Source organism: Xenorhabdus kozodoii (genome assembly GCF_002632875.1).
Taxonomy (GTDB): Bacteria; Pseudomonadota; Gammaproteobacteria; order Enterobacterales; family Enterobacteriaceae; genus Xenorhabdus; species Xenorhabdus kozodoii.
Window position 1 is genome coordinate 1 of sequence record NZ_NJCX01000014.1, and the last position, 115,343, is coordinate 115,343.

93 protein-coding genes, 1 tRNA gene and 1 pseudogene (1 of these 95 running past the window's edge) are annotated in these 115,343 nt (G+C 48.8%); 33 read left to right on the forward strand and 62 right to left on the reverse strand.

The features are described from left to right. Positions 1–306: 306 nt before the first annotated feature. The 7 genes from Xkoz_RS22990 to lsrA form a co-directional block, all read right to left on the reverse strand. Entirely contained in the window at positions 307–510 is a 204-nt protein-coding gene (locus tag Xkoz_RS22990) for an IS110 family transposase (protein WP_244183447.1), read from the reverse strand. Between the two features lie 135 nt (positions 511–645). Then, on the reverse strand, positions 646–945 hold the full coding sequence (lsrG, locus tag Xkoz_RS10715) for a (4S)-4-hydroxy-5-phosphonooxypentane-2,3-dione isomerase (protein WP_099142154.1): 300 nt from the start codon (positions 943–945) through the stop codon (positions 646–648). A 1-nt stretch (position 946) separates the two neighbouring features. Further along, on the reverse strand, positions 947–1,831 hold the full coding sequence (gene lsrF, locus Xkoz_RS10720; protein WP_099142155.1) for a 3-hydroxy-5-phosphonooxypentane-2,4-dione thiolase: 885 nt from the start codon (positions 1,829–1,831) through the stop codon (positions 947–949). Positions 1,832–1,899: 68 nt separating this feature from the next. Continuing rightward, positions 1,900–2,919, reverse strand: a complete 1,020-nt coding sequence (lsrB, locus tag Xkoz_RS10725) for an autoinducer 2 ABC transporter substrate-binding protein LsrB (RefSeq protein ID WP_099142156.1) — start codon at positions 2,917–2,919, stop codon at positions 1,900–1,902. Positions 2,920–2,955: 36 nt separating this feature from the next. Beyond that, the gene (lsrD, locus tag Xkoz_RS10730) at positions 2,956–3,984 is read right to left on the reverse strand and encodes an autoinducer 2 ABC transporter permease LsrD (protein WP_099142157.1); all 1,029 of its coding nucleotides are present in this window, start codon (positions 3,982–3,984) and stop codon (positions 2,956–2,958) included. Next, complete coding sequence (gene lsrC / locus Xkoz_RS10735; protein WP_099142243.1) at positions 3,984–4,997, reverse strand: autoinducer 2 ABC transporter permease LsrC; 1,014 nt, start codon at positions 4,995–4,997, stop codon at positions 3,984–3,986. Before lsrC ends, lsrD begins: the two co-directional genes overlap by 1 nt. Beyond that, positions 4,975–6,594 carry an autoinducer 2 ABC transporter ATP-binding protein LsrA gene (gene lsrA / locus Xkoz_RS10740; protein ID WP_099142158.1) on the reverse strand — a complete coding sequence of 540 codons (1,620 nt, stop codon included), beginning with the start codon at positions 6,592–6,594 and terminating at the stop codon, positions 4,975–4,977. Before lsrA ends, lsrC begins: the two co-directional genes overlap by 23 nt. Positions 6,595–6,832: 238 nt before the next feature. On the opposite strand from lsrA, the gene lsrR reads away from it, so the two are divergent. Further along, on the forward strand, positions 6,833–7,843 hold the full coding sequence (gene lsrR, locus Xkoz_RS10745; RefSeq protein ID WP_422646052.1) for a transcriptional regulator LsrR: 1,011 nt from the start codon (positions 6,833–6,835) through the stop codon (positions 7,841–7,843). Between the two features lie 72 nt (positions 7,844–7,915). Further along, positions 7,916–9,508: an autoinducer-2 kinase gene (lsrK, locus tag Xkoz_RS10750; protein ID WP_167386579.1), complete on the forward strand. Its 1,593-nt coding sequence runs from the start codon at positions 7,916–7,918 to the stop codon at positions 9,506–9,508. Positions 9,509–9,711: 203 nt separating this feature from the next. Here the strand turns inward: lsrK and gorA are convergent, their stop codons facing one another. Both gorA and Xkoz_RS10760 read right to left on the reverse strand, forming a co-directional pair. After that, the gene (gene gorA, locus Xkoz_RS10755; RefSeq protein WP_099142159.1) at positions 9,712–11,064 is read right to left on the reverse strand and encodes a glutathione-disulfide reductase; all 1,353 of its coding nucleotides are present in this window, start codon (positions 11,062–11,064) and stop codon (positions 9,712–9,714) included. A 184-nt stretch (positions 11,065–11,248) separates the two neighbouring features. Further along, on the reverse strand, positions 11,249–12,091 hold the full coding sequence (locus tag Xkoz_RS10760; protein ID WP_099142160.1) for a 23S rRNA (adenine(2030)-N(6))-methyltransferase RlmJ: 843 nt from the start codon (positions 12,089–12,091) through the stop codon (positions 11,249–11,251). Positions 12,092–12,302: 211 nt separating this feature from the next. Between Xkoz_RS10760 and Xkoz_RS10765 the strand changes: the two genes are divergently transcribed. Further along, positions 12,303–12,659 (forward strand): DUF1090 family protein, encoded by a 357-nt coding sequence (locus Xkoz_RS10765; RefSeq protein ID WP_244183449.1) that lies wholly within the window; start codon positions 12,303–12,305, stop codon positions 12,657–12,659. Between the two features lie 267 nt (positions 12,660–12,926). On the opposite strand, the gene Xkoz_RS10770 is transcribed toward Xkoz_RS10765, so the two are convergent. Continuing rightward, positions 12,927–13,460, reverse strand: coding sequence for a hypothetical protein (locus Xkoz_RS10770; RefSeq protein ID WP_099142162.1), 534 nt, complete (start codon positions 13,458–13,460; stop codon positions 12,927–12,929). Positions 13,461–13,998: 538 nt separating this feature from the next. Between Xkoz_RS10770 and tnpC the strand changes: the two are divergent. Next, a pseudogene (gene tnpC, locus Xkoz_RS10775) lies at positions 13,999–14,550 on the forward strand (IS66 family transposase); the annotation flags it as partial. A 56-nt stretch (positions 14,551–14,606) separates the two neighbouring features. Then, a complete protein-coding gene (locus Xkoz_RS10780; RefSeq protein ID WP_099142163.1) occupies positions 14,607–14,813 on the forward strand; it encodes a SymE family type I addiction module toxin in 207 nt (68 codons plus the stop codon). Positions 14,814–14,904: 91 nt separating this feature from the next. On the opposite strand, the gene Xkoz_RS10785 is transcribed toward Xkoz_RS10780, so the two are convergent. Beyond that, entirely contained in the window at positions 14,905–15,270 is a 366-nt protein-coding gene (locus Xkoz_RS10785) for an SMI1/KNR4 family protein (protein WP_244183450.1), read from the reverse strand. Here Xkoz_RS10785 and Xkoz_RS10790 point away from each other — a divergent pair. The 3 genes from Xkoz_RS10790 (at position 15,262) to Xkoz_RS23005 (ending at position 16,400) form a co-directional block, all read left to right on the forward strand. Then, positions 15,262–15,558, forward strand: a complete 297-nt coding sequence (locus tag Xkoz_RS10790; RefSeq protein WP_422646053.1) for a SymE family type I addiction module toxin — start codon at positions 15,262–15,264, stop codon at positions 15,556–15,558. The two genes, Xkoz_RS10785 and Xkoz_RS10790, sit on opposite strands and share 9 nt — an antisense overlap. A gap of 135 nt (positions 15,559–15,693) precedes the next feature. Next, entirely contained in the window at positions 15,694–16,044 is a 351-nt protein-coding gene (locus Xkoz_RS10795) for a SymE family type I addiction module toxin (protein ID WP_099142166.1), read from the forward strand. Positions 16,045–16,253: 209 nt separating this feature from the next. After that, positions 16,254–16,400: a hypothetical protein gene (locus tag Xkoz_RS23005; protein WP_244183457.1), complete on the forward strand. Its 147-nt coding sequence runs from the start codon at positions 16,254–16,256 to the stop codon at positions 16,398–16,400. 46 nt (positions 16,401–16,446) lie between these two features. Here the strand turns inward: Xkoz_RS23005 and Xkoz_RS10805 are convergent, their stop codons facing one another. Continuing rightward, complete coding sequence (locus Xkoz_RS10805; protein ID WP_099142167.1) at positions 16,447–16,800, reverse strand: hypothetical protein; 354 nt, start codon at positions 16,798–16,800, stop codon at positions 16,447–16,449. Then, complete coding sequence (locus Xkoz_RS10810) at positions 16,797–17,996, reverse strand: RHS repeat domain-containing protein (RefSeq protein ID WP_479688397.1); 1,200 nt, start codon at positions 17,994–17,996, stop codon at positions 16,797–16,799. Before Xkoz_RS10810 ends, Xkoz_RS10805 begins: the two co-directional genes overlap by 4 nt. Before the next feature lie 680 nt (positions 17,997–18,676). Here Xkoz_RS10810 and Xkoz_RS20855 point away from each other — a divergent pair. Beyond that, a complete protein-coding gene (locus Xkoz_RS20855) occupies positions 18,677–19,021 on the forward strand; it encodes a hypothetical protein (RefSeq protein WP_167386580.1) in 345 nt (114 codons plus the stop codon). A 61-nt stretch (positions 19,022–19,082) separates the two neighbouring features. Here the strand turns inward: Xkoz_RS20855 and xerC are convergent, their stop codons facing one another. Next, positions 19,083–20,054, reverse strand: coding sequence for a site-specific tyrosine recombinase XerC (xerC, locus tag Xkoz_RS10825; RefSeq protein ID WP_099142170.1), 972 nt, complete (start codon positions 20,052–20,054; stop codon positions 19,083–19,085). 223 nt (positions 20,055–20,277) lie between these two features. Continuing rightward, a complete protein-coding gene (locus Xkoz_RS10830) occupies positions 20,278–22,989 on the reverse strand; it encodes a CHC2 zinc finger domain-containing protein (protein ID WP_099142171.1) in 2,712 nt (903 codons plus the stop codon). A gap of 130 nt (positions 22,990–23,119) precedes the next feature. Here Xkoz_RS10830 and Xkoz_RS10835 point away from each other — a divergent pair, with 130 nt between their 5' ends. Then, positions 23,120–23,461: a helix-turn-helix domain-containing protein gene (locus tag Xkoz_RS10835; RefSeq protein WP_324292616.1), complete on the forward strand. Its 342-nt coding sequence runs from the start codon at positions 23,120–23,122 to the stop codon at positions 23,459–23,461. Positions 23,462–23,537: 76 nt separating this feature from the next. After that, a complete protein-coding gene (locus Xkoz_RS10840) occupies positions 23,538–23,858 on the forward strand; it encodes a SymE family type I addiction module toxin (protein WP_099142172.1) in 321 nt (106 codons plus the stop codon). 262 nt (positions 23,859–24,120) lie between these two features. Here Xkoz_RS10840 and Xkoz_RS10845 read toward each other — a convergent pair whose 3' ends face one another. From Xkoz_RS10845 to tssB, 19 genes are all read right to left on the reverse strand, one after another. Beyond that, positions 24,121–24,747: an imm11 family protein gene (locus Xkoz_RS10845; protein ID WP_099142173.1), complete on the reverse strand. Its 627-nt coding sequence runs from the start codon at positions 24,745–24,747 to the stop codon at positions 24,121–24,123. Next, positions 24,744–29,108: an RHS repeat-associated core domain-containing protein gene (locus tag Xkoz_RS10850; RefSeq protein ID WP_099142174.1), complete on the reverse strand. Its 4,365-nt coding sequence runs from the start codon at positions 29,106–29,108 to the stop codon at positions 24,744–24,746. The genes Xkoz_RS10845 and Xkoz_RS10850 overlap by 4 nt, the downstream gene beginning before the upstream one ends. A 12-nt stretch (positions 29,109–29,120) precedes the next feature. Continuing rightward, complete coding sequence (locus Xkoz_RS10855; protein WP_099142175.1) at positions 29,121–29,540, reverse strand: DUF1795 domain-containing protein; 420 nt, start codon at positions 29,538–29,540, stop codon at positions 29,121–29,123. A gap of 41 nt (positions 29,541–29,581) precedes the next feature. Next, positions 29,582–31,633 carry a type VI secretion system Vgr family protein gene (locus tag Xkoz_RS10860; protein ID WP_099142176.1) on the reverse strand — a complete coding sequence of 684 codons (2,052 nt, stop codon included), beginning with the start codon at positions 31,631–31,633 and terminating at the stop codon, positions 29,582–29,584. A 15-nt stretch (positions 31,634–31,648) separates the two neighbouring features. Further along, positions 31,649–33,034: a VasL domain-containing protein gene (locus tag Xkoz_RS10865; protein ID WP_099142177.1), complete on the reverse strand. Its 1,386-nt coding sequence runs from the start codon at positions 33,032–33,034 to the stop codon at positions 31,649–31,651. Between the two features lie 82 nt (positions 33,035–33,116). Then, on the reverse strand, positions 33,117–36,725 hold the full coding sequence (tssM, locus tag Xkoz_RS10870) for a type VI secretion system membrane subunit TssM (protein ID WP_099142178.1): 3,609 nt from the start codon (positions 36,723–36,725) through the stop codon (positions 33,117–33,119). Next, positions 36,722–38,164 carry a type VI secretion system protein TssA gene (gene tssA / locus Xkoz_RS10875; protein ID WP_099142179.1) on the reverse strand — a complete coding sequence of 481 codons (1,443 nt, stop codon included), beginning with the start codon at positions 38,162–38,164 and terminating at the stop codon, positions 36,722–36,724. The genes tssM and tssA overlap by 4 nt, the downstream gene beginning before the upstream one ends. A 5-nt stretch (positions 38,165–38,169) precedes the next feature. Next, complete coding sequence (gene vasI / locus Xkoz_RS10880) at positions 38,170–38,838, reverse strand: type VI secretion system-associated protein VasI (RefSeq protein WP_099142180.1); 669 nt, start codon at positions 38,836–38,838, stop codon at positions 38,170–38,172. Continuing rightward, positions 38,835–39,632, reverse strand: coding sequence for a Fis family transcriptional regulator (locus Xkoz_RS10885; protein WP_099142181.1), 798 nt, complete (start codon positions 39,630–39,632; stop codon positions 38,835–38,837). The genes vasI and Xkoz_RS10885 overlap by 4 nt, the downstream gene beginning before the upstream one ends. Continuing rightward, complete coding sequence (tssH, locus tag Xkoz_RS10890; RefSeq protein ID WP_099142182.1) at positions 39,632–42,334, reverse strand: type VI secretion system ATPase TssH; 2,703 nt, start codon at positions 42,332–42,334, stop codon at positions 39,632–39,634. The genes Xkoz_RS10885 and tssH overlap by 1 nt, the downstream gene beginning before the upstream one ends. A 9-nt stretch (positions 42,335–42,343) precedes the next feature. Further along, positions 42,344–43,111, reverse strand: a complete 768-nt coding sequence (icmH, locus tag Xkoz_RS10895) for a type IVB secretion system protein IcmH/DotU (RefSeq protein ID WP_099142183.1) — start codon at positions 43,109–43,111, stop codon at positions 42,344–42,346. A gap of 2 nt (positions 43,112–43,113) precedes the next feature. Further along, entirely contained in the window at positions 43,114–44,466 is a 1,353-nt protein-coding gene (tssK, locus tag Xkoz_RS10900) for a type VI secretion system baseplate subunit TssK (RefSeq protein WP_099142184.1), read from the reverse strand. A gap of 2 nt (positions 44,467–44,468) precedes the next feature. Next, positions 44,469–45,023, reverse strand: coding sequence for a type VI secretion system lipoprotein TssJ (gene tssJ, locus Xkoz_RS10905; protein ID WP_099142185.1), 555 nt, complete (start codon positions 45,021–45,023; stop codon positions 44,469–44,471). Continuing rightward, positions 45,007–46,302 carry a type VI secretion system-associated FHA domain protein TagH gene (tagH, locus tag Xkoz_RS10910; RefSeq protein ID WP_099142186.1) on the reverse strand — a complete coding sequence of 432 codons (1,296 nt, stop codon included), beginning with the start codon at positions 46,300–46,302 and terminating at the stop codon, positions 45,007–45,009. Before tagH ends, tssJ begins: the two co-directional genes overlap by 17 nt. A 5-nt stretch (positions 46,303–46,307) precedes the next feature. Further along, the gene (gene tssG / locus Xkoz_RS10915) at positions 46,308–47,360 is read right to left on the reverse strand and encodes a type VI secretion system baseplate subunit TssG (RefSeq protein ID WP_099142187.1); all 1,053 of its coding nucleotides are present in this window, start codon (positions 47,358–47,360) and stop codon (positions 46,308–46,310) included. Then, positions 47,324–49,156 (reverse strand): type VI secretion system baseplate subunit TssF, encoded by a 1,833-nt coding sequence (gene tssF, locus Xkoz_RS10920; RefSeq protein WP_099142188.1) that lies wholly within the window; start codon positions 49,154–49,156, stop codon positions 47,324–47,326. Before tssF ends, tssG begins: the two co-directional genes overlap by 37 nt. Continuing rightward, positions 49,157–49,597: a type VI secretion system baseplate subunit TssE gene (gene tssE / locus Xkoz_RS10925; protein ID WP_099142189.1), complete on the reverse strand. Its 441-nt coding sequence runs from the start codon at positions 49,595–49,597 to the stop codon at positions 49,157–49,159. It abuts the gene before it with no gap. 2 nt (positions 49,598–49,599) lie between these two features. Continuing rightward, on the reverse strand, positions 49,600–51,078 hold the full coding sequence (gene tssC, locus Xkoz_RS10930) for a type VI secretion system contractile sheath large subunit (protein WP_099142190.1): 1,479 nt from the start codon (positions 51,076–51,078) through the stop codon (positions 49,600–49,602). 20 nt (positions 51,079–51,098) lie between these two features. After that, positions 51,099–51,596: a type VI secretion system contractile sheath small subunit gene (gene tssB / locus Xkoz_RS10935; protein WP_099142191.1), complete on the reverse strand. Its 498-nt coding sequence runs from the start codon at positions 51,594–51,596 to the stop codon at positions 51,099–51,101. A gap of 918 nt (positions 51,597–52,514) precedes the next feature. Between tssB and Xkoz_RS10940 the strand changes: the two genes are divergently transcribed. From Xkoz_RS10940 to Xkoz_RS10965, 6 genes are all read left to right on the forward strand, one after another. Further along, positions 52,515–53,033 carry an Hcp family type VI secretion system effector gene (locus tag Xkoz_RS10940; protein ID WP_099142192.1) on the forward strand — a complete coding sequence of 173 codons (519 nt, stop codon included), beginning with the start codon at positions 52,515–52,517 and terminating at the stop codon, positions 53,031–53,033. Between the two features lie 474 nt (positions 53,034–53,507). Next, positions 53,508–55,199, forward strand: a complete 1,692-nt coding sequence (locus Xkoz_RS10945) for a ShlB/FhaC/HecB family hemolysin secretion/activation protein (protein ID WP_099142193.1) — start codon at positions 53,508–53,510, stop codon at positions 55,197–55,199. Positions 55,200–55,338: 139 nt separating this feature from the next. Continuing rightward, complete coding sequence (locus tag Xkoz_RS10950) at positions 55,339–59,769, forward strand: hemagglutinin repeat-containing protein (protein WP_099142194.1); 4,431 nt, start codon at positions 55,339–55,341, stop codon at positions 59,767–59,769. 140 nt (positions 59,770–59,909) lie between these two features. After that, on the forward strand, positions 59,910–60,878 hold the full coding sequence (gene yhjD / locus Xkoz_RS10955; protein WP_099142195.1) for an inner membrane protein YhjD: 969 nt from the start codon (positions 59,910–59,912) through the stop codon (positions 60,876–60,878). A gap of 80 nt (positions 60,879–60,958) precedes the next feature. Continuing rightward, positions 60,959–61,165 carry a 2-hydroxymuconate tautomerase family protein gene (locus Xkoz_RS10960; RefSeq protein WP_099142196.1) on the forward strand — a complete coding sequence of 69 codons (207 nt, stop codon included), beginning with the start codon at positions 60,959–60,961 and terminating at the stop codon, positions 61,163–61,165. A gap of 232 nt (positions 61,166–61,397) precedes the next feature. Next, on the forward strand, positions 61,398–61,973 hold the full coding sequence (locus tag Xkoz_RS10965; protein WP_167386581.1) for a LysE family translocator: 576 nt from the start codon (positions 61,398–61,400) through the stop codon (positions 61,971–61,973). A gap of 46 nt (positions 61,974–62,019) precedes the next feature. On the opposite strand, the gene Xkoz_RS10970 is transcribed toward Xkoz_RS10965, so the two are convergent. The 10 genes from Xkoz_RS10970 to glyQ form a co-directional block, all read right to left on the reverse strand. Further along, a complete protein-coding gene (locus tag Xkoz_RS10970) occupies positions 62,020–63,474 on the reverse strand; it encodes an insulinase family protein (RefSeq protein ID WP_099142198.1) in 1,455 nt (484 codons plus the stop codon). 105 nt (positions 63,475–63,579) lie between these two features. Further along, positions 63,580–64,287 carry a HAMP domain-containing protein gene (locus Xkoz_RS10975; protein ID WP_099142199.1) on the reverse strand — a complete coding sequence of 236 codons (708 nt, stop codon included), beginning with the start codon at positions 64,285–64,287 and terminating at the stop codon, positions 63,580–63,582. Positions 64,288–64,532: 245 nt separating this feature from the next. Then, positions 64,533–65,552, reverse strand: a complete 1,020-nt coding sequence (gene dppF / locus Xkoz_RS10980) for a dipeptide ABC transporter ATP-binding subunit DppF (protein ID WP_099142200.1) — start codon at positions 65,550–65,552, stop codon at positions 64,533–64,535. Then, positions 65,549–66,529 carry a dipeptide ABC transporter ATP-binding protein gene (gene dppD, locus Xkoz_RS10985; protein ID WP_099142201.1) on the reverse strand — a complete coding sequence of 327 codons (981 nt, stop codon included), beginning with the start codon at positions 66,527–66,529 and terminating at the stop codon, positions 65,549–65,551. The genes dppF and dppD overlap by 4 nt, the downstream gene beginning before the upstream one ends. A gap of 12 nt (positions 66,530–66,541) precedes the next feature. Continuing rightward, the gene (dppC, locus tag Xkoz_RS10990; RefSeq protein WP_099142202.1) at positions 66,542–67,444 is read right to left on the reverse strand and encodes a dipeptide ABC transporter permease DppC; all 903 of its coding nucleotides are present in this window, start codon (positions 67,442–67,444) and stop codon (positions 66,542–66,544) included. Positions 67,445–67,454: 10 nt separating this feature from the next. Further along, positions 67,455–68,474, reverse strand: coding sequence for a dipeptide ABC transporter permease DppB (gene dppB / locus Xkoz_RS10995; protein WP_099142203.1), 1,020 nt, complete (start codon positions 68,472–68,474; stop codon positions 67,455–67,457). Positions 68,475–68,617: 143 nt separating this feature from the next. Continuing rightward, a complete protein-coding gene (gene dppA, locus Xkoz_RS11000) occupies positions 68,618–70,228 on the reverse strand; it encodes a dipeptide ABC transporter periplasmic-binding protein DppA (protein ID WP_099142204.1) in 1,611 nt (536 codons plus the stop codon). A gap of 524 nt (positions 70,229–70,752) precedes the next feature. Next, a tRNA-Pro gene (locus Xkoz_RS11005) sits at positions 70,753–70,829 on the reverse strand. 95 nt (positions 70,830–70,924) lie between these two features. Next, a complete protein-coding gene (glyS, locus tag Xkoz_RS11010) occupies positions 70,925–72,994 on the reverse strand; it encodes a glycine--tRNA ligase subunit beta (protein ID WP_099142205.1) in 2,070 nt (689 codons plus the stop codon). Between the two features lie 9 nt (positions 72,995–73,003). Continuing rightward, the gene (gene glyQ / locus Xkoz_RS11015) at positions 73,004–73,912 is read right to left on the reverse strand and encodes a glycine--tRNA ligase subunit alpha (protein ID WP_099142206.1); all 909 of its coding nucleotides are present in this window, start codon (positions 73,910–73,912) and stop codon (positions 73,004–73,006) included. Between the two features lie 207 nt (positions 73,913–74,119). Here glyQ and Xkoz_RS11020 point away from each other — a divergent pair, with 207 nt between their 5' ends. Next, positions 74,120–74,671 (forward strand): DNA-3-methyladenine glycosylase I, encoded by a 552-nt coding sequence (locus Xkoz_RS11020; RefSeq protein ID WP_208615250.1) that lies wholly within the window; start codon positions 74,120–74,122, stop codon positions 74,669–74,671. Positions 74,672–74,892: 221 nt separating this feature from the next. Further along, positions 74,893–76,149: a valine--pyruvate transaminase gene (locus tag Xkoz_RS11025; protein WP_099142208.1), complete on the forward strand. Its 1,257-nt coding sequence runs from the start codon at positions 74,893–74,895 to the stop codon at positions 76,147–76,149. 368 nt (positions 76,150–76,517) lie between these two features. Here the strand turns inward: Xkoz_RS11025 and Xkoz_RS11030 are convergent, their stop codons facing one another. Beyond that, positions 76,518–78,176 carry a putative transporter gene (locus Xkoz_RS11030; protein WP_099142209.1) on the reverse strand — a complete coding sequence of 553 codons (1,659 nt, stop codon included), beginning with the start codon at positions 78,174–78,176 and terminating at the stop codon, positions 76,518–76,520. Between the two features lie 430 nt (positions 78,177–78,606). Here Xkoz_RS11030 and Xkoz_RS11035 point away from each other — a divergent pair, with 430 nt between their 5' ends. Then, a complete protein-coding gene (locus tag Xkoz_RS11035) occupies positions 78,607–78,954 on the forward strand; it encodes a YceK/YidQ family lipoprotein (RefSeq protein ID WP_099142210.1) in 348 nt (115 codons plus the stop codon). A gap of 119 nt (positions 78,955–79,073) precedes the next feature. Here the strand turns inward: Xkoz_RS11035 and Xkoz_RS11040 are convergent, their stop codons facing one another. Further along, positions 79,074–80,363, reverse strand: a complete 1,290-nt coding sequence (locus Xkoz_RS11040) for a YidR family protein (protein ID WP_099142211.1) — start codon at positions 80,361–80,363, stop codon at positions 79,074–79,076. A 139-nt stretch (positions 80,364–80,502) separates the two neighbouring features. Here Xkoz_RS11040 and Xkoz_RS11045 point away from each other — a divergent pair, with 139 nt between their 5' ends. Then, on the forward strand, positions 80,503–81,120 hold the full coding sequence (locus Xkoz_RS11045) for a trimeric intracellular cation channel family protein (protein WP_099142212.1): 618 nt from the start codon (positions 80,503–80,505) through the stop codon (positions 81,118–81,120). 34 nt (positions 81,121–81,154) lie between these two features. Here the strand turns inward: Xkoz_RS11045 and ligB are convergent, their stop codons facing one another. Then, positions 81,155–82,927, reverse strand: a complete 1,773-nt coding sequence (ligB, locus tag Xkoz_RS11050; protein ID WP_099142213.1) for an NAD-dependent DNA ligase LigB — start codon at positions 82,925–82,927, stop codon at positions 81,155–81,157. A gap of 439 nt (positions 82,928–83,366) precedes the next feature. On the opposite strand from ligB, the gene gmk reads away from it, so the two are divergent. From gmk to recG, 5 genes are read left to right on the forward strand one after another with little or no spacing between them, the layout of a single operon-like run. Further along, positions 83,367–83,990, forward strand: coding sequence for a guanylate kinase (gene gmk / locus Xkoz_RS11055; protein ID WP_099142214.1), 624 nt, complete (start codon positions 83,367–83,369; stop codon positions 83,988–83,990). A gap of 54 nt (positions 83,991–84,044) precedes the next feature. Then, positions 84,045–84,323: a DNA-directed RNA polymerase subunit omega gene (gene rpoZ / locus Xkoz_RS11060; RefSeq protein WP_099142215.1), complete on the forward strand. Its 279-nt coding sequence runs from the start codon at positions 84,045–84,047 to the stop codon at positions 84,321–84,323. 18 nt (positions 84,324–84,341) lie between these two features. Further along, positions 84,342–86,456 (forward strand): bifunctional GTP diphosphokinase/guanosine-3',5'-bis pyrophosphate 3'-pyrophosphohydrolase, encoded by a 2,115-nt coding sequence (gene spoT, locus Xkoz_RS11065; protein WP_099142216.1) that lies wholly within the window; start codon positions 84,342–84,344, stop codon positions 86,454–86,456. Between the two features lie 5 nt (positions 86,457–86,461). Then, complete coding sequence (gene trmH / locus Xkoz_RS11070; RefSeq protein ID WP_099142217.1) at positions 86,462–87,169, forward strand: tRNA (guanosine(18)-2'-O)-methyltransferase TrmH; 708 nt, start codon at positions 86,462–86,464, stop codon at positions 87,167–87,169. 22 nt (positions 87,170–87,191) lie between these two features. Continuing rightward, positions 87,192–89,273: an ATP-dependent DNA helicase RecG gene (gene recG / locus Xkoz_RS11075; RefSeq protein ID WP_099142218.1), complete on the forward strand. Its 2,082-nt coding sequence runs from the start codon at positions 87,192–87,194 to the stop codon at positions 89,271–89,273. Positions 89,274–89,340: 67 nt separating this feature from the next. On the opposite strand, the gene gltS is transcribed toward recG, so the two are convergent. Then, positions 89,341–90,555 (reverse strand): sodium/glutamate symporter, encoded by a 1,215-nt coding sequence (gltS, locus tag Xkoz_RS11080; protein WP_099142219.1) that lies wholly within the window; start codon positions 90,553–90,555, stop codon positions 89,341–89,343. Between the two features lie 241 nt (positions 90,556–90,796). Here gltS and Xkoz_RS11085 point away from each other — a divergent pair, with 241 nt between their 5' ends. Together Xkoz_RS11085 and Xkoz_RS11090 are read left to right on the forward strand one after the other, a co-directional pair. Beyond that, complete coding sequence (locus tag Xkoz_RS11085) at positions 90,797–92,182, forward strand: nucleobase:cation symporter-2 family protein (protein ID WP_099142220.1); 1,386 nt, start codon at positions 90,797–90,799, stop codon at positions 92,180–92,182. 138 nt (positions 92,183–92,320) lie between these two features. Then, entirely contained in the window at positions 92,321–94,120 is a 1,800-nt protein-coding gene (locus Xkoz_RS11090) for an AsmA family protein (RefSeq protein WP_244183452.1), read from the forward strand. On the opposite strand, the gene fabY is transcribed toward Xkoz_RS11090, so the two are convergent. From fabY to typA, 4 genes are all read right to left on the reverse strand, one after another. Then, positions 94,110–95,027 (reverse strand): fatty acid biosynthesis protein FabY, encoded by a 918-nt coding sequence (gene fabY, locus Xkoz_RS11095; protein WP_099142221.1) that lies wholly within the window; start codon positions 95,025–95,027, stop codon positions 94,110–94,112. The two genes, Xkoz_RS11090 and fabY, sit on opposite strands and share 11 nt — an antisense overlap. Positions 95,028–95,077: 50 nt before the next feature. Continuing rightward, positions 95,078–95,515, reverse strand: a complete 438-nt coding sequence (gene dtd / locus Xkoz_RS11100; RefSeq protein WP_099142222.1) for a D-aminoacyl-tRNA deacylase — start codon at positions 95,513–95,515, stop codon at positions 95,078–95,080. Positions 95,516–95,641: 126 nt separating this feature from the next. Beyond that, a complete protein-coding gene (gene yihX, locus Xkoz_RS11105; RefSeq protein WP_099142223.1) occupies positions 95,642–96,259 on the reverse strand; it encodes a glucose-1-phosphatase in 618 nt (205 codons plus the stop codon). A gap of 264 nt (positions 96,260–96,523) precedes the next feature. Further along, on the reverse strand, positions 96,524–98,353 hold the full coding sequence (typA, locus tag Xkoz_RS11110) for a ribosome-dependent GTPase TypA (RefSeq protein WP_099142224.1): 1,830 nt from the start codon (positions 98,351–98,353) through the stop codon (positions 96,524–96,526). A gap of 544 nt (positions 98,354–98,897) precedes the next feature. On the opposite strand from typA, the gene glnA reads away from it, so the two are divergent. The 4 genes from glnA to Xkoz_RS11135 all read left to right on the forward strand — a co-directional run bounded on the left by glnA (position 98,898) and on the right by Xkoz_RS11135 (position 103,983). Next, positions 98,898–100,307 carry a glutamate--ammonia ligase gene (glnA, locus tag Xkoz_RS11120; protein WP_099142226.1) on the forward strand — a complete coding sequence of 470 codons (1,410 nt, stop codon included), beginning with the start codon at positions 98,898–98,900 and terminating at the stop codon, positions 100,305–100,307. 179 nt (positions 100,308–100,486) lie between these two features. Continuing rightward, positions 100,487–101,530 (forward strand): nitrogen regulation protein NR(II), encoded by a 1,044-nt coding sequence (glnL, locus tag Xkoz_RS11125; RefSeq protein ID WP_422646054.1) that lies wholly within the window; start codon positions 100,487–100,489, stop codon positions 101,528–101,530. 48 nt (positions 101,531–101,578) lie between these two features. After that, complete coding sequence (glnG, locus tag Xkoz_RS11130; RefSeq protein WP_099142228.1) at positions 101,579–103,009, forward strand: nitrogen regulation protein NR(I); 1,431 nt, start codon at positions 101,579–101,581, stop codon at positions 103,007–103,009. Between the two features lie 359 nt (positions 103,010–103,368). Continuing rightward, positions 103,369–103,983, forward strand: a complete 615-nt coding sequence (locus Xkoz_RS11135) for a hypothetical protein (protein ID WP_099142229.1) — start codon at positions 103,369–103,371, stop codon at positions 103,981–103,983. Between the two features lie 272 nt (positions 103,984–104,255). Here the strand turns inward: Xkoz_RS11135 and hemN are convergent, their stop codons facing one another. Both hemN and yihI read right to left on the reverse strand, forming a co-directional pair. Beyond that, positions 104,256–105,629 (reverse strand): oxygen-independent coproporphyrinogen III oxidase, encoded by a 1,374-nt coding sequence (gene hemN / locus Xkoz_RS11140; protein WP_099142230.1) that lies wholly within the window; start codon positions 105,627–105,629, stop codon positions 104,256–104,258. A gap of 203 nt (positions 105,630–105,832) precedes the next feature. Further along, positions 105,833–106,348: a Der GTPase-activating protein YihI gene (gene yihI, locus Xkoz_RS11150; protein ID WP_099142231.1), complete on the reverse strand. Its 516-nt coding sequence runs from the start codon at positions 106,346–106,348 to the stop codon at positions 105,833–105,835. 149 nt (positions 106,349–106,497) lie between these two features. Between yihI and Xkoz_RS11155 the strand changes: the two genes are divergently transcribed. Further along, positions 106,498–107,967, forward strand: coding sequence for a glycosyltransferase family 39 protein (locus Xkoz_RS11155; RefSeq protein WP_099142232.1), 1,470 nt, complete (start codon positions 106,498–106,500; stop codon positions 107,965–107,967). 74 nt (positions 107,968–108,041) lie between these two features. On the opposite strand, the gene Xkoz_RS11160 is transcribed toward Xkoz_RS11155, so the two are convergent. The 8 genes from Xkoz_RS11160 to pstC form a co-directional block, all read right to left on the reverse strand. Beyond that, positions 108,042–109,379, reverse strand: a complete 1,338-nt coding sequence (locus tag Xkoz_RS11160; protein WP_167386582.1) for an NCS2 family permease — start codon at positions 109,377–109,379, stop codon at positions 108,042–108,044. 280 nt (positions 109,380–109,659) lie between these two features. After that, complete coding sequence (locus Xkoz_RS11165; RefSeq protein ID WP_099142234.1) at positions 109,660–110,403, reverse strand: amino acid ABC transporter permease; 744 nt, start codon at positions 110,401–110,403, stop codon at positions 109,660–109,662. A gap of 1 nt (position 110,404) precedes the next feature. After that, positions 110,405–111,142, reverse strand: a complete 738-nt coding sequence (locus Xkoz_RS11170; RefSeq protein WP_099142235.1) for an amino acid ABC transporter permease — start codon at positions 111,140–111,142, stop codon at positions 110,405–110,407. Positions 111,143–111,241: 99 nt separating this feature from the next. Then, positions 111,242–112,090 carry an ABC transporter substrate-binding protein gene (locus Xkoz_RS11175; protein ID WP_099142236.1) on the reverse strand — a complete coding sequence of 283 codons (849 nt, stop codon included), beginning with the start codon at positions 112,088–112,090 and terminating at the stop codon, positions 111,242–111,244. Positions 112,091–112,250: 160 nt separating this feature from the next. Further along, positions 112,251–112,967, reverse strand: coding sequence for a phosphate signaling complex protein PhoU (phoU, locus tag Xkoz_RS11180; RefSeq protein WP_099142237.1), 717 nt, complete (start codon positions 112,965–112,967; stop codon positions 112,251–112,253). A gap of 17 nt (positions 112,968–112,984) precedes the next feature. After that, the gene (gene pstB, locus Xkoz_RS11185) at positions 112,985–113,791 is read right to left on the reverse strand and encodes a phosphate ABC transporter ATP-binding protein PstB (RefSeq protein ID WP_099142238.1); all 807 of its coding nucleotides are present in this window, start codon (positions 113,789–113,791) and stop codon (positions 112,985–112,987) included. Then, positions 113,791–114,648 (reverse strand): phosphate ABC transporter permease PstA, encoded by an 858-nt coding sequence (pstA, locus tag Xkoz_RS11190; RefSeq protein WP_422646055.1) that lies wholly within the window; start codon positions 114,646–114,648, stop codon positions 113,791–113,793. The genes pstB and pstA overlap by 1 nt, the downstream gene beginning before the upstream one ends. A gap of 55 nt (positions 114,649–114,703) precedes the next feature. Continuing rightward, a protein-coding gene (gene pstC, locus Xkoz_RS11195; RefSeq protein ID WP_099142247.1) for a phosphate ABC transporter permease PstC crosses the window boundary here: on the reverse strand, positions 114,704–115,343 show its 3' portion. It continues 320 nt past the right edge of the window; the window shows 640 of its 960 coding nt (coding positions 321–960); its start codon lies off the right edge, out of view; it ends in the stop codon at positions 114,704–114,706.

Here is a 115,343-nt window from a genome sequence, read left to right on the forward strand (position 1 = left end):
CACAGAAAATTTCCACTAATTTGTTCATTGCCTGTTCCTCCCCAGAGCGGTTTTTGGCGTGCACCAAAACTTTGCTCTTGGAACAGGCACTTCGTCAATTCCTTATCCAGAATTCGGGTTAGCTAATATATCGGGGGTGATATTCACCACTGACGATCACCCAGATGATCCGCATACCGGTACCCCCGGTGATATCAGCCACCACAAGGTTCAGCTGAATATTCATAAATGTCAGGGCATTCTGCATATGCTGAATATAGGCAGCGGCATAATCGGAGAGTCTTTCACGGATCCGTAAGTAACTCCTTAACTCACTACTAACGCAGTGGGCCGAAAGCTGACTTTTAGCAGCCCGCAAGCATGTAGACGTTGGATCCACTGTGCATCATTCACATCAGTTTTTCGGCCGGGAACCGAGTTCATCTCACGGGCGTTTGCAAGCACGACTTCAAATCCATACGCTTCAAGAATTTCATAGATCGGCACCCAATATACGCCCGTCGATTCCATGGCGATAGTCTGAACTACTACAGATACCCTCTGTTATCATTAATTACCCCGATAACAGAGGATTAAACCCGTCCTATTTTCCAGTTAATAACACGCAAAAATATTTCCTGTCACTCGACCTGATGTCCCCTCGACTTACTTCCCTTCCGGCATCAAACCAATAAGCGTGGTCTTTTTCCGTGGCCCAGTCATCAGTGCCTCCAGTTTTTCAACACAACGCAAGTAATGGGGGGTTTTCTTATGTGCTGCCACGGCTTCTTCATCAGCATAGGCTTCATAGATATAGAAGCGAGTGGGGATATGCTCATCACGCAACACATCAAAGCGTAAATTACCGGGTTCTTTCACTGAACCAAGGTGGTTATCCCGAAAAACTTCGATAAATTCGTCTATTTTGTCGGCCTTAACATTAATTTCCACTAGCGTAACGTGCATATTATTCCCCTTTGGCTTTCTCACTCAGGAAAAGTTCATAAGCCTGAGCGGGCTTCTCATTGCGATGCACGACTGCCTGCACCGCTTTCAGCATCGCAACAGGCGCTTCCGACTGGAAAATATTGCGTCCCATATCTACACCCGATGCCCCCTGATCAATCGCCTGATAGCACATATCCAGCGCATCCAGTTCCGGTAATTTCTTACCACCTGCAATCACAATCGGCACTGGACAGCCCGCCGCCACGCGTTCAAAACCACTATCGACATAATAGGTTTTGATAATATTCGCCCCCATTTCGGCGGCAATACGCGTTGCCAGCGAGAAATAACGTTGGTCACGCGCCATATCTTTGCCGACGCCCGTCACCGCCATTGTTGGCATGCCATAACGTGTTCCCTGATCCACCAGCTTGATAATGTTCTTGATGGATTGGTGTTCATGTTCTGAACCGATATAGACCTGTGCCGCCACTGCGCAGACATTAAGGCGAAGTGCATCTTCCATCGTCACCGCAACCGTTTCATTGGACAGTTCAGTCAGAATCGAATTGGCCCCAGACGCCCGCAAAACGACAGGTTTATTCGTTGCAGGCGGAACCTGACTGCGTAGGATACCGCGGGTACACATCAACACATCGGTATGTTCAAACAAGGGGGCGATATTGATATCAATCCGCTCCAGACCTGTCGTTGGCCCCTGAAAATAGCCGTGGTCGAATGCCAGCATCACGGTTTTATTCGTAGCGGGATTGAAAATCCGCGCCAAACGGGATTGCATACCCCAGTCCAGTGCACCACAACCTTTCAGTTCAAACAGGGTATTCTTTTGCGGTGTATTAATGCCAAAATCTTTACCATCTTTGATATCGTCTAAATCTGCCATTTCTCCCTCCAGAAAGGTGTCAGAATCAGGGGCTGCCTACCAGCCCCATGAATCAGAAATCATCTTGATTAGAAATCATACTGATTGATATTGTCTTTGGTGAAAATGACCCGCTCAGGCATGACGACAATGCCGTTGCCTTTCGCTTCATAACGGTATCCCTGTACACTATTGGGCGAAATCTCAACGCTGCCAACTTCAGGAATATTCAATTTATCGCCGACATTCAGCTCGCCTTTTTGCAAGATCTCATTGGCAACATGAATGGCTATCTTGCCCTGCTTGACCACATCCCACAGAGCAAACTGTTTAACCGTACCATTTTCAACATAAGGGCGCATGACATTCGGGGTACTGAACCCAACAATCGCGACATCCTGGCGTTTCAGGTTTTCTGCGGCCTGAGCCGCCGCCGGCAGAGCGTTGGCATCTGGAGCGATAATCGCATCCAAATCCTCCCACGCTTTCAAAATGCCTTCTGCCGTTTGTAACGATTTAGTGGCATCGTTATAGCCAAATCGAGTGGTGACAATTTCCCAATTCGGGTGTTCCTGTGCAATTTTCGCCTTGGCCTCTTTCACCCATTGGTTTTGATCCGTCACTGTTGGGCTGGAATAGAAAAATGCCACTTGCGCTTTTTCTTTTTTTATCTGGTTAGCAGCCATATCCACCAGAAGCCCGCCCAACTGTTTTGGCGTTCCTTGATCGATATAGATAGAACGGCATTCTGGCGCCGTATCGGAATCCCACGTCAACACTTTGACACCACGTTTCATCGCGCGTTTCAAGGCAGGGCACAGTCCATCTGGTGATACAGCGGAAACTACAATTGCATCATAGCCTTGATTAACAAAATTATTGATAAGCTGAACCTGCCCCGCAACGCTTGGCTCTGTCGGGCCATCGTAAGTGACCTCAATACCCAGCTCCTTGCCTGCTTCCACCGCACCTTGACCGCCGCTAGTAAAGAACCCAACGCCAACCAATTTAGGGATAAATGCAATCTTTTCTGCTGCCTGAGCCAAGGAAACACACCCCAGACTTAACGCCGCAGCCAAAGCCAGCTTTTTCATTGTTGGTGCTTTCATGCCTATCTCCATTTATTTTTATTTCAAGATCATCTTTTACGTTTCAGAAATATGTTGTTGTGAAACTGAAGCCCTTCGACGTTGCCACCAATCACAGATTTGATGGCGATGTAGCAAAGCAGATCGTCCTATCACCGTCGCAATCAGCAAAACACCAGACAACGCGCTGGATATCTGGTTAGGAATTCCCACCATCTGCAATCCTTGCTGCAAATACCCCACCAGTAAAACCGCCAGTGCCGTTCCCATAATCGAACCCGATCCGCCGTAAATATTGGCTCCCCCCAGCACGACAGCAGTGATAGCCGGCATTAGGAAAGAACTCCCCAAATCCGAACGCGCCGAACCAAAATAAGAGACCAAAATAATCGCCGCCACTGCCGAAGCCAGGCCAGTTAAGGCATATAACAAGCACAAAGTTTGGTTTACGGGAATAGCACCATAGCGGGCAACACGGTTGTTTTGCCCAATAAGAAAAACATTACGGCCACGGTGGGTGCGATGCATAAAAAGCCAGAACACCAGCGTCAGAAGCATAAAAATAAGCAAAGGCACCGGTAGGTCGAGCAGTGCCAGGTTGGCAAAATCGGTAAATGTATCAGGAAAATCACCAATGCCTTCATATCCCGTCGCACCAGATAATCCCGACAGTAGTAAGGCACTACCACCAAACAGATACATTGTGCCGAGCGTAATCACCAATGGATTCACACCCGTATAGAAAATCAGGGCGGCATTAATCAGGCCACACAACCCCCCGACGAGCAAAGTTAAGGGAATGACCACAATCATTGGTAAACCCGCCTGATGCATGACACCCAATGCAATAGCACATAAGCCAATAATTGAACCAAAAGAGATATCAATACCACCACTGACGACCACCATCGTTAGCGGCAATGCGATAATACCAATGCAGATAAAATCACTGGTACTAAATAGCAGCACGTTAATATCCAACATCCTTGGATTCACCACGCCGAACAGCAAAATCTCCGCCACCAACAACACCAAAAGCGCCGTTTCCCAACCATAACGTTGCCCATAGCGTTGTACCGTATTCATTATGGCCTCCCATTTCTTGCAGTGAGTTTGTCTATAGGCTCAAGGAAATGGGCGTAGCGTTGCTGGCGTAAATTCTTACCAGCAACGCTACGTAAACGTCCATCCAGCACTAACACCGCCAACAGGACAAGACCCGCAATAAAATCATTCCACCATGCCGATAACTTAAGTAATACCAGGACACTATCGATTTGCGTCAGAAAATATGCCCCGAATATTGCCCCAATGACGGTTCCCACTCCCCCCAGCAAACTGATGCCACCCAGTACACAGGCAGCGATGGCTTTCATTTCCAATCCATTCCCCGTTTGGTTCGGAATAAAGCCAATTTGTGCCACAAACACAATACCTGCCAATGCGGCCATCACACCATTTACGGTAAATGCTGTGATACGAATACCATTGACGGGAGCACCAAGCTGGCGGGCGCCTTGCAGGTTGTCGCCCGTCGCGTAAAACCCTCGGCCAAACCCAGTTTTCTTTAGCATCCACGCGGTCGATAAAATTAATAACATCAACAACCAACCAATTGGTGAAATACCCAATAGCATTGGTCTGGCGAGATCTTTAACCCCAGCAGGCAAACCTTCAATCCATTTACCGCCAGTCAACAACAGCATTAATCCACGGTATAAACCGAGCGTGCCCAACGTGGCAACAATGGCTGGAATTTTCAACCACGCCACCAATACACCGTTGATTAACCCTGCCATCATTCCAACCAGCAACGTCATTAAGCAGGCAATTGCCAACGGAAACCCCGCATTGAGCGACATTCCCAACACCACTGCACATAATCCGGTCGTTGAACCAACAGACACATCAATATTACGAGTCAACATGACCAACGTAGCCCCTATCGCTAATAGAATAAGGATTTGGGCATTACCGAAGATCATAGTGACAGTTTGGACGCTGAAAGCATGGCGATCGAGGCTTCCCAACAAAGCAAACAGCCCCAAAATGGCAATTAATGCTGTAGCCTCTCGGTTATTCTGGATGAATTTCAATATGACGTTCCCCCTGTGCTTTTTTGTTATCCCCTGCTTTTTCGTTAAAAAGAAGTTCGCCAAAAGAAAGGTGCATAATCTCGTCCACATTCATGTGGTCTTTATCAAGTTGCCCACAAAGTTTGCCGTGATGCATGACCAACACGCGATCGGCCAACTGGACAATTTCATCAATATCAGAAGAAATCAGGAGGATCGCCACCTGCTGGCTGGCGATATCACGAATAAGCTGATAAATATCATTACGCGCCCCCACATCAACACCGCGTGTTGGCTCATCAATGATCAGCACCGTGGGCTTAGCTTCCAGACACTTAGCAATCAAAATCTTTTGCTGATTACCGCCAGATAGCGTACGTGCAGATTGATTGATATTGTGGAACCGAATATTGAGCGCTTGGCGATATCGTTCCAATACGCCAGCATCGTGGGTGGAATGTGTCCAGAAAGTGCTTCGGCTGTGTGTCAGGGAACGAACATTCCAACTCAAAAAGGCGTCAAGAAACAACCCTGAAGCCTGTCGATCTTCTGGCAAATAGACCAACCCACGCTGCAACCGCTCTGCTGTATCGAGTTTATTGATGACGTGTTGTTGATACCGAATTTCACCACTGACAATTGGGCGCAGTCCATAGAGTGTCTCAGCCAGTTCTGTACGACCTGCTCCCACTACCCCAGACAAACCAACAATTTCTCCCGCCCGTAGCATCAAGGAAATATCACGAAACCCTTCCCCACACAGAGAAGCCACTTCCAAAACAGGTATCTTTGACGCACTATTCGATCCATTACTGCTGGCTTTCTGGCTCAGTTTTTGATGATCAGACGATGCGGTTGATTTTGCTGTAGGTATAATCGCCTGGATAATCTCTTCCGTCGTAAAATGTTCAATCTTTCCGCTAAGGGCGATCCCCCCATCTCGCATCACGCTGACATAATCCGCAATCTCACGAATTTCAGGCAACTTGTGGGAAATGAAGACAACCCCTACCTGTTGCTGTTGTAACTCCCGTATTCGTGCAAATAAACGTTCAGTTTCGGCGGGCGTTAGCGAGGCGGTCGGTTCATCCAGAATCAAAATATGGGAATTTCGCATCAGACCGCGCATAATCTCCACCAACTGCTGATCCGCTACATTTAAACTGCCCGCGGGTGCCTTCAAATCAATTTGGCAATCAAGCTGAATCAGTAACTCATGCATTCGACTCATACTGGCTTGGTGCTTTGGTAAACGAAACAGGATATTTTCCTGCACAGAAAGGTTGGGAAATAACAGAGGTTCTTGTGGAACCAGGTAAATGCCCAGTTGATGGGCTTTTGCAGGTGTCAGATGGCTGACCTTTGCCCCATCCACAATCAAAGTTCCGGCATCGGGTTGTTCAATACCCGCAATAATTTTCATCAACGTTGACTTACCGGCACCATTTCCCCCCAGTAACGCATGCACCTGCCCTGACATCAGCATAAAATCAATCTGCTTCAACACCATTAAACCTGAAAACTGCTTACGGATCCCACAGGCAACCAGAAGTGGGACACTGTTAGTAGGGTTCAGGCAAAACGGATGATTGGTATTAGTGACAGTATTGCTCTGTGACATCACGTACCTCATGGCATTTTAGGTTTGCGTTTCTGACACCGATGCGAAATTGAAATTTTATTTATATTAAAAACATTTGTTCAAGACTCTAATGCAAAACTTAAGATTTTTTCAATAATTAGATCACATTTTGTGAAAAAATTAGATCCAAATTAAAATATGTTCAAATTTTGCGATAAGCCTCTAGTACATTAGAGATTTTTATGCTTATTCTTTCCTCGTGGATAAAGAAATTATTATGTCGGCCAAATTAAGCAAGCAACAATCAGCATCAGAGAGAAGCGTATTATCCGAGGAAATTGACTATTCCAGTCACAACCATCCAGGAAACAGCATGAGTGAAGAAGAACTAATGGCCAGAGTTGCCTGGTTTTACTATCACGATGGCCTGACGCAAGGGGACATCGGTGAATTACTCGGCCTCAGTCGCCTCAAGGTCTCCCGTCTGTTGGAGAAAGGGCGGCAATCTGGTGTGATCCGCGTTCAGATCAATTCACGCTATGAAGGGTGTTTGGCGTTGGAAGATACTTTGCAAAAACGCTTTAATCTCAAACAGGTTCGCGTACTACCTACCCTTGACGGCATGAATCTGAATGCCCGTCTCGGTATCGCAGCCGCTCACCTGTTGATGGCACTGATTGAACCTCACCAGTTATTAGCGATTGGATTTGGTGAAACGCCCATGTGTACTTTGCAGTATCTCAGTGGTTTTATCTCATCCCAACAAATTCGGTTGGTGACACTGTCGGGAGGTGTTGGTCCTTATATGACCGGCATCGGCCAGCTTGATGCGAACTGCCCTGTCAGCATCATTCCTGCACCACTGCGCGCTTCTACCCATCAAGTCGCGGCGACATTTCGCGAAGAACGCAGTGTACGGGACGTGATTTTGGCAGCTTGTGCAGCCGATACCGCCATTGTCGGGATTGGTGCCATCAAACAAAGACAAAACGCCACGATCATGCGTTCCGGCTATATCAGCGATGGTGAACAATTGATGTTTGCCCGCAAAGGTGCCGTCGGAGACATTCTGGGTTACTTCTTCAATATGGAAGGGGAACTGGTTAGCAATATTGATATCCATCAGGAACTGATCGGTATCTCCTTGCCAGAAATGAAAACCATCCCGAACGTGATTGGTGTAGCGGGTGGCATCGAAAAAGCAGATGCTATTGTTGCCGCATTAAAAGGCGGCTATATCCATTCACTGGTGACAGAAGAACAGACCGCGAAAGCTATGCTGATTTGATCGACCCATAATCTCTATCCATCCCTGTGCCATATCGAATAAAAGAAGATAACAACAGACGAGGATAGCATCATGAATCAACGCGCTCATGCTCACCCATCAAGAAAGTATTTGATGGCACTTGATGCAGGAACGGGCAGTATCCGTGCAGTTATATTTGATCTCGAAGGGAATCAGGTTTCCGTTGGACAAGCTGAATGGATACATCACCCTGTACCCAATGTTGCGGGTTCAATGGAGTTTGATCTAAAAAATAACTGGCAACTGGCTTGCCAATGCATTCGGCAGGCACTGCAAAAGGCGGATCTGCCTGCCAAGGCGATTCAGAGCATTGCCGCTTGTTCAATGCGGGAAGGTATTGTCCTCTATAATCGCGACGGTGATCCTATCTGGGCATGTGCCAACGTAGATGCCCGCGCCAGTCATGAAGTCAGTGAGTTAAAAGAGCTTTACAATCATCGCTTTGAATATGACGTCTACCGCTATTCCGGCCAAACATTGGCATTGGGGGCAATGCCGCGTTTGCTTTGGCTGGCGCATCACCGACCTGATATCTATCGACAAGCCAGTACCTTAACCATGATCAGCGATTGGCTGGCTTATCGGCTAAGTGGAGAACTGGCCGTTGACCCCTCTAACGCGGGCACAACCGGCATGCTGGATTTGGTCAGCCGAGACTGGCGTCCAAGTCTGTTGGAGATGGCGGGATTGCGTTCTGATATCCTCTCTCCCGTCAAAGAAACGGGAACCCTGCTTGGCTATATTACCGAAAAAGCAGCGGCAGAGTGCGGCCTGGCTAGCGGCACGCCCGTGATTATGGGCGGCGGAGACGTTCAACTCGGCTGTCTTGGCATTGGTGTCGTTAAACCCGCCCAAACCGCGGTCCTTGGCGGAACATTCTGGCAGCAAGTCGTCAACCTGCCTGAACCCATCACCGATCCAAACATGAACATCCGTATCAACCCGCATGTTATCCCCGGCATGGCACAAGCCGAATCCATCAGTTTCTTCACCGGCCTGACCATGCGCTGGTTCCGCGATGCTTTTTGTGCAGAAGAAAAACTGCTAGCGGAGCGACTCGGTGTTGATACCTATAATCTACTGGAAGATATGGCGGCAAGGGTTCCTGCCGGTGCCTATGGGGTTATGCCGATTTTCTCCGATGTCATGCGCTTTAAATCGTGGTATCACGCGGCCCCCTCTTTCCTCAATCTCTCGCTTGATCCAGAAAAATGCAACAAAGCAACCCTCTTCCGGGCGCTGGAAGAGAACGCAGCTATCGTTTCGGCATGTAATCTCGATATGGTTTCGGCTTTCTCTGGCGTCCAACCCGACTCGCTGGTTTTCGCCGGCGGCGGCTCAAAAGGCAAACTCTGGAGCCAAATTCTGTCTGACGTTACCGGGCTGCCTGTTAGAGTGCCTGTAGTAAAAGAAGCAACAGCATTGGGTTGCGCTATTGCGGCGGGAGTGGGTGTTGGATTATATGACTCCCTGCCCGCAACAGGAGAAAGATTGGTACGTTGGGAGCGAGAATATCAACCGAATTTAAGCCATCGTGAAATTTACCAGAAGGCGAAGAAAGATTGGCAGGCGGTATATGCAGACCAACTCCATCTGGTGGATGACGGATTGACAACGTCATTATGGAAGGCACCAGGGCTGTGATTTTAATTTGGCCTCTTTAGCATTAGAGGCCAACTTAGCGAAGCGTTCTTGCAAGGAATTTAAAAGTGCTGGGTTAATTTGAGCTAGCAATGGTTATCTGTACCAGAGATGCACTGACAAAGCGCACTGGCTATATAAGCCATCTATATAGCCAGTCTAGATTCTTTCCAGAAGGAATATATAAGACGAGGTTTGCTAATTCCTCATCTCATCGTCACAAACTCTTCCGCCGCCGTCGGATGGATGGCAACTGTATTATCAAAATCCTGCTTCGTTGCCCCCATTTTCAGGGCAACCGCAAAACCTTGCAGGATCTCATCCATCCCAAAGCCGATACCGTGGATGCCAACTATTTTCTCATCAGCGCCTGCACAAACCAGCTTCATACGGCATGGCTGGCGATGTTGCGTCACGGCAGTATACATTGCGGTAAATGACGATGTATAAACCTTGACCTGATCTTCACCATACTGGGCTTTTGCCTGTGGCTCCGTTAAACCGACAGTGCCAATGGGTGGATGGCTGAATACCACGGTTGGGATATTCGTGTAATCCAGATGCTCGTCAGGTTTATTATTAAACAAACGCTCTGACAAACGACGCCCAGCCGCAATCGCAACGGGCGTCAATTCCACTGCTCCCGTGTTATCGCCAACAGCGTAAATACCACCAACATGGGTATTCTGGTATTTATCGACCTGGATATAGCCCTTCTCATTTAGCTCAACACCGGTTACAGCCAAATTCAGATTATCCGTCATCGGTTCACGCCCAATCGCCCAGATCAGCGTATCAACCACTTGCTCGCGACCATCTTGCAATTTAACCGTCAGGCTACCGTCACTATTTTTCATCACAGACTGCAATATTGCTTCCGTATGCAGTATCGGCCCTTCATTTTTGATGACTTCCAACAGTGTTTCCACAATCATAGGGTCGAAAGTGCGCAGAGGTGCATGTTTACGGACAAACAGGTGCGTTTCGCTACCCAGCGCATGCAAAACACCCGCGATTTCAACAGCAATATAGCCAGCCCCTACCACAGCAACACGCTTCGGCATTTCATTCAATTCGAAGAAACCATCTGAATCAATGCCATATTCAGCGCCAGGAATATCTGGACGTACAGGACGACCGCCTGTAGCAATCAAAATATGGTCGGCCGTGATTTTTTCGCCATTAACCTCAATCGTATGCGCATCAACAAAACGGGCGAATCCTTGAATGACATCCACCTTATTGTTGCCCAATCCACGCTCATATGACTGATGGATACGATCAATATAAGCGGTACGACTGGCAATGAGTTTTTTCCAGTCAAAATGATTGACGGTGGTATCAAAACCATAATCAGGGCCATATTGATGAATAGATTCCGCAATTTGCGCAGCGTGCCACATCACTTTCTTTGGTACACAGCCCACATTAACACATGTTCCACCTAATGCTTTTGCTTCAATCAGGGCACATTTTTGCCCATACATGGCCGCACGGTTAATGGAAGCAATGCCGCCACTGCCGCCACCAATTGCAATATAATCGTAATGTTTACTCATCTTAGGTCACTTCCGTCTCATCAATTAAGTTACTGCTAAGGTTCAACCTGACGCCTATTATTACAAAAGTCACCACTGACAGTGGACAATTCTCACTCTTATTGCCATAGGCCACGGCTATCGGGAAATAATGCACTCAGGCCAACGAATTGCATAACAATCCATTTCAAGCTGAACCCTTACCTTATTCGGGGACAATCCACTCTACTGATGTATGCCCTATACCTTCTGGAACCAGTATCTGATGCAGCCACGGCAATACCGCTTTCATCTGCTGCTCTAATTGCCACGGTGGGTTAATGACAATCATGCCTGATGCTGTCATACCTCGCTGATCACTGTCAGGACGCACGCCAAGTTCAATTTGTAAAATCTTGCGAATACCTGTTGCCTGAAGCTCTTTCACCATGCGTTTAATTTGCTGGCGCAGAACAACGGGATACCAGAGTGCATAAGTCCCGGTAGAAAAACGCTTATACCCTTCCTGAATACCCTGAACGACATTCCGATAATCCGATTTCAATTCATAAGACGGGTCGATCAGCACAAATCCGCGGCGGCTTTTTGGCGGCAATTTTGATTTCAACTGCTGGAAACCATCTTCCCGCAGGACACGGGCGCGCATATCACGGGAGAATTCCGTACGTAACAAAGGAAAATCACTCGAATGCAGTTCAGTCAGATTAAGCTCATCATGCTCCCGCAATAAGTGACGAGCAATCAGCGGAGAACCTGGATAATAGCGCAAAGTACCCTGTTGATTCAGCGCCTTCACAGCACCCACATACGCGGTGAGTTCTTCGGGGATATCATCACGCTGCCAAATACGGGCAATCCCTTCCAGATACTCTCCCGTACGTTCGGCATGTTCCCCACTCAAATGATAACGGCCTGCGCCAGAGTGAGTATCCAGATACAGGAAAGGTTTTTCTTTTACTTTAAGCGATTCAATGATCAGGCTTTGCACTGTGTGCTTTAACACATCAGCATGGTTGCCGGCATGGAAGCTGTGGCGATAACTTAACATTCGATTTAACCCTAGGAGCGGAATATTGATAACTTGCCTGATGCCCTACCAGACAACGAAAGGGGCATTATAGCCTCATTCGCAACAAAAAAGATAAATGCCTCTTTCTGCTCTCTATTCGTTGTGAATTCAGGGGCGTTTTCAGGATCAAAGCGAGATCAGCGTATAAAATTTCAGATAGGTAACCTAAAAACTTTAGGGATAATTCATGATGTCGAAAACAGTGATCTTTTCTGTATTGATCGTTTTCAGTGTGAGTTCAGCCTATGCAACCCAAAGTAAAACGGGATGTGAGATTAAGCAAAAGACGTTGGAAAAACAGCTCCAGTATGCCCAGGCAGATAACGATGAACGTTTGATAAAAGGATTAACTCGTTCTTTAGAATATACAAAAACCACATGCGCTCTGGAAAAACGTCTGCAAGATCAAAACAATAAATCAGAAACCGTGAAAGATAATATAAAAAATAATGTAAAGGGAAATTTAGCCGATAAAAACGGTTCCCCATCATTGCAGCCACCTAAAAGTAAAAAAATAGACATAAGAAAAAACCATAAGAAAAAATAGATAAAAAATGCAGGCCACGAAAAAACAACGGCCTGCATCCAACCCTGTATTTATTTTATCTATACCCGTCGTCTTTCAAGTTGCCGCTTTGTTGGCTGCGCTCATTCACCCCAGTCACAGAGTTATCTATGCTCCTGGGGGTTCATTCCCTTGCCGCCGCGCCGCATCTTGAAATCCATAGGGTATATACTCAACAGCTTTCAACTTGGCAAAGCCGCGCTATCAGTAAAGCAGCAACCTGAAAGGTGAAGCAAAATCAGAGAAACTTTATAGCCCTCCCCCTCTAGTCTGCTGCACATTAGAAGGAGAGATTTTGTAATAAACTTTATCACTCATAAGCGGCTCATTTTCAATTTTTACTGAAAGAATGGAATTATCTTTAGAAATCGCATAATAGCTAAAATAATTTCCTTCTCTTTCATGGGGATAATGAAAATCAGGCTTAATAAATTTTTTCATATAAGACTCATCAGATGAATGATACTCATCTGAATAAATCACCTTTTGATCCCTGACAAAAATAATTTTATAAAAAAGTCCAGTTTCGTAATCAAATTTAACTCCGACAATCTTTTCAATATCCTCCGGCGCCATCCCTTTGTCGATGATATACATTTTATCCCAGTCGAAAGGAATGATTTTATTCATATCAATCAAGCAAGCTGTATTTTTTTGGCAATGCTTATCGGCATAATCAATAATCCCGAACCTGCTGTTTTCAAAAGATAAAAATAAAATGGCAGTTCCCAGTATTAACGAAAAAATAATAATATTACTTTTGTTGACACTATGGAAAAACATCATTCCCCCCTTCATAATCAAATCTGATATGAGAAAACGGCCTTGGAATTTTAACCTTTAGAATCAAACAATTAAAATTATCCCTTCATCACAGCACTGATAAACATAAACAGAAAATCCCCCCTTCTGCCTTTCCAACAGCAGCCTGATATTTTTGGAATTTACAATATGCCACGAAGGTGTATCTTAAATTGCGGAGACGACTCCACATCACTTATTACTTACAAGCGATTGTTATACAACTACTATTTATATCGTCAGTGCGGCTTACAAGATAAAATTCGGTATTTATTTCTCATTTTTAGCATCAAGAGTGTTATGCAGAGATATCCTGAATGACTAAAAAGTATAGTAATTGTACCCGCGTTTTTTTTGATTTCAAATAGAAAAACATGGTAAGCAAATAATAAACGAGATAAATAGTTGCTAACGTGATTTTATGATAGTTTTAGGGTAATCAAGTATGTCTGATTTGTTACGTTAAGGGATAGTAACCAGAAAAGAGAGACATAATTTAAAACTTCAATTCCTCTTTTTTGGTTGCCGGGCCCACGCCCGGCGCAAGTTTTTTGAGGTTTACCAGGCCAGCCAAAGCACGGTGGCGAAACAGGCGCTGGAGGGGATCCGGGAACTGTATAAACTGGAGCGAAAAATTAAACACCGCCCCCCGGATAAGCGGCGTCAGTGGCGGCAGCGTTATGCGCGTCCCTGGCTGGATAAGTTCCACTCCTGGCTGCAAACCTGTCAGGCCAAAACCGCCCCCAACTCGGGATTATACAAGGCGATAACGTATACGCTGAACCGCTGGACGGCACTGGTGTGCTATCTGGATGATGGCCGGGTGCCGATAGACAACAACCGGGCGGAGAATGCGATCCGGGGAGTGGCGGTGGGACGAAAAAACTGGCTATTTGCGGGCTCCTTAGCCGCCGGACAGCGAGCCGCCATGGTGATGAGTTTGCTGGAAACGGCTCACGCGAATGGTCATGACCCCTGGGTTTGGTTACGTGATGTCCTGCGCCGGTTACCCACCTGGCCGAACAACCGGCTGAATGAGCTTCTTCCCTGGCCTGAAAACCCGTTTAGCTAAATCCCACTTTGTGCTTATCTGATAAAGCAAGGTGAGATCACCGGACGGTTACTGCCATTCATCTTAAAGGCCAATGGTTTAAGGCGGCCGGCTTTGATAAGGGTTGCACCCTGACCGTGAAGATTATGGAGGGCTGTCTGGTGCTCATTCCTGACAGTAACGACACCCGCATCATCAAGCAACAGTACCAGCGCCAGCAAGACCAACTCAGTGAGATCAAGCTGCGGATGCGGGAGCTGATTGGGAATTATAAGGCAGGATAAAATAGAGTAATTAATTGTCCGGCAAGCTAATTAGCCGGACAATTAAAATTTAATAACCGGAAGAGTATTACATCGTTCCGGTATTATAAAATTAAATTTCCAACTTATATAAAACTGATAAAAAATCAGTAAATGTATGACTTATGAGATGAACATTACTCATATCAGGCAATTCACCTTCATCTGCTTCAAATTCATGATCCCAGAAAAACACACCAGGATTATCGTTTGATAAAGAAATCAATATCAAATTACCACCTGGATCATGAGCTATAGGCAAAAAATCAAGAGGAATTCTATCCTTATAGTCAATAAAATAATTTCTGAGATCATGATGTTTCTCACACCCTAAACTAAGAAATCGATCAACAGATGAGCCATCTTCTTCATCATTTAAAAAGAGAAAAGCATCAGGATCAGGATAGCCCCCATTATATTTTTTTACAAAATTTCCCAACCGGAACGATATCAAAAAGTCGTTTACCGTCCCAAAGGACTTGATCGCACGATCCCTGCCATTCATTTAAGCGGAAACTGGCTTCGTGAAGCCGGGTTCGCTGTCAACGATCCGTTAAAAATCAGAGTGATGCCGGGATGTTTGATTATCACCGCCCAGAATTTTTATGAACTGTGGCACTGCCTGAAAAGTCTGAATAAAGGTGAGTGGGATGATATCGCCGTCGCCCACTGGCTACAGCAATTTCCCGGCCAGTTAAATAAAACCGGACTAAGAAAAAACACATAATAGCCTGTTTTACAATGAAAAAATAAATAGTTTGCTGATGGAATATGAACCGTTTTCTGTTGTTCTGTTGCCCTTTTTTCATTTTGGGAAGCGGTTCGCATTTCTGCCACGTTAAATAACACAAGGCGTGTATTTATGGATCTTTATCTTTCCTCTCCTCTTGCCGAACTGCCGGCCTGTGTGATCAGCGGGGATGCATTGCAAAACATTGGCTTTACCGCTGAGGCGTTATTTCATATTACGCAATTTGCCAATGGATTAATTTTGTCACTGATTGAGCCAGAAACTGAACCCGATCTTGCCGCCTTATTCCATCAGACCGAACTTGATCCCCACCAGGGCATCGATTGGGTACGCGACAATGGCAAGCTTTATCTGGCGGGTGATTGGCTGGCAGAAAGCAGTTTGCTGGATCATCCTGTTAGCATTGAAACCGCGCATGGCCTAATTGTCATCAGGGCTGAACTGCCGATATTGCTGGCTTGAATAACTCGGTCAAAATAAACCGGCATGGCTACATAGCATTTCGGTTTATTTTTAGGCTGTATTCTGACTAGGCAAAACCATGCGATACATAAAGCCGCCAAAACAGAACGTTATTACACCGTGGGATACGTACCGCAAAATGACAAGGCCAACGCCCCGCCGGCCAGTGGCTTAAGGCAGCCGGGTTCGATAAAGGTTGCACCCTGACCGTGAAGATTATGGACGGTTGTCTGGTGCTTATTCCTGATAGCGATGACACCCGAACCATTAAGCAACAGTACCAGCGCCAGCAAGACCAGCTCAGTGAAATTAAGCTCAGGATGCGGGAGCTGCCTGGGGATTATCAGGCCGAATAATCGTAGAAAGCCGGAAGATCACAGGGATCTTTCCGGCTTCATTACTTTAATTATAAATATCTCTATCTTCAGCTTTTTCTATAAATAAATCTTGTAAGCCGCCTTGTATTTCTTCATTTTCATATAACAATGTAAAGTCGCCATCAATATTTGGAGGAAAATGAGAACCATCAATAGTTCCAAAGATAGTTGATGCGGTATCAGACATTATTACCTTAAAGAAACTTAAAATAGCTACTTGATCTTCATTATCTAATTTTGATAATGCTCTCTTAGCTTTTGAATATACTCCTTCTCGATTACTGTCTGATGAGTTTGTTAAATTATCCTTGTAATTCTTAAAGTTATCATCAAACAGCTCATTGAAAATCGATTCTACTACTTTTTCATCATTTTTCATTTTATTACCTTATCAACACATTTGAATCTGACCTCTGGATACATTCTCTTATTCATATCAATAAGATCTTTAAGTACCTTATTCGGTATTTCAGGATAAACCCGCTTCAATTCTCTTATATCACGAGCAACCAATTCCCTAGCATTAGTAAATTTCTCACCCGTTCTTGAGTTTTTCGTGCTTCTTGATACAACACCTAAATCTCCTCTGGATATTGTATGTCCAGATTTTGGCACTAAAATAGCTGGCCCAGTATTTGGATCATAGTTTTTCACAAGGTTTTTCATTATTGCTTTTTGACCAGCATGGTGAGCATCAAGGCCTAAATTCTTACCTTTGACTAATCCCCTCAATGTTCCATATTCATCAACGGCCCAATCTTTTATTCCAGAAGCAGAACAAGGTGTTAGTCCTAGTGGATCGATCCAACCCGTTGAATTTGATACGTAAGCATAGGGATTTTTTCCTCCCAGCAACCCCAACGGGTCAGGCGTCAGATAGCAACTGGCCACCGGCGAAAAATACCTGTGCCGATTATAGACCAGCCCGCTCTCTTCATCCAGCCACTGGCCGGCGAACTGTAGGCCCGGGTTCAGTGCCGGGTTTTCACCCAGCACCCCCAGACGCAGGCCGTACAGGCTGTGCGGTGGCTGGCGCCAGACCCGGTGGCCGGCTTCATCAAACAACGCCAGCGGCTCCCCCGTCGGGGCGCACACCGCGTACTGCGTCTGGATTTTCCCGGCCAGCAGTTCACCGCGGTTTTCCGGGTCGGGGGTGAAAAACTGCACCTGCTGCGCCAGCAACTGCCAGCCGTCAAACACCAGATGGCGGATGCAGTGCAACCGGTTGTGCCGGTACTCGCGGATTTCCGCCGGCATATCGCCATCCCACAGGTAAGTGGTACGCTCGCCTGACTGTTCACACACTTTTTCGGTGCGCCGACCGAAGGCATCGTAGCGATAGTCCCACTGCTGGCCGCCCGGCGTCTGCACCCCGATAAGCTGGTTCTGGCTGTTCCAGCGGAACTTGGTCAGTTGGGCGCGATGCCCTTCCTGCCAGAGTTGCATGGCCGTCATCCGACCGCCCGCATCGTATTCGAATAAATGCTGGCCGAGCTGCCTTAACCGGTGCCCCTTCTGGTACAGCCGTTCCCCGTCTATCTCATTGAGGCCGTCCTCAGACGGGTTCCGGTGCAGTCATACTTTTTTAAGCGATTTTTTCCTTGACTATCAGCTTGTTAAAGAACCGTTTTTACCTGTTTAGCCCACATCCGCGAACCTAAGACCCCGATATGCACTTTCTGGATTTTCAGCCGCTTGCCGTTGTGCAGTATAGCGCCCCTTTTTCTTTGTGATGGGCTGAACAGCCTGTTTTTGTGATGTTTTTCACTTTCGGCAACGGGCGAACGCTGCCCGGCTTGCCGGGCGGCGGACGGCCGTTCTGCGGGTGCGGGCGGCACAGAGCCTGCAAGCGGCGCCCTGCGACGCTCCGGAGCACCGGTGTTTCAGATTGAGCACGGCTTTGCATGACCGCCCCGGGTTGCCAAGGGAAGCCCCCTCAGGGGGCTGCACGGGGCGGAGATGGCGAGCACGGCAACGAGCAAGGAGTCTGCGACTGCGAGCCGGGCGCAGCCAATGCAGCAGGGTTGGGGCGGGGGAGGTAAATTAGCGGAGGCCGCAGGCCGACCTGCCTTCAGGGGGTTGGCCTGAGCAACGCACAGCAGCTAAAGAAGGAAGGGGGTTTAGCCTGACCGTGCCGCGGTGCCGGAACGTGGGCGCGGTTTTTGGCAGGCACAGGCTCAGACGTTTAGAGCAGAAGGCGCCAGCCTTGTGCGGCGGCACGTCAGCGATGCCGACAAGCGGGGGCGCCAGACATAATGCAGATTGTACGTTGCGAGCCGCGCTTCGGGGGATGGGCGGGACAACGCGGCACCCCGGCGAGTTTCGCACAATCTCCCTGCATTATGTTAAATGGGCTTTGGGCGGCCGGCACAGACGGATTGGGGACGCCGTGGCCGCCGCCGCCCATGGCCCATTTACCCCCGCCGGCGCCGATGCCTCCGGGCAGTCCGGCCACGGTCTGCCCTTGCACCGATCCCAGCAAACTTAACGGGGATTATCGGATTTTCTGCCAACTTAAAAGTTTTTTCCCACTGCCGAGTTCCCCACAGCACTTTCTAACATGGGATAATGGGAGTTATCCCATGTTAGCTGTGTTATGACTTTAACGGAGGCCACTACTGTCTGACATCCCGTGTTCCGCTTGCGCCGTATATTAGCGACTCATTGGTCTGGTTGTACGTTCTCAGGACGTTCCGCTGGATGCGTCTCCTGATGCACTTTCTTTAAGTGTCCGATAGCCACACGGGTATAAATTTGCGTGGTTTCCAGCCGTTCATGCCCCAGTATCGCCTGGATGTGCCGGGTGTCGGCACCGTTGTCCAGCATTTGGGTCGCCATCGAATGGCGGAACAGGTGGCAGGCACCGGGTTTGTCGAGCTGCGCCTGTTCACGGATAACGTGCCCGACGATATGGCTTAAGTAATCACTCGACAGCCCGCATCCCCGGTCTGAAAGAAACAGGTAACCACTGTCACGGCGCGCGGCCAAGCGGGGGCGAACCTCCGCCAGATACCGGGTGAGCCAGTCCAGCGCCCGTGTCCCGATGGGCACCACCCGGTCTTTCAACCCCTTGCCCTGACGCACACAGAGCACCCCGCGCCCGTGGTCAATGTCACCCATACGCAGGTTAGCGAGTTCCATCCGGCGTATCCCACTGCTCCAGAGCACTTCGAGCATCACCCGGTTGCGAAAGCCGTGCAGCGTCCCGCAGTCCAGGCTGCCGAGCACCTGCCCGATTTCATCGACATTCATCACCTGGGCGGGCAGCCGTTTTTCTTTTTTCGGCAGCACAAGCCGTTCCGCCGGATTGTATAAAATCTGGTGACGGTGCAGCAACGAGCGGAACCACAGCCGCAGGGCGTTGAGCCGCTCACGCTGGCCGCTGTTGCAGTAAGGCTGCCCGTCGGCCTTGCGGTAAGCGCGAAGATAACGCTGCCAGCTTTCCAGCAACGGCAGTGAGACCTGCGGGGCGGTGTGGATAGCCCGCTGTTCGCACCAGTCCACGAACGGCACTAAGTAGGCCTGATAAGACCGCCGGGTTTTCAGACTCTTACCCTGTGCCGTCAGGGTGTCCAGCCAGCCGTCCAGTTGCTGGCGTAAGGTCATTACCGTGAAGTCATGCGCGTTTAGCATCAGTCAGCTCCTGGTATTTTTTACGTGAAAGCGAAGCGGTAACAGTACGGTGTGATGTTATTTTCTGAGGTTGCTGGAACTGTGATTTTTCGTTTAACCAGACTTGCGGGCATCAATCCCTGTCTGACTGCGGCTTTAGGGCGGTTTTGGCTACCCAGACTTGGCCCCGACTTAGGGCAGACTTGATATAGACTTGCGTCAGCTCTGCCCAGACTTGCGATCATCATACCGGCACGATCAGGCCGCTTAAGTGGGCGCTGTCGCCGTCACCGTCCCACAGCAGTTCGTATTGCAGCAGATGCCCGCGACTGCCACCGTGAACAAGCAGATATTCCATGTCACTAAGCCGTTGGCAATGCAGCTTAAGCTGGCTGTCGCTCCAGTTCGTGTAAGCCCGGATATCTCGCCGGGTAAAGCGCACTTCCCGCACTGTTTGCTGCCCGGCCACGGCCATTTCCTGTGCCATCTGTTGGATGAGCAGCAACAGCTTGCGCGTCTGCGGCGGCATCTCGTCCAGCGTCCGGCCTAAGATTTCGTGCGCGAGCTGATTGGCGAGCCGGATATCGTTTTTCGTGACTTCGATATATTCCAGTGTGTTCCCGCGATGTTCGGCGGTTTTGATGTCCCGCTGGTACTGATGCAACAGGGCAATGCTCTGAATAAGCGTCAGGTATTTCATATGGTCACGGCGGGTACGGGTCTTGTCTGACAGGAACGTCAACTGGCTGGCATAGGGATTAACCACATTCAGCGGTTTCAGCAGCCGCTGGGCGTTCTGGTGAAGCGCAATGAGATAGTCCCGCTCGTTCTCAGCCAGCAAGCCTTCGAGTGTCTGCTTCTGGCGCTGCACCGCATGGATCGCTTCGGTCTGTTCGCGGGATTCGTTGACGGTCAGCACCAGACAACGATTTAACAGCTCTTCATCCACATCGATAGCGGTTGTGGTGAGCATCAGCATTACCGGGCCTTTCACCGTGTAGCTTTTGGTGACCAGCGTGCCGGTCGTCTCATCCTTGCCCGTGCTCGCCATCGTCAGCTCGCCGTCTGACTGCAACAGCTTGAGCGCATAGGCAGCCTGCCGCACCCCCTCTTCTTCGGCAATGGCGAGGATTTTATGCTGGAGATGGGTTTCCCCCAGATAGAACAGGCTCTGGCCTGTCATGGCGCTGTACTGGATGCGCTCTTCTGGCGGGATCAGGTTCAGCACCGCCTCCATCAGGCTGCTCTTGCCCGCGGCGCTGCTGCTCTGGATCAGGACAGCTAAGGGTTTGGGCAGTTTACGGCTCACTGCCGCCAGATAGCCTGCCAGCAGATTGGTGCTTTCGCCGACCACGCCACAGGCAGCTAAATCAGCGGTAATACGGCTGATCAGTTGGGGATCTTGCAACAACGCCAGCGCCGCCTCCCGTTCTGCCTCGCTCAGTTCAGGCGCCGCCGCTACCGGGTTTTCCCCCTGCTGTAGCCACTGTTCGGCTGCCAGTAACACCTGCCCCAGCGAACGCCGCAGTTCCCCGTCTGCCAGCCCCAGTTCGGTAGCAGCCAGCCTGGCATAACTGTTCCGGCTGCGGGCACTCATCAGATCAACCCCATCAGCGAACAACACCCCGCTCTGCCTGTCCAGCACCTGCGCATTGAGTTTCATGGCAGCGGCGCCGGCTTTGACTGCCCCCATGCCCCGCAGGCACCATTGCAGTGTACCGACCGATATCAGCAGCTCGCCATGGTCGCCGGATTCACAGACAACCCCCGGTGTGGTGTTGGGTGTGGGGTCAGCCACTAAAGCCGAAGCGGGTTCGGGAGCCGGAACGGGATCAGCCGTCTGGCGCTCAAGGGCCACCATGCCCACCGCTTTCTGCATCGGTACTGCACTTTCAAGCAACAGAGCAAAGGCGCTTTCCGGCTCAGCGACCTGACACAGATAACCGTTGGCATCCATCTCCGGCGGGAACACCACGCGCAACGGCGTGATGCCTTTGGCAACCAGCGCGGCCGCCAGTTTTACCGCCGCCTCATTGCCTGCGCTGTCATTGTCGAACGCGATCAGCACCTGCTTAATGCCGTACTGTTCAAAGGCCTGCCAGTGATCTGCCGTGACCCCGTTCACGCCATAAGCCGCCGTGACATGACGCTGCCCGGCGACCCAGAACGACAGCGCATCAATCAGCGATTCACACAGGATCAGGCTTTTCGACGCCATCAGCGCCGCCGTATTCCAGACGCCGCCATGCGCCCCCGGCAGATACAGATGCAACGGGGTGCCCGCCCGCAGGCGATCCGTGATTTTGCGGCCGTACATTTCCTGCACCTGCCCCTCAAGACCGATCACCGGAATGACCAGCGAGCCGCTGAAGTGCTCATGCCCGCTTTCACGTAACAACCCGGCCACCTGAAGCTGGGCGCGGATCTCCGCCCCGGCTTTCAGTTGCCGGGCGGGCAGGCGATAGCCCAATGTGCGGTTGGCAAAGCCCAGCTTAAACCGGGCGACTAATTCAGGATGGTTAAGCCGCCGCTTGGTCAGATAGGCCTGCGCTTCCGGGGCATTCAGCAGCGTATGGTGATAAAACGCAACCACCCGTGACAGCAGCGCCTGTTGCCCGGCGACATCGCTAATCAGTTCTGACGAGGCAACCAGCGGCTCAACCGCCGGATTGCTGCCCAGCAGGGCGCGTAACCGTTCGCAGGCATGACGCAGGCTTAAATTCTCCGTCTTCATCACCCAGTCCAGCACCGACCCGCCCGCATCGCAGCCAAAACAGTGATAGAGATTTTTGGCGGGCGTAATGACCATCGAGGGCGTTTTCTCCTCATGGAACGGGCACAGCACGGTCATGTCTTTGCCGCGTTTAAAGAGCTGCCGCCCCTGCTGCTCAATAACGGCCACTAAGGAGACGGCGGATTTCAGGTGCTGTAATTCTGCTTCGGGGATGCGAGCCATAAAGTGACCTTCCTAAAATTGCGTCAAGATTCCATTGCTCTTTTATTTAGTATCCGATAGGATACCGATATAAAGCAAGCACTTTTTGGGGGATAGAATGAAGGCAAATTTCTCTGACTGGTTTAATTCAATGAGTATTGCTAACAGACTCATCGCCCTGCGCAAGCAAAAAGGCTTATCACAACAGGCATTAGCAGATGCTATCGGTATTCATGTCACACAGGTCAAGCGTTATGAGGGCGGGATTTCGTTACCGTCTCTGGAAGCCGTTAAGAAGATAGCGCAGACGCTGCGAGTGACAACAGATTCACTGATATTTGAAGATGATGAGCTACAACCTGATAGCGATTTAGCTCTACAGTTTCAGGCTATCAGCAATATGCAGCCAGAACAGCGGCAGGTCATAAAGGAAGTGCTGGAAGGGATGATCATTAAATATGAAGCTGAACGCTGGTCTTCCAAGATGAAGTAAAAACGATTAACGCAACGTATTCGGGCGGGCACCCGAACACGCTGCTCACCACAAGCAACTAATTAGGAGTTGAATGATGGCTAAGGCGCATTCTAAGCAAAACCGTGCAGTAAATAAAGCTACGAAAACAGAACGTTATTACACCGTGGGATACGTGCCGCAAAACGGCAGGCCGAACCCCCGACCCGCGATAAATTTAACGGGAAGATGGCTTAAAGCGGCGGGGTTTGAGATTGGCGGTACACTCACCGTCAAAATTATGGATGGCTGCATTGTGCTCATTCCTGATAGTGATGGCACCCGCGCCATCCGGCAACAATACGAGCGCCAGCAAGACCAGCTCAGTGAGATTAAGCTCAGGATGCGGGAGTTGCTTGGGGATTATCAGGCAGGATAATGACAAAAAGCCGGAAGATCGCAAGGGTCTTCCGGCTTTTTCATGATGATATTGCTTCTATACCAACTATTGTTTTAATACCATTGGATTAAAAACGACTATTTTTTTATCCTTAGTAACACCACATGGCATAAAACCTTTTTTAAATATGGAGAATATTTCTTCTAATTTAGAACTCTCATTGAAAGAAAATAAATGTCCGGTAATATACGTCCACCAGACATTTACAATACAGTTATAATTTATGCAAATTAATTACTAATTAAAAACCATCCCAAGCATCGTATTTATAATTATCATCTATGATTTCAAATTCAACTCCCTTTAAATTAAGTGATTCAAATTTTTCCTTGAATACATTTGAGCAAACTGGTTTTGATAATTCTTGGCAAAAAAATAAATGCTTAGATATATCTTCTTTAATATGGAATTTGTCTATTTTTTCATAATAAATTTTATCTAGCCCTTTATCCTCAGGAGTATCCAATTTATCAGTGTATATATCTCTAGAAATAGAAAATATAGATTTTTCAGGATCTAATATAGATATATAATCAGAAAGAAAAAAAAGAAAATATTGTTTTTTGGGTGTTTTATTTCTGTATAACTGAATCGTAACTGGTACAGTTATGCAGTTTATTTTTAGTTCTTTACATAAATTCAATATATCTAATGAAACCAAACGGTCTTTGACGAAAAAATCTCCATCTAACTGATTGGATTTAATTTTTATATTATATTTATCAGCTAATTCTTCTAAGGATGGTGGTTTTTTATAAATATCATAAGATGGTAATTCAGGATTCCATTCTTTATCCATGAAATAAGGTATTCCTACTCCATCTGGAGAATATTTAACAATGAAAAAATCATTTTCAGTATGAGTCATATTAATCTCCCAGTATTTGGATCAACTTTAAATAAACCATTTTCTAAACCGTTTCTAGCCCAGTCTTGAATCTTTTTAACACCTAATGCTAACTGAATATCGCTTAACTTATTAGCGTTTTCTGCGAGCTTAATAAGTTTTTCTTCAACTTGAGCTGTGTATTTATTATGATTAGACCAGTGGCCTGGTATCCCAATCTTATCAGCTAAGTCCTTTGTACCTGGTAAAAATATTCCATTAGATGCACCATCCCCGTTCCAACCAATCTTTTTAAGACGATCAAATACAACCCCGTATTCTTTATTTTTAATTAGTTCTTCAGGAATAAGATGATGATTAGCCATACCATCACGCGCTCTTGCTCCCATATTTCTGCCCAAAACACAACTAGATAATCCAAGTGGGTCAATCCAAGACATTGGATTATGCACATAAGCATAATGATTAACGCCTCCGCGTAAGCCAATAGGATCAGGCGTCAGATAGCAACTGGCCACCGGCGAAAAATACCTGTGCCGATTATAGACCAGCCCGCTCTCTTCATCGAGAAATTGGCCTGCGAACTTGAGCCCCGGATTCAGTTCCGCATTTTCACCCAGCACCCCCAGACGCAGGCCGTACAGGCTGTGCGGTGGCTGGCGCCAGACCCGGTGGCCGGCTTCATCAAACAACGCCAGCGGCTCCCCCGTCGGGGCGCACACCGCGTACTGCGTCTGGATTTTCCCGGCCAGCAGTTCACCGCGGTTTTCCGGGTCGGGGGTGAAAAACTGCACCTGCTGCGCCAGCAACTGCCAGCCGTCAAACACCAGATGCCGGACACAGTGCAACCGGTTATGCCGGTACTCGCGGATTTCCGCCGGCATATCGCCATCCCACAGGTAAGTGGTACGCTCGCCTGACTGTTCACACACTTTTTCGGTGCGCCGACCGAAGGCATCGTAGCGATAGTCCCACTGCTGGCCGCCCGGCGTCTGCACGCCGATAAGCTGGTTCTGGCTGTTCCAGCGGAACTTGGTCAGTTGGGCGCGATGCCCTTCCTGCCAGAGTTGCATGGCCGTCATCCGACCGCCCGCATCGTATTCGAATAAATGCTGGCCGAGCTGCCTTAACCGGTGCCCCTTCTGGTACAGCCGTTCCCCGTCTATCTCATTGAGGCCGTCAAAGCGGCGGGCGGGGTAACCGGAGGCATCGTACTGGTAATGCTCCCGCAACCGTTCGCCATCACTGACCGAGGTCACCTGCCCGTTGCCGTTGACCACATAGCGCAGCCCCTGCCGCTCGTCGTTGGCCGCCACCAGATTGAGCGCCGCATCGTAACGGTATTCCCGGTCCAGCCCCGCCAGCGTGGGTTGCGGGATATCCGCCACTTCATGCGCCGCAAAAAACTCGGTGTTGCGCCCGGCACGCTGCGCGGTCAGTTGCCCCATCAGGGTGTGCGTTTGGCGCAGGATGAAACCCTTATCCGACTGGCGGTGCCATTCCTGCCCGTCGTCATCCCGCGCCAGGCTGAGGGTAGCCCCGCCATCGAGGCTGAGCCGTTTAAGCTCGCCCACCTTGTTGGTTTGTGTGCTCGCCTGCCAGCCACTGCCCGCCGGGGTAACGAGAGTACGCCCCACCGTCGCACTGTCGGGGTAATCCCGCCGGAGTTCGCCGTGCGCCTGCGTTTCTTTCACCAGACGGTCGTTGTCATCGTATTCAAAGGTCAGGGGCGCGCTGTCGGGTGCCGTCACGGCCAGCAACCGGCCGAGGATATCGTATTGGTAGGTTGTCGTGCCTTCCGGCGTGTGCATCGCCGTCAGCCGGCCGGCCGCATCGTACTCATAGCGGGTGAGCTGATTTAGCGCGTCGCGTTTTTCAATGCAGTGGCCGTTGCCGTCATAGGCATAATGCCACTGGGTGCCGGCATAATCGGTTTCCGTGATGACCCGCCCGTCCGCATCCAGCGTGTAACGGTAGCTTTCGCCCTGCGGGTTGATGACGGCCAATAATTGCAAATGGTCGGGGTCGTAACGGTATTGCCAGCGATGCCCTTCCCCGTCCACCCGCGCCACCGGCAGGTCAAACGGCCCGTATTCGATATGCCATTGCACCCCGCGCGCATCCGTCCATTCGGTCAGGTTACCGTGCCGGTCATGGCGAAAACGCTCCAGGCTGTTGTTCGGGCGATCACTCAACGAAACCCGGTGGTGGCGATCGTATTCCCACCGCCACAGCGCCCCGCCCCCCGACGCCAGCCGTTGCAACCGGTCCTGGCTGTCGTAGCCCAGCCGCAGGCTGCGCTTCTCCTCATCAAACAGGCGGGTCAGCCGCTGCTGCGAGTCATATTCCCAGGTCCGTTTGTGCCCCTCATCGTCCTCGGCGGCGATCACCAACCCAAATTCATTGCGGGTCAGCGTGGTTTTACGGCCATCCGGCGCGATAAAGCATTCGGCATGGCCCCGGTCGTCATACTGCTGCCACCCGACACGCCCCAGCGGATCGGCCAGGCTGACCAGCCGATCTTCCTCATCATAGTGGTATTGCCATGTCGCGCCGGCCGCATCGGTAAAGGCGCTGACCAGCCCGGTATCCGCCAGATAATCCTGCGTCAGGCTTTGGCCTTCCGGCAATATCTGACGGCGCAGGTTGCCCCCGTCATCGTATTCATAGCGGGTAATATGCCCGCACGGGGTTTCGACCTGCGTCACCTGCTGCCGGTCATTGTAATGCCAGGTGGTGGTATGGCCCTGCGGGGTCGTCGAGCGGGTGATACCCGGCGCATAAGTCAGTTGCACCGGGTAAAACCCGCCACTGCCCACGCTGTGGATGCAACGCCCCTGCGCGTCATAGATATAGTCCACCGCGGTCTGGTCACCGTCCGACCAGCGGCTAATCAGCCCCTGCGCATTGTATTCATAGAACAGGTGGAAGTGCTGGGTGCTGTCCGCCTCCGCCAGCGCGCCATTGTCGTGATAGTCATAGCGCACCATTACGGCATTCAGGTTGTTGTCCGTGCGGCGCACTTCGGCCAGCAGGCCATCTTCGCGGTACACCAATACCAGCGCCAGGCCGTCGCTGTGGGTGACCCGGTCTAGCTGGCCTTGCGCGTTGTAATGAAACCCAACGGTATTATCGTTGCGGTCACGCAGGGCGGCCAGTTGCCAACGCTGTGCGCCGGCAGTCACCGCGATGCCCGGTTGGGTAAAGTATTTTCTGACCGGCTGATTGCGCTCGGCCAGCACGAAACCCTGTTTTTGCCGGCTCAGGGTAAATTCCGGGTGCTCCGGGTTGATACTGTGGTCAACCCCCGGGGGCAAGGCAAAATGCAGGGAAGCGCCTTCCAGCGTCAGAATTTCCACCCGGTCACCGGTGACGATAACCGCCTCGGAGAAATTGTCCAGCCAGTTTTCGCCCAGCAAACCCCGCTGCCCCGGTGACCAGCTGCGGGTCAAGGTCAGCGGTATCGTTTGCCCCAGTTCAAACTCGGTGCGCTGGTCAAACAGGCTGCCGGTGGTCACGTCTATCGGGTCGCCCGTGAAGAATTTTTTGGTGGCCTGGGTGAAACGTTTAATCCCTTTATTGGCTTTAAACGCCGCCCTGGCACATATCACCCGCCCCTTCAGGGCATGGACGGCTTTTTTGGCTCCCAGTTTTGCGCCAGCCAGCACCGCCTGCCGGCCGGTTTGGGTCAGCAGTTTACCCATGCCTTTGAGCAGCCCGCGGCTCGGCGGCACCAGAAACTCCACCGCCACCAGTAACGCCCGCTGCCAGCCGGAGAACTCTTCGGCAATCTCAAGGTAAGTCCCCTGGCCGGAGCCGATAAAGACGGTGCCCGCCCCCCCTTTGATGGCCGCACCACAGACCAGCTTGTCGCCAACCCGCGCCGCCGGTTGGCCGTTGATAAACACGGATTCACTGCCCTGCGCTATCAGGGGCGGTGCCGGGTGTTTGCTGCACGCCGCCATATCGACGGTAGCCCGTGCCGCGGCTTTTCCTTCAATGATGACGTTACCGGAACCGCTGCTCAACACCCCGTCCGGTGAGCCGAAGCTGTCAATAAAGTTTGTGACGGCCGAGCTGGCGGCGGCGATGGCATCGCTGGCCAAATAGGTTAACCCGCTGCCGGCGGCTGCCACCAAAAGGGTGGCACCCAATCCGCCGGTGCCGGCCACCAGCAACCCCACCGCCCCGAAAATCGCGGCGCCAATCAGGGCGCCAGCCACGGCCCCCATCAAGGCACCCAGGAAGCTCTTATGCTGGATGGGGTCGCCCTGACGGGCGGCTGCCGGCCCACGGGCACCGCCCGCCGGCGGCCGGGGAGGCCGGGCATGGGTGGCCCCGACCCGCGCAATCCGTGTTACGATTTCGTCACCGAATCCCATATTGGTTTCTCCTTATGCGGCCTGAAAACTGCTCACCACCGCCAGCAGGCTCTCGCGCTGCCCGTCATCAAAGGGCTGCGGGGAGGTCAGGTTAAAGGCCAGCAACTGGCGGCCGCGGATTTGCAGCACCACCGTCTGGTGCATCTCCCCTTCCGGGCTTTGCCAGTGATAATCCAGCCGCCACGCCGGCTCGCCACTCAGGGTCATGGGCTGCCGTTGGTGCTCCTGATACCCCGGCAGGTGGGTGGCAAACTGGGTCAGGGTTTGTTCATAATAGGCCGCCGTCTCCGTGCCCAGCGGTACCGGCGTGCGGTTAATCACCAGGTTAACCCCGCTGTCATCCGGCAGCACAAACACCTGCATCGATTCATCGCGCCAGTCCGTCGGAATGGTCAGGCTGCCTTCATTCATCGGGTAAGTTTGGGTACTCATCGGTATTTCCTTGTGTTATTCAGCTAAAAGGGGTCAGGGGGTCAGTTCAGGGTGATCACTTTCTGGCCGTTGATGATCACCGTCTCGCCCGTAATATGGATGTTGCCGTCTTTGTCGATCGAGATGCTGCCTTTGGTATTGCCGATACAGATGCCGTCTTCGGTGGACTGGAGGGTGATGGCGCCTTTGGCACTGAGCACACTGGTTTTTTCCACCGTCACCTGCCGGGTGCCAATGCTGCTGACTTCCAGGCCAATGACTTCCTTATGGCGATCTTTGCGCACCGAGATCACCTGGTTATTGCCGACACTTTCGGTGTGGTCATGCACCACCCGGGTCGAGCGATCATTGAGGACTTCGGTGCTCATGTCCTTCTGCGCATGCAGCGCCAGCCGCTCGCTGCCTTTGGCGTCCTCAAACAGCAGTTCGTTGTAGCCCTCGCCCTTGTGGGTCTTGGAACGGAAGGCCATCTGGGTTTTGCTGCCCGGCAGCGCGCCCGGCGGGATATTGCTGGCGTGGTAGGTGCGCCCGGTCACGATGGGCTGATCCGGGTCGCCGTGCAGAAAATCCACTACCACTTCCTGCCCAATCCGCGGGATGGCCAGCATGCCCCAGCCCTGCCCCGCCCACGGCTGGGTGACGCGTATCCAGCAGGAGCTTTGGTCATCGCTCTTGCCGTAGCGATCCCACGGGAACTGGAGGCGCACCCGCCCGTACTGGTCGCAGAAGATTTCTTCCCCGGCCGGCCCCACCACTTTGGCGATTTGCGGACCGTCAATCACCGGCTTGGGCAGCGGCGCCGGGCGCCAGTGCTGGTGATGGCGGATGAAACTGAACTGGCTGTGCAGCGTGGTGCCGCTGTCGCTGCCGGCGGTTTCCCGCGCCTGCGGCTGACGGCCGGTGTGACTCGCCCCCACCACCTGCCACGGCTGGTTCAGGTCTTCCCGCGGGTGGTTGTACAAGGTGAACAACCGCCCCGGCTGGATGGCCATCGCCTGGCCGTGCCCGTGCCCGGTCACGGCATCGTTACGCAGCCCTTCCAGCCGGTAACGGGTAAAATCTTTCCCGTGCGCCTCATCCTTAAACCGGCCGGGGTAGTCGTAATGTTCGTAATACCCCTGCTGGAGGGTGTCGTCCTTCATCTGCTGGCGAAATTCCGCCGCCCAGGCCGGGTTTTTGAAGGTGTAGTCCTTGAGCTGCACGGTGGCCGGCCGCACCTGCGCCCGGTGGGTCAGGCTGCTCACCGCCGGCTCGCCCAGCGAACTGGTTTCCGGCTGGTAAGGCAGGACGATACCCGGCGGCACCGAGCCGGCATCATCGGCAAACACCAGCGTATTGCGCCCGTTGCCGCATTCAAAGAAGTAGAAGATGCCCTCTTCCGCCGTCAGCCGTTGCAGGAAGGCAAAATCACTTTCCTGGTATTGCACACAGAATTCCCGTTCCGGGTGGGCGTGGCGCAGGCTAAAGATGACGTCACGGATACCGTGCTCTTTCAATAGCGTGGTGATAATGGCGGCAATGTTCTGTTGCTGGAAGATACGCGAGTTCTGGCGCAGCGTCGTGCGCCACATATCCGGCCGGATGCTCATCTGGTAGGTGGTCTGGTGCAAGCCGGTATTGCCCTGCTCAAAGCTGGCGACCATCCCGGTGATACTGCGGCTTTCTACGCCGTCCTGCAAAATGGTCAGGGTGGCGCTGCGGTCAAGCACCGCCGGAAAGTCGATGGCCGGGTCGGCACTCGCCAGCCCCACTTCCAACTGGAAGGGCTGGGAAAAGTGCTCGTGCAGGGTAAAGTCGGTGACGACAAAGGTCTCCGGCGCCAGCCCGCCCGCCGTCAGGGTAAATTGCAGCCCGCTCGGCGCGCGCCCTCCCAGCATCTGGCCGGCGACCTGTTGCAGGGCCTTGATGGCACCCGACTGGCCACTGGCGGCACGCGCGGCCAGCCCCTGGCCGCCCGGCGTCACTGTGCCGGCAATGCCCTGGACGGGCAGCCGCGGGGAGCCGGTGCCCCCCAGACTGCCCGCTACCTGTTGCCCTTGCCGGACTAACGCCTGCCCTTTTTGCAGCTTTGCCAAATTTTTTTTCAATGACATCGGATATCTCCCGGATTAATGCCCGCTGTCCGGGGTGACGGCGGGTTCATGGTGGATGGCCGGCGGTGCGGTCGGTTTTTCAGCCGCCTGACGCAGCCGGTCATAGCGACCCAGCAGGGCGTTAAAGCGGTCATCGAGGGTTTTCAGCAGCACCGGCGGAGGCACGTCGTCGCTGGCCGTATAGGTGCTCAACTGGCGCAACAGCTCTTCCAGCGGCACGTCGCTGCCGTGGCTGCGCTGGATGTCGTAGATGGCGGTTTTCAGGTAGGACAGCGTGAAACTGCCGCGGGTGCGCTCTTGCAACAGGATTTTGTCCGCAAGCTGCTGCAACTGGTCGCGGGTGGTGTCCCAACTGCGGCTCAGCGGCACGCTGTCAATCCGGGCGGCGACCTGTTGCTGCCACTGGCGGGTCGCCTGCTGCTGAACCGGCGACTGTGGCCAGCGTTGTGCCGCGGTCGCCGTCAGGGTACGGGCGGCTTCCCACGTCGCCAGCACGGGCGTCTCGGCTAACCGCTCTAACTGGGTCGGGTAACTGGCCAGCTCCGGCTGGGTCAGCCAGGCCAGCCGCGCGCCTGCCGGGTGGCCGGTGATGGCCTGGAGCTGTTGTTGCACCGGCTTGTAGAACAGCAACCAGCAACCCACCAGCACCAGTAATCCCAACAGGGCACCCAGGCCAAAGCCCTGCCACGCTGTCAGCCCCTGCCGGGGCGGTTCTGGAAACTGCACCCGCACGCGCGGTTGGGCGTCGGCCACTGGCGGCGGGTCATGACGCACCGGCGGCGGGGACGGGGGGGTGTCCTGTTCAGCTTCCGACTGGGACAGGTAGACCAGCGGCGGCATCTGCACCGGCGGGGATACCGGTCGGGCGGTCGGGCGGGGTTTTTCCAGTTTTTTCGCCGCGTTCTGGAAGAACCACAACAGGTTTTCCACCCGTGGCAGGCGTTTCAGGTCGGATTGCTGTAACCGGTCAATCATGAGCTGGAGCGCCCGTTCAGCGCGGTAAATCATCCGCAGGTCGCTGGCGGCAAAATCCATCTGGCGCAGCACGCTGCTGGTGCGGGCATGGAACCATTCCAGCAGGTCGGTGCGCACCGACGGCTGGGGCGGCCACAGGCGGTCCCATTCGCTGACCATCCCCCCCGCCAGCAGTTCACACCCCTCGGTGAAGCCCGCCAGCCCGTTCAGTTGCAGCCGCGCCAGGGTGTAGTAAATCGCGGTCTGTAAATCGACGCCGTTGGTTTTGAACAGGGTCAGGGACAGGGATTCAATCAGCGGCCAGTTCACTTCCGGCTGAGCCGGGTGGCTGGTTTTGTTGATTTCATCGCGGATAACGGCAAATTCCGGCAAATTCAGCGGACTGCCGCCGGCCCGGATGATGAGGTTGTCAGGGTTTCCGCTCATAGTCTCGCTTTTCTCCTTAAAAAAACCCCTGCCCGAAGGCAGGGGACGGTATGGCTTTCACGTTTTACCGGCTGCCTTGGGGTCAATAAAGGGTGTCCGGCAACTTGAATTGGCTGAATAATCCGCCAGCAAACGGGTTGTCCGATTCATCCACATAGATGCGATAGGTCATCTCACCCTCATCCACGCCAAAGCGCACGTCAAAGAAGCCCGGCTGGACGTTGGTCAGCTTGCCGCTGTTAATCAAGCGCAACTGCGCCCACGGGCCGATAAAGCTGATAGCGCGTGGCGACTGGTTGCTTTTCGCCGGCATCAGGGTCAGTTTGCTTTCCGTACCGGCTCGCATCGAGTTAGGCCAGACCAGCCGCGACACGTTGCTGCGCCCGTGGGAATAATCCACGAGCTGGCCGTCCAGGTTCAGCAAGGCGCGGCGTTGGTTGCCGGTCAGGCTCACCGGCTCGATGGCAAACTGGGTGCCGAGGCCGTTTTGGGGGGTAAAGAAGGTGGTGCGAATGCGGTTCGCCAGCGCCAACTGTTTCATCACGTCCGGCCGGATAAGCATCTTGCCGTCAGTGCCGGTCGTCAGGTTATTTTCCACAAACGGTTTCAGGCTTTGCTGGTAGAAGGCATCCAGTGTCCCGCCCGGCCGGAAGAAGCGGTCAAACTCGCTCAACGGCACTTCTTCCTTGGCGTTCGGGTTGAACGGATAGCGGCCGGCCAGATAGGTCTGGTACTGTTTGACCACCGTGTCGTTCCATTCCACTTCCAGCGAACGCACCGCTTCCATCATCACTACGCGCCACGCCTGCTCAGCCAGTTCGCCAATCCAGCGGTTTAACGGCTCCGGCAGGTTTTTCGCCATTTGCTGCACTTCAAAAATGGCGTCGCTGTTGTTTTTATCCAACCGCATTTGCACCGCTTGCAGGGCGGCCTTACCGGGCACCGGCGAGTTCTGGATCGCCAGCAGGTAACGGTGCAAGGCCATCAGTTTCTGGTAGACGCTTTGCAACGTACTGCCCTTGTCGCCATGCTCAACCAGTACCCCCGTTTCCGGGGCGAAGTCACGGCTGATGCGGTTTAACAGGCGGTAGTCTTCTTTCAGTGTCAGTGCCTGTTTTTCCTTGTCGCCCAGGGCGCTGTTGATCACCGGCGGCGTGGTGTTATCGCTCAGGATTTGCAGCGCCCGCTTGATAGGCTGTTCGCCACTGATCACCTGTTCGATGGCACTGATGGCTTGCGGCAAGTCATCAAAGTCACGCACTTCGAGGTTGTTCATCGCCGCCCGCCAAGTGGCCGTGTACTCAGCCACGTACAGTTCCGTGATTTCGCGCTGGATCCGCGACTGATCTGTGTCACTGTATTTGTCGTTAATCTGCGACGGTGCCGGTTCGTTGCGCTGCTCCGGGGTCGTGTTCTTGATGTTCAGCACCCAGCTATCCATTGCGGTCAGTTCCACCAGCTCATTGCCCTGCTGGACGAAATAATCCATCAAGCCGTGGCGGGTCAGGAACTGCGGGATCACCAGCCGTTTTTCGTTGCTGGCCACAAACACGCTGTCAAAGCTGGGGCCGACCTGGTCACGCAGGTTGACGGGCGCCGACAGCGCATCCTGCGCCTTGATACGCAGGTTCTGGTACACCCGCTGGTTGACGGAAAGCGCTTTCAGCTCCTGCTGAGCCTGATGGATCGGCTTGGCAAACGGGGCAAAGCGATCCACCGCATCCTGCTCGCCTTTATCACGCTTGTCCTTCCAGTCAGTCCGCTCCAGCGCGTAGTTCAGGTGGGTCAGTAACGCCTCCTGCACATCACGCTGGCCGTGGAACGCTTTGCTCCAGCGCTCACGCATGTACTGGGTCACCAGACCACGGTTACGCTTGCTGGCATCTTCCATCATGCGCATCACCCGCAGGATTTCGAGTTTTTCTTCACTGCCGGCCGGTGCCTGGGTTAAGTCATCCAGCAGCCCCTGCATCATGGCCGGCAGGAAACGTTGCTCCAGCAATTTCAGGTAGGTGCCTTCAACATACGGCCCGACGCCACCGCCCTGATATAACGCCATGTCCGTCAGGAAGGATTTGTTGTCGTGATAGTTGCCGTAAGCCAGCGTCGCATCCCGGATCGGGTTCAGCAGCGGCAACTGGAGATTGCCATAGCGGTCATCCCCTTTCGGCGGCGGAACGGACAGGAAGTTTTTCGCCTGCGCCAGCACTTCTTCACCGGCCTGATAGTTTTTCTGGTAGAAGTAATGCCAGCCCCCCCACATCGCCAGAATGACCAACGCACTGATTGTTGAGAAGGTATACAACTGGCGACGATTCCGGCTCAGCCAGATCCGGTTTTCCGCCGCCAAATTCGGTTCGGCCAACAGGACATTTTCGAACAGGGCGTGGGTAAAGTACGGCAAGGTGTCGCCCACCGGCCAGGTCGGGAAGGCTTGCAATCCCAGATGATACTGCGCCGACGCGGATTGGCTGAACAGGTCATCCATCTGCCCCACCTGATGTGCCGAGGTCAAATAGACGCCACGCAGGGTCGGGCGGTGGTGTTCATCGTTATACAGGATATCGTCCAGCATCTGGACGATATAGCTGTACAGCCCCTGGATCTGGCGAGTAAAACTGAACAGGGCGCTGCGCTGGTTGGCATCCACGTTGTTCAGCATCATGTCCGGCATCGCCGCATTCAGGTTGCTCATCCACTGTGTCCAGAATTCCTCCAGCTCACTGCGCCACGCTTTTTCATCGCGGTTGTTCAGGCTAAACGTCACCCCCAAAATCTGGTCGCGCAATTTGCGATCCAGTGACTGGTACATCGCCTCAAAGCCGTGCAACAAGTCAATTTTGGTCATCACCAGATAGAGCGGCAATTGGCTGTGGAAGGTCAGACGAATGTCTTGCAGGCGCTGGTGGATCTCCCGGACATAGCGTTCGCGCTGTTCACGGCTGTCCGTCATCAGGCGCAGGGTATCCACGGTCAGGATAATCCCGTTGAGGGGCTGGCGCTGACGGTTTTCCGTCAGCCAGTTCAATAAGGCTTCCCACAGGCGGCTGTTGATTTGCGGTTTGTCGCTGTTTTGCGGGACGGGCTGGTCAATCAACTGGCCTTTCGGATCGATGATGACCGCTTTTTCCCCCAGCCAGCAACGCAGCCTCAGGGGAACTTCACCGTCCTGACGCAAATATTCCGGTGCCGCGATTTCGGAGAGCTTATAGCCTTCCTTGATAAGTGAGGTTTTACCACTGGTCTGGCTACCGATGACGATGTACCACGGACGTTCATACAGGTAATTGTGTGAGTCCAGATGGCGTTGTAACTGGGATTTCCAGTGATCCAGATAGCGATCTTGATGTTCAATATCGACCCGTACCGGATCAACGACTTTCAGTTCAACGTCAAGGTTCAGTTTTTCCAGCGTTCGCAAGCGACGCCACGCTTTCATGCCAATCCAGAACAGCACCACCATGATAATGATGACGGTTGCCAGCCAGCGCGATGCGAGGCTTTCCAACGGATAGTCGTTGCGGAGTTTCCATTCAGGTCCCCACCACCAGACTGCAATTAACAACAAGCAGGGGATGAGTGCCAGAACCAGTGCCATCAATGCCTTGAGACGTGGCAAGGACTTAAACTTTGCCAGTGTCGGCAAGGCGGATTTCAAGGGTGCCAAAGATGACAAAGAGGGCCATTTCATGGGTTAACGCTCCTGTTTGAAGCCGTATCCTTGAGGGAAGAGGGAAGATTTTCAGCCAATAAAGCCAGCAGGCTGGGTTCCCATTGAATAAGTTGCATGTGTTGTCCCGTGTGTAACAAATTCCGGTAATGCTGTTGAGCCAGCGCTGTCATGCCGGCTTCTTCAAGCAGTTGGGCATTGAGCAACTGACCATAAAACTGATCCCGTGGCTCCGTTAACTGTTGCTGGTGTTCTTCCAACATTTTCAAGGCCGCTTCCAGTCCTTGTTGCGCCAGACATTGCCAGATAACCTCCTGATCAGCCGACATGGAACCCTTGCCGGTTGCCACCGGTTCAGGGGCGAGCCAGTCGAGGGTTTCCGCAGAAATAAAGGGGCTCATGTCGGAAAAACTTAAGGTTTTCAGCACGGGCAGGCGTTCCAAAAAGGCATTCAGCCCGTCACGGATGGATTGGGCAACCTTGTCATAACCCAGTTGTAAGGCAGCTTGTGCCGCAATGGCATGACCATCCAACCAGTAAGGAGCCAGCGTCAGGCTTTGTTCGATTTGCTGGAGCAGTGTGTTGTCCGCCGTCGGCAATCTCGCCAAGTAGTCGGCACTGCGATCTGCGGAAGCCGGTGCCAACGGGGTTTTGCCGGTCGCATTTGCCATCGGAGCCGTGGTGATGGTGTGCCATACCGCGTGACGGCGCAGGGAATAACCAATCGGGGATTCAGGATGCCGTTCACACAACAAATCGGCGACGGTCATCAAGGTCTGCTTCCACGCTTTTTCGCTCGAACTATTCACGTCTACTTCTGGCATCGGTAGCGCGTTAAGCCCCTGAACTTCTTGCGCCTGAGATGCTGCTATAGATACCGGCGCGGCGGTAGACGCCGGTTTGGTTTCCGCCGCGACGGCTTCGCGCTGGCGGTTATAGCGAACGCGCAGTTGGTCCACTTCTTTGGCAAGATCGGGTTCATTCCCATGCCAGCATTGGGCGAGGTGCGCCAATGCCCCTTGCGCCTCATCCCGTTCACTTTTGCTTGCGTGCTCAGTAAAACTGCCTTGTGCTGACTCGAAACGTTTGAGCACTTGCTGTGCCAACCGACGTTTTATCTGGGGCTTGGTTGGCCACGCTTTTTCCCAATAGTGTTTGATATAATCGGCCAATAGTTCCATGGCGAGGATCAGCTCAGCCGCATTGCCGGCATGTTGCAGGGTACGCAGCAGGTGAACAAATAGCCGGAAGTCTTTGCTGTTTTCACCCAACAATTGCAACGACTGGCGCTGGATCTCTTCAATATCCAGCGAGCCATGTGACAGCGAACCAAACTTGATCATTTCGCCGTCAATGTATTCCCATGCGGGTTCATTCTCTCCCAATGCCTTGCCAATTTGCTCGTCAGGCAAGGGCGCCAGCAGGGAGCCGAACCAGTCAAATTGTGTTCTGATATCCATGTCGATCACCAACGGCAAGCAGCGCGTAATGGCTTAACTGCCTGCTCCAACTGAGAAATGTTAAAGGTTATCTGGCTACCATTACTGCCCGTAATGCTCACCCGTTCGCTGTTCATCAGGCGCTTGATTTCTTCAATGCCCGGTAAGCCACGGCTGGATTCCCATAAGTAACCCTGTTCCCGCACGAACCATTCCGTGCGGTACTCGGTTCTGTCTGTCGCCACTGTAACCGCCCCTGATTCCACGGACTTAGGCAGTGCCACCTGCAAGCGGGTAATACTGTCAATGCAACTCAGCATTAATACGGGACGTGGCGGGGGAACACCAATCGCCGGCGTGGTCAAAATAACCGGTGACGCGCCATTCTCTCCCTGCGTCACAATGAAGCTGGTCGAGTAATCGGTGCGTTTCATCTCCTGCTCCATCGCTTGCCGCCATAAAGGTCCCATGTTTTCGATGGGAATTTTCACCGTTTTAAATTTAAGGTTATTCAATGCCCTGTCATAACATGCCAGCCGAATAAGCGGGGACGGCTCAAAGCGGCATTTATGCAGCTCATCTAAATTTTGCTCTTCCTTTACCATGACCGCTTCCTTTGGCGCTATCACCTCCGCCAGTTTAGGGTTCCCGGTTAATGAAGCGAGCAATGAACTGATAATTAAAACAATATTCATAATCTACACCCGTACTTAGCCAGTTTGTAAACCAACGTCCGCTGTGCAAGTCCCAGACTTTGTGCAATCAATCTGATGTCGTTGCCAAACTGACGCTGACGTTGAATCAACACGGCGCTTTCAAATTCTTCTATGGCCTTTGGCAGATTATCGATATGACTGTAATCCACGGAGATACTGCTGGCCGTCGCTGACTTTTTCGAGTCACTCAGGGAAGCAAGCAGTTCATCCAATTGTTTTTCTTTTTGGCGTTGAACCTGAAATACCTGACGGATTTGGCGCAACTGTCCACGCAGTTGTTCGAGTTCCTGCAATTTTTTCAGGCGATGCTGCATGACATGGCAATAGATGCCGAACATGTTTTCATTGTTGCTGAAAGGGTGGACATTTTCGGCAAAGATGGCGATCACCCCGCAAGCCTGTCCATTGCAGTCAAACAGGGGAATGCCGTATAACCCACAGTTATGCGGCAGCTCTGCGATAAACGTGCGGAAATGCAGGTCGTCAATACGCGCTCCGTGATTAAGGGAATCCCAGACCGTTGGGGTTCCCTTGCGTAATACCTGTATCAGCGGGTTATTGACGTCATCAATGTCCACTTGCAACCGACGTGAACTGGTTTGATGAGGCTCCGGCAAGTTGTAACATTCCAACCTGTTTTCGTTGATGTTCAGCATGAAAACCAACAGGGCATCAAAACGCGAGCTATGGCTAACCCGCAAAAAATGGTTAACCAGTTGCTCTATAGTGTCATTGTCCAATAACGCTAACGCGCTTTTCAGCCGCTGTTTCATTATGCTGCCTCCTCAACCTCTGCATGGAATTCGTGTTCAACCACGCTCAAGCGAATGGCCTTGATGGGGGTGCTGGCCGCCATTTTCTGCAACAGCAGTAATGAAACTGGCGGTAGCAGTGCACCATCAATAATGGATTCCAGCATACGGGCACCATTTTCCGCGCGGGTAGCGCGTTGCAGGATCTCTTCGGATACCTCATCGCTCATGGTGACTTCTGCGTTGAAACGTTGTGTCAGCAAGGCATCCAGTCGAGCCAATTTGCCTTTAATGATGGTTTTCAGTGTGTCATGACCCAACGGCAGATAAGGGATCACTTCCATACGTGCCAGCAGTGCGGGTTTGAAAAATGCCGCTAATTCCGGGTAAAGCAGGTCGTTGATCTGCTCTGGCTGCTCGGCATTGTCGACGATGGTTTGATAACCCAAGTTTGATGTCAGGAAGAACACGACGTTTTTACAGTCGATGATGCGCCCTTCACCATCCGCCAGTTCACCTTTATCGAAAGCCTGATAGAACAGGTTCAGCACGTCAGGGTGCGCTTTTTCCACTTCATCCAACAAGACAACGGAATACGGTTTCTGGCGAATGGCTTCGGTCAGTACACCACCTTCACCGTATCCGACGTAGCCCGGCGGTGAACCAATCAGACGGGAAACGGTATGTTTCTCCTGAAACTCGGACATATTGATGGTGGTAAGGTATTGGCGGCCACCAAACATCAGCTCCGCAATTTGCAGGACGGTTTCGGTCTTACCGACGCCACTTGGCCCGACCAACAAGAATGCCCCAAGAGGACGTCCCGGACGGCGCAAATCGGCACGCGCCGTCAGTAAGTGTTTGTGCAGGCACTGGATGGCAATGTCCTGCCCCTTGATGCTTTGTCCCAGATGGGTAGGCAGTTCAGTGACAATGGACAGCTCGCTTTGTGACAAGCGGTTCAATGGCACCCCTGTCCACTCCGCAATCACCGCCGCAATCTGGGTTTTATCCACATGCGGGGAAACCAGCGTTTGTGTCTGCTGTAGTTCAGTCAACCGGGTATTCAGAGCCGCCAGTTTTTCGATCAAGGATTGCTCGTTGGCAACGTCTACGGTTTCCTTGTCTTCGGTGATCTCAGCGTCTTCTGCTTTTTCTGTTTCGGCAACGCCATCAACGGATAAAGGGTTGTCGGACAATACAGCCTCATCAGCCAGCAATTGGCTGCGCAATTCGATGATGTGTGTCACCAATTCCTGCTGCTGTTGCCAACTGTTTTCCAACGCAGTGAGTTGTTCCTGAACATCTTTCTGCTGACGTTGTAATTCGTCCAATCGCTCTGCATGGACGTTCAGCCCCATGCGTTGCTCTCTTTCCAGTACGTCGATTTCCATTTGCATCTGGTGCAGTTCGGTGGTCAACGAGGAGATTTGGCGCGGTGGTGACGTCAGGTTAATGGCAACACGGGCGCAGGCCGTATCCAGCACGTCAATGGCTTTGTCCGGGAGTTGACGGCCGGAAAGATAACGGTCACTCAATACCGCAGAGGCTTTCAGGGCTTCATCATCAATCAGGACGCCGTGAGCCTGCTCGTAAATGGCTCGCAAGCCACGCATGATGACGGTGGCTTCATCCGCGGTTGGCTCAGAGACTTTGACCAGTTGGAAACGGCGAGACAGCGCGGCATCTTTTTCAAAATATTTTTTGTATTCGCTCCAGGTGGTGGCGGCGATAGTTTTCAGTTCACCCCGTGCCAGAGCGGGTTTCAGCAGGTTGGAGATATCCAGGCCACCGGCTTGGTTACCTGCGCCAATCAGGGTATGGGCTTCATCAATAAACAGGATGATAGGTTTGGGGGATTGGCTAATTTCAGCCATGATACCTTTGAAACGTTTTTCAAATTCACCTTTGACCGCCGCACCTGCTTGCAATGCCCCCAGATCCAGTATCATCAGTTCGCTGTTGCGCAATTTTTCCGGTACGCGATCGTCAATAATGCGTAATGCCAAACCTTCAATCAGGGCACTTTTCCCCACCCCGGCTTCACCCACCACGATCGGGTTGTTTTTGCGGCGACGGCAAAGAATGTCGATCATCAGATCGATTTCGTTATCGCGACACAAAACGGGATCGAGTTTGCCCTGACGTGCCTGCTCGGTCATATTTTGGGTAAAACGAGCCAGCAAGCTGTCACTGTTTGCCGGGTGTACGCCTTGCCCCTCTTTATCACTGGTCGCTGCAAAAGGCTGCTCCGCCGAGCCATTTGTCCATTCGGCAAAATTTTGGCGCAATAATTCGCGGTTAAGGCCGGCCAGCAAACGCGCTGTTTGTGGCGTCAAATAACGCAACGGACTAAAGAGCAACGTCATCAGCAAAACGCCGCTACGCAGTTCAGTGTGCTGCATCTCTGTGGAAGCCAGCAACCAGCTATCCTGCAACCACTCCACCAGCATGGGGGAAAAATTGGGGTAAGTCTGCACCAGTGATTGATGATGCGTCATGACCTGATCAAGATGTTCTTTCAGCAGATCTTTATCGATATCGGTTTTATTAAGGATAAGTCGCACATCACTGAGTGGCGTATCGATCATGTGGAGCAGCAACTGGGCAACCGTAATTTCAGGTTGTTGCTGGCTGACGCAAGATGCCGCTGCCGCTTCCAGTGCATGGCGGGTCATCGGGTTTAAACGATTTACAAGGGTAGGCAGATCAATCTGGATCATGGCGACTTCCTATCTCAATAAGTTACTTAGCTGCTTTAATATGTCTTGGGTTTGATCGCCGAGGCGAATGGCATAAAAGCTGTAAATCGCCACCAGCAAACCCACGCTAATGCAGAACAGGTGTTTGATCGTCCATCGTCTGCTCAGGCGATAGCGCGCATTACTTTCGTTAACGTTGACATACAGCGTGGTTGGCGGCGTATCCCCACGCAGTGTGTGAAGTTGTTGCTGTAAGCGACGGAACAGGCGCTCAAAGTCATCGCTTTTCTGGGCGCTGACTTTGTAGCGGCCGCGATAGCCCAAACAGAGGCAGAGGTAAATGAACTCCAGCAGATGCTGGTAGCGCTGTGCCTCCCCCATCAAACGTTCAAGCAACACGAAGACCTTTTCACCTCCCCAGGTTTCATTGTGGAAGTGCACCAACAGTGATTGCTTCAACCAGCCATTTTGGCTGTTCCAGCCGTGCCCCAATGCAGTTTCATCAATGAAGGTGCACAGTACGTAACGGAATGAAACAATCGCACCAGGCTCATAACCCTTGGTTTGCAGGTATTGCTCAATGGCTCGAATATCAGTAACCACCTGTTGGTAAAGTTTGTCGGGTAGTGCCTGATCCGTCATATCCTGCAAACGCAAGACCATCCCCAGCAAGGGGGTGGCGGCATCGATCATTGGGTTGAGACTTTCACCACGCAACGGTAGCTGATACTGGCGCTGAAACGTTGCCAGCGTTTCAGACTTTTCCAGTGACGGACTGTCAACATTGATATCACTCATGATTATTCCTTACCGCCCCTGATAGCCCAGAGCTGCATATCTAAGTCAGGGAAATCCCCGGATACGTGGAATGCGATGGAATTTCCTTGCTGGATCTCTTTCCATGCCGGACTCTTCTGATCCAGACGGAAGTAGGTATAGCCAGAGTGATACGGCAACTGACGAGGCGCAGCGGAGAGGGCAATCAATGGCACGCCTGGCAACTGAACACTGACCAGATCGCGGATCCTTTCCATCGATGTCACTTTGGTTTGCTGGACAAACTGACGACGTAGCTGCTCTTGCGGTGTGCTGGCACTGATTGCCAGTACAAATTCCGCTTTGCGCAGCAGATCGTTGTCGTGAAGCGTGGCCACACGAATGCCGCCTTCGTTCTGTTTCAGGGCAATTGATGTTGCACGTGGCGTCAGCACCACATTCAACGCATCCCGAATGGCATGCATCACATCATGGAAGGAATCTGTCAGGTTATGATGGTCATACGCCAATACATTGCCGGGCAGACGGGTGGCATCGGTGAAGGTTCTCAGCTCGCCACACGTCTGGAGTAGCTCGGTATATAAATGCAGTGGGTGCAAAACGGTTTGTTTTGCATAATGGTTGAACAACGGCTGAACGCGGTTGAGCAATTGCAGCATCATAAATTCTGCGACATCGGCCACGCCTTGCTGACCGGGTGAGCCAATGCGTTTAGACAACGTCCTTGAACGCTCGGTTAGCAGGCCATCAATTTCCACCATGAAACGCTTGAGCTTGTCGGCCACGAAGATTGACAAACACGTCGGGATGAATTCGTCATCCAGAATAATGTTGCCATCTTTTTGCTTTTCTTTGATGCGGCACAGGGGAATGGCGGTGTAAGCGCTCATGTCCTCGGAGCCTTGCATCAGAACGGGCGTCAGTTGGGCAAGCTCCAGAATAGTGGCATCCCCCCCTTTGGTATGCAGGTCGCGGATATTGGTCGGTAATTTGCGATAACGTACCGTACCTTGCGTTTCTGCTTCCGGATCAGCAACTTCCAAAATGGTATCGCTGGACATGGGCAACGCCAGATAAATTTCTTTGCTTTTCACGCCATTGGTATTTTGGATATCCAATGGCTTGGGCAGTAAGTCTTGGCTCGGCGCAGAAAAAACCGTGCCATCAGGCATAATGCCGCTGGCTTCGGTAATCCCGACTCGCCCCAGTTTGAGCAAATCATCATTGATGCTCAGGGAAATAAAGCCGTGGGCATAGGGGGTCAAAATTGAAACAAGGCTATGCGCCAAATAATCAATGTGTTTTTGTTGTTGCTGAAAATGTTGTGGTTTGATGAATAACCCTTCGTGCCAAATCACCCGATTTTTACCTGGCATGATTACTCCTCCTCTTTTCTAAGTTCGACGTCGTTATTTCTGACATGCACCAAGATGTGATAATGGCGGCCGATGTCTTTTACCCGGATGATCTTTTTCCATTCAGATTGGTTTGCATCTGCATAGTGAACGATGACACCGATGTAACGGTTTTTCTTTTCCAATGTGATGCGTTCCAGAGGCTTATATTGCCCTGGCAACAGGGTGTAATCCTGATGATCGATGTAGTTTTTCCCCAGCGCTTTTTCGAGTTTGTCGCTTTCAAGCTGGTCATAATCGGCCGCCAGAAAACGTGAATCTTCACTGAGATAAACCAAATTCATTTCAACAGGAGCCGCTTCACCACTTTCATTGGGGTTAATGTCGGGTTCGGCCAGCAATGTAATGTTGGCAACCGAGGCCTGTTCATCAGGTTTCCCTACCGGTGTGGAAGGATCCCAAATAACCTGGCCGACTTTTTTGGTTGTGTCCCATGCACTGCTACAGCCGTTTAGCGACATCACTGACAGCAATAAAATCCCTACAGCCCAGACACGGCGACTAGCGGAATGTGTCATTGCTGGATTCCTCCAAGCCCTGACGCAATGCGCGGTCATAAGCCTGTTCATACACCTCGCGGAATAATTTTTCGAACCCTTGCTGACGGCTGGACGCGAGTTCGCGGTAATAGTTGGTGTACATTTCCCAGGCCCAGGAGGCATCTTTATTCCCGACTTCGTTGCTACGGCGATAGTGTGAGAAACGACGGAGCAATTGCTCTGGGGAAAAGGCGTCCAGCATGGTGTCCAGCGCGGCAGAAATCGCAACCCGGTTGGCGCTATAATGTAATTGCAGGTTTTGCAGGCTTTCCGCTACGGCTGCCGGGGCGGAGAGATGAACCGGACTTTTCTGATCAGAGAACATCACCTGCATGGTCGTGTCATAATCCATATTCAGGCGCAGTGGGTTATCTTCGATAGGCCGGAGCTGTTTGTCACGCAACCCATGTTGTTCGCGCTGAAGTGCCAATAACCCTTCAATCGCGGCTTTCATGGTTTTCCCCATCTCTTGCAGGAAGTCATTCGCCTGCTGGCTGTCGTGCAAGGGCAGGCGAGCTTCCAGCCCTCGCATGAGAGGGGTAATGGCAACATGGTCAACATCCATACTTTCGTACTGCCTGTCGGAATCGATGTCCGGTAAATCCAGAAACTCCTGATCCATAACGCTGCCTCGGTTATCAGAAATAGGGTTAGCAAAGGGGGGGGTTTGGTGATGATCCGGCGGCAAAAGTTGTTCCGTATCATCAGCCTCGACCTGAGGTTTCAACGTAGTCAAGCTCTCGCTATCCAGTACCCGCAGCGGATCATCACTGAAACGGTGCATCACCGTTGGGGCAATACTTTCATCGTGGGCAAACACCGATTTTTGGGCGGGAATGCCTTCCATCATGGCATCCAGCGGATTGCTATAGCTGGAAACCAACGCCTCAGGCGATATCGTTGAAGGATCAACACGATCGGCCTCAGAAAAGCTGATGTGGATTTTGATCGACAAATTGCCGACCTGGATTTGATCGCCTTGCTGTAACAAGATCAAACCCGACTCCGGCGTCAAGGTTGCCTTGTTGATCTGTATCGACTCAGCAAGGACTTGCAGGCAAAATGCCCCATCCTGCCATTTAATGGCGAATTGTGACGGGGGGACGTTGCCCTGGAGATCCTGCACAGACCAGAGATGGCTTTCACTGCTACCGACCGTACCGCCCTGTGCCGAGAACTGGCAGTTGGCCGCTTTACCACTTTCCAGTTGCTCACTATTAAGCACCCGCAATGAAAGGATGGGTTGATGTTTTTCCATGTTCGTTATTCCATAACTGAAATGATGACAGAGGGTTTCTTTTCCGGTTCGCCGAGAAAACTGTTCCACCCCAGATGGTTGTTCTGCTCCGCCCCCAATACCATGCCGCTGACCTGATTTTCGGCCAAACCCAGGCGCAGTTCCCAAGCGAACTGGCTGCGCATGATAAAAGAGATGAACATCACCAACGGCCGATAGTTTTTGCCATCGGGCAGGAATGAGAGAAACCGCTCACGGGTCAGGTTATTGATACTGAGTAAAAACTTACCGCTGTAATCCCCAACCCAGGAACCCAAGACGAAGTTTTCTCCCAACACAGACAGCTCTTCATCACCCACTGTCTGGCCCTTATTGGTTCCCCCCAAACGATTCTGCTGATCCATTGGGATGATGACTTTCCTGAATTGCCAACCGTGTAACGTGACATCCTGCAAATCAAAACAGTGGGACACCAGGCTGCATATGACTTCGGGTGAACGTCCTGGACTTGCCAGCAATCCGGCATAAGCCAGCATTTTGCTGTGGTTGATGTTCAACAGTCGGCGGTTAACATCACTGCCTAACCCCACGAGGCAGAACATCCGTTGGGAAAAATTATCTTCCCCACCCTTCTTGAAACAGATGTAATAGCGGTATTTCCGCCAAATCTGATGCAAGAGCGTAATTAAACGGTGGTTGAAAAGGTTAAGAAAATCCGTCAGACGGTTTTCCCCTTGGGCATCTTCCCATGCCAGTGAATCCAGATAATAGCCTGGCATCGGGGACTGGCTGCCGTGCAATCCCAGAAAGGACACTTCCAGTTCGAAGAATCCCCTTTTCGATTGCGAAAGCGAGATGACGTCACGCGTCGGAAATGCCAGACTGGCACTGGAACGGAAACGGATAGCTTCCAGATCAGGACGATCTGTCTCCCCGGTTTTCTCCCACGCTACCGCCAGTTGGTTAAGCAGCTCAACCAACTGGTAAAAGTTGTACTGTGCGATGTCCAATGCCAGTGGTGTGGCAGGATCTTGTTCCGTGATTACATCAACGAGTGTTGACCTATCTGTACCGGCCATTCATAACATTCCTGATTATCTAAATTGATTACCTTCAACATATGAAACGCATTGACGCTGGCATACAGTGAGAAAAACCGTGACAGAATCGTACTGAACAGATAAAGCTCGCCTTCGGAGCTAAATGCCTGTTGCCGGATATACAGGGTTGAACGCAATCCACGTACAGGCAGCCCCCGGAATAGACGATCCGTCGGCTCTGTTTCAATTTTTTCAATTGCGTCAAGCCGTTTCTGCGATGAACGCTTGGACTGTCGGTTATGAATACTGGGGAAATCGTAGGTACGCAGCACCTGTTTCAGGGCGTCCTTATCCAGCAATGACATGTAGTTGAGCGACATGTTTGACAGTAGTGACCAGTGCAAGCCGCCATCCAATAGGGGATAGAGAGGCACTGACGGCCGTGTAATATTGCGGAATGTCGCAAATGACGGGCTGCCGTTTGAAGGGTAATTAATGTCGCCAACGCGCAGCTCTAAGGGCATTTCACGGTTGGTGCAGGTCAGGCTGATCGAAACATTTTCTTGCAGCTTGAGCCGGAGTAACTCTGACTCATCTCCCCGGACAAATGAGATGAAATGCTCCAATCCCCGGCGGAAAGGCGATTCTTTCACCCGAAGACGGAAATAGCGCATAGAACGCTCATCTTCGTCATCGATCTGGTGATTGAAACTTTCAAACGGGGTATAAGTTCGCTCGCCAATACGGGCACGGCTACGCTCACCATTTTCCCCCGTCAGCCAGCTTTCTACGCCATCAATCGAGAAAATGTCGTAGTTATCCGGAAAGCTGTAACTGGCTTTCAAGGGATATTCTGTCTGGCTGCCATTGAGTTCAATCGCTTCACTGTCCATCGGGAACAGGTTGATTGCCGGAGTGCAATGCAGGCGGAAAGTGTCATGGCGGATTTTGGCTTCGGGCGGCAATGCCTGAGAAAAATGTAAATTCAGTTTGAAATCTTTGGCTTTGAGATCTTCCGGCAGTGGCGGCACGCCTTTCACATCAAAAAACAGGAAGCTCTCTGCGAAACAGAAATACTCCTGCAAGATGCGATAGCCCATATAGGCATTTTTCGGATAAGGCAGTAGCGCATCTTCCCGCTCAAATCCCACAGGGACAAAATCAAAAGCGGGCAGCGGGATCACGGTATCGCCGACGACCAATTCTGCTTTTTTGAAATAGTAACAAAGCCAGAAATAGAGCTGAGACGTGGTATAGTTATCCCCGCTCAAATAAAAACGCAGTTTGTCCAGCTCCAACTCATGCAGATTCAACGCCGTTTTCGACGTAAAGTCCAGGCCGATAATGCCGGTTTCATTACTGTTATTGACGGTAATATCACGGATAGAAAGCGGAAAAAGCCAAACATCGCGGCAGAGCGTGAAGGTACAGCGGCCATGATCGTCTTTTTTGTTATCCGATTTTTCGTTCGAATAAATATCATCTTGAGTTGACAACGAATGGCTCATAATCTGGGTGCCACGCTTGACCTGTGTCGCTTTCGTCACAACGCTCTCATCAGGCGTATACTCAATGATGGTCATGCTGGGGGTTGGACGCAGATAGTTCGGCCAAAGCATATTAAGCAGACCGTGGGTCAATTCAGGGAACTGATCATCAATCTTTGCCCGTAAGTTGCCGGTCAGGAAGGCAAAACCTTCAAGCAAACGCTCAACGTCGGGATCAGAGCCTTGTTCTGACAAAAATGAGGCAAGATGAGGACGCTCAACTGCGGCTTCTTTCCCCAGTTGTCGCAGATAGTTCAGCTCATCTCTGAAATATTTTTCAAATGACATTTATTGAGTTCGCTCCAGGCAATAGCGTCGGTTGTTATCCAACTGGATGCTAAATTCCACAAGATCGTTAATCTCATCCAGAGAGATTTCAGCACTGATATGAAAGCTCAGCAGCAACGGATCGGAATCGTCACTGATGGCGCTAACAGAAACCGCGGATATTCTCGGCTCATAATTTCTGATGCACTCTTCAATCGCCCTCTCGATACTTTGCTTAAAATCCACTGAGGTTGCGGTCGCGTCATTGAGATCAATGACCCCTAACTCAATGGCGCTTTGGCAGCCGCCAGGACGGGAATTCAGCACTTCATTTAAATGCTTCTTGATAGAATCAAGCAGTGCACGCATCCTTGATTGACGGGAAGAGCCAGTGCTCTTCCCTTGAATGCGCTCGAACAGACTGGCAGAGCTGCCTCTGTTCCAACTGTACAGCGCAGCCATGATTATTCCTTATCCAAACGTCCAACCAGAGACAGTTCGAAACTGGCACCCATGTATTTAAAGTGCGGACGAACTTGCATCGCCACCTGATACCAACCTGGATCGCCTTCAACATCCAGCACCTTGATCTCAGCGGCACGCAGAGGACGACGGCTACGCACGTCAGTCGGTGGGTTTTCCTGATCAGCAATGTACTGTTTCAGCCACATATTCAGTTCGCGTTCCAGATCTTGACGCTCTTTCCAGGAACCAATCTGTTCGCGCTGCAACACTTTGATGTAGTGAGCCAGGCGGTTGATGATGAACATGTAGGGAAGCTGGGTGCCCAACTTGTAGTTAGTTTCCGCCAGTTTCCCTTCACGGGTATTGGGGAACACTTTTGGTTTCTGCACTGAGTTTGCCGAGAAGAATGCTGCGTTATCGCTACCCTTACGCATGGTCAGGGTAATGAAGCCTTCTTCTGCCAGTTCGAATTCACGACGGTCGGTGATCAAAACTTCCGTTGGGATCTTCGCCTGAACCTGGCCCATGGCTTCGTACAGGTGGACTGGCAGATCGCTGACGGCACCACCGCTTTGTGGGCCAATGATGTTTGGACACCAACGATATTTAGCGAAGCTGTCAGTCAGGCAGCTAGCCAGCAAGTACGCGGTATTACCCCACAAGAAATGCTCATGGTCACGGCTGACATTTTCCTGATAGTTGAAGTTTTTGATTGGGTTTTCAACGCCGGAATAAGGCAGACGCAGCAAGAAACGGGGGGCGGTCAAACCTAAGTAACGTGAATCTTCGGACTCACGCAGCGCACGCCATTTCGTATGTGAAGGGCCTTCGAAAACCGATTTCAGATCCTTGATGGCAGGCAGATCGGTAAACTGGTTAACACCAAAGAATTCGGGTGAAACAGAAGACAGGAATGGCGCATGAGCCATTGCGCCCACCGAACTGACATACTGCATCAATTTAATATCAGGCGTGGTGTTGTTGAACGCATAGTTACCGATGATGGAAGCAACAGGTTCACCGCCGAACTGACCATAGCCGGAAGAATAGACATGCTTATAGAAGCCAGACTGGATAATTTCAGGAGAGAATTCAAAATCTTCCAACAGTTCGTCTTTTGTCGCATGCAGGATATTGATTTTAATGTTTTCACGGAAATCAGTGCGATCCACCAAAATTTTCAGTGAACGCCAAGAAGACTCTAATTCCTGGAACGGTTTGGCGTGCAGAATTTCATCCATCTGCTCACTGAGTTTTTTATCCAACTCGACGATCATTTTATCAACAAGCAATTTGTTGATCGGTTCTTCGTTAGAGCCCGTATCCAGAATGCTACCGATAAACGCAGCAACACCTTGTTTAGCAATATAGTAACCGTCATTTTCCGGGGTCATTCTCGCTTGAGACATAATCTCATCAAGCAAGGAAGTCGTTGCGCCAGAAGCAATCGCTGTGCTGTTTTCTTCGTGCTGAGCCATTTAAAAATTCCTTTAACCAGTTATTTTTTATTGATGATTTCAAGTTCTTTCAGAAGCTGCTCACGAACGGATTCATCCTCCAGCAGTGACTGCAAACGCGCACGAAATGCTGGGATATTTCCCAATGGGCCTTTTAATGCAACCAATGCCTCACGAAGTTCGAGAAGTTTATTTAATTCAGGGACTTTCTTCGCGATATTATCTGGTGAAAAATCACTCAGGGACTTTATTTCCAGATTAACCGGCAGATCTTCTTCGCTTTTTTCATCGAGGCGATTAGGCACGTTAAAGGTCAGGTTGATGTTCGCTTCATTCATTACGGCATTGAAGTTGTTCTTATTGACAGAAACTGTCTGCCGCTCTTCAATTGGCGTATCTTCACTTTTCCCTTTCAGGTCACCCACAACCAGAAGATTGAGCGGTAATTCAACTTCTGCGGTCTGGTCGCCGGTATTTGGAACATACTTAATATTAATTCTTTCTTTCGGAGCTACGCTACCTGGACTATTCTTACTCATATTTAAATCCTTTGGCTAATACAACCATGAACTGTCTAACAACCCATTATTGGTGAGAGAATGATTCCAATGTTCACCCATATAATAAATACAGAAGATCTCCCTAAAAAAATAGAGTAAAGAAGACAACTATATTTGTAGGCACGAATAGTTTTATATCAACATATAGTGAAATAATCAGATATACCCTATCCAGTTGTGGAAATAACTTCGATACGAAAAATCGTCAAGTTCGAGTTTGACACTTTATTTTTTTGATGTAAAGCCAAAACACAAATTGATAAATAGCCCTATTCAAGCGTTTAATCTTTCCATCTCAATTTATCGCAATCTATAAACATTTTTTTACTCTAAAAATAGAGAATAATTTGGTTTTACTCTCTGTGAGAGTATGGATAACACTACCTATCATTTGCATTAAAAGGAATATTTTTCATCTTCACCTGAATAAAGAAAAATATTCCCACCCGTTATTAACCATCATCGTCAATATCATTTTTTATTTTATGTTGATTAATTAATTACCATAGAAATTCAATTTATTTTCATTTTTTTGATCTAGATAACACTTTTCAAATGATCATAAAAAAAATGGAAATGAAAAATTTAAAGTTATTTAATATCAGTATGTTAAGAATAACCAAAAATACACGATTATTTTTAAACCAGTTAAATAGGCTTATTGTTTATAAAAAATCAGCGATAAATTTTACAACGGCAATAATTATAAAATTTTTATTTGTCATTGTACGAAGGCGCAGGTTGTGTTTTTCAAATTACTTTGCATTAGGAAATTTCGGCTTTATTATCCGCTCCGAGTGTTTGACAAGCGATAATCTCATTTGATTAATAAATGGAATAATCACGCAAGGAATGAACACTTACACTAATATTGGTAAATTTTTATAGGATATTCATATGCCAACTCCATGTTATATTTCCATCCATGGTAAAACTCAGGGTCATATCACTGCAGGTTCATTCACGGCTGAATCCGTCGGTAATATCTTTGTTCAAGGCCACGAAGACGAAATGCTGGTGCAAGAATTTGACCACATCGTTACCGTCCCAACTGATCCACAATCAGGACAGCCTTCTGGTCAACGTGCGCATAAGCCATTCCGCTTTACCGTTGCATTAAATAAATCAGTTCCTCTGCTGTACAACGCACTGGCTTCTGGCGAAATGCTGCCTACGGTAGAATTGAAATGGTATCGTACTTCCATCGAAGGTAAACAAGAGCATTTCTTTACGACAAAGCTGGACGATGCAACTATCGTTGATATCGACTGCAAAATGCCACACTGCCAAGATCCATCAAAATCAGACTTCACTCAATTAGTTCGTGTATCTCTTTCTTATCGTAAGATTACTTGGGAACACACTACTGCGGGTACTTCTGGTGCTGACGACTGGCGCGCACCTATTGTTGCTTAATATCTTATTCATTAAGTATTAAGTGATAATCTTTCAGCCAATGAATATTATTCATTGGCTGAATTATTCGGATATATTCCAAAACCCCTGCCAATACTTTAATCCCTATTTTTCTCTTTTATCTCTCTTTTTTTGATTCCTTTCAGTTGTCAGATTTTCATATAGTAATTATTTTCACAATAAATATAGCAAGGCTCCTCACGCTATTCCTCTATTCCCTACTGAAATATTGACTAACCAAAATTAAATTTCACTTATCTCTTCATACAGGGATAATACATAACCAAAATGAATCATAATAAATAACTAAGGTAAATTTATAATTAAAAATTATACTTATTAACAAAACATAACCGTTAATCAGAGCAACATAAAATATTTTCTATGCTCTAATGCTCAATTAATAAACTAGGACGTTTAAGCCTAACCCAACACGATACCTTTCCCATCAACTATTGTCATTTGGGTATTCTCATGATTAAAAGGACGATAATCTTCATCTTATTCAGTTCTGCGGTTCAGGCGAACGCATCGACTGACGCCCTTAATCCTATTTTCCCTACGGATGAAACGGCTTTCTCAACCGATGCCGCAAGAAGAACCTTACAGGATAGTTCACGGGAAATAGACCAATTAATTGAAGAACGCCGTCATCAAGGGTTGATTAATCGCACCGAGCGCGTTTCACCACAAACGGTTTCCCCCATGGTGGTGGGATCCCCACAGTGTTTGGCTATCAATGGGGTTTACCTTCAAGGTATTACCTTACTCTCTCTCAAGGATCTGAATACACTCAGTGCCCTGCCCGATAGCTGTATCACCAGCAATGACATCAACAAATTGTCAGCGGAACTCACTAACCTTTATATTGCTAAAGGCTATATTACGGCACGGGTACAATTTATTCCCCCTAATATCCGTGGTGAACTGGGGATCAATGTTGTTGAGGGTTTTGTTGAGGCAATAGAAGGAGGCGACCGTTGGGTCAATAGCCAAACACTCTTCCCACATTCGGTCAATCGGCCACTTAACCTGAATCAGCTTGATCAAGGGCTGGATCAGGCCAATCGTCTGCAATCAAACAAAACGACCCTCGATATTCTACCGGGTACAGTCAATGGGGGTTCCATCGTCAGGCTGCACAATCGGCACACTTCTGCGTGGAGAATCACCACCACAACCGATAATTATGGTCAAAAAAGCACGGGAAAATGGATCACGCGGCTCACCACCAGCGTTGACAGCCCATTGGGATTCTCTGACTTTGTTAGCCTCAACGGCAGCAGCACGATTGATAAACCCGATAGCCAATATAACCGCGCCTATACCCTGTTCTATTCGCTGCCTTATGGCGCCGTGACATTGAGTGGGTTTAACAGCTATTCCCAATACACCAGCCACCCCCGTTTACAAAAAAATGCGTTCAAGATGTACGGGAATTCACGGCAAACAGGCATGCGTACCGATTGGGTTTTCCATCGTAATCAATCGCAAATTAGTACATTAAGCACCCAGTTAGTTTATAAGGATTACGCCAACTATTTCCAGAAAAACAAACTCTCCGTCAATAGCCAGACCTTGAGTGTTCTCGAACTGACGATTAGCCACTTACAACTCATCCCTTCTGGGCTGGTTTCCCTCAATATGAGTATTGAACGGGGGATGCCGTGGTTTGGTGCCCAAACCACAACAACCCACCTAAATAAACAGTTTACCAAAGGGAAAGTGTCGGCAAATTTACAACAGCGTTTCAAACTCTTTGATGTGCCTTACCAATTGAGCAGCCAATTTTACGCCCAGTACAGCCAAAATGGGCTACCCGGTGTTGAGTGGCTCAATATGACCGACCGTAATGCCGTGCGCGGATTCAGCAAAAATGTGTCATCGGCTGATAATGGCTGGTATTTGAGAAATACGCTTTCCCATTCAATCCCCATTCCCCAAGGCTCGCTTTCGCTGCGTACTGGCGTGGATATTGGTCAAATTAAAGGCTATCGCAGCCAGTATGGTTGGCAAAGTAGTGCCGGATTGAGTGCAGGTTTGACACTGCGTTATCAGCGCCTGCTTGCGGATGTTGAAGTCAGCCGCGGCAAATTTCTTTCTCACCAAAATAGGAACACGGATGAACCTATACAACTGCTCACCCGCGTTTCTTACACTTTTTAGTTTTTTAACCATTTGATGTTTTTTAACCGCAGTGATTGGTGGGGATGATCGCTAGAACCGTTTCCTAAAACAATTTTCTAGAACAGTGATCCCCCAGAGCGCTGCACATGGCAATCAAAAAAGCAAATAAGGTAATAAGATGAAAAATAAAAAATTCAAATTATCTCCTACGGGAAAACTCGCCGCTTCTATGGCAATTATTCTGGCAACCTGTTCAGTCAGTTTTGCTAATGGGATCACTCCTGGTGGCGATGCCGCACACAGCCCGGAGGTTATTCAAGCGGGTAACGGTGCAACCGTGGTCAATATCGCGGCGCCTTCCGAATCAGGGTTATCACATAACCAGTATCAGGATTTCAACGTCGATCAAATGGGGGCGGTGTTCAATAACTCTCTGGAGAATGGAACATCACAATTGGCCGGCGAATTATCTGCCAACAGCAACCTCAATGGGCAAGTTGCCAGTGTGATCTTAAATGAGGTTATTAGCCGTAATCCGTCACTGTTGCTCGGTGAACAAGAAGTGTTCGGTATCGCCGCCGATTATGTGCTGGCAAACCCTAACGGTATCACCTGTAACGGCTGTGGGTTTATCAATACGAATCAGGCGTCATTGGTTGTCGGTAATCCGCTGGTGGACAATGGGGTGCTGCAAGGTTTCAACACCTTTGATAACCAGAATGCCCTGAGCATCAAGAACAGTGGATTATCCCATCATGATGTGCTGAATCTGATTGCCCCGAAAATGGATATCAATGGTCAGGTGATCACCACAAAAGACCTCAATATCACGACAGGGAATAATAAAATTTCGTCCGATGGTCACATTTTGGATACCCAACAAGCGAATATTGGCGCACTCGATAGCTACTATTTTGGCAGTATGCAAGCCGGGCGCATTCGTCTGCTGAACACCGCGGAAGGAAGCGGCGTTAATTTAAATGGCAAGATAACCGCCGATGATGGCATTGATATTGAATCCTACGGCGATGTGAAATTAGAAGCCGCGGCGCTAAAAGGGGGGGATATCACCTTGCGGGGCAATAACGTGCTGTCCCAAGGACGCCTGAACCACTCCTCATCAAACAACAGGGGCAGCAATGATTACCAAAACACCTTTAGCAGCGTTTATACAGAACGACAGCAAATCAGTGAATCGGTTGCCCGCACCCAACTGACAGGCAAAAATATCACGCTGGTGGCCAAACAAAATAATCACGTGATGGCCACCGATATTGACGGGGATAACGTCAAACTGACTGGCGCCAGGCTGAAACTGGACGGGCAACAGCTTCACCAACTTGACCGTAAGACCAACAATCAGTCGAAACTTGCGTGGCAGTATGATGTCACCAATGAGAATGAAAAATATCAGCACGAAGGCAATACCCTCACCGCGCGTGAAAACATTTATTTGGATGCCAGTGAAGGTGAGACAGAAGTCCTTGGCAGCAAGCTCAAAGCCGGCAACAAGTTACTCATATCAGCCCAGAAAGATGTGAAGTTGGCGGGTCTGGTGGAATCAGAAATGACCTCAGAGAAGGGGAATAAAAAGAACCATTCTGCATCATTGCAAACGGGATACTGGAACAAGGTCAATACCACCCAACGAAGTACCGGCAATGAATTAAGCGCCGGCGGCGATTTAGTTATCAAAGCGGGAGGAAATGCTGACATTATCGGGACTCATCTTCATTCAGGCAAAAACCTGATTGTGGCGGCGGATCAGCAAACCCATATTACTGTCCAATCCCTCGTTGATGAGCAAATTCTTGATAAGGATAAGACGTATTGGAAGGGCATTGCCGGGGGCAGCAAAAAAGATAACCGCGATAAATCGGAAACCCACCATATCTCCGAAATGACCGCAGGCGGCCATTTGCTGCTGACGGGCGCCAATGGCATCACCATTACGGGCAGTAAAATCAAAGCCGAAAAAGGGGCCTATGTTAAAGCCAATGACGGGCAATTAATTATCGATAATGCGGTCAGCCATACCTATAAAGAGGTGGATGAAAGAAAAGGCACTGTTTTCAACATCACCAAAAATACAAATAAAGAACATAACGAGCAACAAACGTCTTCCGGCAGTCACTTGGTTTCCGAAGCAGATCTGCAATTACTCAGCAATAAAGACATCAATGTTATTGGCAGCCTGGCAAAAAGTGCGGGTGAGCTGAAACTGAATACGTCAGGTAATATCAATATCCTGAATTATGCTGAGAAAGATCAATACCAGCAGGAAAAAACCAACCTTGACTGGCAATATTACGCCAAGGATATGAAAGATAACCAATATCGTGCGGGGGTGGGTTTTGAGCACACGCTCGATAAACAACAAAGTGAAAACACAACACAACGCCCATCAGAGCTGAATGGCGGCAGCTTCACTGTCAATGCTGGCAAAGATGTCACGGTGACTGGCTCTAACCTGATCACCACTCAAGCCGATGCCAAAATTACCGGCAATAATATCGCGTTGCTGGCCGGAGAAAACAGCACATCGAGTGCAACCTCACAAGAAAAACTCAATAGCAGTGTGTTTGCCACGGGCGGTATGGATAAGCTCGGTAGTGGTGTTGAAGGCACCTACAACAGCAATGGAAAATCCCAAAGCCGGACAACAGCAGAGGTGGCAAAAACCCAGATTTCTGGCAACCTTGAGCTGAACGCAATGGGAGCGTTAACGCAACAGGGTACGGATCACCAAGTACAGGGCACCTATCAGGCTAATGCCGGCAGCATCAAAAATGTCGCCACAGCCAATACGGAATCTCATTCAACCCGCCAATTACAGGTCGGGGGGGAGATCAGCGGAACTGCCGATTACAGTGCGACAACCCGCCCGGTGGAGCAAACCGCCAAGGCCGCCGCAGATAAGAAGCTGGATACATCCATCACAAAAACGGGTCTGCCTAATGCGGGTATTGAACTGGCGATGAATGGCAACAGCCGTTACACCAACGACCATCAATCCAATGCAGTGGTAACGTCCATCAAGGCGGGTGATGTCAAAGCCACCACGAACGGTGACCTCTATGACCAGGGAACGCAATATCAGGCGAATAAAGGCGCTGTCTCTCTGACCGCTGGCAGCCATACCAGTGAAGCAGCAACCAACAGCCAAAACTCTCACGCCGCTGACACGACCGGCAATGCCAGCTTGCGTGTCTACACCACAACGGGGGCGGATATTTCCGTCAGTGGCAAAGGCAGTGGTAACCATCAGGAAACATCCAATAACCAGACCAACGCAGTGACCAGCAACATCAACGCCCAAAACGGTATTCATGTTCAGGTCACCAGAGATGCCCGCTACCAAGGCACGTCAATGAATGCGGGCGAAGGTTCAGCTAACGTTAATGCAGGTGGAAATATTCAGTTCAACCAAGCCACCCATCGCGATGAGAAACAGAGCAATGGTTACAATGGCGAAGCTTCCCTGACGGTAGGCAGTAGCCCGGATAGCAAGAATTTCAGTGGCAGCCTCGGTGGCGGGTATCATACCGACAGCCAAAACAAGACAACCGCCCAAACCAGCCATATTACCGGTGGGCAAGGTGTTGATTTGAATGCCGGCAATAACCTGACATTACAAGGTGCCAACTTATCTGGCAAACAGGTAGATTTAACCGCCCAGCGCGGAAAAATCGAACTGACTTCGGCACAAGATACCGCCAACGCCCATGGCTGGAACATCGGCGCTAAAGCTAAAGGTGGCATGTCTTCCACAACCCGCAAAAATGAGGCCGGTGATGGCGCGACAAGCAATGCCTCGGCAACCACCGATCCAGCCAACAAAGTGACTGACAGTAAATATAACATCGGCGGTGAACTGAAATTTGGCGTCAACCAGCTCGATCAGACCACGCACCGTAATGCCCATGTTTCTGGCGGCAATATCAACCTGACCAGCGCAGGAGATACTTCACTCAAAGGCGCCAATGTGGATGCTGAGCAGGTCACGGGCAACGTCGGTGGCAATCTCAATGTTGAAAGCCGTAAAGACAGTACTCATAGCCTGAATATGGGTCTGGATGCAGGCTTGGGTTATAGCAAAACGGTCAAAGGGGATGCGCTGGCTAAACAGACTGCTTCTGCCGCAGTAGAAGGTTCTTCACAAGACACCGTGGCGGCTAACAAGGTTAAAACCGGAGGTGAAGCACCCAGTTTGACAGATCAACTGAAAACCGCGTTCAAGGGCTTCAATGGCAAACTCAAAGGCAACTACGATACGCTTGATCGGGAAGCCGTAAGCCAGCAAACAACTTTGACCGGTACTCAAGGGGTTAATCTGGATGCCACTGGAACCACATCTTTAGTGGGCAGCAAAATTGACAGCGCCCAAGGTTCTGTCTCGCTCAATACCCCGCAAATTAACTCGCAATCCGTCGCGGGATACGATAAGGGCAAAAACTTAGGTGTTAATGTACCGGATTCCCTCACCAGTCTGGCAACCTCGGCACAAAAGGATATTTTCTCCGGTAAAGTCCCATTTGTGAAAAATGAGGGCCACGATACTGAACTTCCAACGGTTCACAGTGAAGTTAAGGGTCGTCAATTAGACTAAGCATCATGATCAACGCGTGATCTTCTAATACGGTAGCCAATATCAGGCTACCGTATTTCTTGAATATTTCCTTACAGTTGCCTTTTCCATTTTGCCTGTTACTCTTTTCTCGCATACCTATTTTTTTGCCAGAGGATGTCATGCCCGATAACCATGAAAACAGGGAACCACCCAAGACAGGAAAGGATCTTACTCCATTAGAGAAAGGGCTGTACGGCAGTAAAAAAGCGCTTTCCGTCACCATGCGTATTGGCAATGCCATCCGTCGTATTCCTTTTATCGCCCATTTTATTAGGGCGGCACAGCGTTTTAACGACCGCATGGGCAGCCAATTTGGTGCGGCTATCACCTATTTCTCGTTTCTGTCCTTAATCCCAATCCTAATGCTCTCTTTTGCCGTCGCCGGTTTTGTGTTGGCCTCCAATCCTGATTTGCTGGCACGTTTGATCAATGGCATCGTCAATAGCATTAGCGATCCTTCCCTCGCCAACACCCTGAAAAACAGCGTAGACACGGCGATCAACCAAAGAACAACGGTGGGATTGACCGGTCTGGCGATAGCCCTTTACTCCGGGGTCAACTGGGTCGGCAATTTACGCGAAGCGATACTCGCCCAATCCAGGGACGTCTGGGAGCGCCATCATGAAGATAAAGAGGAAATTTACTTTCAATATATTCGCGACTTTTTCTCCTTATTCGGCTTGCTGTTTGCATTGGTCATCACCCTTTCACTGACGTCCATCGCTGGCTCTGCCCAAGCGACCATCGTCCACGCCCTCGGATTGGAAGGCATAGAGTGGCTGCGACCTGCGTGGACGGCCATTGGCATGACCATTTCCATTTCAGCCAATTATTTGCTATTTCTTTGGATATTGTGGATTTTGCCGCGCCATCGCCCTGAAAGAAAAGCACTGTTCAAAGGAACCTTAATGGCGGCCATTGGATTTGAAATCATCAAATATATTATGACCATGATGCTACCCCGCCTTGCCAGCTCCCCTTCTGGCGCGGCTTTTGGATCAGTGATCGGTTTAATGGCATTCTTCTATTTCTTCGCCCGCCTGACCCTGTTTTGCGCGGCCTGGATCGCCACCGCAGAAGAGAAATAAGCCGTGGAAACATATCAATAAATAAAACTGTTTTTTTACTGTACCTACTTGTCATAACAAACCAAAAAGGAGTCATTTTTATGCCATTTGTGAACATCAAAATTACCCGTGAAGGCGCCACCGCCGAGCAGAAAACGCAACTGATTGAAGGTGCAACCCAATTGCTGGTGGATGTACTGGGGAAAAATCCCGCAACGACGGTTGTGATAATTGAAGAGGTCGAAACCGATAACTGGGGGGTTGGGGGTAAAAGCGTGACCGAGTTACGGGCGGCTGCGAAGAAATAAGTGAAGATAGGTATCTTAAAACAGGGTGGGTGAAACTGCCCTGTTATTGGGTCGCGTGTTGCACTTATTATGTGAATGCAAGTGTCTTATGACATTAATCAACGGCAATATAATATTGGAGTGCTTATTCCGATGGAAGTGTTTCATATAAGCTCCATTTTTATTTCTCTTGCTATTTATACTTTAGCTGTACCAATCCCAGGTCCAAGCATGGTTATTATTTCTCGGATGTGTGTCACTGGGGATCCCAAGCAGGGCTGCAACTGCTTTTGGCACTACATTAGGGGCTGCGATTTATGCAGTCGCAACTTTGCTTGGTCTCAGCTCTATTTTGGCAGCATTGCCTTGGATGCTAACCATAATCCAGATTGTAGGGGGAGGATATCTCGTTTACCTTGGCATTATGTTGATTCGTTTACATATAAAAAATCAACATAATACAGTGACAGTAGACGTGAATACGGAAACAGAGAATAGAAAATCCCAGACATTTGAATTCCATCAATCAACAAGAAAAGCATTTCTCAAGGGATTCTACGTTAGCATCGGTAATCCTAAGATGGCAGCTTTCTTTTTCGGGCTGTTTGCACCTGTTTCTGGAAATCCGAATAACTTAGGTATCCAATTTACTATTCTTATAGGGGTTATCATTATTGATCTAATATATCATCAAGCATTAGCACGGCTAATCAGCTTAGCGTCTCGTTCATTCGCTAGGACTCCCATTAGAAAATGGCTTGATGCAGTTGTAGGAGGACTTATGGTTATATTCGGAATAGGATTGCTTTTGAATATAGTTAACCGATAATTGGTATGAAAATAAGTCACTCATTATTAACCCTACTCCCCTTTATTCACCCTTGCGGCGCTTTCGGTTTCTCCGGCTGTGGCCCTGGTCGCATAATCTGGTTAAAGCTATTTTTGATTTGGTTAACGTCAATCGTCGCTTCACCTTTTGGTTGCACCAGAATAAAAGAGATTTCTTGGGACAGCATCTCTTGCAGTTTTTTATTCAACAGTTGGGGCGTCAGGGAGGATAAAAACGCCTGCCTTAACCGCTGGAATTGCTCTGGCGCGATATCTATCACATTATTTTGCTGTGACAACAGACGTTGGTTAATCAGGATATCGGTTTCGGTGCGGGCATACATGGCAAATAGCTGCTGGAGTTGACTCCGCTTCTGGGCAGAGAGTTCATCAAATTGTGCCTGTGGCAACCCATTTTCCCGCAATGATGACAGTTGGGAGGCCAGATATAGCGTGGACTCCAGCAGCTTGTCCGTAGGGGAATCCAGATTTAATGAGCAGCTCGCCCGCTGGTACAACACGCGGCAATCCAGGCCTAATTTCATCTCATCCTGCTTGTCTTTAAGCCCCGATTGCAGGTAACGATAAAGCGCTTCCCGCGCCAGGTCATTTAACCAATACTGGATCAGGGTTTGTGAATCGTTAATCGGCAACCATTTTAAATTCCAGGTTAAAGACAAGCGATCCTGCGTGATCTTATCACTCACTACGCCAATCGTTGCGGCTTTCAGTGGCAATAAGGTAGGAACAGGCTCTGGCGTCTGCCGTTTTCCCGCCAATGGCGCAAATACCTGATTAATCCGTTCTGACAGTGAACGATTGTCAACATGCCCTGCGACATACAGTGTCATCGCATCTGGCGTGTACCATTGATGATAGAAATTTTCGACTTTTTTTATGTCTACAGGCACTGATACGGGTATCCCTGGATCATGGTCGATAAGCGTCGAGCCTTGCAGACGCATACGCCATACCGGGTCTTGGATATCTGGTGGAAAAGTCGCGACAGGATGCCCATCCCCTTTCATGGCCTGTGCCAAGGTTTCCGGTGTAAATACGGCACCACCAGCAATATCGAACAACCATACCAATGCATCTTGCAATAGATCGGGACGATTATTCGGTAAGCTCAAGCTATAAAGGGTAAAATCATAGGAAACAATGGCGGGCGGAAAAGGATTTTGAGTGTCTATCGCATTGTGCCATAGGTTTTCCAGCTTCTGTGATGATAAATCTTTGCTGCTGGATAAGACGATTTTCGGGATCAGGTAGGTATAGCCTCGTTGTCGGTTTTTCTCGGACAATGAACCGGTCTTGACCAATAGCCGCAACTGTATTCTGTCATGAGGCCGCTGTGGTGTTTGCAGGATTTGCCAACTAAACCCATTCTCCAGTTTGCCTTGTTGCCAGGCCGGATCGGGTTGCAAGGTTTCAGCCTGCGCCAAACAAGTCGTAGCCAGAATCGCACCACCAATAAGATATCCGATTTTGTTGCCCAGCATTCTACTTACCCCTACCTGTTTAATTTTATCCTTCAAGACCGAAGACCATCAGCTATACCTGGATATTATCATCATGGGTTAGACCACCATTCATCTTGTAAGGTTTCATTTTGATGGTGTTTTCTGCTTATTAACCTGACGATTATAGCCTTTTACCAGCAATCCCAACTCATCATCCTGATGGCTTTTAGGGCAAGACATCGGTACTGGCGCCTGTTCTTTATTCAGTTCCCGCGCAACATCGCGCAGTGGATGGATGACAATGCGATTGACGCACCAGCTTATCGACACCGTAAGAATCAGCGCAAGCAATAAATAAGTGGTCAACATTAATGCAAGAGTGTTCACGGCGAAACGATACACGCGATTGGCATCAACCTGCAAAATAAGGTGCCCTTGTGACTCTGCTGTTTTTGGCGAAACACCATAAACATAGAGGGGAATTTTTACTTCAACAGGAATGCCAAAAACCTGCTTTGCCAGTTCAGGGATAGGACGATGCGTTGCAAAATCCAGGCTCATTACCCGAACGTGATCAGGTAACAACACATCAGCGCGCCCCAGAATGCCTGAGGTCTTCAATCCAATCAACAGCGTTTTCGCTTTATTGAGATCTGAACTTAACAGCGCTTCTGCCAAAGGTGTCTGGATCTGCACCGCCGCATTGTTAAGCTGGCTGATATAATCATCTTTCCGTTGCTGTAATAGGTGAGATAACTGGATGGTGATGAAAATAGCAATGGTAACCAAAGTGACTCCTGTCACTGCGGCCATCTGTTTAATGGTTAACGAACGTTTGACACGCAATTTCATCTTATCCAAACCAATACCAAAGATACTAAACCAATAATAGTGAAAGCACTGACCCGCACATCTTAATAATGCGGGTGAGTATACTTGATTTTACTTGCGGCCGTCTTATTTTGATAAGTGGCAATAGAGAAACTGACCGAGGTATAACGGTATCACTCAATAAAGCGATTGTATAACGTTTATACGGCTATCTATGCAACCTACTCTGCTACAACGCTTATCTGTTATACCGCGGTCAAATAGGGTTAGGTGGATGGATTTTCATCCTGTTCGACCGCGAAACACGCGATCAGTTGCCCACCACCATATTGATTTAACTTGGGCTGGGATTGGGTACACAGGCTAAAAGCACGACGACAACGAGCCGCAAAAGCACACCCCGAAGGTGGGTTCATCGGGCTTGGCAGTTCTCCCGTCAGCTTAATGCGTTCACGGCGTAACTCAGGGTTCAGGCGAGGTGTCGCTGACAACAATGCCTGCGTGTAAGGATGGCGCGGATTGTTGAAAATCATTTCCTTACTGCCTTTTTCCACACAGCGACCCAAATACATCACCATCACTTCATCAGCAATATGCTCAACGACCGAAAGGTCATGGGATATAAAGACGTAAGATAATCCCAGTTCCTGCTGCAAGTCCATCATGAGGTTCAGAACCTGCGCTCGTACCGACACATCCAACGCCGAAACGGGTTCGTCGGCAATCACCACATCTGGGTTTAACATCAATCCACGGGCAATGGCGATACGCTGACGCTGTCCCCCCGAAAACATATGTGGATAACGTGAATAATGTTCCGGTTTGAGTCCCACTTTATCCATCATCTGCAAGACTTTTTCCTTACGCTCAGCCGCAGTAAGCGAAGTATTAATCAGCAACGGCTCTTCCAAAATCTGCCCCACTTTTTTACGGGGGTTTAAAGAGGCATAAGGATTTTGGAATACAATCTGGATTTTCTGGCGACGAAGTTTTTCTGCTTCTTTATTAGGCACCAGAAGATCTTGTCCCAGATAATAAAGCTCCCCATCAGTCGGTTTTTCGATCATGGTCAACAGGCGACCCAACGTCGATTTTCCACAACCCGATTCGCCGACAACCGCCAGTGTCTTGCCGATTTGCAATTCAAATGACACGCCATCCAACGCCTTGACCATACGCTCAGGCGAGAATATGCCGGTTTTCACCGGATAATATTTCTTTAACTCGGTTGCTTTCAGTAAAGGTGATGTCGCTTTTTCTTGTTCCCGATCTTGGTGAATGTTCATATTGTCGGCCTCCCTTCATCATCCAGCGGCATATGACATTTAACCTGACGCTCTCCCACTGATTTCAATGGCGGCTCCTCCTGACGGCAATGCGCATTGGCATAAGGGCAGCGAGGGTTAAGCAGACAGCCCGTTGGACGATCATATTTTCCGGGCACGACGCCAGGTAACGATGCCAAACGGGATTTGTCCACTGCAAACTCCGGCAATGCCCGCAATAATGCTTGAGTATAAGGATGGCGTGGCGCACGAAAGATTTCCGTTGCTTTGCCGATTTCGACGACCTGTCCGGCATACATCACAATAATATGGTGAGCCGCTTCAGCTACCAGCGCCAAATCATGGGTGATCAAGAGTAATGCCATGTTTTCCCGCTGCTGCAACTCCAGCAACAATTCGATGATTTGTGCCTGAATAGTGACATCCAGCGCCGTCGTCGGCTCGTCGGCAATCAGGAGTTTCGGACGACATGCAATCGCCATCGCGATCATCACGCGCTGGCTCATCCCACCCGATAATTGATGCGGATAGACCTCCAGACGAGAAACCGGATCAGGTATCCCCACTTGGGTTAATAAGTCGATTGCCCGCTGGTGCCGCGTCTTCCGATTGCCGCCTTGATGGGCTTTCAAGGCTTCCATTATCTGATAACCGACGGTGTAACATGGGTTCAAACTGGTCATGGGATCTTGGAAAATCATCGCCACTTCCGCCCCCACCAACTGACGGCGCTCTTTTTCTGAAATTTTAGTTAGGTCACGACCCGCGAATTCCAGTTTTTCGGCCATGACCTTACCCGGATAATCAATCAGCCCCATAATCGCCAGGGAACTGACCGACTTACCTGAACCGGATTCTCCAACAATACCGACCACCTCGCCCTGCTCAGCACGGTAGCTGATACGGTCAACGGCGCGAAATGGCGCATCTCCATCGCCAAAATGCACCGATAATTGATCTACATTTAATAATGCCATTTCACAATACCCCTACTGCTTGAGCTTAGGATCAAGTGCATCACGCAACCCATCTCCCATCAGGTTAAACGCCAGTACTGTCAACAGGATAGCCAGCCCCGGAAAGGTCACAACCCACCACGCACTCTGGGTAAATTGCAAAACATCGGCCAACATGGTTCCCCACTCTGGCGTGGGTGGCTGTGCCCCCATTCCCAGAAAACCGAGGGCAGCCATATCGAGAATGGCGTTCGAAAACCCTAATGACGCTTGCACAATCAACGGCGCAAGACAGTTTGGCAGGATATTGATGAACATCTGGCGAATGGCGCCCGCCCCCGCGACCTGAGAAGCCATCACATAATCGCGATTCACTTCCACCAGTACCGCCGCCCTTGTCAGGCGGATATAGTGAGGCAAGGCGACAAAAGTCAGTGCCAATGACGCATTGATAATGGAGGGGCCAAAGATAGCCACCAGTACCAATGCCAGCAGCAGGCTTGGCAAGGCCAACATAATATCGACGATACGCATGATAATGGCATCCACCACGCCGCCGAAATACCCAGCCAATAAGCCCAGAATGATCCCCATGATGAGTGACATCACCACAACCAGGCAGCCAACCAGCAATGAAAGGCGTGCCCCGTACATCAGGCGGGACAGAATATCGCGCCCGACATCATCCGTGCCGAGAATAAATTGCCAGCTTCCGCCTTCCTGCCATACCGGAGGCACCAACAAAGAATCACGGAACTGTTCTGCCGGACCATGCGGAGCCAATCCCCCCGCCAATAATGCAACCAGCAGCATCAGGATAATATAGACAAGGCCAATCACGGCGCCTTTGTTACGTTTAAAGTAGTGCCAAAATTCCTGTATCGGCGTCATTAATTTCGGTGCACCCGATACGACTGGCTCAGTGAGTTGAGTCATCATGTGCTCCTTATTTCCGATGACGAATGCGCGGATTGACGATGCCGTACAGCAAATCAACCACCAGATTGACCAGAATAATCATGGTTGCCACCAACAATACCCCGCCCTGTACCACCGGATAGTCACGACGTTGCAGAGCATCGATCAACCAGCGCCCTAACCCCGGCCATGAGAAAATCGTTTCTGTCAAAATGGCACCCGCCAGCATGATGCCCACTTGCAGGCCAATCACGGTGACGACCGGTAACAACGCATTACGCAATGCATGGACGATAATGACACGCAGGCGACTCAACCCTTTTGCCCTGGCTGTGCGGATATAATCTTCGCCAAGCACTTCCAGCATGGCAGAACGGGTCATGCGCACAATCACGGCGAGCGGGATCGTGCCTAGCACAATGGCGGGCAAAATCATGTGCATAACCGCATCAGTGAAATCGCCTTGCTCGCCCCAAATCAGCGTATCGATCAGCATAAATCCTGTCAGGGGATAACTGTCGTCAAGAAACACACTATCGCCGATTCGGCCAGAAACCGGGGTTAAGTTCCAGTAGACGGAAACCAGCATGATCAGCATGATCCCCCACCAGAAAATGGGCATGGAATAGCCGGTCAATGACAAGCCAATCGCAGTGTGATCAAAGACAGAACCCCGTTTGACCGCCGCCAATACCCCTACCGGAATACCGACAGCGATGGCAAATAACATGGCACAGAAGCCCAATTCAAATGTCGCCTTAAAGCGCGGGACAAACTCATCCCACACAGGAATGCGGCTTTTCAACGAGATCCCCAAATCACCATGCAATACGCCATTGATGTAATGAAAATATTGCTCCCAAAGAGGCTTATCTAACCCCATTTCAGCCAGTAATTGAGCATGACGCTCAGCAGATATACCCCGCTCTCCCGCCATGATCAGCACGGGATCACCCGGTATCATGTGCACAAACGCGAAAGTCAGCAGCGTAATACCAATAAATGTTGGGATCACTAGCCCCAGACGTCGGAGGATAAATTGCAGCATATCCTGAGCTCTCTTTTTAAATACCAGTTACGGCTCTTCAGGCCGCTTGGTGTATGCAAAATCGACTTGCCCATCAGAGAAGCGAAACCATCCCCACAGAAAAATCTGGGGGATGGTGACTCACAACAGTTCAACAGCAAGAATTATTTGAGATCAACGTTATAAAAGTAATGCTTACCAAAAGAATCAACCACATAGCCCTTCACTTCTTTACGAATTGGCTCATAAACCGTAGAGTGGGCAATGATCAATGCAGGGGCTTGTTCGTGCATGACAACCTGTGCTTGTTTATAAAGCGCCGTGCGCTTGTTGATATCAGCGGTTTCACGTGCTGGCTGGATAATGTCTTCAAATGGCTTGTAACACCATTTGGCATAGTTGGAACCCCTCTCTTTGGCAGCACAGCTAAACAAAGTTCCGAAGAAGTTATCAGGGTCACCATTGTCTCCTGTCCATCCAAACAAGACAGTCTGCGGTTCACCGTCTTTGGCGCGTTTCAGGTATTCCCCCCATTCATAGCTGACAATCTTGGCTTTAACGCCAATTTTCGCCCAATCCGCCTGAATCATTTCCGCCATGCGACGGGCATTCGGGTTATACGGGCGCTGTACCGGCATTGCCCACAAATCCGTTTCAAAACCATTCGGGAAACCCGCTTCTTTCAGCAATTCCTTGGCCTTGGCGGGATCATAGGAATAGTCTTTAATGTCGTTGTTATAACTCCACATAGTCGGTGGGATCAGGTTTTTCGCTTTCTGTCCTGCTCCCTGATAAACCGCATCAATGATGGCGTCTTTATTGACCGCCATCGTCAGCGCCTGACGGACTTTTTGGTTATCCATCGGCGGTTTGGTGACATTAAAGGAGAGATAACCGACATTCAGCCCCGCCTGTTCTTTCAGGACAATGTTTTTATCTTGTTTCATGCGGGCGAGATCAGCCGGGTTGGGATATGGCATCACCTGACATTCGTTTTTCTGCAATTTTGCATAACGCACAGACGCATCAGGGGTAATGGAGAACACTAAGCGGTCAATTTTTGCTGGCCCTTCCCAATAATCCTTAAATGCCTTATAGAGAATTCGGGAGTCTTTTTGGTATTGCACGAGTTGGAAGGGACCAGTACCAATCGGGTCAAGGTCAACTTTCTGCGGAGTGCCTGCTTTCATCATCACATCGGCATATTCTTTGGACAGAATTGAGGCGAAGTCCATAGCGATATCAGCTAGAAAAGGCGCTTCAGGGCGGGATAACACAAAGCGAACCGTATAATCATCCACTTTTTCCACTTTGCTGATGATGTTATTCAGATCCATGCCTATAAAGTATTCATAGCTGCCACCAGAGACTTTATAGTACGGGTGGTTTTGATCCTTTTGACGCATAAAAGAAAAAATCACATCATCTGCATTGAAATCACGTGTTGGCTTGAATTCTTTATTGCTGTGCCACTTCACCCCTTTGCGTAAGTGAAAAGTATACGTTTTTCCATCCTCACTCACGTCCCAACGCTCAGCCAGACTGGGAATGATCTCTGTTGTACCTAACTTAAAATCCACCAAACGGTTATAAATTGGGACTGAACTGGCATCATACGTTGTACCAGAAGTGAATAGCTGTGGGTTAAAACCTTCAGGAGAACCTTCAGAGCAATATACCAACGTTTTTGCCTGAATACTCGCGGTAACAGCCAGTGCGACAAGGCCGACACCCAGCTTGAACAGACTAGACTGTTTTTTCTTGGAAATTGTCATTACTTGGACCCCGTTTGTGATGTTTATTAGCTTGTTTTATTCTTTTTCGCTTATCAATTAATCAATTGTTACGCCTGACGTCAACATAATCACACCTAACAATAGAAACATAAGAAAAACACAAAATAAAAGAGTTATTAACAACAATGGTTAAAAAACATGACAAGAAGCACATTAAACAAACAAATCAACTAAATATCAAACAAATAAAAAGGATAAAACTCTGGTGATGAGAATTTTTCATTTGTGACCAGGTGATCAAATCATAACCAGAACGGCTTATGAAAAGTGGGGATACACGATGAGAAGGTGCGTCGCTCAGGATAATTGTTTTAAGTCTATTGCTTAGATGAATATGATTGATGATATTTTGTTCGCCATTGACTGTAATATAGTCTTAGCTAATGGAGAGAGAGAATGGCTATTCAAGCAAATATGCACGAAGCGAAAACACACTTGAACCAACTTGCAGATAGGCTTGTAAGAAAAAAACCCCGCTCCTAAGAGCAGGGTTTCTGGGATGCTGGTCGGCGAGAGAGGATTCGAACCTCCGACCCACTGGTCCCAAACCAGTTGCGCTACCAAGCTGCGCTACTCGCCGAAAACGAAGCGCATCTTACTGCCAGCGCCGCAAACCGTCAATACCTTTTTAAAGATAAGTGATTGTTTGACGATAAACTATCCAACACGGCGGTTTTACTGGAGCAGTGAAATATCGGCAACACGCAAGAACAGCTCACGCAATTCACTTAATAGCGTCAAGCGATTCACCCTGACCTGGCTATCTTCATCCATCACCATCACATTGTCGAAGAAGGCATCCACGACTTCACGCAGGGAAGCCAGTTCAACCAACGCATCCTGATAGTTGCTTTCAGCAAACAGAGGAGCCAGTTTTTCCTTCAACACAACAAGGTGGGTTGCCAGTTGGATCTCTTCTGCCGCTTTCAGGACGGAAGCCAGGACAGTGTCATTTAACGGTTCTTCCGACTTCGCCAGGATGTTGGATACGCGTTTATTGGCTGCCGCGAGAGAAACGGCGGCATCCAGAGTGCGGAAATGCGTAACCGCTTTCATACGGGCATCAAAATCTGCGGGTTGGGTTGGACGGCGTGCCAGTACTGCCTGAATCGTATCAACGCTGTAACCCAGCTCTTGATACCAGGTGCGGAAGCGACCGAGCATAAACTCAACCACATCATCCACCGCGTTTCCGTTGGTCAGCTTGTCACCATACAAACGTACCGCTTCTTCTGCCAACGTTTGCAGGTCGAGAGGCAATTTCTTCTCAACGATAATACGCAGAACCCCCAGTGCCGCACGGCGCAGGGCAAACGGGTCTTTATCCCCTTTCGGATGCTGGCCAATCCCGAAGATCCCCGCCAAGGTATCCATTTTATCGGCAATGGCAACGGCGCAGGAAACCCCGGTTGATGGCAGCGCATCACCAGAGAAACGTGGCTGATACTGCTCGTTCAGTGCTAATGCCACCTCTTCCGCTTCGCCATCATGACGGGCATAGTGCATGCCCATCACACCTTGCGTATCGGTGAATTCGAACACCATATTGGTCATCAGGTCACATTTGGACAATAAGCCCGCACGCGTCGCCTGATTGACATCTGCACCGATTTTTTCCGCAATCCAGCCAGCCAAAACCTGAATGCGATCCGTTTTGTCACGCAGGGTGCCCAGCTGTTTCTGGAACAGCACGGTTTCCAAACGAGGCAGGTTGTCTTCCAAACGTTGTTTACGGTCAGTCTTGAAGAAGAATTCCGCATCCGCCAGACGTGGACGAACCACTTTTTCATTACCTGAAATGATTTGCTGCGGATCAGAAGATTCAATATTGGTGACAAAGATAAAGTTTGCCATTAATTCACCGGCTTTATTGTAAACCGGGAAATATTTCTGATCCCCTTTCATGGTGTAAACCAGCGCTTCCGCCGGGACTTCCAGGAATTTTTCTTCGAATTTCGCCGTCAGTACAACCGGCCATTCCACCAGTGAAGTGACTTCTTCCAACAGGCTATCACTCAGATCCGCCACGCCACCAAGCTGTATAGCGGCCTGTTCTACATCACGCTTGATAATCGCTTTACGGGCTTCGTAATCGGCAATAACCCGACCACGCTCCTGCAAAATCGCAGGATATTGCTCTGCGTTCTCAATCGTCAATTCCGCCTCACCCATAAAACGGTGACCACGAATAATACGATCAGAGGAAATCCCCAGAATTTTGCCTGCAATGACTTCGCTGCCCAGCAACATAGTGACGGTATGTACCGGACGGACAAATTGGTTCTCTTTATCGCCCCAACGCATCAGTTTTGGGATCGGTAACTTACCCAGAGAACGGCTCACCATCTCGGCCAACAGCGCTTTTGCGTCACGGCCTTTAACCTGGGCGCGATAAAGCAGCCATTCCCCTTTATCCGTTACCATGCGTTCAGCCTGATCAACGGTGATACCACAACCCCGCGCCCAACCTTCTGCGGCCTTCGTGGGTTTACCTTCTGCATCGAATGCCTGAGCAATCGCAGGGCCACGCTTTTCAACTTCACGATCAGCCTGTGCTGCCGCTAAATTTGCGACTTTCAGCGCCAAACGACGAGGCGCCGCAAACCAGCTAACTTCACCATGACCCAGATTGGCATTATTCAGTTCTGCTTTAAAATTGGCTGCAAAGGATTCAGCCAATGAACGTAGCGCCTTGGGTGGCAGCTCTTCTGTGCCGATTTCCACAAGGAAAGTCTGTTGAATCATGATGGCCTCTTATTTCTTGTTACACATAGGGAAGCCAAGCGCCTCACGGGAGGCATAATAAGCTTCAGCAACTGATTTGGTCAGAGTACGGATGCGCAGGATATAGCGCTGACGTTCTGTCACAGAAATTGCTTTACGGGCATCCAGCAAGTTGAAGGTATGACCCGCTTTTAAGATGCGCTCATAAGCAGGCAATGGCAGCGGCGTTTCCAGTGCCAGTAATTCCTGTGCCTCTTTTTCATATTGCTCAAAACAGGTAAACAAGAAATCGACATCAGCGTATTCGAAGTTGTAAGTAGACTGTTCAACCTCATTCTGATGGTAAATGTCGCCATAGGTGGTTTTACCTAGCGGGCCATCGCTCCATACCAGATCATAAACGCTGTCCACGCCTTGAATATACATGGCAAGACGTTCCAGACCGTAAGTAATCTCTCCCGTCACTGGCTTACATTCAAGACCACCCACTTGCTGGAAGTAAGTGAACTGAGTCACTTCCATACCATTTAGCCACACTTCCCAGCCCAGCCCCCAGGCACCCAGCGTTGGGTTTTCCCAGTTATCTTCGACAAAGCGGATATCATGAACAGTGGGATCGAGTCCTAACACTTTCAAGGACCCCAGATAGAGTTCCTGAATGTTATCGGGAGATGGCTTGATGATAACTTGGAATTGATAGTAGTGCTGGAGGCGGTTTGGGTTCTCGCCATAACGACCGTCAGTTGGACGACGGGAAGGCTGCACATAAGCTGCTGCAATAGGCTCAGGCCCCAAAGCACGCAAACAAGTAATAGGATGAGAGGTTCCTGCGCCGACTTCCATATCCAGTGGTTGAACAATGGTACAGCCTTGACGCGCCCAGTAATCCTGAAGTGTCAGGATAAGCCCTTGAAAGGTTTTGGTATCAAACTTTTGCATGTTGAATCCGCACGCGATACATATGAATTTAAACGAAAGAGGCCAGTATACCCTTTGAACGTAAGATATACAGCACTGATTACCCCCCAATTTTGCCACGGTATAAAAAAATCTTATTCAAGTTTCTTTACTTGTATATTTATACAGCTAACATTGGTGTAATTATCAACCAGTATTTGAGGTGAAGTTCGATTCATGAACAAAGAAATGACTCGCTGCGGTTGGGTAACATCCGACCCTGATTATCTGGCCTATCACGACAACGAATGGGGAACCCCACTCAAAGATAGCCAACAACTCTTCGAACTGCTCTGTCTGGAAGGACAACAAGCGGGTTTATCCTGGTTGACTATCCTGAAAAAACGGCAAGGTTATAGAAAATGTTTCTATCAATTTGATCCGGTTAAAATTGCCAACATGGATGAAACGGACGTTAAGCGACTGCTGCAAGAGACAGCGATCGTGCGTAATCGAGCTAAAATCAATGCGATCATTCACAATGCCCGTGCTTACTTAACCATGGCTGAACAAGGTGAAGATTTTAGCGCTTTTATCTGGCGTTTCGTTGATCATTCCCCTCTCACTAATCACTGGCAAAACGTGTCAGAAGTGCCTGCCCAAACAGCCACTTCCGATGCCCTTTCAACGGCACTGAAAAAACGAGGATTTAAATTTATTGGCAGCACCACCTGTTATGCTTTTATGCAAGCCGCAGGGTTAGTTAATGATCACCTCGTCAGTTGTGTATGTCGGAAATAAGTTATCTGTGATGAAAATTAAAATTAGTGCATAAAAATAAACAAAAATGCCACTTTAAAATATAAAACTGGATTAAACACAAATATCCAGTTTTAAACTTCAACAAAAACCCAAAATAAGGGATATGCGAACACAGAATGTCCGTTTTACCCCATTGCACCCTAGTAATCAGCGGAGTATGGTGTTTTTTTCTCATCCAAAAAACAGACGCAAACGCCACTATGAAATTTTCGCAATTCGGCAACAAATTTACACAAAATTCGGGAATTACCCGTCTGATGAATGATCTTAATCAAGGTCTGAGAACACCTGGCGCAATGATGTTAGGCGGTGGCAATCCTGCCCATATTCCAGCAATGGATAAGTATTTTCAGCAGATATTGACTGACATGGCGTTAGACGGTCAATTAAGCGAAACCCTCTGTAACTATGACGGGCCACAAGGGAAAAACACCTTGATAGCGGCGTTAGCCCAGGAGTTAAGAGAAAAGCTCGGCTGGGATATCCACCCACAAAATATTGCCCTGACCAACGGCAGCCAAAGCGCTTTTTTCTATCTGTTTAACTTACTGGCTGGCCGCACTGAAGATGGCTCAATGAAGCGGGTTTTATTTCCTCTTGCGCCAGAATATATTGGCTATGCGGATTCAGGTTTGGATGAAGGATTATTTGTCGCCAATAAACCGAATATTGAATTGCTCCCCAACGGCCAATTTAAATACCACATCGATTTCGATCACCTGAATATTACCGACGATATCAACCTGATTTGCGTTTCTCGTCCGACCAACCCAACTGGCAACGTGATCACCGACGAAGAATTGCTGCATCTGGATAGCCTGGCTCAGCAACACCAGATCCCCCTACTGATAGACAATGCCTATGGTGTGCCATTCCCTGGTATCATTTTTAGCGAAGCGACCCCGCTATGGAATGACAATATTATTCTGTGCATGAGTTTGTCCAAACTGGGACTGCCCGGCTCTCGCTGCGGGATCATTGTCGCCAATGAAAAAATCATCAGTGCTATCAGTAACATGAATGGCATTATCAGCTTATCCCCTGGGGGAGTTGGGCCAGCTATCGCTTTGGAAATGATTAAACGTAACGACCTGTTCCGCTTGTCACAAGAGGTTATTCAACCCTTTTACAAACAGCGGGTAGATAACGTGATCACAACGATTCGGCGCTATATTTCGGAAGATCGCTGCCTTATCCATAAACCGGAAGGGGCGATATTCCTCTGGCTCTGGTTCAAGGACTTACCCATCACGACCGAAGAACTTTATCAACGGTTAAAGAAACGCAAGGTACTGATGGTGCCGGGACATTTCTTCTTCCCAGGGCTGGAGCAGGATTGGCCACATGCCCACCAATGTATGCGAATGAACTATGTTCCTGATATTGAAAAGATCGAAGAAGGCATTCGAATTCTGTCTGAAGAGATTGAGTTAGCGCATAAAGAAGCAGGGAGCTGATCTTTTATCGCAAGCGACCCTTAATAAAAAAAAGCTCCCTCATTTTAGGGGGAGGGAGCAAGATGATAACGAGGACTTTTTACCTGCGAGCAGGACAGTAGTTATTAGAATCCCAAAAGAATTCTTCACACACATTTTTTCAAACAGGAAAGAAAAACAATCCCTGTTTTTATACCTTTCCCTGAACTGCATCTATTTAACCAGAAAATGATTATTATAATGAATTGAATAGGCAGGATTTTTTGACCCTAAACTGCCGCTACTATCTCAAATTGCAGCCAACTTAAGACAATTGAGCCACATTGTGTGATCTAAAGCACGTTTAGCCCATCAAATCATTTTCCTTAAGTAGCCAACCTTGGTCTAAGTCATAACGCCCAGAAAATAACGGCCAAAATTTGGGGAGACATGATCCTTAAAAACATCGCCAATGGATAAACTGTCGCATATGACAACGCCGCCGCCCCGCTGGTACTATGGATACCATTAGCGAAAGCCAGCGCGGGAGGATCTGTCATGGCACCGGCCAGCACCCCGCATAAGCTGAGATAATTCATTTTGACCATGATGCGAGCCAGCAAGCTCACGGCTAACAGGGGAATTATCGTTATCAATGCACCATAACCAATCCATACCAATCCTTCGCCGTATAGCAGTGTATCAATGAAATTGCCGCCAGATTTCAGCCCGACGACCGCCAAAAACATCACAATCCCCAATTCACGTAATGCCAGGTTCGCGCTGGGCGGCATAAACCAATAAAGTTTGCCGAATGTACCAATCCGCCCCAAAATCAACGCAATGACCAAAGGCCCGCCTGCCAATCCCAGCCGTAACGCGGCCGGAAAACCGGGAACAAACAGAGGAATCGAACCTAATAAAACCCCTAACCCTATCCCAATAAATACCGGTAGCATCTGAACTTGCTGGAGTTTTTGCTGCGAGTTACCCAACAGACGGGTGACGGCTTCGACAGCTTCAGGACGACCGACAATATTGAGGATATCGCCAAACTGCAAACTGGCATTATTACTGGCAACCAGTTCAATGCCTGCACGATTGAGGCGAGTGACGACAACATCGTATTTCTGTTTTAAATTAAGCGCCCCAAGCCGCTGGCTCAATATTTCATCATTTGTCACCACCACCTTGACGGATTGAAGCATATCACTGGCAGTCGACAGCGAAACGTCGACCTCTTCCCCAATGACTAACCTAATCTGGTTCAGTACTTCTCGCTGCCCCACCAGATAAAGCAGATCCCCACTCTGGATCACGGTCGTTGGCTGAGGAACCATCAATAAATTTTCCCGTTTCAGGCGAGAGCAAACAACGTCATCATGATTGAGCAAAGGGATGTCCTGCATCATTAATCCAGTCAAATTTGGATTACGTACAGCGATATTCATTGTCTGGAGCACTTCCCGGCTCTGATTGCTTTGGCTATCAAACGAATTGGCCTCCTGTTCAATGTTCACTCGGAAAAACAGGCGAACCAACCACATAACCAGCAAAATCCCGCAAATTCCCATGGGATAAGCCATTGCATAGCCCATTCCCATTTGGCTAACCAGTGAAGGCTCAGATCCTAAATCAACCAGAATTTGCTGCCCGGCGCCTAAAGATGGCGTATTTGTCACGGCACCGGAAAAAATACCTAAAATAATTGGCAAAGGAACATCAAACAATTTATGAATAATTGCAGCAACTAAACCCCCAATAATAACAATCAGGACAGCAAAACCATTTAATTTAAGGCCAGAAACCCGCAGGGAAGAAAAAAAGCCCGGCCCAACTTGAATACCAATAGTATAAACAAACAAAATTAAGCCAAATTCCTGAATAAAATGTAGCATGTCATTACTGAGAGACAGAGAATACATCTGGGAAAAATGGCCTACAATAATCCCGCCAAACAACACCCCACCAATTCCAAGACCGATACCCTGTATTCGCCAGTTGCCTATCCATAACCCCAATGCGGCCGCCAGTGCCAGCAAGCTCATTGTCAATGCAATATCACCCATGACCTGCTTCCTTTACCAAAGGTTAATCATTTGGGAAATGAGTCATTTTCCCCTCACGCCCATCATTGATAGCCTTGCCATCCATTAAATATTGGCATGAATTTACAGTAAGTTATGTGTTTTAAACCACATATTGTGTGGTTTAAACATTTTTATATCCCCCGTTTTATGCAGGGAAAGTTTTTATTTTTTATAGAAAACGAATTTAAAAAAATTGAAATTCAAATTACAAAAAAATTATTAAATTTAGCGATAAGTGCTATAGCAAACTGAATATTACCTGACTATAGTAACTAGTATTAAAGGGTGAAATAGCATTGAAGGGTGAACGATATAAAGGATTGCACCCGTCATGCTTTGGAAAAGTGGCGTTAAATAGCGAATAAAGTCTCTGATATTGGCAAATTAACTCATTGAGATCATGGAAATGATGAAAAATTGTAAAGTGTTTCTATTACTATGTACCACGTTAGGATGGTCACTTGTTACGGGTTGTTCCAGTATCATGACCCATAACGGTCCCCATCAAGGCTATTATTCTGGCGCAAAAGCAAATATTGGCATGCTGAAAGATGACAAAACCGGTTGGTTTATGAAACCTTTGCTGGCAATCGATCTGCCATTTTCTGCTTTACTGGACACCCTTCTGCTACCTTATGATTATGTCCGTTCCGATCAAGATAGCGCAAAGCAATCCCCTAAACATCGTATAGAGCAGCTAGATGAAACCCCAATCGTCATATTGCCTGCACCAGAAACTGGTGACCACGATGCCTGATGATGAGCCATCACCCTTATCGTCTTAAATGGCACACTCTATCTCTATAGCCCGTTTTTATAAGCGCCATATCCAGGCACCGCCATGCCCCGCGATGCCTGTTTTTACTTTTACCTGTTTCAGTTAATCCCGGTTTCAACCACACATAGTTGCCGGTAACCCTCAACATCACGCATAAAAGCGACATAGCGATCATCCGGTGATATCACTACCGCATCGGCAGAAGGTGCATCATCGGTACGCTCCGTTAAACGCTGCATTTTTCCAGTCTGGCTGTCGCAAAGTACAACACTATTATCACAGACACAGGCAAGAAACTGCCCACGGCTATCCCAGCTAAAGGCGGATTGTATACTGTGCTTGCTGTGGGTTATCTGCATTGGCTCACCACCATTTGGTGAGACATACCATAGCTGGACAATCCCCGCTTCATCTTTCATCAGAAAACAGATTTTACTGCCATCCGGCGATATTCTGAGCCAATGACGTGGAATATTCACCACCCCTGGCCAGCGCCTGTTATGCGTGAAAGTTAAACGTTTCTGCTTCACTCCCGCAGGCGGTGTCGGTAACGTTGTCTCTGTACCCGCCAAAGGTTGGTGACCTGCTATGGCATAGTCATGGTCGTTTTCAGGCAAGTCAACGAGATAAATTTCCGGCACTTTTTCACCCTTGGCCGTGCACGTATCCCCAATAAAAGCCAGTGCCCAACGCTGCCATTGACCATTCTCTTTACGATATCCACGCAACCCTACCCACCCTTCTTCATAGGCTCGGTTGATATCATCACTTCCGGGACGCGGGGAAGCTGTCGTCTCGCTCACCACAACCGAAAAATAGCTCCCATCATATTCCCTCGGATGTTTTTTGGCCGGCATCACCGCTCGCAAAGGAACAGCCACCGCCACATTACGTAAATCAAGTGCAGGATCTAATTCATGCATTACATGATCGTTGTAGGTAAAACTTAAGCGGCTGCTATCGGGACTGAAAACGTGGACATGCGTCCCGCCCCGCAAAGCGCCTGCGGTATAAGGTGGAGTAATGTCCATTGCATCAATGTTAATGGCCACGTTTGGCTGCGCATCGGAAACAATGACACCACGGCGGTGATGAAAATCATATTGCCACTGTGCATCCGGTTTCTCTGGGCCATGAATAAAGGCATAACGAACCGGCTTTTGTAGACTAACAGTCACAACCCCGACATGGGCACCCTCCTTTGCCTGATAGATAATTTCAGTTTGTCCATGATTAACATGAATTTTTTCTATCGTTAAACCGGTAAAAGATGCCCCATGAGGGCGAACGTCGTATACCAACCATTGGCTGTCTGGAGTCCAGACATTTATATTAGTTATCTGATGGCTACGGCTATCGAATGTGATTTGACGTTCCTTAAAAACCATTTTACTGCCTTCTTTTGCGGGGGTTCGGATAATAAAAACTAATTTTATTCAAATTCAGCTAAAAAATTTCAGTCGAGACGTTAATATTTCAACAGTACTCTTTACTTTACGTTACGTTATATTCCAGTTGATTAAACTTATGCTACTCAGTGTCCTTTATATCATTGGTATTACGGCTGAAGCCATGACAGGCGCCTTGGCCGCAGGTCGTCGAAAAATGGATGTCTTCGGCGTTATCATTATTGCTTCCGTGACAGCCATTGGTGGAGGCACTGTCCGTGATATTATTTTGGGGCACTATCCCCTCGGCTGGGTAAAAAATCCAGAATATATCGTGACCGTTGCCTGTGCTGCCGTGCTCACTATCTGGGTTGCCCCCATGATGAAACACCTACGCCGTCTGTTTCTTATTCTCGATGCAATTGGTTTAATCGTCTTCTCCATCATTGGTGCACAAATCGCGTTGGATATGCACTATAGCCCGATCATCGCCGCCATTGCCGCCGTGATTACTGGCGTTTTTGGGGGGGTATTGCGTGATATGTTTTGCAACACCATTCCCTTGGTATTCCAAAAAGAAATTTATGCCGGTGTCTCTTTTGCCGCTGCCTGGCTCTATATCGCCTTACTGTATACGCCATTACATCCAAACAGCGTCATTTTGATTACGCTTGTTGCCGGGCTGGCTGCACGACTGATCGCGATTCGTTACCGTCTTGGATTACCTATCTTCAATTATGATGGCTCCGATCACTGAGACCTTCATGAACCTCTGGGGCAACCTTTTGCCCCTATTCACGTTTTAATATCCCTTTTCTATTCTCAATATCCTGTAAGGACAAATTATGAATTACGGCCTTAATCTCAGGATGCTGTAAAAAGGCCAGGATTTTTTCTCTTTGTTTTACGGTTAATGCGGGTGTTGCCTTTGCAGCGGATAATAACGTTTGCCACTGCCATTCCTGTTTATCTGTCTGCTTATCTGTAAGGTGCTTGGCATGGGGCAAGCCAATAGCCTCTAACCATAGTGGGAGTGGCTGTAACTTTGCTTGCTGAAATTGGGAAAAGAGTAACTCTGCACGTTTAGCCCCTATACGACCGACTGCCTCAAGCTGCCCCTTATTCAAAACCAACCAATCCGTTAAATTTGCCACCAACCCATGCCTGACCAACGCTGACCATGTCCCTGCTCCAACGCCTTTCATTTTCAATTTTTCCCCAAGCCAGGTCAGGCGTGCGATAAACTGTTGCTGGCAATGGATATCATTGTTCTCATTTTTATGATCGAACGTCAGACAACTGAGGAAATGATAATCCTGCTCATTAGGTGGCTGAATATCCGGGCGTTGCGCCATACGCCACACCACCTTATCGAGTTTGGGTATACCCTGTCCCGCCAACGCTACCGTAATTTTATCGCCGGGATAAACATCCCATTGCTTCCAGCGTTTGATAGAACCGAGGTTGATTCGGCTTACCTGTCGATCATCCACCTTTACTTTCTCCAGCGCTAATAGGACAGATATTTTCCCTGTCCGGCCTATCGTGAAGTTAACATCTCTTACCGTTGTCATTTGCTGCCGCAGTGGATATTTCCATGCAATCGCCCAACTGTTTGATCCCGCTCGCCATTGTCGGCCTGTTGGTTCAACTTCCTGCCGCAAAACAACACCATCCGTCGCAAAAGGGAGCGGTTGGACAAAATAGTCTTGCCAGCTTTTTTCGGCCTCTTCTGCTGTGGCAATGGGGTGGCTATATTGCTGTGTGATGGGAAACCCCATTACAGCCAATCTTTCCAGTTTCACCGCCATTGAATTTGGCCCATCCGGCCAGCCCCAAATAAAAATGCCAACTTGTTTGAGTTCCGGTGTAGGAGCCTTACGCATCATTAAGCCCGCGACTTTACTGCGCGCGCCCAAGCTCCCCGCAACGGCCTGCCGATGGTGTTCCTGCTGCCAGAAAAGTTCACCTTGTAATACCAAATGTTCAGGGGCATTGTTAATCCGCTGCGGAATACTGGGAATCAACCCGCTCTTATCCATCCAGTCCATTCCTTCAATGCCATCACCACGGCTGATTAACCGCACTAATTGGCCTTTTTCATACACCAACGTCACGGCAACACCATCAATTTTAGGTTGCAACCACACTCCCGTACGCCCTTGCAACCACTGGTGAATTCCCTGTATTCCTTTCGATTTATGTAAGCCTGTATGCTGGACAGGGTGAAGTTGTTTCCCTGCCTGGAGCTCAGGGGTATCAGCAACAGCATTAACCGGGTTGGCAGAGACAATAGCGCGACTTGACTCGTCGTGATTTAGGCAACTTTGCCAAATTCTCAAGGTTTCCAATAATTGATCGTAGATTTCATCATCTATTTCGCTAATACCTTGCTGGCGATAAAGGTGATCCCACTTCGCTACCTGCTGTGTCAGGTGCTTAATTTCATGCTGAAATTTTTCTTGTGACCAGGCCGGGCAATGAACCTGGTTTGCAAATGCCATTGGCATACCAAATAGCAGTATCCATACTGTTATTAAAAAACTGATAAGAAAATTAAGCATCCTTGCTCCATCGGTTCCTGAAAATTGATACCTATACCCGTCGCCTTTCAAGATGCGTCTTATATCTCCCCGCGTAACGGGGAGATATAAGCACTCTCATTGGCTTGCAAACGGCAACTTGAAGTTGGATTGGTATAAGCGATGGGCAGAGAATAAAAAGCAGAAGAATTTTTACCAAGATGAAATAAAGAAGTTTGCGAAGCGTTTCGAAAAATAAAGGTGTAATTTCTGCAACCGACTATTTTTTCACAAAATGTTTCACAAAATGTTTCATTAATGCCCGTTTGTTGAGAAAAAATTTTGGTGAAATGTCCGTTGGCATGTATTGTAGCGCTGCATGGATTAATGTATCCGTGTATACTATGTGAGATCTTATATCCGTGGGATTTTATATTCCTGCGCTTGCGTTTGTTTATATCCAATCAGTCAAGAAATCATCATGAACCAAGGAACGTTATATATTGTTTCTGCGCCGAGTGGAGCAGGCAAATCGAGCCTTATTCAGGCTTTATTAAAAACTCAGCCTTTGTATGACACGCAGGTTTCTGTTTCGCATACAACGCGGCAAGCTCGTCCAGGCGAAAATCATGGTGAACATTATTTTTTCGTCACAGTGGATGAATTTCAAAATATGATCACGCATGATGAATTTTTGGAATATGCCTGTGTTTTTGGTCACTATTACGGCACATCCCGAAAAGTCATTGATGAAACACTCGCCAGTGGCGTTGATGTTTTTCTTGATATTGACTGGCAAGGTGCACAACAAATCCGCCAGAAAATGCCAGCAGCTCGCAGCATTTTCATTCTTCCCCCCTCTCAGGAAGAGTTGCTCCGCCGCCTGCGGGGGCGCGGTCAGGATAGTGACGAGGTCATTGCCAAACGAATGGCTCAAGCTGTCGCGGAGATGGAACATTACAACGAATATGATTACGTCATCATCAATGATGATTTCAATACGGCACTGGCCGATTTACAATCGATTATTCGTTCAGAGCGTCTACGATTAGATCGTCAAACTCAGCGGCATGATGCCTTAATCAGCAAATTATTGGCAGACTGAGCCAAGTTTCAGTATCATGCCCAGTCATTTATTTATCTGTGGAGTAGCACACATATGGCACGCGTAACTGTTCAAGACGCAGTAGAAAAAATTGGTAACCGTTTTGACCTGGTGTTGGTCGCTGCTCGCCGAGCACGCCAACTGCAAGTGGGTGGCAAAGATCCCCTCGTTCCAGAAGAAAACGATAAGATGACTGTTCTTGCCCTGCGTGAAATTGAGCAAGGCCTCATCAACAACAAAATTCTCGATGTTCGTGAACGTCAGGAACAGCAAGAGCAAGACGCCGCAGAAATCAAAGCCGTTTCTGCTATCGCTGCTGAAGGTCGTCGTTAATTTTACGGTAGGTCTGCCTTGTACCTGTTTGAAAGCCTGAATCAGCTAGTTCTGAAATATTTGCCTGAAGATCAAATTGATCTGCTTAAACAGGCCTATGTCGTTGCGCGGGATGCCCACGAAGGGCAAACTCGCTCCAGCGGTGAGCCATATATTACTCACCCTGTCGCTGTTTCCTGTATTTTGGCTGAAATGCGCCTTGACCATGAAACACTGATGGCGGCACTTTTGCACGATGTCATTGAAGATACGCCTGCAACATTTCAGGATATAGAACAGCTATTTGGCACGACCGTTGCCGGATTGGTGGAAGGGGTATCCAAGCTGGATAAGCTGAACTTCCGTGATAAAAAGGAAGCGCAGGCTGAAAACTTCCGCAAGATGATCATGGCAATGGTGCAGGATATTCGCGTCATTTTGATCAAACTGGCAGACCGTACACACAATATGCGAACCCTTGGCTCTCTGCGCCCCGATAAGCGGCGGCGCATTGCCAGGGAAACGCTAGAAATTTATAGTCCGCTAGCCCACCGTCTCGGTATTCATCACCTAAAAACGGAGCTGGAGGAACTTGGGTTTGAAGCCCTGTATCCAAACCGTTACCGCGTGATTAAAGAGGTTGTGAAAGCCGCTCGTGGTAATCGCAAAGAGATGATCCAAAAAATTCTGTCTGAGATTGAAGGCAGGTTAACGGATGCCGGCATCAAATGCACCGTGAGTGGCCGCGAAAAACATCTCTATTCAATCTATCGTAAGATGCGTCTGAAAGAACAGCGTTTCCATTCCATCATGGATATTTACGCCTTTCGCGTCATCGTCAATAATCTTGATACCTGCTACCGCGTACTGGGGCAAATGCACAGCTTGTACAAGCCACGTCCCGGCAGAGTAAAAGATTATATTGCCATCCCCAAAGCCAATGGCTACCAGTCCCTCCACACCTCCCTGATAGGCCCGCATGGGGTGCCTGTCGAAGTTCAGATCCGTACCGAAGATATGGATCAAATGGCGGAAATGGGGGTGGCTGCACACTGGGCTTATAAAGAGCAAGGGGAATCGGGTACGACTGCACAAGTCCGTGCCCAGCGCTGGATGCAAAGTTTGCTGGAACTCCAGCAAAGTGCCGGCAGCTCTTTTGAATTTATTGAAAGCGTTAAATCTGATTTGTTCCCTGATGAGATTTACGTTTTTACCCCTGAAGGACGCATCGTTGAGTTACCGGCTGGCGCGACCCCGGTCGATTTTGCCTATGCCGTCCACACGGATATCGGCCACGCTTGTGTCGGGGCACGTGTTGATCGTCTGCCTTATCCCTTGTCACAAACGCTTAGCAGTGGGCAAACTGTCGAAATTATTACGGCACCGGGTGCTCGCCCTAATGCTGCGTGGCTGAACTTTGTCGTGAGTTCCAAAGCACGTGCCAAAATCCGCCAGTTACTGAAAAACCTGAAACGGGATGATTCCATCAGTTTGGGGCGTCGCCTGCTCAATCATGCGCTTGGCAATGGCACGAAAATTACCGATATTCCGCAAAAAAATATCAACAAAGAGCTGGCAAGGATGAAACTCGCCACGTTGGATGATTTGCTCGCGGAAATTGGCTTGGGCAATGCCATGAGTGTGGTTGTCGCGCGCAATTTATTGCTCGGTTCACCAGAGAAAACACCAAACAACAATGGCAATTCTTCCCGTAAGCTGCCTATCAAGGGCGCTGATGGTATTTTGATTACTTTTGCCAAATGTTGTCGCCCCATTCCAGGCGACCCGATTATTGCCCACATCAGTCCCGGAAAAGGGTTGGTGATCCACCACGAATCCTGTCGCAATATCCGTGGATACCAGAAAGAGCCGGAAAAATTCATGCCGGTTGAGTGGGATAAAGATATCAATAGCGATTTTATTGCTGAAATTAAAGTCGATATGTTTAACCACCAAGGTGCACTGGCAAACCTGACTGCCGCCATTAATGATGTCAACTCCAATATTCAAAGCATGAATACAGAGGAAAAAGATGGCCGCGTTTACTGTGCTTTCATCAGGCTGACGACCAAAGACCGTATCCAGCTAGCGAATATCATGCGTAAGATACGTGTCATGCCAGACGTGATGCGAGTCAGCCGTAACCGAAATTAAAGGGTATGAATCCTAAACGTTACGCACGTATTTGCCAGATGATGGCAATGCGTCAACCTGACCTGACGATCTGTTTAGAAGAAGTTCACAAACCCCATAACGTATCCGCCGTTATTCGTACTGCGGATGCCGTTGGTATCCACCAAATCCATGCTATCTGGCCTACTGAGCAATTAAGGACTCAACTCGCTTCCGCAGCGGGCAGTCATAGCTGGGTTCAGGTAAAAACCCATGCCACGATTGAACAAGCTGTTCACCAATTTAAATCTGATGGCATGCAAGTGCTGGCAACCCATCTTTCTGATAAGGCCGTCGATTTTCGCCAAATTGATTACACTAAACCTACCTGCATTATTATGGGGCAGGAGAAAAAAGGTATCTCAAAACAAGCCATCGCTTTAGCCGATCACGATATCATTATTCCAATGGCCGGTATGGTGCAGTCACTGAATGTCTCTGTTGCATCTGCTTTGATCCTGTATGAAGCACAACGACAACGTCAATTGGCGGGCATGTACCCGCGGGAAAAAAGCATGCTGTCGGAAGAGGAACAGCAAAAGCTGCTGTTCGAAGGTGGATATCCCGTGTTAGCCACCGTTGCCCGCCGTAAAGGACTGCAACAACCTTTGATAGATGAGCAAGGGCACATCATTGCCAGTGAGTCATGGTGGTCAGCTATGCAAGCAACAACGGCACCATCAGCAAGGAAATAAATCACACTGACGGAGAAATCGCATGAAAGGCCAACTACTTGATGCCATCCCCTTAACCACCCTGCGTGGTGTTGGAGCCAGTCAGGTCACTAAACTTGCCAAGTTAGGGTTGGTCAACCTGCAAGATCTGCTTTTGCATTTGCCCTTGCGCTATGAGGATCAAACCCGCCTGTATACCATTAATGAGTTACTGCCTGGCATTTATGCCACGGTAACCGGTGAAATATTACGCACCAATGTGGTTTTTGGGCGTCGACGTATTATGACCTGCCAAATCAACGATGGCACAGGCATATTGACCCTGCGTTTCTTCAATTTTACTGCTGCCATGAAAAATAATCTGGCCGCAGGAAAGCACGTTGTGGCTTATGGCGAAATTCGTCGCGGGAATCAAGGGCCAGAAATTATTCACCCTGAATATAAAGTCCAACAACATGCCAACCACATCCAACTGCAAGAGACATTAACCCCCATCTATCCCACAACGGAGGGAGTCCGTCAGACAACACTGCGCAAGTTAATCGATCAGGCCTTGGAAATATTGGACACCTGCACCATTAATGAACTCTTACCGGAAAAGTTCAGCCACAAGATAATCAGCCTGCCCGATGCCCTGCGTACATTGCACCATCCCCCGCCGAATACGTCTCTGGACGATTTGGAGAATGGCCGACATCCAGCCCAGCAAAGGCTAATTTTGGAAGAGTTACTGGCACATCATTTAAGCATGTTGGCGGTCAGGGCGGGAGCCCAGCGCTTTCACGCCTATCCCCTTACAGCAGATGATGCGCTGAAACAGCAACTTTTAAGCCAGTTGCCATTCTCACCGACAGGCGCACAGGCCCGTGTCGTTGCGGAAATCGAACAGGATTTGGAAAAAAATGTCCCCATGATGCGACTGATACAAGGGGATGTCGGTTCAGGGAAAACATTGGTGGCAGCGCTAGCCGCCGTGCGTGCCATTGTTCACGGCAAACAAGTGGCATTGATGGCGCCCACTGAACTGCTGGCGGAACAACATGCGAATACCTTCCGTCAATGGCTTGAACCACTCGGCATTCAGGTCGGTTGGTTGGCTGGCAAACAGAAAGGCAAAGCGCGGCAAACCCAGCAAGAGGCGATAGCCAGCGGTCAGGTGAGTATGGTTGTCGGTACTCATGCCATGTTTCAGGAGCAGGTGAAATTTGCCGGATTAGCACTGGTTATCATTGATGAGCAACATCGTTTCGGTGTTCATCAACGTCTGGCATTATGGGAAAAAGGGCGCGAACAAGGCTTCCATCCCCATCAACTGATCATGACTGCAACCCCGATCCCACGCACATTGGCCATGACCGCTTATGCCGATCTGGATACCTCTATCATTGATGAATTACCCCCTGGCCGAACCCCAGTGACCACCGTTGCCATTCCAGACACTCGCCGAAACGATATTATCCAGCGGATCAAAATTGCTTGCCTGGATGAAGGACGTCAGGCTTATTGGGTATGTACCTTGATCGAAGATTCTGAGGTACTGGAAGCTCAAGCCGCACAAGCGACCAGCGAAGAACTGACTCTGGCATTGCCTGAATTGAAAATTGGCTTGGTACACGGGCGGATGAAACCGGCAGAAAAGCAAGCTGTCATGGAGGCTTTCAAGCAAGGTGAACTCCAATTGCTGGTTGCCACGACGGTCATCGAAGTCGGGGTAGATGTGCCCAATGCCAGCCTGATGATCATCGATAATCCCGAACGGCTTGGATTGGCTCAGTTGCACCAGCTTAGAGGGCGTGTCGGACGTGGAGCCATTGCCTCACATTGTGTCTTGCTCTATAAGACCCCACTGACCAATACCGCCAAGCTCCGCCTGCAAGTTTTACGGGATAGTAATGATGGTTTTGTGATTGCCCAGAAAGATTTGGAGATCCGCGGGCCAGGTGAATTACTGGGTACACGCCAAACCGGCAATGCAGAATTTCGGATCGCGGACTTATTGCGCGACCAAAGTATGCTGCCCGAAGTTCAGCGTATCGCCCGCTATCTCCACCAGCACTATCCTGAACATGCCAAGGCATTGATTGAACGCTGGCTGCCGGATCGTTCCCAATATAGCCATGCTTAAAAAAACATGCCGCTGAGGATTTCAGCGGCATATGACGGCCACGATCCAAGGCCGAAGGGAAGTTAATTTAACCGGCTATAGAGGGGAATATCGGTAATAACAAGTACAATTTGATGATGGCAGCGTTAACGATATCGATAAAGAATGCCCCCACCATTGGTACGAGTAAAAATGCCACATGCGATGGCCCAAAACGGTCAGTAATCGCTTGCATATTGGCGATAGCTGTGGGTGTTGCACCTAAGCCAAAACCACAGTGGCCAGCTGATAATACCGCCGCATCGAAATTCTTACCCATGATCCGGTAAGTCACGAAAACAGCATACAACGCCATCACCACAGTCTGCACAGCAAGAATGATCAACATTGGCAGCGCAAGGGAAGCCAGTTGCCACAATTTCAGGCTCATCAATGCCATCGCCAGAAACAGCGATAAACTGACGTTACCTAATACCGAAACCGCGCGGTCAAATACCCGATAAAAACCAAGCAGGGACAGTCCGTTACTCAGAATGACACCAACAAACAGGACACACACGAATGTCGGCAATTCAAAGGCCGTACCTTGCAGCAGTTTTGTAATAAACTTACCTGCCAGTAAGCAAATGGAAACCATTGCAATGGTTTCCACCATCACGAGTGGCGTGATAAGCCGTCCCGTATACGGTTTCTCAAATGCAGTCGGAAGCTCGGTGTCTTCAGTCCCCACGCCTGGCGTTTTGGTGTTTTTCACCAACATCCGGGCAACTGGACCGCCAATCAATCCACCTAAAACCAGGCCAAATGTTGCACATGCCATTGCCACTTCGGTCGCGTTTTCAAAACCATAACGTTCAGAGAAGACTTTACCCCAAGCAGCGCCTGTTCCATGTCCTCCAGACAGTGTAATAGAGCCGGCCAATAATCCCATTAATGGATCAAGTCCCAGCATTTTCGCCAATGCGATGCCTACGGTGTTCTGTACAAATAACAGGCCAACCACCACGCAGACAAAAATGACCAAAAATTTTCCGCCTGCTTTCAGGCTAGCAAGGTTAGCGTTCAAGCCGATTGTGGCAAAGAACATCAGCATGAGAGGCTCTTGAAGGGATAAATCAAAACTGACTTCCCAATTCATGGTTTGTTTAACCGCCAGCAAAACTAGCGCAACCAATAATCCACCCGCGACGGGTTCAGGGATCGTGTATTTCCCAAGGAATGGAACTGACTGTACGAGTTTTCTTCCTAATAGTAAAACGAGTGTGGCAGCAACGAGCGTGCCATAAATATCCAGATGATACATTTATGTACCTCATCCATTGTTAATATTATGTGAATTTAATGTGACGTTATAATCATCCTATAAAAACGCCAAGAGCGGATAAGGGTTGGATTAGAAAGAAAAATACGGATAAACACAAGTTAAAACATTTAAAAATGTGACGATATTAATCCGTATTTCATTACGAAAACTTTACGCAAACGATTGCTTTAATGATGAGAATCATTAAAATGCGTTTTTTGTCTATCTGGAATTTCACAACATGGTCAATCTACACCGTGAATCCAATTCATCAGAAGTTCCCAATACATCAAATAATGAACTGCTCTATCGCCTGGAAGATAAGCCCCCACTCCCGCATGCCCTGTTTGCTGCCGGCCAACATTTGCTGGCGATGTTTGTGGCTGTTATTACTCCCGCGATATTGATTTGCCAGGCGTTGGGGCTTCCAGAGCAGGATACTCAACGCATTATCAGTATGTCCCTGTTTGCCTCAGGCTTGGCATCGCTGATCCAAATTCGATCCTGGGGCCCTGTGGGTTCCGGTTTGCTTTCCATTCAAGGCACCAGTTTTAATTTCGTTGCCCCGCTGATTATGGGGGGACTGGCGTTGAAAAATGGTGGTGCGGATATTCCCACGATGATGGCAGCCCTGTTCGGTACATTGATGCTCGCCTCAATGACAGAAGTGCTGCTCTCACGCGTGCTGCATTTGGCAAGACGGATCATTACACCTCTGGTGTCCGGTGTCGTGGTGATGATTATTGGTTTGTCGTTAATCCAAGTGGGGTTAACGTCGATTGGTGGTGGCTATACAGCGATCCAAAACGGCACATTTGGTGCCCCTGATAACTTGCTGCTGGCGGGAGCGGTTCTTGCCGTTATCGTGTTACTCAATCGCCAAAAAAACCCTTATTTGCGTGTCGCTTCTCTGGTCATTGCCATGGCCGTGGGTTATCTGTTGGCCTGGTACATGGATATGTTACCCGTTTCAACCCCCAAACAAGATGCCCCCATCATCACGGTTCCTTCACCACTCTATTATGGCTTGTCCGTTGATTGGCATCTGTTGATCCCGCTGATCCTGATTTTTATGGTGACATCACTGGAAACCATTGGTGATATTACCGCCACCTCAGATGTTTCCGAGCAGCCTGTCAGCGGTCCACTCTATATGAAACGTCTTAAGGGCGGGGTGCTGGCAAATGGGCTCAATTCGATGGTTTCAGCCGTGTTCAATACGTTTCCAAATTCCTGTTTTGGCCAGAACAATGGCGTGATCCAGCTAACCGGCGTCGCCAGCCGCTATGTCGGCTACATGATTGCTTCCCTGCTGATCCTATTGGGGCTGTTTCCTGCCGTGGCGGGGTTTGTTCAACATATTCCTGAACCGGTTCTGGGTGGCGCAACCATCGTGATGTTTGGCACTATCGCCGCTTCTGGTGTCAGGATAGTTTCCCGTGAGCCTTTAAACCGCCGTTCCATTATGATCATTGCACTGTCTCTGGCGGTAGGATTAGGTGTCTCCCAGCAACCGTTGATTTTACAGTTTGCCCCTGATTGGGTGAAAAATTTACTCTCTTCCGGCATTGCCGCAGGTGGGTTAACCGCTATTTTGCTTAATCTCATTTTCCCCCAGGAAAAATAGTCAGCCGATTTTTATCTGATGCTTCTCCCGCCTGACCCGCGGGAGTTTTCTTTTTTATCTACATCATCTATTGAGTGCTTAAGCATTTTCCGGCATAAAAGAGCTTCTATTGGAAGGTCACATTGTTGAGGTGAGATAATGAGGTGGTTAGGGAAATTTTTTGTCACGCTGCTATTACTGCTAATTTTGGCAATCATAGTTATCTATGTTGTCGTCCAGACGCATTGGGGAACCAAACAGTTAAGCCAATGGTTCAACAAACAAGGGCATTATCAAGTCAGTATTGAAAATATCAGCCATAGCTGGCTGCAACCGGCGACCTTGACGCTTAACCATGTTGACATTCGAGACAAGCAGAGTCCTTTCTCACTCAATGCCGATAGCATTAATCTCGATTTCAAATGGCCGCATTTACTGTCCCCGCAAAACCTCCGGCGCCTGACATTGCAGCAAGGGACATTGGTTCTGTCTGGAAACCAGCTTCCCCTTCCTTTACAAGCGGACACCCTACAACTGAATCAGATGAATATTCAGTTAGAAAATCCCAACTCGCGTATTCAAGGGGAAAATATCACGGGTGGCATTGCTCCCTGGCTTCCTGTTGCGGGCAACCCATTGGGTAATGGCAAGTATCAATTTAGTGCCAATACGCTCCGTTTAAATGATTTGCCGGTTGAAAATGTCATTGTGCAAGGCAGTTACCAAAATAAAACCCTGACTATCGATTCTTTTGGCGCCACATTTTTGCGCGGTGCCATTTCTGGCGATGGTCAACAATTGCCAGATGGCAGTTGGCACTGGAACAATATCCTCATCAGTGACATTCGCTGGCAAACCCCGATGACAATCGGCGAGTTGAAAGAAAAGATCAGCCATCTGCCTGCCATGTATGTCAAAGATCTCAATATCACCAATGCCAAACTGCAAGGGCAAAATTGGTCTGTCGATTATCTGGACAGCACCATCAAAAATTTAGGCTTAGTCAATGGCAGTTGGAGCGCCGAAGAGGGCTTGGTGGATTTCAACGCGATGAACATGATGTTGGATAATGAACAGTTCAGCGACACGTTAGGAAAATTCCGTTTTTCTGGTGATACCTTTACCATCGCCAGCCTGACAACCCATTATCGAAAAGGGTTGTTCAATATCCAGTCCCAATGGGATCGTAAAAACCGGCTCCTGACCCTCAAAGAGAGTTCTGTAACCGGGCTGCTTTATGCTCTGCCGTCAACATGGCTCAACTATTTCAAACAGCCTGCGCCGGAATGGATTTCAGGCGTCAAACTCAATGATATTAATATCAATAATACGCTGTTGATTGATACCAATCCCAACTTCCCATTCCAGCTCACCACCCTTGCTGCCCATATTGACAACATGGATCTGTTGAAAAATGGCAAGTGGGGATTGTGGAATGGTCAGGCGTCATTGCAAGCGGCCGCGGGAACCGTTAACAAGATAGAGGTAACCCGTCCTTACCTGCAACTGCATGCCACCGACGACAAGGTCACTATTGATAAATTGAATGGTTTTACCCGTGAAGGACTACTGCAAATCACCGGTTCGGCTGAACAGCAAGCTGATCGCACGCCTTTTAACCTTAACTTCAAAGGCATGAATGCGGATTTGAATATCTTGCCACAATGGGGTTGGATACCGCTCAAGATCCAGGGAGAAGGGAATTTCTCGCTCGCGATTACGGGGGATCTCTCCGCTGACGATATGAAGGGAACAATTAACGGGACATTGGTTGCTGAAGACAAATCATCCAACAAAGAGTCACAATCTGTCGAGCAAGGTTTGATCTCAACGAGCCGCTGTACCCCAACAGCTCCCTCTTCCGTAGTCAATCCAGCTCCCGTAGATCATCCTGAGACTGAACATTCAGCAACAGGCCATTCTACGGAAAGCCAACCCTGCGCAAAAATTAAGCTTTAGAAAACCGTTCGGGAGGCAGGACGATATAAGTCCCGGTGAACACGCTACCTACGCCCTGTTCACCGCTAACCTGCACTTCCACCGTGACACGCGCTTTGTTGCCGCGGGCAAGGCGAGCAAGATCACCGCTCATGTTATTGAAATCCGCAGTGGCACAGGGGCGTCCGGTAATCGGTTGCCGATAACGAATATTGGCATCCACCAAAACGATATCGCCCCCCAATTGGCGCTCCTGTAGCAACAACCAAATCAGCCCCCAAGCCGTTAATGTGGCCTGAGAAAATAAGCTCCCCGCGAAAATGGTATGGTGTGGATTCTGGTTTCCGGCCTCAGGCATCGTTGTGATGAAGCGTTGCCCTGTATATTGGCTGATCCGCAGCCCCATCTTTTCACTCAAAGGGATTTCCTTATGCCATGCCTGCTGCAACTCAGCACACCAATCAGGACGATGCAAGATATCGTCAAGGCTCATAATCGGTTTGATCATGAGAAAATGGCTAATCGGCGACGCCTTGGCACCATTAATCAAACCACGGTTTTGAAAACCCAACTTATGGAAGAAATCAACTGCATTTTCCCGTGCGCTGCAAACAATGCGTTTTACACCTTCTTGCCTGGCTACAGATTCCAATGCCATCGCAATCAGTGTCCCTAACCCTTTCCGCTGCACCTGAGGATGAACAGCCAGAAAACGAATAGCGCCTTCGTTGTCTGCATTGATATATAAGCGCCCAACCGCAAGCGGCTTACCCTGTTCATCCACCACCATTTGATGATGAGCCATCGAATCGTAGCCATCTTTCTCTGATCCGATGGGCTGGTGAAGCGGTTTACGTAACATTTCCCAACGAAATTGGTAGTAGGTTTCTAACTCTTGTTCTGTTTGAGGTACTCTCAGATGGTACATAGGAACAACCCCTTCTTTTGTGTGTTGTCATGTGTAGCCAGAAAAACACATCATACTTGCAGCCAGAAAGTCACTGGCCCATCATTTGTCAAACTGACTTCCATGTCTGCCGCAAATTTTCCCGTTTCTGTTTTTACACCAGTTACACGGCACTGTTCAACAAAATAGCGATAGAGTTCATCCGCTTTTTGTGGTTCTGCGCCACCCGAAAAGCTCGGCCTTAAGCCTTTCTGTGTGTCCGCCGCCAATGTAAATTGCGATACAACCAGTAAACGACCCCCCGCTTGCTGAACGTTAAGGTTCATTTTTCCCTGATCATCACTAAATACCCGATATCCCATGACCTTATCGCATAAACGTTGCGCTTTCTGCGGGGTATCCTCTTTTTCAACCCCCAACAATACCAGCAATCCCTGCCCAATTTCGCCAATAGTCTCACCTTCAACCACAACCTTTGCCTGTGTTACACGCTGAATTAATGCAATCATTTTGCTTGCCTGTTATTCCATATAATTATTCATAGAGATAGAAAATCGTAACATGACTCTTTGCCCGTCAGGGTATACGGGCAAGGAAAAAGGGTGGAAAACCTCATCGGCAATCAGCTAACGACGTTAATTTTTTGAGGGAAGTAAGAAATCATGTGACTTAAAGTAGTTCGGGATCACGTGCCTGTCAGCCACATGAATGGCATTCATGCCTGTTTTTTTCGCGGCTTCGACGTTTTCTAACAGATCATCAAAGAATATGGCCTGATCCGCCGCCACCCCTTCTGCGACCAACACATATTCAAAAATCTCAGGATTGGGTTTACGCATCCCCAAATCGTGGGATAAATAGAGGAAATCGCTTGATGCGGCAATCTCAGGATAATGCACTGAACAATATTCAACATGCAGGCGGTTGGTATTTGACAGAACAACCACACGATGCCCCTGGGTACGCAATTGATTCATGAGTTCAATCACTTCCGGCCTGATACCAACAAAAATTGCGTTCCAGCCTTCCACAACTTGTTCAAAACTGAGAGAAATCTCCATTTCATCACGCATCATTTCTGCAAATTCAGTGTCACTGATTTGCCCACGCTCATGTTTTGTCAAAATCTCTTCCCGCGAAAATCTTGAGGTCAATGTTGCCAGCGGTGTCCCACTCAGATTACTCCAAACAGCCACGATTCTTTTAAAATCAATATCAATAATCACGTTACCCATATCGAAGATATACAGCATAACCCCTCCTGACCGACGCTTATTATGGGGTACTTTTATCATAATTTTGTTAATAAAAAAGGAGGAAAAGATAAAAAAACAAACAAATTGCGCTTTCTATGAGCTGTCTTATAAAACGGGTTAATATCTTATAGTTGCTGGATAAGTTGGTAAGCAGGCGTGGGTAACAAAAATGGCTGGCAGGAATATTATCAGAAACTCAGGGCGCCAAGGCGCCCTAAGCTATTAATATCTAAACTATCATGACAATGCGTAGTCCAGAAATTAAGCCTCTTTACTACGATTTGCGCGACGGCGATCGTTTTCAGTCAAATGGCGCTTACGCAAGCGAATTGACACTGGGGTGACTTCAACCAACTCGTCATCATCAATAAACTCCAGCGCCTGCTCCAATGTTTTCTTGATATGTGGAGACAGTGTTGTCGCTTCATCCGTTCCAGATGCACGCACGTTGGTCAGTTTTTTACCCGTCAGACAGTTAACGGTCAGGTCATTTGAACGTGAGTGAATACCAATAATTTGGCCTTCATACACCTCAGTACCATGACCCAGGAACAATTTACCACGCTCCTGCAAACCATACAGCGCATAAGCAACAGCCTTGCCTTGTCCATTGGAAATCAGCACACCATTTTGGCGACGGCCAATCTCACCAGGACGAACGTCATCGTAGTGGCTGAATGTTGCATACAACAGGCCAGTACCCGAAGTCATGGTCATGAATTCAGTACGGAAGCCAATCAGGCCACGGCTTGGAATGATGTAATCAAGACGCACACGACCTTTACCATCTGGCAGCATGTCGCGCATTTCACCTTTACGTTCACCCAATGCCTGCATCACGTCGCCTTGATGCTGCTCTTCGATATCCAAAGTGACTTGCTCGAAAGGTTCCTGCTTACGGCCATCAATTTCACGGAAAATCACTTTTGGACGGGAAACACCCAACTCAAAACCTTCACGACGCATGTTTTCGATCAGAACGGACAAGTGCAGCTCACCACGGCCTGATACACGGAATGCGTCTGGGTCTTCAGTTTCTTCAACGCGCAACGCAACGTTATGGACCAGCTCTTTTTTCAGACGATCAAGGATCTGGCGAGAAGTCACATATTTACCTTCACGACCACAGAATGGTGACGTGTTTACACAGAAGTACATGCTTACGGTAGGCTCATCAACCGCCAGTGCTGGCAATGCTTCAACCGCATTGACGTCACACAGGGTATCAGAAATGTTCAGATCACCCAGACCGGTAATTGCGATAATATCGCCCGCTTCCACTTTGTCAGACTCAATACGCTCCAGTCCCAGATGGCTAAAGACTTTACCCACTTTACCGTTGCGCGTTTTGCCTTCGCTATCGATGATGGTGATGTTTTGGTTTGGTTTCACCATACCACGCTTAATGCGACCGATGCCGATAACCCCAACATAGTTGTTGTAATCCAACTGCGAAATTTGCATCTGGAATGGGCCGTCAAGGTCAACCTTAGGTGATTCAACGTGATCAACAATTGCCTGGTACAGCGGAGTCATATCCTCAGCCATATCGGTATGTTCGTTACCCGCAACACCCATCAGTGCAGAGGCGTAAATGATGGGGAAATCCAACTGCTCATCGGTTGCACCGAGGTTCACAAACAGGTCAAATACTTGATCCACTACCCAGTCAGGACGCGCACCCGGACGGTCAACTTTGTTGACAACGACAATGGGTTTCAGGCCGTGAGCAAACGCTTTCTGGGTGACAAAGCGGGTCTGTGGCATTGGGCCATCCATCGCATCAACCAGCAACAGGACACTGTCTACCATCGACATGACACGTTCAACCTCGCCGCCAAAGTCGGCGTGGCCTGGGGTGTCTACGATATTGATACGATAGTCATTCCATTTGATGGCCGTGTTCTTTGCAAGGATGGTAATACCACGTTCTTTTTCCAGATCATTGGAATCCATCACACGTTCAGTTGCTGCTGCACGCTCTCCAAAAGTCCCGGACTGTTGTAGCAGTTTATCAACCAGCGTGGTTTTGCCATGGTCAACGTGAGCGATAATTGCTATGTTTCTTAACTTACTAATTTCATTTGACATTTAAAAATTCCAATAACACTAAAATCATTTATGTACTCGATTTAGTACACAAAAAGAATTCTGTTTTACTTGGCCACCGTCGAACAGCCGAACAAAAGTGCAGCATTATACACTTTGGATGGTTGCACTGGTATTAAAAGTTGTGCAGTATTGGCGGTTTTCTCTTTATTCAGGCACATCGCTGGAATGATAGGCCATGCGCATTTTCTTTGTGCATTCGATTTCAGGATCAACGAAACCGATTGATGTTTTAGCAAGAACCGCACCATAACAATGCAATCACCTGTTGTTATTCACCATTTTAGTGCAAAAGTATACGCTCATCTTATTCGCCTTCTCTTTCCCCTTCTGCTATATATTTTTATCATATTGATATTAAATAGCTTTTAAACATTGGCACACTTTTCGCATTTATTTTGCCAATAGCGATTCCATAAAATTGATCATACCGAGATCCACAATCGCCCTTAACTTTAAAGATAAAACAGAACAGTATGCTGCTTAATCTGTTTTATCAGGCTGACGTAAACCAGGAGAACCCAGTATGTCCGTTGAACATGTTTTGTCCATGATTGAAGAACATCAGGTGAAGTTTATTGACTTACGTTTTACTGACACCAAAGGTAAAGAACAACATATCACCCTCCCTGCCCACCAAGTTGATGAAGACTTCTTTGAAGATGGCAAAATGTTTGACGGTTCGTCTATCGGTGGCTGGAAAGGTATCAATGAATCTGACATGGTGTTAATGCCAGATCCAAGCACCGCGATGCTCGACCCTTTCTTTAATGATGCCACTCTGATCCTGCGTTGCGACATCCTTGAACCTGGCACCATGCAAGGTTATAGCCGCGACCCACGTTCCATTGCGAAACGTGCAGAAGATTTCCTGCGTGCAAGCGATATTGCTGATACCGTTTTATTTGGGCCGGAACCCGAATTCTTCCTGTTCGATGATATCCGCTTTGGCAATTCCATCTCTGGCTCGTATTACCATATTGATGATACGGAAGCCGCATGGAACAGCGGTACACGCTATGAAAATGGTAACAAGGGGCATCGTCCCGCCATTAAAGGCGGGTATTTTCCGGTTCCTCCTGTGGATTCTGCCCAAGACCTGCGGTCAGCGATGTGCCTGACAATGGAAAAAATGGGATTGGTCGTTGAAGCCCATCACCATGAGGTTGCAACCGCCGGACAAAACGAGGTGGCGACCCGCTTTAATACCATGACCAAAAAAGCGGATGAAACCCAGATTTATAAGTATGTCGTGCATAACGTTGCCCATAAACATGGCAAGACGGCCACATTTATGCCCAAACCCTTGGTGGGGGATAACGGTTCAGGTATGCACTGTCATATGTCACTGTCCAAAAATGGCACTAACCTGTTTGCGGGTGACAAATACGGCGGTCTCTCCGAAATAGCCCTTTACTATATCGGCGGTATCATCAAACACGCCCGCGCACTGAATGCCTTCACTAACCCAACAACCAACTCATACAAACGTCTGGTGCCGGGCTTTGAAGCGCCCGTGATGTTAGCCTATTCTGCCCGTAACCGTTCCGCGTCTATCCGTATTCCCGTGGTAGCCAGCACCAAAGCGCGACGTATCGAAGTCCGTTTTCCTGATCCTGCTGCAAACCCTTATCTGGCTTTCTCTGCCCTGTTGATGGCAGGTCTGGATGGCATCATCAACAAAATCCATCCCGGTGATGCAATGGATAAAAACTTGTATGACCTGCCCGCAGAAGAAGCCCAAGAGATCCCGACCGTGGCCTCTTCTTTGGAAGAAGCGCTGGCCGCATTAGATGCAGACCGCGAATTCCTGACCCGCGGCGGGGTTTTCACTGATGATACGATTGATGCTTATATCAATTTATTGAATGGGGAAATTGAGCGTGTCCGCATGACACCACATCCTCTGGAGTTTGAACTGTATTACAGCGTGTAGTGCCTGACGCATGAGTTTTTTTGTTGCCGTGAAACTTTTGGCCCATCTTTAGATGGGCCCTTTTCCCTTACATATACCCAATTGTCTTACCCATGAAGCTATATGCTGAGCGGAAGGATTGATCAAACGATGACGAAGTAAGCTACAATGCACCAAAAAAGTGCAGGAACGGAATGACAATGGTGAGTTTACCCAAAGCAGAACAAATTCTCGATTCACAGATAAACAACGTCTTGGTGCTGGATAATGATTTGATTATTCGCTATGCCAATCATTCTGCTATGCAACTTCTGGCCCAAAGTTCCCGTAAGTTATTCGGCACGCCGCTTCCTATCCTGTTTAGTTATATTTCACTGGATACAGAATTGATGCGTTCCAGTTTGATCAACGGCCATGGCTTTACCGATAACGAAGTCATACTGGTGATCAACAATCAGTCTCATGTGATGTCGCTCAGCGCCCAACCCATTTCCGAACAGTTTATTCTGCTGGAACTGGCGCCTATGGACAGTCAACGCCGTTTAAGCCAAGAGCAGATTCAACAAGCACAGCAGGCGGCTGCGCGGGAATTGGTTCGGGGGCTGGCACATGAAATCAAGAACCCGCTTGGCGGGTTACGGGGAGCCGCGCAGTTGCTTGCCAAAGCGTTGCCTGACCCCTCCTTGCGGGAATATACCCAAGTGATCATTGAACAGGCGGACAGGCTACGCAACCTTGTTGACCGATTGCTGGGACCACAGCATCCCGGCGCCCAAACCCGCCAAAGCATTCACCATGTCGTCGAGCGGGTCTGTCAGTTAGTCTCACTGGAAATGCCGGCCAATGTGACGCTGGTTAAAGATTATGATCCGAGTCTGCCTGAACTGGCGCATTACCCTGATCAAATCGAGCAGGTATTACTGAATATCACCCGCAATGCCTTAAAAGCATTAGGAAAAAAAGGAGGGACTATCACTTTGAGGACGCGAACTGCGTTCCAGATTACCCTACAGGGCGACCGCTACCGCTTGGCGGCTCGAATTGATGTTGAAGATAACGGGTCAGGTATCCCTCCTCATATTCAGGATACCCTTTTTTACCCTATGATCAGTGGATATGAAGGTGGAACTGGACTTGGGTTATCCATAGCACGTAATCTGATTGACCAACATGCTGGCAAAATTGAATTTACCAGTTGGCCAGGACATACGGAGTTTTCCATTTACCTGCCTATCAAGAAATAACCGATCAAGAGCCGGCCGAGCAAGCAAACTGAATAAGAAGGGGTGACCATGCAACGAGGAAAAGTCTGGATTGTTGATGATGACAGTTCTATCCGCTGGGTACTTGAACGGGCACTGAGTGGTGCAGGGATGGAGTGTATCAGTTTTGCAAATGCGGATGCCGTATTGACCGCACTAGAGCAGGATAATCCAGAAGTCATTCTGTCAGATATCCGTATGCCCGGAATGGATGGGCTGAGTCTGCTCAACCAGATAAAGCAGAACCACCCACAGCTTCCGGTCATCATTATGACCGCCCATTCTGATCTGGATGCCGCAGTCAGTGCCTACCAACACGGTGCATTCGATTATCTGCCCAAGCCTTTCGATATTGATGAAACGGTCGCCCTGGTTGAACGGGCATTAAGTCATTATCGGGAACAACATCTTTCAACGTCCAATCCACAGTTGCCGATATCCGTCTCAGATATGATCGGAGAAGCCCCCGCCATGCAGGAGGTATACCGGATTATTGGTCGTCTTTCCCGCTCCTCTATCAGCGTGTTAATCAATGGTGAATCCGGCACCGGAAAAGAGCTGGTTGCCCATGCCCTTCACCGCCACAGTCCACGTGCTTCAGCACCCTTTATTGCCCTGAACATGGCGGCAATCCCGAAAGATTTGATTGAGTCTGAATTGTTTGGTCACGAAAAAGGGGCTTTCACCGGCGCAAACCAGGTACGCCACGGCCGTTTTGAGCAGGCCAATGGTGGCTCTCTGTTTTTGGATGAAATTGGTGATATGCCATTGGATATCCAAACTCGCCTACTGCGGGTTCTGGCCGAAGGACAATTCTATCGGGTCGGGGGATATGCACCGGTGAAGGTTGATGTCCGTATCATCGCCGCCACTCACCAGCACCTTGAGCAACGTGTTACAGAAGGTAAATTTAGGGAAGACCTCTACCATCGCCTGAATGTGATCCGTGTCCAGTTACCGCCTTTGCGGGACAGAGTGGAAGACATTCCTCGTCTGGCACACCACTTTTTGCAACAAACAGCCAAAGAACTGGGTGTTGAAGCCAAGGTGTTGCACCCTGATACTGAATTCGCCCTGATGCGTCTGCCGTGGTCAGGCAATGTCCGCCAGTTAGAAAATGTGTGTCGCTGGTTGACCGTGATGGCAGCAAGCAAGGAAGTACTGGTACAGGATCTACCGGCGGAACTGATTGGCAGCAACTCACCCGCCGGGCAGGCAGGAAATCCCCCTGTTTCACGCCCCACACCACCTGAGAATTGGTCACAACTGCTGGCTGAATGGGCGCAACACGCCTTAAAAGAGGGAAAAATCGATCTCCTTTCCGATGCCCTTCCGTTGCTGGAGCGTACCTTGCTCAATTGCGCGCTGGAACATACCAATGGACATAAACAGGAAGCCGCCCGTTTGCTGGGTTGGGGAAGAAATACGATCACGCGGAAGTTGAAGGAATTGGGGTTGTGATACATAGTCCATATATCTAGCCCCAAACTAGTCAGAGATATAACCCTATAAAAATAAACCCTATAGCATCTATCTGTTATTATCTCCTTACTCTTCTCATTCCCTATATTGTGGATGCTATTTGGTGTAGCTCCCCTTCACACAAAAAAAGATAAATTCGAATATTACCTACGCATCTTGAAAGGCGACTGGTATAAAATTAATAAGTTACATTAACATATAAAATTTTCAGTTAAAAATAAATTAAGTTTCAATTAAGAAAATAACCTACAATTTTAAATAAGCTCTTCATTTTAACAAACAGCGAAAAATATAAATCATTTGAATATAGAAACAAAATTAATTATATTCAAGAAAAAATGAAAGAGGACTATACGTTGATCCACAAAACATACCAGTGGAATGAAAAGGTCTATCACAATAGAACTTACACTCACCCTGAAACAAAAGAGTTATTTGATCTTTCCCACATGGCACCTAAGACAATAAAAATTAAATATGAATACAATGATAGTCTAAAAAAGAAGATAAAGGGTGAATTACAAGCAAGAGTTATATTTAGTCATCATTGTTATACTAAAACTATATTGGACGCTGAGGACAGTGCAATTTTAATAACAGAATACGAAAATGGAGTAATCAAAGAACATCGAGCTTTTGATAAAGTGAGATACAAATATACTTTCGCTCTATTAGAGGTTATAGTAAATATATCATATAAAATATGCAGAGAAAGTAGATTAAAAGGAAAAATAATTAGATTAGAAGAAAAAGATAGAAATAATCCACACAGGGGGATCTATATCATTATGAAACTAAAGATCAAAAAAGAAAATCTATTTTTATACATTGAAACAGCACATTACAGGAAAAATGAGCCTATTAACGCTCAATTAAAAAAAGAATCACGAAGATTTATGTTAATATTAGGAGATATGTTGAAAAATGACTGGAATTATTTAATCAATTCATAGATACATTAAAGCCCAACTAATAGCCGGGCTTTAATGTAAACAGACTAAATAATAGACCGCTGCACCTCTTCACAAATCGCTTTGCTATCCCAAGTGACTGTCAGGTTAGGATTAACCCCGTCGAGAGACCAATTAACATTGGCGGCATATCAGCACTACTTTAGTAGACCCAACTTCCAGCAAAGCCTACGATTCGTAATTGCAGCTCATGCTGAATACTGCTTAATTCTAGTACAAAGTAACAGCACACTCAACCCTGTTTTCATCGATACTCATATCACCCGCGAAAACTGTCGCTGTCGCATCTGGTTACGCAGATAGCGATCAAAACACATACAAACATTACGTATCAGTAAACGCCCCTTGGGGGAGACTTGGATCTGCGATTCAGTGACTTCAACCAACCCATCTTCTGCCAAGGGTGACAACAATTGCAGGTCTTCGGCAAAGTAATCCGCAAAATTCAGCCCATAATGCTGCTCGATGTCCGCAAAGTTCAGCCTGAAGTTACAGATTAGCGCCTTAATCACATCACGGCGAATACAGTCATCCTGCGTCAACGCTAAACCACGCCACAAAGCATGGCCTTGCGCTTCCACCGCAGTATAGTAGGCTTTCAGGTCTTTCTGATTTTGGGCATAACTCTCCCCCAACATACTGATCGCAGACACACCTATACCCAGTAAATCGCATTCCCCCTGCGTGGTATATCCTTGAAAATTGCGGTGCAAGATGCCTTCACGTTGGGCAACAGACAATTCATCATCAGGGCGGGCAAAATGATCCATGCCAATAAACTGATAGCCATTGCCTGTCAGGGTCGAAATCGTTTCTTGCAAAATCTTCAGCTTTTGCGTCGCGCTGGGTAAATCCTGTTCCTTAATCTTGCGCTGTGCCGCAAATAAATTCGGTAAGTGAGCATAGTTGAATACACTTAAGCGATCAGGGGATAATGCCAACACGCGCTGCAAGGTAAAGGCAAAACTCTCCGGTGTCTGTTTCGGCAGGCCATAAATCAAATCAATGCTGGTGGAGGTAAAACCGGTTGCACGGGCACGCTTGACCAGTTCAAAAATAAACGCTTCATCCTGCTCTCGATTAACCAGGCGCTGTACATCTTTATTGAAATCCTGCACCCCCATGCTCAAACGGTTAAAGCCTTCGTCGCGCAGGTGGTCTATGACATCGAGTTCAATTTCACGCGGATCAATTTCGATGGAAAGCTCAGCATCAGGCAGAAAATGGAAATGGCTTCGCAACATCGACATCAATCGGCTGATCTGTGTTTTATCCAGATAGGTTGGCGTCCCTCCCCCCCAGTGCATCTGGCTGATTTTCCGTTGGGAAAACAATTTGGCGCGGGCAGTAATCTCTTTTTCCAGCACATTCAGATAGTCATCCGCTTTGTGCTTTTGGCGCGTCACTAATTTATTGCAACCACAGAAATAACAAAGTTTATGGCAAAACGGGATATGGATATAGAGGGAAAGCGGACGATCAGGATAACGGGCAGCGGCCTGTGCAAAAGCCGTCGTATCGTACTGTGGGTTAAACTCTAATGCTGTTGGGTACGACGTATAACGAGGCCCTGAATAGTTGTATTTTTGGATCAAAGGCAGATCCCAAACAATGGCTTGCTCTGACATGCTTATTCCTTCCGCTGTTTTCGCCCATCAAAACGCAACATTTTCGTGGAATTGAAACGTCGTGCCATGATGCTCGTGCGCAACCGACATTGACATCGCGATAGCCGCCATAGTTTACCCAATAACCCCAATAAATAACATACTAATATTGTGGTTATCAGGATGAACCCGCCTTTTATGAACACCAGTTATCGATAAAGGCGTTACTTACCCTTCAACAATTGCATGATATCTTCTTTGGGTTCTTCTTCACTTTCCTCTTCTTCCAGGCTAATGCCTAGCTCTTCCATCAGGGTATCAATGCGATCGAGCATATTGTCGACATAAGCATGCTCTTCCTGGGACAGTGTTTCATCCTGCTCAAGACGTGCCAACAACGCATCCAATCGTTCATCATTTTCCAGCAGTTGTAGCTCTTCCTGTGGTGACAGGCGAGGCTTCTCTATAACTGGCTTAACTGTCGTCGCTTTCTTACTGACGCTCTCACCGACGATCAGAGGAACCGGAACTTTACTGCCGATACGTGGATCTGGTTTCTGCTTGTCTGTTAGGTGATGGTTATTGCCGCCATTACCATTATGACGGCTGCCTGCCGAATGACCACGGCGTTTTTTCTGGCGCTTACGCTCGCGCCCTTCTGCATCCAGCTCGGCGCGACTTTTTCTTTTTTGCTTACCAGCAAAATATTTCGTTGGCGATTTTTTCTTTAACGGGTTCATAGCTTGTGACTCAACTCACTTTTATCAAGATATTTTCGGCGGAATCTAACAGAAACGGCCTGCAACATCCAATGTCATTCACTTAACGTTTAAATTTCGTCTAGTATTCTAGGTAGTTTTAACTCAAATAATATGATCATCAGGCTACCATGCGTTTTTTTGATACTCCTTCTTATCGCATGCCATTGTATCTTTGGGTCACTGGCTATGCGGCTTTGTGGATAATAGCAAGCTATTCTCTCGATCCCACCGTTCCTTATGATGCCGTAGAAGCCTTAAACTGGGGCATGAATGGGGAATGGGGTTCGCCCAAAAATCCGTGGCTAGTGGGTGCTATTATGCTACCTGCTGTCTCTATCGGCGATATTTCTCTCAGTTTTTATTGGTATTTCACCCATTTTGTTGCCATTGCCATCGGTATGCTTGGGGTTTGGCAACTGGCTTTCCGGCTGACGGGCAAAGTGATACTCGCTTGGCTTGCCATGCTGACGCTGAACCTATCCGGTATCATCAATTTTGACATTATTCCTTATAACGATAATTACCTTTTGGTCATGCTTTGGCCGTGGTCATTGCTGTTTTTCCTGCAAGCCATTGACGATCACCCCAAATGGTGGCTGGCATTCGCCCTCACCACAGGGCTGGCAACTATGGCAAAGTATTCGTCGCTTGCGATAGTCGGCTCGGTCTTTTTGCTTTCCCTGTTCGTGCCTAAAGTGCGCCGTAACTATCGGCAGCCGCTGTTTTATCTCGCCATTCTAATCTGGTTCGTACTGGTATTGCCGAATGTTTGGTGGCTGATGCATAACGACTTTGTCGCGTTTAAGTGGGTCGATTCCCAAATCCAGCAAGGCTTTAACCTGCATACCACACGCGCGCTACTTTCTGTGTTCTACCCGTTAATTATCGTCAGCGCCCTTATTTATCTGCTGGGTGGCCGAATTGGCTGGCCTAAGCAGCAATCCAATGCACTGGCGAATATCGTGATCTTGCTGCCTCTGTTGATTATTTACGGCTGGTTCTCCTTCAATCAGGGCGGACGGATGACCGAATGGGTACAACCTTTTATGGTCGTTTCGGCGGCACTGTTGGTGGGATCGGTAACGGTATTCCCCACTAAACCCTTGTCAGGCACATTACGAGGATTGACGGTGTTTGGCGTATTGGTGCTGAGCGGTTATATCGGTGTTATGATGGCCAATGTCCGGGGCGCAGGGCAAAAGTTTGTTGGCATAAAAACCTTCGCCAGCCAACTTGATCAACGTTGGAACGAATTGTATCCCACTCCGTTACGCTATGTTGGCGGAGAATATCTGCACCAGTGGCTGACATTTTACAGCCACTACCATCCAGAAACGATACAACCCTGGGAATTAGATAATGGTGAGCCACCCAATATCTATAACCGCCATATCAAAGCGGGCAATATCCTGAAATACGGTGCTTTGTTAGTGGGAGAGCGGGGAAAGAGTTGTGAAGAAGAAGATTTCCAACCTACTTTTGCGCAATGGCCATCATTAATACTCAGTCACAAAGAAGAGTTCGCTTTCCAGTCCCAACCCGGTGCGGAGTTCGATACGGTTTGCATTGGCTTCGTCTCACCTAAATATCTTCAATGATCAGTTACCCCTGAATAAGCAAGCCTGGCATTAGTCTGTCCAGGCTTGCTTTTTTGCCACTATTTCAATCGGGCTTAATGGGCATCCACAAACACCATTTTCAATATAAACAATAGCGTTACGACAAGAACACAAGGGCCAACTTCACGCCATTTGCCCGTGCCCAACTTCATGACGCAGTAAGCGATAAAGCCTAACGCAATGCCTTCGGTAATAGAAAAACTAAATGGCATCATCACGGCGGTAATAAAAGCAGGGACAGATTCCGTCAGATCGTTCCATTTCACCCGTGTCAGGCTGGACGTCATCAAGACGCCCACATAAACCAAGGCTCCCGCAGTCGCATAGGCCGGCACCATGCTTGCCAGTGGCGAGATAAACATCACCAGCAGGAATAAGATACCCACGACAATCGCCGTCAGGCCCGTTCTGCCACCAACAGAAACGCCAGACGAGCTTTCAATATAGGCAGTGACTGAAGAAGTCCCAATGTAAGAACCCGCCACCGAACTGATACTGTCCACGTACAAGGCTTGTTTCATGCGTGGGAATTTACCCTTACTGTCAGCAATACCCGCTTTATCCGTCACGCCAATCAATGTGCCGGAAGAATCAAACAAGTTCACCAACATAAATGAGAAAATAACGCCAGCCAGGGAGATATCCAGTGCGCCTTTCACATCGACGTTACCCACCACACTCATCACGCTGGGTGGCATATCAAAAATACCGTGGTATTCCACGTATCCCATCATCCACCCGATACCGGTTGTCACGATAATTGAAACCAATACCGCCGCATGGAAATGACGTGCCGCTAAAATGGCAATCACAAAAAATCCCAATGCGCCCAACAAGACATTATGGGAAGCAAAGTTGCCAATGGAAACAATCGTGTCGGGATTAGGCACGATAATGCCCGCATTTTTCAGCCCCATCATGGCAATGAAAAGACCGATACCACTGGTGATCCCTACACGCAGGCTCAATGGAATATTGGCGATCATCCAGTAGCGAATACGAAAGAGCGTCAATATCAATAATCCCACCGCACCCCAGAAAATGGCTCCCATCGCAACTTGCCACGAAATGCCCATCGCACCGACCACAACAAAGGCAAAAAACGCATTCAGTCCCATCGCAGGTGCAACAGCAACAGGCAGGTTCGCGATTATTCCCATCAGGATGCTGCCAACGGCGGCGATTAAACAGGTCGTGACAAATACGGCTTTAATATCCATCCCGGCAATCGCCAGAATTTGCGGGTTAACAAAGACGATATAGACCATCGTCAGAAAAGTCGTCAGTCCGGCAATGATTTCGGTACGAACCGTCGTACCCTGTTCCTCTAATTTAAACACGCGCTGAAGCAAACCCTGACGATTAGCAGGGCCAGAAGTCATTGTGCTCATGTAATATTGTTTCCCCAAAAAGCGAAGTTTTCGGCCTATCCTACAGGAAACCCCGGTAAATCGTTACCCTGACAGGGCAAAAAAAGAAAACGTTTGCGGCGCGTGTAATCAATAAGTTAGTTAACATTATGATTCTTGAGGAGATTCATTTTATGACGATATTTTATTCGATTATCAGGCTTGCAGAAGACATTTGGGATGGCATGACGTCTAATAAAAAAATCCCTGCCTCACAGCAGGGAATAATGTAACAACGAAAATATCTGCCAGGTGCCAGATATTAATTTTGAGGAACCACCGTCAACGTTTTTTTACGCCAGAATCCAAAAAGTGCCGCTCTTTTAGGTTGCACCGAGAAGCGACGGGCAACGTAATTGGCTGTCAACTCCAGTGATAAACACATCACAAAATAAACCAGCGCAACAAATAAAAAGACTTCCATCGGATAGACCATGCTGCGATTATTCACTTGAGTCGCCAGGAATGATAATTCCGCCACACCGACGATATAAGCCAATGACGTATCCTTGATTAACGCAATCCATTGGTTGATAAATGAAGGCACCATCATACGCAAGGCCTGCGGCAAGACGATATGCCACAGTACCTCCCAACGATTGAAACCCAGAGATAATCCAGCCCGCCATTGGCCATCACTAATCGCTAAAATCCCCGCTTTGACGCCATGCGCCAAATAAGCCGAAGTAATCAATGCCAGCGCACAGACAACGGTCGTTATTTCAGGAATTTCCATACCCAATACCACGGGCAGCAAGAAATATGTCCAAAAAATCAGCATGATGACCGGAATAGCGCGGAAAAAACCCAGCACAGCTGCCAGCAGGTTGGCCCAAAAACCACGCAGCATGGCCAGCGCAACGCCACCCAAGGTGCCCAATACGATCGAGATCGTCCCCGCGATGAGGCTGATGACCAGCGTCAATGCCGCCCCTTCCAGTGGCCCATCGGGGAAGGTTCCCAATAGCAAATAGCGCCAGTTTTCTGCAATAACCGTAAAATCCATCTCAATAACCCCTCGCCAATGTTCTCTGCTGGTGCCATTGTCCCCAGCCTTCCATCACCGCAATCAGGGTGATGTAAAGCACAGTCGCAACACCAAATGCCTCAAAGGTTTGTAAGGATTGGGTTTCCACCTGACGGGAAGCATAGGAGAGTTCTGCCACACCGATCGCCATAGTTAACGATGAATTCTTGACGATATTCATGTATTGCCCCAACAAGGGGGGCATGGCGATTTTCAGTGCCTGTGGCAATACAACGTGGCGCATGGCCTGCCAGCCCGTTAAGCCTAATGCATGGGCTGCATATTTCTGCCCGCGTCCAACACCTTGAATGCCCGCGCGTAACTCTTCCGCCACAAACGGGGCTGAATAGAGCGTTAAGCCCATGAATCCCGCCAAAAATTCAAAGGACGGCCATTCCAGGGTCAAGCCGAAAATCATTGTGTCATGGGGGGTATTCAGCCACATCATCGCCGCTTGTGGCAGGATTTGCCCGGAAGCGAAATACCAGAAAAACAGTTGTACCAGCAGAGGCGTGTTCCGAAATACCGTCGTATAAGCCGTAACCAACCCGCGTAGGGGCTTGATTTGGCTATCCCGTACCGCAGCAATGACAAAGCCCAGTAAAGTGGAGGCGACAATGGCACAGGCAGAAAGCCACAACGTGATCAAAAATCCCTGCCAAAGCCATTGCAGATATTCAGGGGCCAGTAAGTGCTCAGTAATAAATTGATCAAACATATCATTCACCGCATAAACAAACAGCAAAGCCCCGACATAACGGGGCTAACTTCAGCTTGTGTTTTAAATGGATGCATTAAAGAAATAACTAAACGAAATTTACTGTTTTGCCTGATCGTCTAATGGCGCAAATTTAAAATCACCCCGCGGTTGGGCGGATTTCGTTTCTGGGCCAAACCAACGGTTATAGATTTTCTCCGCTTCACCCTCTTTTTCCAATTTCAGTAAGGTGTGGTTAACCGTATCAACCAATCGCGTTTCCCCTTTGGAAGCGGCGACGGCCTGATACTCGCGGGTAATGCTAAAAGGGGAAATTTCAAAATCGGCTTTCTGGGCTTCAGGGACATTTGCCAGCAAGCCAACCAGTTTCGCATCATCCTGGGTGATCGCCTGAACATTGCCATTTCTCAGGGCTGCAAAGGCCAGTGGGGTATCATCATAAGAGATAACTTTGGTTGTTGGATAACGCTCACGCAGGGTAATTTCCTGCACCGTTCCCTTATCGGCACCAATACGCAGCTTGGCGATATCGTCCGGCTGGGTCAGAACGCCTTTGCGGGCAATGAATTTTTGCCCCGTCGCAAAATAGGGAATGGAGAAATCCACTTGTTTTGCGCGTTCGTCAGTGATCGTGAAGTTAGCAGCAATTAAGTCAATTTTTTTGGAAGAGAGCAGAGGAATGCGGTTAGCTGGGTTCGTCGGACGCAGTTCCAGTTTCACCCCCAAATCATTGGCAATCGCATTGGCGATATCCACATCATAGCCTGCCAATTTTTTCGTTTTGGGATCGATAAAACCAAATGGTGGGTTACTGTCAAATACCGCAATACGTACCGTGCCCGCTTTTTTAATATCATCAAGTTTATCTGCTTTTGCCACACCTGAAACCAATGCCAATCCGGTCAGCAGAGCAGTCACCGCTACGTGAGATTTATTGCGAATCTTCATTGTACACCCCTGTCAGTTATTCATTTTTATATACCAACAAAAGTTATCAATTTAGATATAGTCCTTGAAATAATATAAAATGCTATATTTATTCTAAATTGAAATATACAAAAGAAAACACTGGAAAATAAATCAACCGCGTTTCAGCGAGTTAAAACCACTACTCTTTTTGGGTAAGTAATTTTTCCAGATTATCACCGCCAATATGGCGAAAATCCTGCCCTTTGACGTAATAGAAGATAAATTCACAAATATTCTGGCAACGGTCACCAATGCGCTCAATAGAGCGGGCACAAAAGAGCGCCGTCATGATATTCGGAATGGTTCTGGGATCTTCCATCATATAGGTCATGAGCTGACGGATAATGCTTTCGTATTCCTGATCAACTTTTTTGTCTTCACGATAGATACGGATAGCCTCTTGCAGATCCATACGGGCAAAGGCATCCAGCACATCGTGCAACATTTGGATCGTATGGCGCCCCAGTGATTCCAAACTGACCAGCAAGGATTGTTGCTGATGTGAAAATCTTTCAAGTGCGGTCTGGCAGATCTTATTGGCAACATCGCCAATACGTTCCAGCTCCGCAATGGTCTTTGAAATAACCATGATCAAGCGCAAGTCACTGGCCGTCGGTTGGCGTTTCGCAATGATGCGAACACACGCCTCATCAATCGCCACTTCCATCATATTGACCTTCTGGTCATCTTCAACCACTTGCCGCGCCAATGCTTCATCTTGGTTGTGCATCGCCAAAATGGCTTTACTGAGCTGCTCTTCTACCAGCCCGCCCATGGTCATCAATTCGGTACGAATATACTCCAGTTCAGCGGTGAACTGACCGGAGATGTGTTTGCTGAGATTCAGATTATCCATATTATGCATACCCCCTATTAACCGTAACGGCCAGTAATGTAATCTTCGGTCTGTTTCATCTTCGGCGTCGTGAACAATCTATCGGTATCGCTAAATTCAATCAGTTCACCAAGGTACATAAATGCCGTGTAATCTGAACAACGAGCCGCCTGCTGCATGTTATGGGTGACGATCACGACGGTATATTCCGATTTCAATTCGCTGATTAACTCTTCAATGCGCCCTGTGGAGATCGGATCAAGTGCCGAACAGGGTTCATCCAGCAACAAAACCTCAGGACGGATAGCAATACCACGGGCGATGCACAGACGTTGTTGCTGTCCACCAGAAAGGCTATTTCCACTCTGGTGTAATTTATCTTTGGTTTCATTCCACAAGGCCGCTTTGGTTAACGCCCATTGGACACGTTCGTCCATCTCTGCCCTGGGCAGTTTCTCAAACAGGCGCACCCCGAAAGCAATATTGTCGTAAATGGACATCGGGAAGGGGGTCGGTTTCTGGAAGACCATACCAACTTTAGCCCGTAACAAGGCAATATCTTGCTTGTCGGTCAGGATATTCGTGCCATCCAGAATAATTTCACCTTCAGCTCGCTGATCACCGTACAGTTCATACATTTTGTTGAAAGTACGCAGTAAGCTGGACTTGCCACAGCCCGACGGCCCAATGAATGCCGTAACCTTGTTTTGTGCAATATCCAACGTAATATTTTTCAATGCATGAAATTTGCCGTAATAGAAATTCAGATCACGCACCTGAATCTTACTTCCTGCGATTTTATCTACCACAACTTTATCTACCGCAATATCATTAGCCTTATCCATCAATGCTTGTCTCTTTTCTTCGCAAATAGGGCACGCGCGACAATGTTAATTAACAGTACGCACACAGTAATCAGCAATACTCCCGCCCATGCCAACTGCTGCCAGTCAGAAAATGGACTCATGGCAAACTTGAAAATCGTGACCGGCAAGTTTGCAATCGGCTGGCTGAGATCCGTGCTCCAGAACTGGTTGGAAAGTGAAGTGAACAGCAATGGCGCCGTTTCACCCGCAATACGGGCAATCGCCAGCAACACACCGGTCATAATGCCGGATATCGACGCCTTCAAGGTAATGGCCGAGATCATTTTCCATTTCGGTGTTCCCAGCGCATAAGCGGCTTCACGCAGGCTATCCGGCACCAGTTTCAGCATATTTTCTGTCGTGCGAATCACGATGGGGATCTGCAACAGTGCCAGCGCAATCACCCCTGCCCAACCAGAGAAGTGTTGCACTTTCGCCACCACAACCGTGTAGACAAACAATCCGACGACAATCGAAGGGGCTGAAAGCAGGATGTCATTAATAAAGCGGGTGGTTTCTGCCAACCATGAACGATGCCCATATTCTGCCAGATAAATTCCCGCCATAATCCCCAATGGCGTCCCAAACACTGTCGCCCAGAAGATCAGCAAGCCACTGCCAACAATGGCGTTTGCCAGCCCACCGCTATCGGCATTAGGGGGTGGCGTCATTTCAGTAAATAACGCCAGCGACATACCATCGATGCCTTTAGTGATGGTGGAAATTAAGATCCAGCTTAGCCAGAATAAACCGAACGCCATCGTCAGCATTGATAGCATCAACGCTACCCGATTTTTTTGACGGCGCCATGATTGCATGCGACGGCGGCTTTTCATGTCCGCTTCATTGACTGTACTGACTAAACGTGACGATACCTTATTGATGGTCATCTCAGCGCCGCCCCTCATTTTTTGCCAAACGCATGATCATCCATTTCGACAATGCCAAGACAATAAAGGTGATGACAAACAAGATCAGCCCCAGTTCCATCAATGCGGCGGTATGCAGGCCAGATTCTGCCTCAGCAAACTCATTTGCCAGCGCGGAAGTGATACTGTTCCCCGGCATATACAAAGACAAACTATCAAGTTGGTAGGTATTACCAATAATAAAGGTGACCGCCATTGTTTCTCCCAATGCCCGACCCAGCCCCAACATGACGCCACCAATTACGCCATTTTTGGTATAAGGCAAGACGATATGCCAAATCACTTCCCATGTCGTACAACCGATGCCATAGGCTGACTCTTTCATCATGACCGGGGTTTGTTCAAAGACATCACGCATGACAGAAGCAATATAGGGGATGATCATGATGGCAAGAATGACACCCGCGGCCAGGATGCCGATACCAAAGGCAGGCCCAGAGAACAATTCCCCCACGATAGGAATGCTTGAGAGCAAGTCACCCAGGGGTTGCTGGAAATAGGTCGCAAACAGTGGCGCGAAAACAAACAGCCCCCACATACCGTAGACAATACTGGGGATCGCTGCCAATAGCTCAATCGCCACCCCCAACGGGCGTTTTAAC

Excerpts from the sequence above, each read along its gene's own strand:
- Xkoz_RS22990 (WP_244183447.1), bottom strand. The coding sequence starts at position 510 with ATGGAATCGACGGGCGTATATTGGGTGCCGATCTATGAAATTCTTGAA.
- lsrG (WP_099142154.1), bottom strand. The coding sequence starts at position 945 with ATGCACGTTACGCTAGTGGAAATTAATGTTAAGGCCGACAAAATAGAC.
- lsrF (WP_099142155.1), bottom strand. The coding sequence starts at position 1,831 with ATGGCAGATTTAGACGATATCAAAGATGGTAAAGATTTTGGCATTAAT.
- lsrB (WP_099142156.1), bottom strand. The coding sequence starts at position 2,919 with ATGAAAGCACCAACAATGAAAAAGCTGGCTTTGGCTGCGGCGTTAAGT.
- lsrD (WP_099142157.1), bottom strand. The coding sequence starts at position 3,984 with ATGAATACGGTACAACGCTATGGGCAACGTTATGGTTGGGAAACGGCG.
- lsrA (WP_099142158.1), bottom strand. The coding sequence starts at position 6,594 with ATGTCACAGAGCAATACTGTCACTAATACCAATCATCCGTTTTGCCTG.
- lsrR (WP_422646052.1), top strand. The coding sequence starts at position 6,833 with ATGTCGGCCAAATTAAGCAAGCAACAATCAGCATCAGAGAGAAGCGTA.
- lsrK (WP_167386579.1), top strand. The coding sequence starts at position 7,916 with ATGAATCAACGCGCTCATGCTCACCCATCAAGAAAGTATTTGATGGCA.
- gorA (WP_099142159.1), bottom strand. The coding sequence starts at position 11,064 with ATGAGTAAACATTACGATTATATTGCAATTGGTGGCGGCAGTGGCGGC.
- Xkoz_RS10760 (WP_099142160.1), bottom strand. The coding sequence starts at position 12,091 with ATGTTAAGTTATCGCCACAGCTTCCATGCCGGCAACCATGCTGATGTG.
- Xkoz_RS10765 (WP_244183449.1), top strand. The coding sequence starts at position 12,303 with ATGTCGAAAACAGTGATCTTTTCTGTATTGATCGTTTTCAGTGTGAGT.
- Xkoz_RS10770 (WP_099142162.1), bottom strand. The coding sequence starts at position 13,460 with ATGTTTTTCCATAGTGTCAACAAAAGTAATATTATTATTTTTTCGTTA.
- Xkoz_RS10795 (WP_099142166.1), top strand. The coding sequence starts at position 15,694 with ATGGATCTTTATCTTTCCTCTCCTCTTGCCGAACTGCCGGCCTGTGTG.
- Xkoz_RS10805 (WP_099142167.1), bottom strand. The coding sequence starts at position 16,800 with ATGAAAAATGATGAAAAAGTAGTAGAATCGATTTTCAATGAGCTGTTT.
- Xkoz_RS20855 (WP_167386580.1), top strand. The coding sequence starts at position 18,677 with ATGCAGATTGTACGTTGCGAGCCGCGCTTCGGGGGATGGGCGGGACAA.
- xerC (WP_099142170.1), bottom strand. The coding sequence starts at position 20,054 with ATGCTAAACGCGCATGACTTCACGGTAATGACCTTACGCCAGCAACTG.
- Xkoz_RS10830 (WP_099142171.1), bottom strand. The coding sequence starts at position 22,989 with ATGGCTCGCATCCCCGAAGCAGAATTACAGCACCTGAAATCCGCCGTC.
- Xkoz_RS10835 (WP_324292616.1), top strand. The coding sequence starts at position 23,120 with ATGAGTATTGCTAACAGACTCATCGCCCTGCGCAAGCAAAAAGGCTTA.
- Xkoz_RS10840 (WP_099142172.1), top strand. The coding sequence starts at position 23,538 with ATGGCTAAGGCGCATTCTAAGCAAAACCGTGCAGTAAATAAAGCTACG.
- Xkoz_RS10845 (WP_099142173.1), bottom strand. The coding sequence starts at position 24,747 with ATGACTCATACTGAAAATGATTTTTTCATTGTTAAATATTCTCCAGAT.
- Xkoz_RS10850 (WP_099142174.1), bottom strand. The coding sequence starts at position 29,108 with ATGGGATTCGGTGACGAAATCGTAACACGGATTGCGCGGGTCGGGGCC.
- Xkoz_RS10855 (WP_099142175.1), bottom strand. The coding sequence starts at position 29,540 with ATGAGTACCCAAACTTACCCGATGAATGAAGGCAGCCTGACCATTCCG.
- Xkoz_RS10860 (WP_099142176.1), bottom strand. The coding sequence starts at position 31,633 with ATGTCATTGAAAAAAAATTTGGCAAAGCTGCAAAAAGGGCAGGCGTTA.
- Xkoz_RS10865 (WP_099142177.1), bottom strand. The coding sequence starts at position 33,034 with ATGAGCGGAAACCCTGACAACCTCATCATCCGGGCCGGCGGCAGTCCG.
- tssM (WP_099142178.1), bottom strand. The coding sequence starts at position 36,725 with ATGAAATGGCCCTCTTTGTCATCTTTGGCACCCTTGAAATCCGCCTTG.
- tssA (WP_099142179.1), bottom strand. The coding sequence starts at position 38,164 with ATGGATATCAGAACACAATTTGACTGGTTCGGCTCCCTGCTGGCGCCC.
- vasI (WP_099142180.1), bottom strand. The coding sequence starts at position 38,838 with ATGAATATTGTTTTAATTATCAGTTCATTGCTCGCTTCATTAACCGGG.
- Xkoz_RS10885 (WP_099142181.1), bottom strand. The coding sequence starts at position 39,632 with ATGAAACAGCGGCTGAAAAGCGCGTTAGCGTTATTGGACAATGACACT.
- tssH (WP_099142182.1), bottom strand. The coding sequence starts at position 42,334 with ATGATCCAGATTGATCTGCCTACCCTTGTAAATCGTTTAAACCCGATG.
- icmH (WP_099142183.1), bottom strand. The coding sequence starts at position 43,111 with ATGAGTGATATCAATGTTGACAGTCCGTCACTGGAAAAGTCTGAAACG.
- tssK (WP_099142184.1), bottom strand. The coding sequence starts at position 44,466 with ATGCCAGGTAAAAATCGGGTGATTTGGCACGAAGGGTTATTCATCAAA.
- tssJ (WP_099142185.1), bottom strand. The coding sequence starts at position 45,023 with ATGACACATTCCGCTAGTCGCCGTGTCTGGGCTGTAGGGATTTTATTG.
- tagH (WP_099142186.1), bottom strand. The coding sequence starts at position 46,302 with ATGGAAAAACATCAACCCATCCTTTCATTGCGGGTGCTTAATAGTGAG.
- tssG (WP_099142187.1), bottom strand. The coding sequence starts at position 47,360 with ATGGCCGGTACAGATAGGTCAACACTCGTTGATGTAATCACGGAACAA.
- tssF (WP_099142188.1), bottom strand. The coding sequence starts at position 49,156 with ATGTCATTTGAAAAATATTTCAGAGATGAGCTGAACTATCTGCGACAA.
- tssE (WP_099142189.1), bottom strand. The coding sequence starts at position 49,597 with ATGGCTGCGCTGTACAGTTGGAACAGAGGCAGCTCTGCCAGTCTGTTC.
- tssC (WP_099142190.1), bottom strand. The coding sequence starts at position 51,078 with ATGGCTCAGCACGAAGAAAACAGCACAGCGATTGCTTCTGGCGCAACG.
- tssB (WP_099142191.1), bottom strand. The coding sequence starts at position 51,596 with ATGAGTAAGAATAGTCCAGGTAGCGTAGCTCCGAAAGAAAGAATTAAT.
- Xkoz_RS10940 (WP_099142192.1), top strand. The coding sequence starts at position 52,515 with ATGCCAACTCCATGTTATATTTCCATCCATGGTAAAACTCAGGGTCAT.
- Xkoz_RS10945 (WP_099142193.1), top strand. The coding sequence starts at position 53,508 with ATGATTAAAAGGACGATAATCTTCATCTTATTCAGTTCTGCGGTTCAG.
- Xkoz_RS10950 (WP_099142194.1), top strand. The coding sequence starts at position 55,339 with ATGAAAAATAAAAAATTCAAATTATCTCCTACGGGAAAACTCGCCGCT.
- yhjD (WP_099142195.1), top strand. The coding sequence starts at position 59,910 with ATGCCCGATAACCATGAAAACAGGGAACCACCCAAGACAGGAAAGGAT.
- Xkoz_RS10960 (WP_099142196.1), top strand. The coding sequence starts at position 60,959 with ATGCCATTTGTGAACATCAAAATTACCCGTGAAGGCGCCACCGCCGAG.
- Xkoz_RS10970 (WP_099142198.1), bottom strand. The coding sequence starts at position 63,474 with ATGCTGGGCAACAAAATCGGATATCTTATTGGTGGTGCGATTCTGGCT.
- Xkoz_RS10975 (WP_099142199.1), bottom strand. The coding sequence starts at position 64,287 with ATGAAATTGCGTGTCAAACGTTCGTTAACCATTAAACAGATGGCCGCA.
- dppF (WP_099142200.1), bottom strand. The coding sequence starts at position 65,552 with ATGAACATTCACCAAGATCGGGAACAAGAAAAAGCGACATCACCTTTA.
- dppD (WP_099142201.1), bottom strand. The coding sequence starts at position 66,529 with ATGGCATTATTAAATGTAGATCAATTATCGGTGCATTTTGGCGATGGA.
- dppC (WP_099142202.1), bottom strand. The coding sequence starts at position 67,444 with ATGACTCAACTCACTGAGCCAGTCGTATCGGGTGCACCGAAATTAATG.
- dppB (WP_099142203.1), bottom strand. The coding sequence starts at position 68,474 with ATGCTGCAATTTATCCTCCGACGTCTGGGGCTAGTGATCCCAACATTT.
- dppA (WP_099142204.1), bottom strand. The coding sequence starts at position 70,228 with ATGACAATTTCCAAGAAAAAACAGTCTAGTCTGTTCAAGCTGGGTGTC.
- glyS (WP_099142205.1), bottom strand. The coding sequence starts at position 72,994 with ATGATTCAACAGACTTTCCTTGTGGAAATCGGCACAGAAGAGCTGCCA.
- glyQ (WP_099142206.1), bottom strand. The coding sequence starts at position 73,912 with ATGCAAAAGTTTGATACCAAAACCTTTCAAGGGCTTATCCTGACACTT.
- Xkoz_RS11020 (WP_208615250.1), top strand. The coding sequence starts at position 74,120 with ATGACTCGCTGCGGTTGGGTAACATCCGACCCTGATTATCTGGCCTAT.
- Xkoz_RS11025 (WP_099142208.1), top strand. The coding sequence starts at position 74,893 with ATGAAATTTTCGCAATTCGGCAACAAATTTACACAAAATTCGGGAATT.
- Xkoz_RS11030 (WP_099142209.1), bottom strand. The coding sequence starts at position 78,176 with ATGGGTGATATTGCATTGACAATGAGCTTGCTGGCACTGGCGGCCGCA.
- Xkoz_RS11035 (WP_099142210.1), top strand. The coding sequence starts at position 78,607 with ATGAAAAATTGTAAAGTGTTTCTATTACTATGTACCACGTTAGGATGG.
- Xkoz_RS11040 (WP_099142211.1), bottom strand. The coding sequence starts at position 80,363 with ATGGTTTTTAAGGAACGTCAAATCACATTCGATAGCCGTAGCCATCAG.
- Xkoz_RS11045 (WP_099142212.1), top strand. The coding sequence starts at position 80,503 with ATGCTACTCAGTGTCCTTTATATCATTGGTATTACGGCTGAAGCCATG.
- ligB (WP_099142213.1), bottom strand. The coding sequence starts at position 82,927 with ATGCTTAATTTTCTTATCAGTTTTTTAATAACAGTATGGATACTGCTA.
- gmk (WP_099142214.1), top strand. The coding sequence starts at position 83,367 with ATGAACCAAGGAACGTTATATATTGTTTCTGCGCCGAGTGGAGCAGGC.
- rpoZ (WP_099142215.1), top strand. The coding sequence starts at position 84,045 with ATGGCACGCGTAACTGTTCAAGACGCAGTAGAAAAAATTGGTAACCGT.
- trmH (WP_099142217.1), top strand. The coding sequence starts at position 86,462 with ATGAATCCTAAACGTTACGCACGTATTTGCCAGATGATGGCAATGCGT.
- recG (WP_099142218.1), top strand. The coding sequence starts at position 87,192 with ATGAAAGGCCAACTACTTGATGCCATCCCCTTAACCACCCTGCGTGGT.
- gltS (WP_099142219.1), bottom strand. The coding sequence starts at position 90,555 with ATGTATCATCTGGATATTTATGGCACGCTCGTTGCTGCCACACTCGTT.
- Xkoz_RS11085 (WP_099142220.1), top strand. The coding sequence starts at position 90,797 with ATGGTCAATCTACACCGTGAATCCAATTCATCAGAAGTTCCCAATACA.
- Xkoz_RS11090 (WP_244183452.1), top strand. The coding sequence starts at position 92,321 with ATGAGGTGGTTAGGGAAATTTTTTGTCACGCTGCTATTACTGCTAATT.
- fabY (WP_099142221.1), bottom strand. The coding sequence starts at position 95,027 with ATGTACCATCTGAGAGTACCTCAAACAGAACAAGAGTTAGAAACCTAC.
- dtd (WP_099142222.1), bottom strand. The coding sequence starts at position 95,515 with ATGATTGCATTAATTCAGCGTGTAACACAGGCAAAGGTTGTGGTTGAA.
- yihX (WP_099142223.1), bottom strand. The coding sequence starts at position 96,259 with ATGCTGTATATCTTCGATATGGGTAACGTGATTATTGATATTGATTTT.
- typA (WP_099142224.1), bottom strand. The coding sequence starts at position 98,353 with ATGTCAAATGAAATTAGTAAGTTAAGAAACATAGCAATTATCGCTCAC.
- glnA (WP_099142226.1), top strand. The coding sequence starts at position 98,898 with ATGTCCGTTGAACATGTTTTGTCCATGATTGAAGAACATCAGGTGAAG.
- glnL (WP_422646054.1), top strand. The coding sequence starts at position 100,487 with ATGGTGAGTTTACCCAAAGCAGAACAAATTCTCGATTCACAGATAAAC.
- glnG (WP_099142228.1), top strand. The coding sequence starts at position 101,579 with ATGCAACGAGGAAAAGTCTGGATTGTTGATGATGACAGTTCTATCCGC.
- Xkoz_RS11135 (WP_099142229.1), top strand. The coding sequence starts at position 103,369 with ATGAAAGAGGACTATACGTTGATCCACAAAACATACCAGTGGAATGAA.
- hemN (WP_099142230.1), bottom strand. The coding sequence starts at position 105,629 with ATGTCAGAGCAAGCCATTGTTTGGGATCTGCCTTTGATCCAAAAATAC.
- yihI (WP_099142231.1), bottom strand. The coding sequence starts at position 106,348 with ATGAACCCGTTAAAGAAAAAATCGCCAACGAAATATTTTGCTGGTAAG.
- Xkoz_RS11155 (WP_099142232.1), top strand. The coding sequence starts at position 106,498 with ATGCGTTTTTTTGATACTCCTTCTTATCGCATGCCATTGTATCTTTGG.
- Xkoz_RS11160 (WP_167386582.1), bottom strand. The coding sequence starts at position 109,379 with ATGAGCACAATGACTTCTGGCCCTGCTAATCGTCAGGGTTTGCTTCAG.
- Xkoz_RS11165 (WP_099142234.1), bottom strand. The coding sequence starts at position 110,403 with ATGGATTTTACGGTTATTGCAGAAAACTGGCGCTATTTGCTATTGGGA.
- Xkoz_RS11170 (WP_099142235.1), bottom strand. The coding sequence starts at position 111,142 with ATGTTTGATCAATTTATTACTGAGCACTTACTGGCCCCTGAATATCTG.
- Xkoz_RS11175 (WP_099142236.1), bottom strand. The coding sequence starts at position 112,090 with ATGAAGATTCGCAATAAATCTCACGTAGCGGTGACTGCTCTGCTGACC.
- phoU (WP_099142237.1), bottom strand. The coding sequence starts at position 112,967 with ATGGATAATCTGAATCTCAGCAAACACATCTCCGGTCAGTTCACCGCT.
- pstB (WP_099142238.1), bottom strand. The coding sequence starts at position 113,791 with ATGGATAAGGCTAATGATATTGCGGTAGATAAAGTTGTGGTAGATAAA.
- pstA (WP_422646055.1), bottom strand. The coding sequence starts at position 114,648 with ATGAAAAGCCGCCGTCGCATGCAATCATGGCGCCGTCAAAAAAATCGG.